Origin of the sequence: Shewanella maritima (assembly GCF_043643735.1) — a bacterium.
Lineage (GTDB): Bacteria > Pseudomonadota > Gammaproteobacteria > Enterobacterales > Shewanellaceae > Shewanella > Shewanella maritima_A.
The window spans coordinates 230687-332515 of the sequence record NZ_JBHZSM010000004.1 but is presented as its reverse complement, the minus strand read 5'-3'; the positions used below and the strand labels follow the sequence as shown (position 1 = coordinate 332515).

The window sequence follows — 101829 nt, the reverse complement described above, 5'->3', positions numbered from 1 at the left end:
GAGGCTAAAAATAACTGAAACGCCCCCTTTTAGGGGGCTGAATGAAAGCCACCTTCTTCAGAAGGTGGATTCTTTACTTTAATTTCACAGTACTTAGCCAATATTTACACTAATTATCAGAATTCAACTTAACACCCTGTTTACAAGTGTTATTATGCTTGCTGAAATCTCTTACAGTTAGCTCAATCAACAGGCAATGGAATGACAACAATAATAACGCGCGTCGCCTCAGTTATTTTCTTTTTGGTGCTGATCAGCGCAATTGCAATTTATAGCGTATTTACCCTAAGCCTGCCTAAGTTGTCAGACACGATTATGACTGACAACGTTGACAGTTATATGCAGCTTTCTCGCGATCAATTAGGCACAGCCATTATTAAGGCAGACACCAGAGCGGATGCTGCTTATGGGCTAGGTTATGCCCATGGGCAAGATAGGTATTTTCAAATGGATTTGCTGCGCCGCAATGCCGCAGGTGAGTTAGCAGAAATTTTTGGTGAAAAAGCAATTAAGCTCGATGAGTCAAAGCGTTTTCATCAGTTAAGAATGCGGGCGCAAGCGATATTCGACACTATGCCAAGTGCTGATAAGCAATTACTTGAGCGTTATGCTCAAGGTGTCAATGATGCCGTTAATGCACAGCGGTTTAAATCATTTGAGTATGTATTAACAAATACCTCGCCATCGCCTTGGCAACCCAGTGACAGCTTACTGGTGATTTACAGTATGTACCTTGATTTACAAGGCAACACGATTAAGCGGGATTTAGTGCTGACACAAATACAACGTCAGTTTGGGCAACAGATGGTTGATTTCATCATCCAGCCGAGCCCTTATCAAGCTGCACTTGATGCGAGTGAAGTTCCTTTACAACAATTAACCATTCCTCAATTGCAAGCCCATCAGAAACAAGCGTTATTAACACACAATATAGACATTGAAGATATCGCCGAAGTTGGCAGTAATAACTGGGCTGTGTCGGGAGTATTAACTTCCGAGCAAGCGGGTATGTTATCTGATGATATGCACTTATCTTTTGCAGTACCGATTATTTGGTATCGTGCGCAACTTAATTATACAAATCAACAAGGCGAGAGCGCTCAAATCACAGGCGTGAGTTTACCTGGCGCCCCGGCCATTGTAGTGGGCACAAATGGTCATGTTGCTTGGGGTTTCACTAATGCCTATGTCGATACTGCTGATTGGGTGAAAGTCGATGAAACACAGATCAACACAGTAGATGAAATTATTAAAACCCCGTCAGGTGAGCATGTTTACCCATTGCAAATGTCTGAATATGGCCCTGTGCGTGAGCTTGATGGTCAGCGTTATGCGTTAAGCTGGGTAGGGCATCAAACCTATGCGGTAGATATGCAATTAATGGCATTAGAGCAAGCTAAAGATGTGCTAGAGGTCAATCAACTGGCGCAACAATTTGGTATACCGGTACAAAACTTAGTCAGCGCCGATTCCCAAGGCAATATCGCGTGGACGTTAGCGGGGGCTGCTGCCCAAAGAGCGACACCCTATAATACTGCGATATCAGCCGACGCATATCAAAGCAAACCTTGGCAAACCAATATTGAAACCAAGCCACAGTTAGTTAACCCAGCAGTGCAACGCATTTGGACAGCCAACTCAAGAGTGGTGTCAACCGATGATTTGGCGCAGTATGGCGATGGTGGTTATGCATTAGGTGCAAGGGCCACACAAATTCGCAAAGGTTTATTGGCTAAAAAGTCGTTTACAGAACATGACTTTTATGACTTGCAGTTAGATAACCAAGCCCAGTTTTTGTCTCCTTGGCATCGTTATCTAACGCGCTTATTGAGCCAATATAATCAAAGTGATGATATCGACGTCACTAAGCACATGAAGCAGATTAAAGAATGGCAGGGTTGCGCATGTAAAGAGTCAGTAGGTTATACACTGGTGAAGTACTTTAGGGCAGAAATGATAAATCAGATTTTTGCGCCGATTGAAGCCCATTTAATGCAACATGATTTGAGTTTGTCTAGTGTTAAGCGTTATTTAGAACCCGCGCTATGGCAACTGATAAAGCATCAACCAGATGATTGGTTACCTGAGACTTATTCAGATTGGGATGAAATGGCATTTGATGCTTACAAAATTAGCGTCAATAAACTGTTAGCCAAGTACAGTGACAATCAGCGTTTATCAGATTTAACATGGGGGCGTGTGAACGCATTAACTGTGCAACACCCATTCTCAAAGCAACTGCCGATATTAGCCCCTTTGCTTGATATGCCAGTGCGTGCCGGTTTTGGTGACAGCTTTATGCCAGCCGTTCAGGGTAAATCCTTTGGTGCTTCACAACGCTTTATCGTGCAACCTGGACATGAAAATAAAGGCATAATGACGATTCCAGGTGGTCAGTCAGGTCACCCATTGTCTGATTTCTATCGCAGTGGTTTTAACGATTATGTGAATAACCGCAAAACCCCATTATTGCCAAGTGAAGCGATTCATACCATCGAATTTAAGGCAAAGTAAGCGTCTGCTGCACACATTAAGTGCCATTGGTAAAAGCCAATGGCACTGGGTTTGCTCTCTTCTCGTAACAAAGATTTTACAAAGGTTTGTGGTAAAATTTTTCTCACTCACTTGGCTAAAGTACCACCATCTGTATCTTGAATATTGCCCAACATAAAACCTAAATAAAACTCGGGCAGGAGAGTGCAAATGGATTTTAACAAGCAAAAACAACAAGACTGGCAAGCCTCGACCTTGGCTATACACGGTGGTCATCAACCTAATCAACATGGTGCCCTAGTGTCGCCACTCCATCAAAGTGCCACATTTGTGTTTGATAATGCTGAGCAAGGTGGTGCTAGGTTTGCTGGTGATGAAGCCGGCTATATCTATACTCGCTTAGGTAATCCAACCACGGCTGAATTAGAAAGAAAGATGGCCTTGCTAGAAGGCGCTGATGATGCGGCAGCAACAGCGTCTGGAATGGCGGCGGTATCCAGTGCATTGCTGACGCATTTACAGGCCGGTGATCATTTAGTGGCATCTAATGCTGTTTATGGTTGTAGTTTTGCGCTGATGACCACTCAGCTTGACCGGTTAGGGATTAGCTGCACCATGGTAGATTTTTCTGATGAGCAAGCCATACGCTCGGCTATCACACCAGCCACTAAGGTACTGTTTTGTGAAACACCTGTGAATCCCCATTTGACTGTGTTTGACATCAGTCGATTAGTCGATATCGCCAAACAGCATCAATTAATCACAATTGTTGATAATACTTTTATGACCCCTTTGTTGCAGCAGCCGCTTAAAATGGGCGTGGATATGGTGATCCACAGTGCCACTAAATACTTAAATGGTCATGGCGATGTAATTGCTGGTATTGTTTGCGGTAAAGCTGAGCATATGCACAAGCTCAAGTTTGAGATTTTAAAAGATTTCGGTGCAGTCATTTCGCCCCATGATGCTTGGCTAATATTGCGTGGAATGAAAACGCTAGATGTGCGTCTGACTCGCCACTGTGATAATGCTGAACAACTCGCAAACTATTTAGACTCTCACCCTAAGTTTTCAAAGGTGTTTTATCCGGGCTTGGCTTCGCATTCTGGCCATCAATTTATTGGCAAGCAAATGAAGCGCGCTGGCGGGGTGCTGGCTTTTGAGCTAGATGGCGATATGCAAGATGCAATTAAGTTTGTCAATCATTGCAGGTTAATGACAATCGCAGTGAGCTTGGGAGATGCAGAAACCCTAATTCAACACCCAGCCTCTATGACTCATTCACCTTATACTCCAGAAGCAAGAGCGCAAGCTGGTATTACGGATAATTTACTGCGTATCTCTGTAGGTCTTGAAGATGTCTCTGATATTATTGCTGATATCGAGCAGGCTTTAGCCAGTATTGGCTAAAGCCTGCAACTGCAATCAAGGAGCTGTAATGCAATTTAAAGTAATTGAACAACACAACCAAGCCGTATTTGATTCGTTAGTGGCGGGAGTGCGTCAGTTTAATGATAGTAAGCTAGGAAATGAGCGTTCTGAACCTTTAATGGTTGCTTTATATGATGACAATCAAGAACTCATTGCCGGTGTTGCTGGCCGTACAATTTACCGCAACTTCTTAATTGAAGTGTTATGGGTTGCAGAGCATCACCGAGATAAGGGGTTAGGTAAACAAGTGATGCTGCGAGCCGAAAAGCTAGCCATTGAAAGAGGCTGTGTATTAGCCCAAGTTGATACTTTATCTGTACAAGCTCCTGAATTTTATCAAAAACTCGGTTTTGACATTGTCGGGCGCGTGCCTGCGTTTACAGGCAGCCCTGAAAGACTCTTTCTAACCAAACAATATCAAGCGTTAGACTAAACATGTGTCTCAAGATTGATAACGCCTAAGTTTCACTGAGCCAAGGATTGAGCCTTCTAGCTTTTCACTAAACCTTCCCAGCCCTGTACTAAAGCCTGCACAAAAAGCCTGCATTGATACCTGTTCACACGAACAGGCATATCAGGCTTAGGCTAACTCATTGATGTATTTTCTCAGTTTTTTAACTAAGAGCCATTAACTAAGAGCCATTTAACTCAGCAGCATTAACTAAGTGCTATGTAACTCAGTACCATTTCGCCCGTTTGCTCGCTACCTTTCCCTTATTGCGGCTTGACAACTCACCAGAACGCTGCGTATCTTTATATTGTAAAGTTTACAGTGTAAGGTTTGCTTTGATTTATCCTTATATTGTGATGAGTCGACATAGTGCTGCAGGTTTAGGCGGGAAGAAATCTGTTCAACTGGTGTCTTCAAGGTGCATAGGAAAGCAAACACAATAATAACGAGGGAGTTGAATAACAAATGTCTGATTATGATGCAATTGTCATTGGAGCAGGGAATGCAGGGTTAACCGCTGCGACCACGTTACAACGAGGGGGAGCAAAAACCTTATTGCTCGAGCGCCATAACATCCCCGGTGGCTGTGCCACATCTTTTGTGAGAGGTAACTTTGAATTTGAAGTCGCGCTACACCAACTTAGTGGTATGGGAACAGAGCAAAACCCCTTCATCTTACGTAAAATTTTTGCTGAGTTGGGCATCATGGATAAGCTTGATGTGGTAATAGAGCGAGACCTTTATCGGATGGTCATGCCTTCACCTGCTGGTGGCAAACATGAAATTGACGTGACGCTACCCGCAAGCTGGAAAGGCCTAAAAGCCACATTAGTCGAACAATTTCCGGATCAAGCTCGTGGCATAGAGCAATTTATGCAGCTTTGCGAAGGCCTAGCGATGGAATGCTTTATGGTATTGCCTAAAATCCGACAAACAGCGGATGAAAACGTACTAAAGAGTCAGTGTCCTTTGTTTGTTCAATATGGCTTACAGTCAGTAAAGTCAGTGCTTGATGGTTTTTTTGATAATGCTGACTTAAAAGCTGTGATAGCCGCTTACTGGTGTTATGTGGGAATGCCACCAAAAGATTTCGCCTTCAGAGACTTAGCTATCATGCTATATGCCTATGCCGCCTTTAAACCTTGTCATGTAAAAGGCGGTTCGCAGGCGATATCGAGCGCATTGCTCGAATCATTCATCGCAGCCGGTGGCGAGGTTAAGTTTAATTGTGGTGCGAAGAAAATTATCACAGATAATGACGTGATTAAGGCGGTCGAAACTGAACATGGCGATGTGATTACCTGTCAGCATGTAGTTTCGAATGCAAGCCCAATTCACACCTTTAACGAGTTACTGGATGTCCCCACACCCAAACAGGCGAGTCAGGATATGAAGTCTCGCCGCTTGGGCACTTCAGCTTTTGTGCTTTACATAGGTTTAGACTGTGAACCTAGTGACATTGGCGTGACAGCCGCGTCGAGTTTCATTATTGATGATAGAAATGAAGATGTTGCTCACGAGCTAATGCAATCTATTTCGGCGCCAAAACACACCATGCTGACCTGTTATAACTATGACGATCCCAGCTTTGCGCCACCGGGCAAAACGGCATTGTCTTTATTGTGTTTGCAATATGGTGAACCATGGCAACAGCTTAATGTTGAACAGTACGCCAAAACAAAATATGAACTTGCAGAAAAGCTGCTAGACCATGCTGAAAGGGTATTTCCAAATATCCGTGCGCACATAGAAGAGGTAGAGGTTGCCACGCCATTAACTATGATGCGTTACCTGAATACACCAGGTGGAGCCATTTATGGATTCCAGCAAAATACACAAGATGCCAATATTTTCCGTCGCCGTATTGATGAGATTACGGGTTTACACTTTGCCGGTTGTTGGTTTGGTATGGGTGGCTTTCAACCCACTTACATGGTCGGGCAAACTACCGCAAAACAGGTATTAAAAGCGATCAATCAGCAACAACAAGCCAATGTAATGACTCAGGTTAAACAGGAGGTCGCCAATGTCTAATTCATCGACAATGGAATCGAATTCAAACCCAAAAGCACAGCAAGCCTCTTCACGAGTGAATATTTTACATGCAGTAGAAGGTTATGATCAGGCTTTAGCGCATCAAAAGCAGTTATATCAAACAGGCACAGACTTTACCGAGCAAAAGGGCGCTGTAGCCAATACCGTTGCCAGTTTGCACCCCAAACGTTTACATGTTCGAGTCAGTGAAGTGATTGAAGATACCCCCACGACTAAAACCCTTCGTCTGGTTGGTGTCAGTCAAACGCTGCCGCCGTTTCAGGCTGGGCAGTACATTAATCTATTCGTGAACATTGATGCTACAGCAACCGCGCGCCCGTATGCCATATCCTCTGCGCCGCAAACCCGAGAGTATTATGACTTAACCATCAAGCGTGTCGCGGGTGGTTTTGTGTCTAACTATTTACTCGATAGTGTCACTGCAGGAGATGAGTTTGAAACCAGTGGGCCAATGGGGACGTTTTATCACAACCCATTATTCCATGGCACAGACTTGGTCTTTATTGCTGGTGGCTCAGGCATCGCACCTGCGAGAAGTATGATCATTAACTTCGCCAATAACCAATTTGTTTCAGCCAATAAGCAAGCCAAAATGCATCTTGTCTACACCAGCAGTTATGAAGATGACGTGATTTTTGAACAGGAATTACAGCAATTAGCCAAGGAACATGATTTTTTAACAATTACTTGGGTAATCACTAGGCCAACTGAGCAACACACTGGAAAAACAGGGCATTTAACCGCGCAGATGCTTGAAGATATTATCGGTGATGATAAACCGCTGACGGATAAAATGTTCTATGTGTGCGGCCCTACCAGTTTTCATGATTTTTGCGCCGACCAACTACGCTTACTCAATGTAAAAGCAAGGCGAGTGCGTATTGAGTGCAATGGTCCACCAAAGCAACCTCAAAATTTACCGGGTTGGCCTGCCAATGTTAAACCAACCGATGTGATCACGGTGACGATAAAAGATCAGGGCAGTTTTGAAGCCCGCGTTGATGAGCCTTTACTAAATAGCATGGAAAGGCATGGTTATTCCGCGGAGAATGCGTGCCGTTCTGGTGAGTGTAGTTTGTGCAGAGTTAAAGTGTTAACTGGCACTGTATTTAACCCAAGTGAAGCTAAACTACGTACCACAGATGAAGCCTATGGCTGGTGTCACTCTTGTGTGGCGTTTCCAACCAGCAACATTGAGATAATGATTTAGCCCTTGGTTGTGTTGGCACTGACACTAGGACTAACACTAGGACTAGCACTAACACTAGAACTAAGACTAGCAGGGGCGAATGCAATGCCGCTGGCTGCAGCCAAAAATTGCTTTAAACTCAACCCTGCTGGTACTTGAATACGTTGCTCTGTGATTAATGCCGCTAAACCATGCACCATAGCCCAAGCACCAATTGCTTGGGCTTTTATTTGCTGCTCATCATTACTTTGTAATGCAAAAGCGTGGCGAAGCAGTTGAAAAGGGCGGTTATTTGCTTCTGTTTTCGCTACCGGTTGCTGGGCAATGGCTTTACGTCCTGAAGTATCAACTTGGCCTAGCATTAAACGGTACAACTGTGGGTTTGCTGTGGCAAAGGCAAGGTAACTCGCGCCATAAGTGAGTAGCAGTTCTGGCGCATCATTAGGGTTGTCAGTATCCATGCCTTGGCTATCTTGCACCATGGTCTCTGCCATTTTTAAAAATCCAGATTCAACAATACTTTCAATAAGTTGCTGCTTATTTTTAAAGTGAGAGTAAGGTGCCATATGCGACACGCCCACTTCAGCAGCAATCGCCCGTAGTGACAAACTATCAGCACCATCTCTGGATAAAATCAGATTAGCGGCTTCAATTAGCGAGGCTTTTAAATCACCATGGTGATACTGTTTTGTTGTCATAATACAAGTACCTAAAACATTGATTTATGTATTATATCTGCAGACCAGCTAGATTGCATCTGAAGTCAGTCATCTGGTCAGATTTTGACAAATGTTATTAAAGTGTTAACGTAAGGCTGGTTTCAAAAACGGATCAAGGATTGATTGTGTTGATAGGTAAAGGAAAGCTTGTTCTAGCGGTATTGTTCATCGTTTTTATTGCGGTATACATGTTTCTTTGGCAAGAAGCCCGCAAAGAGATTTTTTACTTGTGCGGTAATTTTAGCCGTGGTGACAATCTCACCAGCGTGACAGCACAATTGCAAACAGGCCACTATCTCAATTATGACCTTATCGAAAAGCCCACAGGCACTAAATTAGTCGCCACATCAAAACTGCCACTACAAAATTATCAATGTTCGATTGTGTTTGATAAGTATCAAGCGGTGAATAAGGCTTGGTTTGAATAGGGTGTATAAAGAACTGTATCTCATTTTAGCCACATTTTTCATTAGTAAAAATACTTTAGATTGAAAAACAGATGAGATAATTGGTCTCACTTTGGATTAAAGATCAAAAGGTTGGAAGTGAGTCTCGGTTTCTCTAAGTATTTTAATTAGCCACTTTGTAAGCGGTTTATTTCTATTTTTCCTCGCAAATGTACAGACAATTTTAGAGTCAGGTAAAGATTTAGAATCAACTTTAAAATTAATTGGTTGTAGAGTTGTATCAGGGTAGTTAAATACTTCAATGGTACTGAGAAGTAACATATTTTGTAATTCCGCTACCTTCATACCAAGTATTAGACTATCAGTTTGAAAGAGAACCTTTGCTCTTACGCCCATATCCTCGAGAATTGAGTCAACATAAATATTTCTTTCATCAATATGCGGAACAGCAAGAGATACAAAGCTAAACCGCTCTAGATCCTTACTAGTGACTTCATTTAACTTATGTAGCGGGTGATTTTCTCCAGCAAAAATAGCAAAGTAGTCATCGGCAATTTTTTCTTGGTAAATTGAATTAGGAAGCGTATCACTGTGATAGTTAACACCTATGGCAGCACGATTATCAAGTAGCTGTTCTACTGACGTTTGGTCCCAAGATTTGATAAACCATGTAGCTTTTGGCGCATCTCTATTCAAAAGCTCAAAAAGCTTTGCTCCATATAAGAGCTGAGATTGATGGTTTAGATAAATCAGATAACGGTCTGTTAATTTTGATGGTTCAAACTCTTGGTTAGTAGCTATAATTTCATCAATACTATTGAGGAGGTTAGGCAGCTTTTCAACAAGAGCTTCAGTAAACGCAGTCGGAGATAGTTGGTTACCAGTACGAATGAAGAGTGGTTCATTAAAGGATTGGCGGCATTTTGCTAAGTTTCGAGCGACTGCTGACTGAGAAATATCTAACTCTTCAGCCGTGATATAAGTATTACGTGTGTTATATAGGTTCAACAGTATTTTAATTGATTTAAGGTCAAGATTATCCATTTGCTACTTTCCTACTTTCCTGAAATCATAGGTCTGTACTATTTGAGTCCAGATTAACTCAAGTAAAGAGTAACAGATATTTTTATACATTTGTAAACAAGTTTATAGCAAATGTAGTCTCATCGGCTTCTTACTTATTTGATTTTATATTATTTTTTATGAACCATTAAATAATTAAATCATTATAGTGTGAAAAGAAATTAGGGGCTTACCAACCGTTTGAATACGATTAGCGTATGGTGACTAACCTTTCTTTACCGAAAGGTATGATCACCATACGCGCTTTTAGAACCCATATTTTTATCTTGAGTTCAGGTTAGCTAAATAGCTATTTGTTTAACTTTAATTCTGGCAACGTGTAAGCGTCAATTTTATCCATGTTTGGTAGGTATATACGCATGTTGATTGAAATGTTGTCCGTAGGAACGTGTAATAGATTGTCTACTTCACCACAAGAGCCGGTTTCAGCATTGCCGTAATGGATAGTGAAGGTTCCATCTTCGTTGAACTTAATATCACGGTTAGACGTTGTCGAGTACTCGTCTGTCGCTAGGTACTGGTTTTCGTCGTACATAGTGATAGAGAAGAAACCTAACTCAGTGTCTGTGATTGACGGAGTTTCGTATGTTGCCGTGTAACATTCGTTCTTATCGATGTTGTACTCAGCCACTTTGTAGCTTGCGTGTGCATCTGGTAGAAGACCTGTAGAGATAGCTACGCCACGGTTACGTGCGTCTTGGTCTACCACTATGCCAGCTTGTAGATCAGACATTGCATTTGCAATACCTTCATTTTGAGCGATTGCGATCCACTTCTGGTGGATTGGCATGAAAGTTTCCATATCCCAGTTAGACACTTCAAATGGGATTGGCTCGTAGCTTGCGTCAACGTATTCAAACTTTAGTTGATCTTGAATTGCATTCGCTGCTGTAACGTCTTCTGGGTTAGATGCATCAACTTGAATACGAGCGAAAGCATTTACGTAATCTGACGTGCTATCTGCTTTAATGATGTGCTCGCCTGCTCCGTAGAATACAAACGCCGTGTCGTGAATTTGGTTAATGACGTGAACAGATAGGTAACGACCATTTAGCTCAGGAACCGTCACTTTAAGGTCAGAACGTGTGTCTGCCATTACGAAAGAGTATAGCGTATCGCGGTTCATCATTGGTGCTGGTTGCTCATCAAGTGCGATAGGACTGCGGTGGTGGTTCCAGTTTTGTACTGCACCGTTAGATGCTTCCACGCCCATTGCCATGTCATGCATTGCGAGAGAGTAATTCTCATCGGTCACGATTACTGGCTCTGCTGCAAGTGCAGCCATAGAGGTAAAAGTGATCAAAGATGCCAGTAGTGTTTTTTTCATAAATAGTACCTTAAATAAATAGAGATGAATGAAGTGCTAACAGGAGAGATTATTGACTATTTTTTTGAAAGCATTAATAGCCACTAACAACTTATCCCAACCCATTATTCGACTTAATGTTACATCTAGATACCGCTAATAATTGGTCAAATGGACTATCGAAATCATGTAAGGTGTACCACGGTTGGTGGTAATGATATTTCGTTTTTTCATTATCGACGTAAGTAACATAGTCAAGATGATTAGCTACATGTGGGTTAGCACCCATAAACACCCAGCCTGAGTCAATTAAATTCCTTTATCTAACTCAGCTGAGCAAACATATAACTGGTTGTACGGTATTACCGGGTTGTGAAGGGTGTTCCTCATACTTTTATCTATCTCGAGATTTCTATTTATTTTTTACGGAAATTCACCAGATATAGCCCCTTTGTTACCAATAAAAAAAAGCGAGCAATTAATTGCTCGCTTTTTGTAACTATCGCGACGAGATTACTTCTCTACGCGCTGTAGTACTGGAACTTGGTACTGATACATAGCTTCAACGTCAGGCTGGTATGCACGAACCATGAAGTGCCAGTTATCATCTGGCGTTGCCAGGAAGTTCATTCCTTCAACCGCACACTCAGGTGCACCAAACATGATTTCGAATGTACCGTCTTCGTTCTCAAGCCAGTTATGGTGATAGGTACCGACAGACGTTGCAGCATCAACATAGTTTGTCATTAGGTAACGATCGTGGCCGTAAACCGTTACAGAGCCAAATGCGCCATGTGGAATTGCCTCGAACTTACCGTAGTAACAGTCACCACCTTTCGCTTCAGGGAAACCATTGGTATACATCGCTGTAGAGTGATGAGAAAGACCAAATGAATTAGCAATAACATAGGTTGTTGCTTCCCAGTTTTTGATGTCATCTAGCGAGTAACCTACCCAACCAAACGGAGTGTCAACATCTTGGAATGCTTCAACTAGCTCTCCACGCATTTCTAGCATGAGTGCAGAGTCAAACTCAACGATGTTAACTTCGCCTTCACCTTCAGTGTTAATTGCTAGCTGTGGTTGGTACTCTTCCACAATGTGGTTCGCATCTTCTGGTGTTGCTGTGGTACCAATACGGATACCTACGATAACGTAATCGGTGTTAATGTCTTCAGCTTTAAACTCATATTCGCCACCGCCTACTTGGTAGTCTACGTACGTGTGGTTAAAGTCTTGAACTTGAATAGAGATGAAGCGATCACCAGTATCTGGAACAGTTACTGAGAAATCATGACGCGCATCAACAACCGCTACAGAGTAAATCGTGTCTTGGTTTGGTGATACAACCCAAACCATGTCTTTCGTTGATAGCTCTTTAAAGTGAAAAAACTCATTCACACCAACGTGTTGTTGGAACAAGTTAGCAAAGAATTGGTGCTCCATGTGGATGTATTCAATTGGGCTAACGCCCCACTTTGCTTGAGTATCTACAGCCCAACCTTCAGAGCTAACCGTTGGAATGTTGTCACCTAACATAGGCACTGGTGACTGGTGAGGGCCATCAATGGTTTGCGCTACCGCAGTAGCGCTTAGCCCAAGTCCGATAGCAATGGCAATTGTGCTAAATGTATTAATCTTGCTCATGGTTGTATCCTCTAGTAATGAATGTCTGTGTTCAAATGTTGAGGCTATTATCATGGGTGTAACCGACTTCGTTAATAGCATTAATCAACTGCTTTAAAGTTGAATATCGACTTGGTGTGGGGGTTCTGGCTACCTAAATTAGAGGTTGTTATGATCATTTTCGGAGCAATATTAGGTGAAGATAATGGCTAAAAAGTCGCGTAAGAATTTCAGTCCTGAATTGAGATAATTGGTGGTCGATCATGTTTATACCCATGAATAAGCAGGCAAGGCCATGACGTTATTCTTTTCAACGATTAGCAAATGGGTAAAACAATTAAAGGATGAACGTCAAGGTAAAGCTTCCAGAGCCACTCCAATGACACCAGAATAGTTAAAAATACGCGAGCTTGAAAAGAAGATTGAACGATTAAGTGGGCTAGGAATGCATTTAGGGCCTGCAAAGCAGGCCCTAAATAAGGGTGATTAAACGAGCCTAGAAGCGCCAGTCAAAACCAACTGAAATCTTTGTGTCTTCGCCACGAAGATAACCATTTTCAGACATAGGGTTATTGACGTCATTTAACTGTACATGGGTGTACTTTGCTTCTACATAGATGTTCAAGATTGCGTCACCTAATTTGGTCCGAGTACCTTGAAGTAACACTAGGTCTACCATCTGCATGTCAACGCCGCCATATGTTGAGCCTGCGAATGCTTGAAATACAGTATAGTGGGTGTCATTCCATGGCTGTAGTGCATAAAGGTTGACTGATGCCATGTGTGCATCACTGCCACCAAGCATGTCTTTTACATCTGAACCAGAAATATTCATCGAGTTAAATGCAAAAGTCTGGTTACTCCCAGTTGCATATCCATTCATTTGCACTGGCGCTTGAATAAAACCAGCGTTCAAATCACTTGCAATGCCATTAGTGTCAAAGTCGATGTAGGTGTAGTTAACTGATGGGAAAAACGAAGTAACGTTGTTTGTTGCAGTTAAAGGCAGCATATAACCGGCAGTGTATAAATTAACTGGATCAGTTAGGTTAACATCAGCATAGACGCCACCGAAACGCTCATCAAAGTTAGCTAAACGAAATCTGAAGTTTTCAGATTGAGTGAAATACTCACCAATCATGATAGTTTGTGTTTGGTATTCTCCATTACCATAAAGGTTGTTAAAACCACCGCCAGCAACAAGTTTAAGTTCACCATTTTGGTCAGCGGCAATACCACCACGCCAAGAAGTGTTACGTGGGTCTGCATCATGAACTTGGTTATCATCGGCAATTGCTGAAGCTGAAAGACTCAGTGCTGCGATTAAACCTAGTGTTGTAATTGAGTTAGTGTTGTTCATTATAAATACCTTTAAAAGTTGTTAGGAGTTATCTCGTTAAGTTGGGCGTATTATTAGCGAATTAACCGACTTCGTTAATAGCATGAAACAACTGATACCAAGTTGAATGGCGACTTGGTGAGCTGGGGGAGGGCTATTTTTAGATATTGCCTAACATGATTAACTCAGCGGGGGTAATTTAAAGGGGGGAGTATATTGATATGCTATTAATGAAGGGGTATTCAATCTATCGGTTAGCGCATTATTGCCTATAGATATTCCTCCGAAGTTGAAAGCTTTGTATTTACTTTTAGTCTGGCTTGAAGAGCGTAAGTAATGACAGAAATATCAAGGAAATTAGTAATAATTCAGGGAAGATCGCAAAGGCTGCAGATTAACTACAGCCTATAGAGAAGAAAGGTAATTTAAAGCGCTTGAAGATATGATTTAACAGAGGATAACCTCACTGTTGCGCCACCTATTATATCTATAAATCCAAGTAAAGGTGTTGGCTTTTGTGCACTTACCCATGCAGAACCAGTCGCCCCAATTGGCAAGGCTGCCATTGTGTCTTCATCAATCTCCAAAATTATAGTTCTGCCTACTGGTGCTGAACCACGCTGTATATGGTTTGACACAAACTGCTCTTGCGGTAATAAACTCCCCTGAGCCTCACCTGTCGCTTTAACGACACTATGAACTCTGGCTCTAAATATCTCCCCTGGGTGGCTGTGAACAAAAAACTCACTGAATTGCCCTGGTTTAATATTACGATATGCTTGATCTGGAATTCTCATTTCAACAAATTTCTTACTCGTATCCCATAAGTGAAGAGACCCCACTCGCGAACCATCTGCTACAAAAATATGGGTAACCATGCCATCAAAAGGGGCTGTGACTGTTAACCTTGACAGCTCAAAATGAAGGTTTTGTAACTGAGCATCCAGACCGAGCATTTTTGCTTCTGAGATCGCTAAGTCTGCTTTTAACGTTTCAACAAGATCTGCCGCTTCTTCCTTCTCTTTCAATGAAATGTGTTCTGACATTTCAATATGGCGGTTATAGTTCCTTTTCGCTTGCGCTAACGTAACCAATTTAGACTCTTTTTTCTTCTGCTCTTTAATCAAGCTAGATTCGACATCTGAGACTTTTGCTGTTACAGCGTCATCTTTTAGTACGTATAAAACATCACCTTTACTGACATTTTGATTATGAACAACATGCACTTTATCAATGTGCTGTCCTAAAGCTGGTGACAGAACTGCATGAGGAGCTTTGACTGTCGTAGAGTTAGTTAAATCTGCTGGTGAATACAGTCTGTGACCAAAAAATAGAGCCAATGCGATAAGTATGCCGATAAATACAGTGATAAAGTAATTACCTGCAGTACGCTTAAGCACCTTGAACTTAAATAGTAACCATACAATCAATATGTATGGAAGCATTATCTCTTTCATTATCTTGTTCCTTTAATCCAGTCTTGAACCTTATCCCAGTCAGTTACAATCGCGATGACAGCCAATACCCATAATGGTTTCCAAGCTAAGCCCAAAATACTTAACCAGAAAACTAATTTCGCTTGTGCTAAGCCTTTCTCTTTTGCAAGGTGTTTAGGAATCGAGTGAATTTGCCATAGTTTTGCAGTAACCCAGGTTAAAAGAGCGATCGTGAAAATCACAATAAACCACATGAACTCGGTTGATTGTAAAAGCATGTAAACGGAGGGCGTTTCCTCAAATATCAGTGTCGTATCATTGATTCTCATTTTAATTCCTATCGAGGACTATGTTGTAATCATCACAACTCAGTCCATCTATTTACTTCGTTAAGTTGCTGATATTATCTAACAACCCCATGACTCGGTTAATAGCTGCAAGCGACTGTCTATAAGTCGAAACTCGACTTTTGAATGAATAATGCTTGTTAATCCCCATACCGTTCTACGTTGAGTGTAGAGGTATGAATTGCTCTGAGTAATTCCTTTTTTAGCCATACAATAAATGGTCTTTTACTATGCTTTTTTGCATAAGAACATGAGATTTCAGCTTCTAATGGCATGTTCGGAGTAATGTACAGCTCGATAGGTTTTAGTTGACTTGAGTCATTATTCGTGAGTGTTGCAGAGCCTAATAATAATAGAGACTGCTCTTGCGCTATCATTTTAGCTAGTTCCATGGAATCAGTTTCCAGTTTAACCTTTGCCACTTGTCCTACCTCTGATAGCAAACCATTAATGTTGTGGCAGTTCTGATGAAGAAAAGTGGGGGGGAGCGTAACGAAGTTAAAATCAGCTAGATGTTTCAGTTCAACCTTTTCCACGTCATATAATGGGTGTCGCTCACCTGCCATTACCACCAAATTGTCTTTCAACAAGATTTCTTGATTAATGATGTTAGGCAAATCACTATTGAAATAGTTGATAGCTATAGCCACATCCCCATCAATTAACTTGTCAATAGCATCTGTTTTCCAATCTGTGATACACCAAGTTGCCATTGGAGCGCTGGATGAAAGTGAGTTATAGATGGCAGGCCCGAAAGCCTGCTGTAGCTGGGAACCTAAATATATATGATATTTACCCGTTAGAGTCTTTGGGTCAAATTGACTGAGTGCGTCTACCTCATTCATTTGATTAATAAGCGTTGGCATTTTCCTTTCCATAATAGATGTCATTAACGGGCTAGGATTAAGTGTATTTGCCACTTGGTTAAATAATGGATCTTTAAGGTCCTTTCTCGCTATTTCAATTGCTTTATTAACTTCTAACAAAGAGATATTTAACTGTGTTGATGTACGAGTGGGACTCTGAGTATGATACAAACTGTTTAATATTCTTAATGTATTCAGTTCTAAGTTTTCCATACTATTTCTCTTTTTTATGACTTATGGGATATTTTGATTTATTAAGTGGGCTAGGAATGCATTTAGGGCCTGCAAAGCAGGCCCTAAATAAGGGTGATTAAACGAGCCTAGAAGCGCCAGTCAAAACCAACTGAAATCTTTGTGTCTTCGCCACGAAGATAACCATTTTCAGACATAGGGTTATTGACGTCATTTAACTGTACATGGGTGTACTTTGCTTCTACATAGATGTTCAAGATTGCGTCACCTAATTTGGTCCGAGTACCTTGAAGTAACACTAGGTCTACCATCTGCATGTCAACGCCGCCATATGTTGAGCCTGCGAATGCTTGAAATACAGTATAGTGGGTGTCATTCCATGGCTGTAGTGCATAAAGGTTGACTGATGCCATGTGTGCATCACTGCCACCAAGCATGTCTTTTACATCTGAACCAGAAATATTCATCGAGTTAAATGCAAAAGTCTGGTTACTCCCAGTTGCATATCCATTCATTTGCACTGGCGCTTGAATAAAACCAGCGTTCAAATCACTTGCAATGCCATTAGTGTCAAAGTCGATGTAGGTGTAGTTAACTGATGGGAAAAACGAAGTAACGTTGTTTGTTGCAGTTAAAGGCAGCATATAACCGGCAGTGTATAAATTAACTGGATCAGTTAGGTTAACATCAGCATAGACGCCACCGAAACGCTCATCAAAGTTAGCTAAACGAAATCTGAAGTTTTCAGATTGAGTGAAATACTCACCAATCATGATAGTTTGTGTTTGGTATTCTCCATTACCATAAAGGTTGTTAAAACCACCGCCAGCAACAAGTTTAAGTTCACCATTTTGGTCAGCGGCAATACCACCACGCCAAGAAGTGTTACGTGGGTCTGCATCATGAACTTGGTTATCATCGGCAATTGCTGAAGCTGAAAGACTCAGTGCTGCGATTAAACCTAGTGTTGTAATTGAGTTAGTGTTGTTCATTATAAATACCTTTAAAAGTTGTTAGGAGTTATCTCGTTAAGTTGGGCGTATTATTAGCGAATTAACCGACTTCGTTAATAGCATGAAACAACTGATACCAAGTTGAATGGCGACTTGGAAAGGTGGTCTGTGGAGTAAATGAACTGCTTACTCAGGCTTTGATGAATAGCCTGATCTATAATTACTCTAGTGATGCACTGAACAATCCTATCTAGATGACTGAACCGTTGGTTTACTTCTTTGAAAGCTTTTGAAGAATGTGTTGATTGTAGTGGATGACTAAATGTGGTCACATGGATCTAAAATATGTGATAAATGAAAAGCCGCTTATGTACAAAACTGAATGCAATTCAATATAGTGAGAGTAAACATAATGGGGTATAACTCTGATGCGGTTTTCCATGTATAAATGACAGAAACTAGCACACTTAAATAAACACCCATATTGACGTCAATTTAGCCACTGCTTCCACACTACACTGCTATTGTTCTACACCACCTTTAGTTTTTAAACATCAATGACTTTGCCTTTTATTAGCTTCCGCATCCACATGCGATTTGGATTTAACTGCGCCATAGTCGGTAAGCTGATTGGCGCTATTTCACCACATAAACTTGCTGCTAAACATTCAGCTGTTAAGGGCGCACTGCTGATCCCACGAGAGCCAAAGCCACCTAGAATCGATAATCCTTGATGTACTGGTGCTGGCGTGGTTTGCCAGTACGTTGCCCATGTTTTCGGTTTCGCTTTGCTTTGCAGCATTCGTTGATATTGCTGCTGTATCTGAGATAAATCAGGGCAACTGCCCATCATGGGGAAATGATCTCGGCACACCATACGCACGCCGACTCTTGCTTTATTATCTGATGTATCAATAGCTTGAGGCCATGATAACTCACTAAAGCTGTGCTGCATTTTCTGTTGATTTTGTTGTTGCTCAATAGGGCAGAAATCAATATTGGCAGGGTTTTTAACATAACTGGCGCCTACGCAATGCTGCTGATTATGCTGTGGAGTGAGATAACCATTGGCGCAGATCACTGTTTGTAATTGGGTTAATTCGCCTTGGCTAGGAATATGACTCACTTGGCCACGAAAAGGACTCAAAGGTAACGCTTGGGTTTGATCAAAATTATTCAACTGTGCACCACTGGCGATAACAACGTGTTGATGTTGACCAACCATGCGGGGCTGGTTGTGCTGGTTTTGTGCTTCGGTTTCAGTGTATAAACGCCAGTCATTACCGTGTGGCGTTAACTCGGTGACATGACAATGATGAACCACGGTTACGTCAGCAATTTGTTTTGCTTGCTCGATAGCAGCTTGAGCCAGTTCATAAGGGCATACCCAGCCGCCATTTGGGTAATACAAACCACTCCGGTCTATGGCAACACCGGCTAATTGACTGGCTTGTTTTGCGTTAACGGGCTGCGCAATCGCTTGTGGCCATTGCTGGCCATCAATTATCTTTTGCAGGCGCTGTTCACTGCGTTGATCAAACCCCGTATGTAAGACACCACAAAATTGATGACTGATATTAAAGCCATTATCAACCAAGGCTTGAATGCGTCTGCGACTATATAAAAATGCTTGTTGGAAAAACTGACTTAACGGGCCATTGTCTGGGGTCAACAGTGGGTAAATGGCGCCTTGTTTATTGCCTGATGCACCTTGGGCTAATGCTTCATCTTTGCAATACAGGGTAACCTTACAGCCTCGTTCTGCCAGTGACAGGGCTAAGAAGGCACTGGCTATACCGCCACCAATAATAGCAATGTCTGTCGGCGTACTTTTATCTCCATGGGCTTTATTACTGGTTGGTAGTGGGCAGTGAGCAGATTGACTTGCTTGTTGTGTGCGCAAAGCCACTCGCTCAGCCTGTGCAATCGGATCACAATAAATACCGCTTTTATCGTTATGGACATCATTTATCGGTAACCCCACATGCGTGCATAGCGTGTTTAACGCTGCAAACTCATCTGTTAATGCGGCGCAGAGGAGGGGAGAGTTATCATCATTGTTTGAACTTGCTTCAGTGTTTTCGCCTTTTGTTAAGCAACTTGTCGAGCACAATATACCTTGCTGGCTAAGTACGCTGAGTTGGGCATCATCATGGCTTAGGCGTGCAAGCTGCCAAAATATGGCTTGATTAAGTAGTGGCGTGCTTTCACTATCTAGACAATAGAACCAATGCTTAATGCCATGGGTTGTATTACTGATTGATTTAAGTTGAGTTAATGCATCTTCTTGGTAAATATCGATAGTGAGCGATAATTGGCGAAAGTGAAATCGCTGGCAGCCATGAATTGGGGCAATGTGAGCTTGCAGATGTCGTAAAACCTCAATATGGCTTGGCTCTGCTAATATTTGTTGAATAGATGAGTTTAGCGTCTGTTCGATTGGAGTTTGGCAAAAAATGCTTAAGTGGGTTCGGCGGTTGTCTTTTGGTACAGCTAAGTGCTGGCTAAACAATGACAAAATATTACTTAAGCCCGCCATAGGTTGATTGGAAATTAACCCGAGCATTAGCAACGATGTGTCGCATTCATGTAACAAGGATATGACACTATTGGCTTTTTTTGAAAACCTTAGATTGATGTTATTACTCAAAATATTTTACTCATTGCCAAGAAGTTGGCATTATTTTACCCGCGTTTATGGAAAGCTGACCACTTAATTGCTTCAAAGCATATATGATTGCCGCAATTAAGTACCGACATGTACCAAATGGAAGAGAAAATGAAAAGAGTCGTTATCACCGGAATGGGTGTTGTATCGAGTATCGGCAATAATAAGCAAGAAGTGACTGAGTCACTTAAAGCCGGTAAAAGTGGCATTAGCCATTCAGCACAGTTCGAAGAAATGAAGTTACGCAGTAATGTGTGGGGCGATATTAATATCAACCCAGCAGATCACATTGATCGCAAAGCGCTACGTTTTATGGGTGATGCTGCAGCATATGCTCATATTGCGATGCAAGAAGCGGTAGCGGATGCAAATCTAACGGAAGAACAATACTCTCATCACCGTGTCGGTCTGATTGTTGGTACTGGCGGTGCTTCATCATCTAACCAAGTACAAGCTGCTGATACGCTGCGTGCTAAAGGCGTTAAACGCGTGGGTCCATATATTGTGCCTCGCATTATGTCGTCAACAGCCAGTGCATGTTTAGCCACGCCTTTCAAAATTAAAGGTATGAACTATTCAATTAGTTCTGCTTGTGCAACTTCAGCCCACTGTATTGGCCACGCTGTTGAACTCATTCAAATGGGTAAGCAAGACATGGTATTTGCTGGTGGTTCAGAAGAAGTTGATTGGACATTAACCATGGGCTTTGACGCCATGGGCGCATTGTCGACTAAATACAATGACACACCAGAAAAAGCATCACGTACTTATGATGCAGATCGTGATGGTTTTGTTATCTCTGGCGGTGGCGGTATTTTAGTTGTTGAAGAACTTGAACATGCCTTAGCGCGTGGTGCCAAGATTTATGCTGAAATCATTGGTTACGGTGCATCTTCAGATGGTTACGATATGGTCGCACCTTCGGGTGAAGGCGCAGTGCGTTGTATGCAAATGGCACTGGCAGATGTCGATACGCCAATTGACTATGTCAACACCCATGGTACATCGACACCTGTAGGTGACGTACGTGAGATTGAAGCTATCCGCGAAGTATTTGCAGACAATATCCCACCGATTGGTTCTACTAAGTCGATGACAGGTCACGCTTTAGGTGCTGCTGGTGTTCATGAAGCGATTTACAGCTTAATTATGATGAACAATGATTTCATCGCACCGAGCATTAACGTTGAGAACCTTGATGAGAATGCTCAAGGTATCCCAGTTGTTACTGAGCTGCGTGAAGCGAATCTTGAAACTGTGATGAGCAATAGCTTTGGTTTCGGTGGCACTAACGCCACTTTAGTGATGCGTAAATACAAATAAGCGATATCTATCGGGTAAATCTCGATGCAGCTAAACGTTGAATTGAATAAAAACCAGCCATTGTGCTGGTTTTTTTTGGGGTGCACTTTCACTTTGACTGACAAAGCTTAGCTGTCGCAAGCCGTACAATAACGCGCTAAAATAGCGCCTTATTAAGCATAGATAAGAGAATAATAACCAAAAATGAAAATCATCGCCGATGAAAACATGCCCTATGTAAACCCACTTTTTGACGACTTTGGCGAGGTGACTTTTGTCAATGGCCGTTCTATTGACCCTAAACAATTAGTCGATGCCGATGTGTTATTGGTGCGCTCGATTACTCAGGTCAACGAAGCCTTACTCGCTGATGCAAAACAGTTAAAGTTTGTTGGCAGTGCTACTATCGGTACAGATCATGTTGACCAAGCCTATTTAGCACAACGCGGCATCCATTTTTCCAATGCGCCAGGTTGTAATGCAACGGCGGTAGGTGAGTATGCATTTATTGCCATGTTGGAGCTGGGAAGAAAATTCCAGCAACAATTACAAGGTAAAGTTGTCGGTATAGTTGGCGCTGGCAACACAGGTTCTGCGGTTGAAAAGTGTTTACGTGCTTATGGTGTCGAGGTGTTGTTGTGTGATCCGTTATTACAGGCCCAAGGTGATGAACGTGATTTTGTGAGCTTAGATGAAATTGTGGCGCGTGCTGATGTGGTGAGTTTACATGTACCACTTACGCTAACTGGCGAGCATAGAACGCAATTCTTATTTGATGAAGCCCGACTTAATCAGCTTAAACAAGGCGCGTGGTTGCTTAATTGCTGTCGTGGCGATGTGGTCAATAACTATGATCTTATCAAAGTGATGCAGCAAAGAGACGACATCAAGTTGGTCATTGATGTCTGGCAAAATGAACCGCAGCCCATTGATGCTTTAGTGCCGCTGGTGGATATTGCCACGCCACACATTGCAGGTTATAGCCTTGAAGGTAAAGCCAAAGGCACTTACATGTTGTATCAAAAGCTCTGTGAAATCATCAATCAAGCTGCTGATAAACAATTGTCAGAGTTGTTACCTCGTTATTTTGTCGAACAATTTAGTTTGCCGATGCAAACGGACGATAAAGCGGCAAAACAAACTCAACAAAAACCGCTAAGCAAACCTGCACTAGCGTCATTGAAACAACAAAATCAATTGTTAACCCTGTGCCGTATGGCTTATGACATTCGAGATGACGATAGCCTGTTCAGGCAGATTTACTCACGGCCAAATGGGTTTGATAATATGCGAAAACAGCATAAGCATCGCCGTGAATTCAGTGCGCTGAATTTATTAGCAAAGCAAAATGAAAGGGTGAGTGAGAGTCAGAGCCTGTCAGTATTCACTGAGTTAGGTTTTTCTGTTATCGCTGATAAATAACGGAAATATTCCCCATACATTAGCGTGTTTTTGAGCAGTTGAGAAAAAATCAGCATCAAAAGCACTATTTTATGAAATTTAGTCTAGCTTAGTGGTCGGTTTGTAAGGTAGATTGAAGTTTCATACAGGTTTTAGGAGTCGAGTGTTTATTATGTCTCAAGAGTTTAATGTTGTCGTGTTAGGTGCATCGGGCGCAGTGGGTCAAACTATGATTGAGATCCTTGAAGAGCGTAACTTTCCGGTTGCCAATTTATATCCACTTGCCAGCAGTCGTAGTGCAGGTAAAACGGTAAGTTTTCATGGTAAACAAGTAGAAATTCTAGACGTAGAAACATTCGATTGGAGCCAAGCACAAATTGGTTTCTTTTCTGCCGGTGGAGATATCTCAGCTAAATGGGCACCGATTGCAGGTGAAGCGGGCTGTGTTGTAATCGATAATACCTCGCACTTTAGATACGACATTGACGTACCATTAGTTGTACCAGAAGTAAACCCTGAAGCCATTGCTGATTTCCGCAATCGCAATATTATTGCTAACCCTAATTGTTCTACCATTCAGATGTTAGTGGCTTTGAAACCTATCTATGATGCATTTGGTATTTCTCGTATTAACGTGACGACCTATCAGTCGGTATCGGGTTCTGGTCAGCAAGCGATTGAAGAGCTAGCAGGGCAGACTACTAAGCTTTTACAAGGCTTACCCGTTGAGCCTGAAGTTTACCCAAAACAAATTGCATTTAACGTGTTACCACACATTGATAAATTTATGGAAAATGGCTACACCAAAGAAGAAATGAAAATGGTGTGGGAAACGCAAAAAATCTTTGGTGATGAAAGTATCATGGTGAACCCTACTGCTGTGCGTGTGCCTGTTTTCTACGGCCACTCTGAAGCGGTGCATCTAGAAACGCATCAACCTGTTGATGCGCAAGATGTAAAAGCGGTTCTGCACAATGCTGAAGGTGTGGTGCTATTTGAGTCAGATGATGATTATCCAACGGCTGTGACGGAATCAGCAGGTCAAGATCCTGTTTACGTTGGTCGAGTCCGTAAAGATATTTCCCATGCTCATGGTATAAATTTATGGATAACGGCCGATAACATTCGTAAGGGTGCAGCCTTAAATAGTGTGCAAATTGCTGAAATTCTGATCAGAGATTATTACTAACGCGAAAGCCTGTAATACATCACTCATAATGATGAGCGCAATTTAGTATAAAAAGCCTGCAGCTAGCAGGCTTTTTTTGTTTTACTATTTAGCAGTAGTAGCAGCGTTGTTGAATCTAGTTTATAGTCGTAAAGTTAACTTAGCTCTGCTATTAACGATAATAATAATTAATTAAAGAAATGATTAACTTAGTCAAGTTGCTCGCGTGATAAAGGGAAGAACTGGATGACTTTTCGAACTTCATATTTAGCTGGTGTTTTACTCTGTACTTCTGTCATGGTGACAACGGGGATTGCGATTCAATCCGTCCAAGCTGAGTCTTTGAAAATTACTGGCCCTAATGGTGAAGTCAGACAAGATCCTGCCCGCCAGTATGGCCCTACCACATCCAGAGATACCTTTTGGAGTATTGCGTTAAAAGTTCGTCCTGACCCAAGCATTACTGTTTATCAGGTCATGTCAGCACTATTTGATGCTAATCCTCATGCCTTTAGCGGTAATAATTACAACACGCTAGAAAAGGACATGGTATTAATAGTCCCTTCTGCAGATGTCATGGCGGCTATTCCCAAAGCGGAAGCTAAACGACGTGCAGAGTTAGATGACCAGCGCAATAATCGCGTGTCATCCACTGCGGCAACCCAGCCAATTGTGCCCGCAGCCACTGAAAATACACAGGTGAGCCCTGTTCCTCAAGGTCAAGCAAACGCACAAAAACCGTCAAATACACAACCGCAGACGCCAACAAAACCGAGTTTAGAAAAGCCATTACAAATTGCTAAACCATCTGAAAACGCTAATAAGCCAGCCATTGAACAAGGTGCGGAGTTAACCCGCATAAACGAGCTGTTAGATGCAGAACAAAGCAAAAACTTGATGCTCACAGACGAGCTGGCGCGTGCACAAGATCAAATCATGGTGTCTGAAAACGACATGATGGCATTGCGCCGCAGAATTGATGAGCAAGCTAGGGTAATTTCAGGTTTAGAAGAAAACTTACAGTTACTGAGAGAAAAACATCAACAATTGGATGATCAGCATCAAGCTATGATTGCTGCAAGCGTTGAACCTGTTGAAGTTGATCAACCTAGCGATCTATGGCGCACAATTACCAGCAGTACTTTAATGCTTATTGCCATTGCAGCATTACCTTTACTCATAATTTTCGCGATAGTGTTCTTCTTGTTAAGACGTAAGAAAAAGCAACAAGAAGCCGATACAGTTGCAGAACAACAAAGCCAAACTGAAACCGTCGCTGAAACAGCCGCAGTCGATGAAACAGCATTGGACTTGAATGACAATGAAGATGACTTATCTGATCTGGCTATTCACCTAGATGATGAAGACAAAGACGAGCAAAGTATTGATGATCTCCTCGATGTAGATAATATCGAGATGACCCCAGAAGCAGACTTGTCTGAAGAGCTTGATACAGATGTGGTGCTGACTGAAGAAGACGGCATTACTGAAGATGATGAAACCACATCGCTAGATGATCTATGGGCTGAAGCCATGGATGAACAAGATCACGAACTCGAATCATCAGCTGATGACAGCGATGATCTTGATAGCTTACTAGACGGACTTGAAGATGATACTGATACATCTGAAACTTCAGAAGCTGACATGGAAGACTTATTGTCAGAGTTCGATCTGCCAAGTAGTGATGCTGACGCTGAAGCCACTTCTGCTGACACAAGTAGCACGGATGAGTTAACCCTCGATTTAGATGAAAATCTCACGGGAAGTGAAGAGCCATTAGCTCAAGATGAATCAGAGCCATCAGCGCAAGGTGAATCAGAGCCTTCAGCGACAGGCGAATCAGAGCCATCAGCGCTAGATAAAACTGAAACCGAAGCAGAATTAGAGACTTCATCTAATGATGAAAGCGATCTCACATTAGATCTAAACACCGATGAGACTCAAACTGATAGCACGGTTGATACGTCTGATGTCGATGATTTATTGGCTGAGTTTGATATGGCTACAGACGATGAAGCAGAAGCAAAAGCCGATGATATCGCCTCCGATACTGAAGCTGCTGCACAATTAGACGTTGAACTTACCCAAGAATTTGATGAAATGTTGGGTGAAGAACAAACCAATGATGATGTTGATGCACTGCTCGCTGAGTTAGAAACCCCAGTCGATGAAAATGTCAGTGACACGCCTGAACTGGATAAGGTGATAGCGCAAGAGTTAGATGCCGAACTGAGTGAGATAGAACCTGACGAAGAAACCGTTGCAGAAGGTGATATTGATGCGTTACTCGCAGACCTTGATGCCGCTGAAGAAGACCCGATTAGCAAAGAGCTTGATGAAGAGTTAGCCCAGCTTGATTCCGGCGATGAAAATCAAGATTTAGATGCATTATTGGCTGACTTAGATGTTGATTTAGCAAAAGATGATACACAGTCTGACTCAGTTACAGGCCTTGACCAAGCTGTATCGGCTACAGAAGATGCTGCTGAAACACAGCTTGCCTCCGATATAGATATAGACGCTTTACTCACTGAACAAGCTAATACAGTTGACGAGCCTATTGATGATGTTGCTGAGCTTTCAGCAAGCACTGACAAGGAAACAACTCCTACACAAGATACTGAAAATACAGCAGATGATTTAAACAGCTTATTAGCTGACCTTAATACCGACTCTGATAATCTTGTTGATGATACTGAGGTAACCGGTGAGCAATCGGTATCCGAGCCAGAAGATGAATTGGACTTACTATTAGATAGTTTATCAACAGAGTCTGAGTCTCAAAGTGAAACCAATGAACTGCAGCAAAATCAAGATGAATTAGCTAATGAACTTGATAGCATGTTGGCTGACTTTGATATGAGTGCAGCTGATAACAGTAACGCTGGAACAGAGCAAACGGACTCGAATGTAGCTATAGACGCAACAGAAGATCTGGTCGAAGACGAAAACACAGAATCAAATGACGTAGAATTGCAAACGCCAGTTGTCAATGATGATGCCGCTGCTGCAGAGTTAGAAGAGCTATTAGCAGACATGTCTTGGGAGCAAAATGACTCAAGTACGAGTGATTCAGGTGCTAATGACCTTGTTGAAACTTCTAAGAGCATCGATGAAACGGAGTTAAACGATGATGCTGACAGCAACAATTTAGATGCACTGCTTGACGATTTAAACAAGGCTGAGTCTACGCTTGAGCCTACTCAAGAGGCGCAAAATAAAGCGACTAGTGAGTTTGATGCTGGTGTCACTGATGAAGACTTACTTGCTGCATTTTCTGAGTCAGTAGGCGATGAGGAACTGGATAGCAGTACCTCTGAAGACGACTTCATTTTAAGTGATGATAAGTTAACTATTGATGAAGCGCTTGCTGCGTTGGATGAAGGTAAAGGTGTCGATACGAAATCGACTGCCGAGGGCACTTCAACGGTTAGTGAACCAGACAATGATGCGAGTAATGAACAAGCATTAAGCCATTTTGAACGCGAGAACGATTTCATTGATATCGATAAATTACTCAATGATGCCGATGAAGACGATGATAACTTAGACCTATACAAAGATGTGGATGTCGACGTGGGGGAAGTTGATTCATTGATTGGTAATGCTGATATGGTTGATGTCGACGATGAAGAAAACTCGGTAAACGCCAAACTTGACTTGGCCAGAGCCTATCTTGAAATTGAAGATGCAGACAGTGCAAAAGCACTGCTAAATGAAGTTCAAATTGATGGCAACGAGCGTCAACAAACTGAAGCAGAGAGTTTACTTAAAAATATTAAGTAAATGCTGTCTTAACCCAATCAAACGGCACAAATTAAGTGCCGTTTTTTTTGGCCGAAGTTCAACAAAATCTATGTTAAAATGCCGACCATTAACGGTTTTAGAGGTAAGTAAATGCGCATTGCGTTAGGTATTGAGTATGACGGAAGTCGCTACTTTGGTTGGCAGAGACAAGCAGATGTTGACTCTGTACAGGCACAATTAGAAAAAGCACTCGCTTATGTGGCAGACGAACCGATTGAAGTGTTTTGTGCTGGCCGCACAGATTCTGGTGTACACGGCACAGGCCAAGTCATTCACTTTGAGACCCAAGCATCGCGCCCACTCAAAGCTTGGACTCGTGGGATCAATACTCGTTTACCTGATGATATTGCAGTACGTTGGGTAAAAGAAGTGCCAGAAGACTTCCATGCCAGGTTCAGCGCCACAGCAAGGCGTTACCGTTATATTATTTACAATCACAGCTTACGCCCTGGTATTCATCGTCAAGGTGTTAGCCATTATCACGGTGAATTAAACGAAGGCTTAATGCACCAAGCTGCGCAATCTTTATTGGGCGAGCAAGACTTTACCAGCTTCAGAGCGGTTCAGTGCCAGTCAAACACACCATTTCGCAATGTGCATCATGTAAAAGTCACCCGTCAGGGAATGTACATCATGGTTGATATTAAAGCCAATGCCTTCTTGCACCATATGGTACGCAATATTGTAGGTTCATTAATTGAAGTGGGTTTAGGCAATCAACCTGTTGAGTGGATCAGTGAGTTGCTTGCGCTAAAAGACCGTAATCAGGCTGCTGCGACTGCTAAGCCAAATGGTTTGTATCTTGTTGATGTGACCTATCCTGAACAGTATCAATTGCCAAAACTGGCCTTGGGTCCATTGTTCATGCTGGATTAATGAGAAAGGGTGTTTGCTTTACATAAAATTGATTAAATATTCAGTATCAGTCTTATTTTCAATGCTTTAGAATTATATGTTGCGATAGTTAATGATTACCTTACAGAGTAAAAGTTTAATAGTAGATACATTCAATGACTGAAACAGACATGTCACACGCAACACTTGAGCAATGGCTAAGCCATTTATTAGCTATTCATCCTACAGAAATCGACATGGGACTATCGAGAGTCGCCCAGGTTGCAGAAAAACTAGGCCTGTTAGATTTAGGCGAAACGCAAATCATCACTGTGGCAGGTACTAATGGTAAAGGCACCACTTGCGCCATGATAGAGTCGATTTTATTGCGTTCAGGTAAGACGGTTGGCGTATACAGTTCACCCCATATTCATGAGTTTAACGAGCGTTACCGCATTAATCAGCACAATGTGAGCAATCAAAACATCATTGATTCGTTCAATGCCATTGAAGCTGCAAGAGGTGATGTTTCACTGACTTATTTTGAGTTCGCTACCTTATCAGCCTTGTGGCAATTTAAGCAGGCACAGCTTGATGTGGTGCTATTGGAAGTGGGCTTAGGTGGTCGATTAGATGCAACTAACATTATTGACTCCCATGCCACAGTGATCACATCTATCGACATTGACCACCAAGAGTACCTAGGTGACACCCGAGAAAAAGTCGGCATTGAAAAAGCAGGGGTTATGCGCCGTGGTTGTATTTGTGTGATTGGTGAGCCTGATTTACCAGACAGTGCTGTTGAACATGCTAACACCGTAGGTTGTCAGCTAATTAAAGTCGGTCACGAATTTAATTATCAAAGACAAACCCAGTTTCAACGCACTGAAGCTAGATTATGGCAATATAAGGATGAGTCACAATCATTAGACGATTTGCCCATCCCGAGCTTACCATTACCTAACGCAGCGACAACTGTCGCGCTAGTGAGGCAAATGTGGCCACAAATTGGCTTAAGTACCATCAAGCAAGGGCTAGCGCATGCATCACTTTCAGGACGAATTGAGCAGTTGTCTGAAAAGCCGTTAATTTTATTAGATGTTGCCCACAACCCGCATGCTGCAAAGTATTTAGCTGCGCAGTTGGCTAAGTATCAACATAAGCAAATCCATGCTGTGTGTGGCATGCTACAAGATAAAGATATCGATAAGGTGCTTTCTGAATTATCGGCAAGCATCGACAACTGGCTACTTGTTACATTAGATAATCCGCGCGGTGCCAGTGCCAAACAACTGATGGACGCGCTACCGGTAGGTATAACTGCTCAGCAATTTGACACAATGGAGCATGCTCACCAATACGTTCGTACTAGCATTGCAGATGATGACGTGTTAATTGTATTTGGTTCATTTTTTACCGTCGCGGCATTTCATAATCATTACAACGCGGCATAATTACAGGATTGTATTTTGGATCGTCAATTTCAAAACCGATTAGTGGGTACCATCGTCCTTGTTGCGATAGGGGTTATATTTTTGCCTGACTTGTTAGACGGCAAAAAAACACATGTTGTTGAAGAGTTTACTGAAATTCCTCTAAGGCCAGTCATTGAGACAACTGATACAGCTCGTGAGTCCACCGAGTTAACGGAAAGTCAGCCTGAACAATTTGAGGTTGAGCCTGTGGCGCCGACTCAAGAGTTAGTTAGCCAATCAGAGAAGCTTGGTAATGACTCATCTGAAGAAGACCAAACAGCATCAAGTAATAGTGGTAAAGACGACAGTCAGCAAGTTGCCACAACGCCTAGTGTCGAAAGCTCAGTTAAAAGTAATGCAGTAACAGCAGGGTACACCTTACAACTTGGTGGTTTTAATAATGCGCAGAATGTTGAGGCATTATTGGCACAGTTAAGGTTATCGGGCTATACGGCATACACATTGCCTGAAAAACCAGTTGAAGGGAAACTCACCCGCGTGTTTGTTGGGCCCGAAGTGAATAAATCTAAACTTGAAAAAGCGCAGACACCGATTTATAAGCTGACAGGCCTAAAGGGCAAAATTGTGGCTTATAACCCAACTGAGCGCTGATTCATCAATAAATTAACCGGCCGATTTTACTGAATTGATTGTTCTTATTTCCGCATGAATAATTTGTAAGACTAAAGGTGAGAATCTGTTTGGTCTTTGGTAGAATCGCGCCCGTCTTCACCCATACATTGGAACCCCCATCGAAATGGTTTGGATTGATTACGCAATTATTATCGTTATCGGCATTTCAACTCTGATCAGCTTGATCCGTGGCTTCGCTAAAGAAGCGATGTCATTGGTTGTTTGGTTTGCTGCTTTTTTCATCGCTAGTCATTTTTACCTAGATCTCGCAGTCTACTTAACTCAAATGCAAGATGAGTTAGTGCGAAATGGGGTGGCCATAGCCATTTTGTTTATCACCACGTTGATTTTAGGTGCGTTGGTGAATTACCTGCTAGGACAGCTCGTGTCCAAAACTGGTTTGTCAGGCACCGATAGAGTGCTTGGATTATGTTTTGGCGCTATTAGAGGCGCACTTATTGTTAGCGCAATCTTATTTTTCATGGATGCATTTACAGGGTTACCTGACGCCGATTGGTGGCAGGATTCTGTGCTTGTACCCGAATTCGGGGTAGTTATTCAGTGGTTTTTTGACTATCTCGAAAATACATCAAGTTTTGTACCCAAAAATTAAACTTAATATAAAAACTCTTACAATGAGGAACCTTACCCATGTGTGGTATCGTCGGAATAGTAGGCAAATCGTCAGTTAACCAAACCATCTATGATGCGTTGACTGTACAACAGCACCGTGGTCAGGATGCCGCTGGTATCGTGACCATTGATGGCAATGCTTTTCGTCTACGTAAAGCCAATGGTTTAGTAAAAGATGTGTTTGAAACCAAGCACATGCAACGTTTACAAGGTAACTCTGGTATTGGCCATGTGCGTTACCCTACTGCGGGTAGTTCAAGTGCTTCAGAAGCCCAACCATTTTACGTAAATTCACCATTTGGTATTTCACTGGCACATAATGGCAACTTAACCAATACAGTAGATCTTGCTGCAAGTTTGGTTGAAAAACGTCGCCATGTGAACACCACGTCTGATTCAGAGATCTTACTGAATTTACTAGCCGATGAACTCCAAGAAACCCGTAGCTTATCGCTGACGGCCGATGAAGTCTTTAATGCTGTTGCTAATGTGCATGCTCAAACTCGCGGTGCTTATGCGGTTGTAGCCATGATTATTAGCCAAGGTTTAGTCGCATTTCGTGACCCTTATGGTATTCGTCCATTAGTACTGGGTAAGCATGAAACTGAGCACGGTACTGAGTACATGGTTGCTTCGGAAAGTGTTGCACTTGACGCCGTTGGTTTTGAAGTGATGCGCGATGTGGCACCAGGTGAGGCGATTTATATCTCACTTGAAGGTGAGCTATATACGCGCCAATGTGCCGTCGACCCAAGCTATGCACCTTGTATTTTTGAGTTTGTTTATTTCGCACGTCCAGATTCGGCCATTGATAAAATCTCTGTATACGGTAGCCGCGTCAACATGGGTGCTAAATTGGGTGAGAAAATTAAGGCTAATTGGGAAGACCATGATATTGACGTGGTGATCCCAATTCCTGAAACCTCATGTGATATTGCGCTAGAAATTGCACGTTGTATGGATTTACCTTACCGCCAAGGTTTTGTTAAAAACCGTTATATCGGCCGTACCTTCATCATGCCTGGTCAACAGGAGCGCAAGAAATCTGTTCGTCGTAAGCTAAATGCCATCAATACTGAGTTTAAAGGTAAGAATGTATTATTGGTTGATGACTCGATTGTACGTGGAACGACTTCTGAGCAGATTATTGAAATGGCCCGTGAAGCTGGTGCGAAGAAAGTGTACTTTGCTTCAGCAGCACCGGAAATCCGTTTCCCGAATGTGTATGGTATTGATATGCCAACATCAAATGAGTTGATTGCTCATGGTCGAGATGCGGAAGAAATTGCGAAGATTATTGGTGCTGATGGCATCATATTCCAAGACTTACCTGACTTAGTTGAAGCGGTAAGAATGGAAAATCCAGAAATTAAACGCTTTGAGACATCAGTATTTGATGGTGCGTATATTACTGGTGACGTAGATCAAGCCTACCTTGACCATGTTAACCAGCTGCGTAATGACGATGCTAAAGCGAATCGCATGAAAGATATTGGTACCAACCTTGAACTACATAATGTGTGCCACCCATAAACGGCACAATCGTTGACGTTTTTGAAAACCAGCTTCGGCTGGTTTTTTTGTGCTAGTTTTTTGTGCTAGTTTTTGTACTAATTGAAATAATGTAAAAATTAATTCACTTGGATACATTGCAGGAGCATAAATGAATCTTAATCAGGTGACCTTGCCTGTGACCAACATGACTGAAGCATGTTTGTTTTATCGTAAACTAGGCTTTACTCAAATCGTCGACACTGCGCATTACGCAAGATTCAAATCGCCGATGGGCGAAAGTAGCTTCTCTTTAGCGTTAAATGACCAGTCAATTAATAAACAAGCTGATGAGCCTCATCAAATAGCACCAGCGATCACCATATATTTCGAGCACCCTCAACTTGATGAGTGGGTGGCACAACTCGTTGCAAAAGGTATTGAATTTGAGCAGCTACCTCAAGATATGCGCTACTTGTGGCGTGAAGCTGTGCTCTTTGACCCGTCAGGCAATAAGATAAAGTTATATTGGGCGGGACAAAATCGCTTAAATCCTCCTTGGCAAGTGGAACTCGGTCCACTTTAAATCAACTAATATCATCTTGTGGCTTAGCTCATAGCAGTATCGTTTACCCACAATTGGTACTCTGTATGGCAGTTAGCTATCAAGCTATTGCAGTTTTATGGTTAGATAGGTAAAGTACTGTTAATTTATACAGTGTAATTGACAGTAGTGACCTATGAAACTCTATATTGCCGAAAAACCCAGTTTAGGAAGGGCTATTGCTGATGTGCTACCTAAACCATTAAAAAAAGCGGAGGGTTTTATCACAGCCGCGAATGGTGACTGCGTTTCTTGGTGTATTGGCCATTTATTGGAACAAGCTGAGCCTGATAGCTACGATGCTAAATACAAATCATGGCGTCTTGAAGATTTACCTATTGTGCCTGAAAAGTGGCAACTCAAGCCCAAGCCTAAAACACGCAGTCAGCTGACGGTATTGCGCAAATTAGTTAAACAAGCTAATCAACTCGTTAATGCTGGCGATCCTGATAGAGAAGGGCAGCTGTTAGTTGATGAAGTGATCGCTCATTTAGGTGTCAAAGGCCAGAAATTACAGTCAGTTGAGCGACTATTGATTAGTGATCTTAACGCAAGCGCCGTTAAGCGTGCATTAGGCCAGCTGCGTAGTAATCGTGATTTTGTGCCACTCGCCACCTCGGCTTTAGCACGTAGCAGAGCGGATTGGTTATACGGCATGAATATGACACGTGCGTATACCATTCAGGGAAAAAAAGTAGGCTATCAAGGTGTGTTGTCTGTCGGCAGGGTACAAACACCATTGTTGGGGTTAATCGTTAGACGTGATGAGCAAATAGCTAACTTTGTGCCTAAACCATTTTATCAAGTACTTGCTCACTTAACCACCAACACCAACGAAGCTTTTACGGCTAAGTGGCAGCCTAGTGAGGCATGCCAGCCTTATATGGATGAAGAAGGGTGTGTTATAGCTAAAGGCTTGGCGCAAAATGTGGTGACTCGTATTGAAGATAAGCCCGCTACTATCACAGGGCTTGAAAAAAAGACCAAGCGACAATCTCCGCCACTGCTTTATAGCTTGTCTGCCCTGCAAATTGATGCGGCTAAACGATTTGGTTTCAATGCTAAGCAAGTGCTAGACATTTGCCAGAGCTTGTATGAAAAATATAAGCTCATTACTTATCCTCGTTCTGATAGCCGTTATTTACCGAAAGACCAACAAGCGCTAGCACCCAGTGTACTCAATGCCATTAATAGTAATGATGCAAGTTTAACCTCAGGCAAAGATAGTCCAGATCTTTCTATTCGTTCAAAAGCTTGGAATGACAGTAAAGTCGATGCTCATCATGCGATTGTGCCGACTGAAAAAAAAATGGATTTAACTAAATTACCTAGCAATGAGGCTAAATTATATAGCCATATTGCGAGGCAGTATTTAGCGCAGTTTTATCCGCCCTATGTATACGATGAAACTCAGGTGAGTGTGACAGTCGAAGGGGGGGTATTTACCACAAAAGCTAAAGTTGAAAAGTCATTAGGCTGGAAGCAGCTATTTAACTCCCATAAAAGTAGTCAAGACAAACGCAAACCTGAATCAACACATCAATCACAACTGCAATCACCAACTCAAGGTCAACCAAACGACGACGATGAAAATATCAGTCATCATCTTCCCCAGTTATCATTGGGGCAATCTCTGCATTGTGTTAAAGGTGAGCTACTTGAAAAAATGACCCAAGCACCAAAGCATTTTACCGATGCAAGCTTGCTTACTGCGATGACGGGAATTAGTCGATTTGTGTCCGACCCAAAAATCAAACAAACATTGAAAGAAACAGATGGCCTTGGCACTGAGGCGACTCGGGCGGGCATTATTGAACTGTTATTTAAGCGAGGCTATTTACAGCGGCAAGGTAAATCAATCATAGCAACTCCCGTGGGAATGGCTCTCATTAATAGTTTACCTGAATCAGCCACAACACCAGATATGACAGCTTTGTGGGAACAAAGCTTAGATGCTATTTCACAAAAAGCACAATCTTATAAAAGCTTTATGACACCATTAGAACATCAATTAGACGCATTGATTAAACAAGCATCAGCGCAATTACCAACTGGGCTACAAGGGCTCAAATCCATTGCAACAACAAAGAAATGGAGTAAGCGAAGACGTACAGGCTCAAAATACAAATCAAAAACACAAAAGTAAAAGTAAGTTTTTTTGAATAGTATAAGCTGTTTGCTAGTAGCCATTGGGGAGATAAGGAACGTTTGATATTGAAAGCAACACATAAAAAAGTAGATAAGCCACTACTGACTTATCTACTGTACATACTAATAGGGTATGTCAAATAATTTACAACAATCAAAGAGGTGGAGCAGGCTTTAGTATAGATTTTGAGTATTAAGCCAAACTGAAAATGTATCACTTAGCTAAACAGAAGTGTGTGTAATGTCACATAAATGAGCGAGTGCGCACATAGCATTTTATCTGCATCAAGTTGTTGCCTGTCGTGGACTCTAACGCGTTTAATTTTCAAACATATTCGACTAAAAGCTATTGCTTAAATTGCAAAAAAGCTAAAAAGCCCGCTCAAGATCAAATATACTTTCACCAATCTGGTCGATAATGACCAAATGCCAGCAAGTAAAGTCATTAGAGGGATCACAAATGAAGTATCAAATTATACCAGTTACGCCGTTCCAGCAAAATTGCAGTGTTATCTGGTGTAAACAGACCCTTGAAGCGGCGATTGTTGATCCTGGTGGCGACATTGACCGAATTTTGAAAGAAGTTGAAAAGCTGGGGTTAACACTGTCTAAAGTGTTACTAACACATGGCCACATTGATCATGTTGGCGCGGCATATGATCTTTCACAGCAGGCCAATGTACCTATTATTGGCCCACACAAGGCGGATAGCTTTTGGTTGGAAAGCTTACCTGCACAGAGTAAAAACTTCGGCTTTCCTTTAGTTAATGCGTTTGAGCCGAGTATTTACTTAGAAGAAGGAGATGAAGTACAAGTCGGTGAACAAACGCTGAGTGTATTGCATTGCCCTGGTCATACACCCGGTCACGTGGTGTTTTTCAGTTCGACCTCAAAAATTGCTTGGGTTGGAGATGTACTTTTCAGAAGTTCAATTGGTCGTACTGACTTCCCTCAATCAAATCATCAAGACTTAATTAAATCTATTACGACTAAATTGTGGCCTTTAGGCGATCAAACTCAATTTATACCGGGTCACGGCCCGATGTCCACCTTTGCTGAAGAACGTCAACACAATCCTTTTGTTGCTGATCAATTGTTAGGTTAGCAGTCTTCATTGGGTCATCACTTCATTGAAATAAACTGAAACGCTTTGGTGCTTTTAATGCCTTAACAGGTTTGTTAGCTTAAGTGTTACTAATAAGTACTGGCGAGTATGTGCAGTGCGTTTCAAGGATTGAATATGACCCATCACCTCAGTGATATTCTCGATGCATGGTTGCCTAGTTACCAAGATAATTGGGTGTTAGCTATCATTACTCAAGTCAGTGGATCATCTTATCGCAAACCTGGTGCCATGATGCTATTTCACCCTATGGGTAAAAGCTTAGGTATGTTAAGTGGTGGCTGTTTAGAAGGCGACTTACGCCGCCACGCCCAGCGAGTGATCCAAACACAGCAAACTTGTCATATTACCTACGATGCAACCGATGAGTCTGATACCAGCTATCAACTGGGTTGTGGTGGTATTGTGCAAATCATGATGGTGAGTTTAACCAAAGCCAATCAATATCTTGGGCTATTGCAATTACATGATGCCCTAAACAGTGGTCAGTCGTGTAGCTATCAAATTGATGTTCAGCAAAAAATTATTGATTGTGATTCATGTTCCGCACAGGTGGAAGTGATAAAGCAAGCTCTACAAAATCGTGCGTTTATCTCTAAAGCCAAGCTCATCAAAAATAACCACAATGATGCTGCAATTTTATCAGTGCCAATAAGAGCGCCGATACACATAGGTATTTTTGGTGGTGGACTCGATGCAATACCCGTGTCTGAAATGGCGCAGCAGTTGGGATGGCGAGTAACTGTATTTGATGAGCGCAGTGCATATGCTAGGCAATATGACTTTGTAGGTGCACAGATAAATAAACAACCAGTAGAACAGGCTATGTCTGAGCAAATGTCTGAGCTTCACGCCGCGATTGTGATGACACATAACCTTGATATGGATGCTCGGGCTATAAAGGTGCTCTTTGCATATCCAATGCAGTATGTTGCGTTACTTGGACCTGGGCACAGAAAAGACAAGGTGCTCACCAAGGCAGAATTATCAGACAGTGACTTTTCAGGCTATTTCTCCGCACCTGCTGGATTGGCGATAGGCGGTGAACTGCCCAGTTCAATTGCATTAAGCATTTTATCCCAATGCCACAGTGTGCTGTTTCAAGGACATCAAGTATTACAGCAAGGTGACTGCGTTAGCCTAGATAAGGTGATGTCATAGCATGGATGGCAACACTGATCGCCATATAGTACAGGTCGTCATGCTCGCAGCAGGCGGCAGTAAGCGATTTGGGCAATGCAAATTACTCACACCGATTAATCACGATTCTCAGCCAGAAAAGTCCTTAATTGAGCATAGCTTGGCTGAGGTGGTTTCCACTTGTGAACAGCTAAGTTTGCCTGCGCCACAGGTTGTGTTGGGTGGATATCAAGTTGATATAAGTGCTCAGCTAAGAGATAAGTTTTTACACGTAAGGCAGATAGTCAACCCGCAATGGCAGCAAGGTTTATCTAGTTCAATCACCACTGCGGTTAAACTGAATACTCAAGAAGATCATAATGCGCCTGATGCCATTATGTTGGTATTAGCTGATCAAATTGCACTTAAAAGTGCAGATTATGCGGCGCTTATCAGTGCATATCTGTCAACTAAACAGGTGACCTGTAGTGAGTATCAAAACCAGTTAGGTGTGCCAGCCATATTTCCACGCTCAGCTTTTAATGCGTTATTGTCACTTACAGGTGATAAAGGGGCAAAATCGCTGTTAACAGCATGCCAAAAAGAAAATTTAATCAAGCAGGTTTCAGTTGCCCCTGCTGCCATAGATATCGATACACCAGCCGATTTGAAGTTGTGGTTGGCTAACAAGGAGAGATAAATGACAGAACCAACCCCAACTCAAGCACAAGCACTCAGCATTAATGGCAAGCAGTTCAGTGTTGTTGCAGATCCTAACATGCCCGTATTGTGGGTGATTCGAGACTTACTTGGCTTAACCGGCACTAAGTATGGTTGTGGTTCAGGCCTGTGCGGCGCGTGTACCATTCATGTTGATGGCAAAGCGCTGCGTGGCTGTTTAACCAGCTTAAAGCAAGTTCAAGGTAAGCAAGTCACCACCATTGAGGGGCTCGAGGCTGACAAGCTTAAACAGGCTTGGGAAAAGCACAATGTACCTCAGTGTGGCTACTGTCAGGCTGGACAATTGATGAGTGCTGCAGCCTTACTCAAACAAACACCTAAACCCACAGCTCAGCAGGTGGATGATGCCATGAGCGGTAATATTTGCCGTTGCGGTACGTATCCGCGTATTAAAGTTGCGATTAATGATGCAGTGGAGGCATAACAAATGGATCATTTTACAGCTGTTGAAAATATCAGTCGCCGCAATGTATTGAAAATGTTTGGTGCTGCAGGTGGTGGGCTTGCGCTAGGTGCGACAGGACTTGCTTGGAGTCCGATGACCATGGCACAAGATAAACAAGCCATCATGAATTTGTTTGTGGCTATTGGTGAAGATGACAAGGTGTATTTAACGTGCCACCGTTCAGAAATGGGACAAGGGATCCGAACGGGTGTTCCTCAAGTTATTGCTGATGAATTGCAAGCTGATTGGGAAAAAGTGGTTGTGGTACAGGGGTTGGCTGATAAGCGTTATGGTAGTCAAAATACCGATGGTAGCCGCAGTATTAGAAAGCACTTTACCAAATTACGTCAAATGGGCGCGATGGCGCGTACCATGCTTGAACAAGCGGCAGCAACCCAATGGCAAGTGACTGTAGAGCAGGTTTACGCAAAATCCAGTCGGGTATATTTGAAAGACTCGCAGTTATCATTAAGCTTTGGTGAACTTGCCATAGCAGCGTCACAGCTAACGATGCCCGAACTTGATGGACTCAAGCTTAAATCAGAGGCTGATTTCACCCAGATTGGCCAATCCCGAACCATTGTCGACATGGATGATATTTTAACTGGCAAAGCTCAATATGGTTACGATATTCAGTTAGATGGCATGGTATACGCAAGTATCAGTCGTCCACCTGTACTAGGCAGTGAGCCAGTTAAGTTTGATGAAAAAGCAGCGCGCAGTGTGGCCGGTGTCATCGATGTCATCAAAATGCCAACGCTTAGTGGCCCAGCTTTATTTAAGCCCTTAGGTGGTATTGCGGTGATAGCGAGTAACACATGGAGTGCTGAGCAAGGTCGTAAAGCGCTTAATGTGCAATGGTCTGGATCAGAAAATGACAGCCATGACTCAGCAAAGTACTTAGCTGAACTAGTGAAAAAAGTACAAGCGCCGGGTAAAGTGGTTAGAAAAATGGGGGAGATCCCAAACGAGTGGCCTAAAAATGACACTCTATCAGCCACTTATACTGTACCCTATTTAGCTCATGCCATGATGGAGCCAGCCGTTGCCGCAGCAAAAGTGACCGAGTCTGGCTGTGAAGTATGGGCATCAACGCAAACGCCACAAAGTACCCAACAAAACGTCGCCGGATTTTTATCCCTAAAAGAAGAACAGGTTAAAGTGAATGTCACTCTACTCGGTGGCGGTTTTGGTCGTAAATCAAAGCCAGATTATAGTGTGGAAGCGGCTTGGTTAGCTCAGCAAACGGCTAAACCTGTGAAAGTGAGTTGGAGCCGAGAGGATGATATTCAAAATGGTTATTACCATGCGATTAGTGCCCAGTTTTATCAGGCTAGCTTAAATCAAGAGAGAGATGTTCAAGCTTTGCTGGCGAGAACAGGCTTTCCTTCAATTAGTTCAACATTTGCAGAAGGGGTGGATGAACCATCTGCGGGCGAGTTAGACCTAGGCTTTACTGACGTACCATTGGCAATCGATGCTATGCAACTTGAGTCGGTAAAAGCGACGGCTCATTCACGCATAGGTTGGATGCGCTCGGTGTGTAATATCCAACATGCATTCGGCATCGGCAGTTTTATGGATGAACTGGCGGTAAAAGCCGATAAACCTTGTATGGATATGTGGCGTCAATCTTTGGGTAAACCTAGATTAGAAACCTTCACAGAACAAGGGTTTAAATATGGTAACTATGGTGAAACTCTTAAAGATCATCCAGTAGATGTGGCGCGCTACCTAGGTGTGATTGACAAGGTTGAGCAACTATTATCTAAAGAGGGTAAAGCAAAAGCTAATCAAGGTTGGGGTTTTGCCGTACATCGAAGTTTCACCAGTTATGTGGCGGTGGCAACCTTGGTTGAAGTAGTTGATAAGCAATTGAAAGTGTTGAAATCAATAGCTGTGATAGATGCCGGTAGGGTGGTTAACCCTGACAGAGTGCACTCACAAACGGAAGGCGCGATAATCTTTGGTTTATCATTGGCTATGATGGGGGAAATAACGTATAAAGATGGCAAGGTAGAGCAATCCAACTTCCATAATTATCCGCTGCTCCGCATGCTACAATGCCCTGAAATAGAAACTTATATTATTGAATCTAGAGAAAATCCTGCTGGTGTTGGTGAACCGGGCGTACCGCCAGTTGCACCGAGTTTAACCAATGCAATTTTTGCCGCGACTGGTACTCGATACCGTGATTTACCTTTAAATCGTTTCCTAAAGGTGTAAGTGCCAGAGGTAAGCGAGCTTAAATTTATCTTAAAAAATTTGTGAATGAATACCCAAACTGTGAAGTTTGGGTATTTTTTATGTTTTACGTTCAAATATTCTATACTTCAAAGGTTATGGTTTACCGGCCCAAAAAATAAGATAGGAAGCCTAAGTACATGAAAGCTATCCAATTTCGAAAAATTGATGCAATTTTAATTAAACTCAGCCTCAACGGAAAGTTTTGGGTGGTTTGTTCCATGGTGACGCTTATCACCGCCTCAATTGCTTTTTTAAATTATCAGCTCCTTGCAGATGTCACAAAGCAAGCATCTGTTGATAGAGTGCAAGCTGAAGTACAAGCTTATGCCAAAGCCGCTAATAGTTTAGGTTTATCCGGTCAAGCATTAAGCGATTTTGCAGCAGAAAATCAACTTCAATTAAGCCGCAGTAATCAAGTGTCGCGCAATGGAAACAGTGTGAAAGCGTCGGCAACGGTAGGTAGCCAATATTTCACATTAACCCAGAATGTAGCCTCATGGGAGCAAGAGGCATTGAGTGAAGGCCGTTGGTTAATTTGGTTAGCTTTAATCGGTTTACTACCACTATTTCAACTAAGCTACTGGATATCTACCTCTTTGGGTGGTGGCTTGTGGGATATGTATATGGCCATCAAACGCTTAGCTGATGGTGACTTATCAACTCGTTTAAATTTCTTTGGAACGGACGATTTTAGCTTAATTGCCACTGAGATTGACCGCAGTGCCGACAACATGAGTGAGATGGTTGAAGCTATTCGTAATAATGCAGAGACGTTGGCAAATGCTGCCGATCAGTTTAATCATCAGGCGAGTACCAATGAAAACTTAATCAGCCAGCAACATGAATACCTTGATGCCGTGACTCACGCAATGGAGCAAATGACTGCTGCCATTGCCGACGTGTCACACCATGCTGGCGAAACGTCGTCTAATACCAGACACAATGCTGAACAAATTGATGCGAGCCAACAAAAGATTAGTTCAGCAGTGGAGCGAATACAGTATTTATCTGAACGCATTGCTGAGGCATTTTCATCAGTTGAGCAGTTATCAAAAGAAGCGACGCAAATTAATGATGTGGTTACCACCATTAATGGTATCTCTGAGCAAACCAACTTGCTTGCCCTAAATGCAGCGATTGAAGCGGCACGTGCTGGAGAGCAAGGCCGAGGCTTTGCTGTTGTTGCCGATGAGGTCAGAACCTTAGCGGGTCGAACACAACAGGCCACAGTCGAAATTCAATCCATGATTGAAGGTCTACAAACCGGTTCAAGTAAATTAACCCATATTACTAACGTGATCGTTGAGCAAGCTGATGAAGGTCGGGAAGGTATTCAAGGTGTAGGTGAGGATATCACTAATATGGCAGGTTCAATTAATGCCGTATTTGATATGAGCAGCCAAATAGCGGCATCAGCCGAGCAGCAAAGTGTGTCTGCTGGTGATATTTCAACGCAACTGAATGAAATTCGCCAGCAATCAGATGTGATTAAAACCAATGCGCAACAAGCGATGCAAGTGGCTGAGGAGTTGGGTGAATCATCCCATGGTTTGACGAATATTTTGAGCCAATACAAAACTACTTAATGGCAGCTTAGGTGATATTGTCTTAGGTTTTATGCTAGCCAGTTTTTTGCTTGCTAGCCATTTGCTAGCCAATCTTTTGTTAACACGTCTTTTGCTTACAAATTTCTTGCGGTAAAGGCTTTTATTTTAAGCTCTAAACCCACCCATTTCAGTAGGTGGGTTATTTACTAACCATATATTGCTCACATATTTATGTCATTTAAATAGAATGATGGAGGATATTAATGTTTAACGTATTTTCACTTCTGAAGTTCGTTTCTATTTTAGCTAGCAGAGGCTAAATATGGTGATAAAGATTGAAACTCACTTTTTGACAAAAGTAAGTAAGTGAAAAATTCTAAAAGTGAGCTGTGAGATTAGAAAATGTATGGTAATAAATTAAAGTTTACACTGACCCAACATATTCTTGATTTATATGGGAACGACAAACAGTAATATTATTGAGATGTTTAAGCATAATGAGTGTAAAAGTAAAGCAAATGGGTGGCTATTTGATCACAGTGACGAGATCAATCAAGTTAACTTTTATATCTTTGTTTATAAAATAATGCATAGAAAACGATCAAGTATGATCAACCCCTGAGTTTGGGTAGTAATGTCGAGAGTGTAGGTTTTATTAGGTATCATGGTGTATGCATTATATTGAACCCAGGCACTGAGTTAGTAAGCTTTTATTCTCTAATCGCTTTGCTCTTGGCAATATGCTTTCAATTCCACAGGTATCAATCAAGTCATTATCTAATACTGATCAGTTAACAATTTTGGCCGATCTTTCAGGTACGGCATGAAGGTCTCTTTATTGTATGGTTGCCTTTCATTGAATTACCTCAAGCGCTCTACAAGCTTGATCTAAACTCTGTTATTTTCATTCACCTATTTGTTAAAATACTTATGGCTGATATTTAAAAAACTCGCTAAAGACGAAAAAATAATGAGGAAAAAATAGATACTTTGCTATTTATCACTTTTAAAAGAGCGAAAGTTTCATTCAAATAGCACACTTTGGTCTACAAAATAAGAACAAAAAATGCCGCTATCAATAAGCGGCACTTTTAACACATTGTTTAAAACATTAATTTACAACTGCAAGTTGATTAGTCTTGTTGCACTGTTGCTTCGGCAGAATTAGAGTAAATTGTACTTAAATCGTCACCCACAGTGTAACTTTCGAAGTCCTCAGTTAGCACTGCCGTATCGTTTGCATCAGCAATAACAATGTCATCAGCGAGTAACTCTTTTGCTGACTCATCCGCAGAGCTACCAATACGGATTTGATACGTTTCTGTCGCTGTACCTGTATTGATTGCTTCATATGGACCGTAGAAGGTTGTGCCACCATCAATTGAAAGTGAATAACCTGTGGCTGTCCACTTAATTACTGCATTTATTTCAGTATCATCAAAATAGGTTAAGCCTTCAATGGTTTGTTGTGATTTTGCTGCATCACGATATTTAACCTTACCATCATTAGAAAAGATTATTTCGCCAGTAAGCTTACTTGAAGAGGCAGAATCACCGTAAATACTGATGTAAGCGGTATTATCTTCTTCAACACCTGGTGTAGCAGTGAAGCCAGAAATGGCTTGTAGCTTAATGGTTGCAGAAATAGAGCCTGCAGCAAGTGCCGTCGTGGTTAAGCGTAACTCAGCATCAGCGTCTGTTGTGGTATCCGCCATTCTAGCAACTTTATTTACACTCGTTCCCGCTATGGTTCTAACGGTTGCTTCAGCAGAGCTTGAATAAGATGAGCTTAAATCTTCACCGTCAGCATAACTTTCGAAGTCTTCAGATAATACTGCCATATCTGTTTCATCAGCAATGATGACATCATCAGCGAGTAATTCTTTTGCTGACTCATCCGAAGAGCTACCAATACGGATTTGATACGTCTCTGTCGCTGTACCTGTATTGATTGCTTCATATGGACCGTAGAAGGTTGTGCCACCATCAATTGAAAGTGAATAACCTGTGGCTGTCCACTTAATTACTGCATTTATTTCAGTATCATCAAAATAGGTTAAGCCTTCAATGGTTTGTTGTGATTTTGCTGCATCACGATATTTAACCTTACCATCATTAGAAAAGATTATTTCGCCAGTAAGCTTACTTGAAGAGGCAGAATCACCGTAAATACTGATGTAAGCGGTATTATCTTCTTCAACACCTGGTGTAGCAGTGAAGCCAGCAATGGCTTGTAGCTTAATGGTTGCAGAAATAGAGCCTGCAGCAAGTGCCGTCGTTGTTAAGCGTAACTCAGCATCAGCGTCTGTTGTGGTATCAGCCATTCTGGCAACATTATTTGCTCCAGTATCAACAACAACTGTGCCTGTAATAGTGATGGCTAATTCAGCGGTAGTGCCATCCAAAGATTCAATAGTAAAGGTATCGAGTTCACTTTCACCCACAACAAGTGCTGCAATAATGGGATCTGCAGTATTAAGTGAATACGTCCAAGAGCCATCTTCTAATATTGCTAATGAACCGTATGTACCCATTAAGGTTGTCTGAACAATAAATGCTTCGCCTTCATCTGGGTCAAGTACACTTACTAAACCTGTAGTCGTTGCTTCATCAGCTGCAATTCTTCCCGTTAAATCAAAGAATACTGCTGGAGTAGGTTCTTCTGTGTCGTCACCTGCATCAAATACAATAACTTCTGAGTAAATAGCTAAGCCATACTTGCTGTCTTCACCATCTAAAGTTTCACCTGCACCATAGCTTTCAAAGTCTTCTGAAAAGACGCTTGCTGTGCCAGCGATATCAGAAAATACTTCAATGTTATCAACATAGAAAGAACCGAAAGGAATCGTTCTATCATTATCACCAAATCTAAATTGGATAGCTTTAACACCATCAGCGAACCACTGGTCTAAGCCTGTATAATCAGAGTCAACAACTGCTGCAGTAGAGAATGAACCTCCACCAATCACTACACCATCAATAGTCACTGTGATTTGATCTGCTTGATCTAAGTCCCATGTGATTTCTACATCATAAAACTGCTCTTCAACAAATGGGGCAGTGATGATATTGCCAGGATAAGCGTCACTGTCAGTATTTCGAACAAAGAAACGTGGCTCAATTACAGTGCCATCGGCTTGAGTTTGAGTGCCTTGTATACGCAAATCTATAAGCGATTCACTAGAACTACCAGATGAGCCATAAAGCGTAATGTAGGCATCTTTAATATTTCCATCACTACCAAGCGCAACCTCTTTAGATATAGATGCAGTCAGCTTACCTTGACGAAGGTTATCAACGCTAAATCTGATCTCACCCGTATCGCCGCCTGTATCGCTTATTTTCACAACTTGAGTAAGTGAAGCAACACGAATAACAATATCAGCAGTCGTACCATCAATAGAAGCGACAGTGATTGAATCAGTTACAGAGTCAAAGAGTTCAAGGCTCGCTAAAGTTTCATTTGCAGTGTCTACCGTGTATGACCAGCTACCGTTGGCGCTGATACTAAATGTACCATAATCAAGTGACACATCAGTTTGCACAACAAAAGCATCTTCTTCAAAGTTTGGATCAATAATGGTGAGTGAACCAGTTAATGGATTAATAGCAGTATGTTGTACAGTACCGCCAAATTCACCTTCGATGATTGCCGCAACAGGGTCATTGTTATAACCAACAGCGGCTCCAATTACATCAAGTAACGCTTCATCAACATAACTGGCAACTTGTGAAGTCGTTTGCAAATTAATTTGAGCTGTTTCAAGTGTCACTAAAGACGCTTCAGAAAATGAGCCATCAGCGACGTCACTAGCAAGTTCTTCCATAACGGTAGCTAAATCTGCGTCTGCGTTGTCTGCATCAACTTGTGATAGTAGCGCTAGCACAGAACCATATCTATCAGCATCTTCAGCACCATCAGCACCCAGTTCAACAGTACCAACTAAAGTAGGAAGCACTTCTGTTGTATCAAAACGAATACCAAAACGAGCATTAATTATTTCAGCTGCGTCAGCAAACTGGTTTAAATCACTACCGGCGTTTTGAACAGCCATTTCGGTTAAAGGAGAAACAACATAGTTAGGTGGAGGTAGTATGGTTTCCACACCCGCATCATCAGTCTCAATAATATTTTCAACTACATTCACTACAGATCGTAGTTGAGGTGCATCTAAGGTTAAACCTGTTGATTCATCCGTATAAGTACCGCCAGTACATGCAATTAAACCTAAACCTTCGAAGTGTACGTCGCTAAAAGTAACGCCACCTGAAGTGTCAGAGGTTGCAGTGCCTTGCGCAGGCAGAACAGCAGCACCACTACCATCAACTTCAAATATGTCACAAGTTGCACCATCAATAGGGCCCTTAATAATGCTAGCAGAAACATTTAGGGTTGGGTTGATAGTAGGTGTAGATGCACCTAGACCTTCTGTAAAGCCTGCATTATCGGTATAATTAGCAGAAACAGAAATTATCGTGCCTTCGTCAGCTTCTGTAATTGTGTAAGATGTGCCGATAGTACCTGTTGACCAAGCGTAGGTAAGGGTGTCTGCTTGAATTCCGTCAGCATCAGTAGCTATTGCTGAGAGCGAGGCGCCTGCAAAAAAGTCACTTCCGATTATTTCTATACTACCGCGAGTATTACCATCCAGTTCAGCACCGTCATCACCGCCACAACCTACTAGGCCTGTCGCAATGATGAGCGGTATAAGTAATTTATTATTCATTTTTATTACTCCAAAAATTCTTTCTTCAAATTTAGCTTGTTTTATTTAAGTACTAGATTTGGCTAGTACTTAAAGCTGACACCTGCGAACAGGCGAGGACCGTAATCACTTACTTGACCCAAGTTACCTTGGGTATAGAAGTCATCACTGCGGTGCTCACTGAACAAGTTAATTGCTGAAACTTTAACACGAACGTGTTTATTGATTTTGTATGCAGCACGAGCTTCCCACGTACCTGCCTCATCAACATAACGTAGTCTTGTGCCGTTAGAAGTGTAAGGTTGGAAGTATTCGCTACGATACTTATAGATAAGCGCAGTATCAAAATCACCTATTTGGTAGTAAATCTGACCATTGAATACATGCTCAGAAAATCCAGGTACTGAGGCTGGTGGAACAATACCTGAGGTAAGCTGAGTGGTTACACCGTCTAAATCAGTCGTATAGGTATCACCGTAGTTACTATCTTCAAACTCATAGTTTGTGTCTGCATAGTTATAACCAAGTTTCACACCAATGCCTAAATCCCAACGATACGAGAATGTCGCTTCGAAACCATAAAGATCACTTTTTTCGTCAGTAGTGACTGAATTAGTAATAGGTAAAGAAACTTCCACACCGTCAACGATAAAATTCTCTAACTGTGTTTGCTGTTGGTAACCGCCATTGAATTGCTTGTAGTAAACACCTAGCGCTACCATAGAATCATCGCTTGGATACCATTCAACAGCAGCGTCATAGTTCCATGACATTAATGGTTGAAGATCAGGATTACCTGAACCATTTACACCAACCAACAAGTCTTCAATTGATTCAGGGTCATCCGAGTCATCAGTTACGAATGTGCGGCTATAACCTAAGTCAGATGGATCTGCACGTGACATACCTCGGTAAATACCGGCTCTTAGAAGAATATCCTCATCATAATCAACGACTAAGTTAAAGCTTGGTAGTACTTCAGTGTAATCACCACCACTTTCAATCTGTTCAACAGTCCCGTTTGGTACTAATTCGATGATACCTGTCGCGGGATCTGTAACAACGTCAAAACCTTCTCTAAACCCAATAGAGGTAACGTCAGTATTGACGACACGAACACCAAAGTTACCGCGAATAAATTTACCAAACATTTCAGAGTCGTAATTAAGCATGGCGTAAGCAGAGGTAGTTTGTTCTGTTACGTCAATAGTACCTGCATTCTCGTATATCACCTCTGGGTATGCGAATTCGCCGCCTTGTGATGCTGCTAGTGCTTGAGAGAAACACTCGTTATTGTATGTTGCCCACGAAGCGCCTGTACCGCTTTCTACAACATTACCTGAACTATCAACATGGGTGATAATATCACCGTCAGAAACACTGGATAAAAAATCACTCTCAGGGAAGGCTATTTGGCATCCTTCAAGTACATCAATGGCCGATGTTACAGATTCATCTAAATTATATGTCGTTCTTGAGCCATTACCGTTCGAGCCACCAAATTGAACATATGTTAGCTCAGAAACGCGAAGGCCAGCTTGAACGCTACTAAAAACATCACCGTCTAGATAATAATGAGCATCAATGCGTGCACCCATAATTTCGTTGTCGCGGACATTTTCTCTGTCGAGACGAGTACGAAGGCTATCAGTAAAATTGGAAATATCAGTCACATCAAAATCAGTCACTGTAAAATGAGGAATATATTCACCTAAATCCCAAGATAAGAAAGGACGAGAGCTCGTTCTTCCTCGGTTTGTTATTTGTAGTTCTTCACGGCTGGTTTTAGAATAGCCAAGGTCTACACTAATCTTTAGATCATCAGAGAAAAAATGTTCAACGTTCAAGCCATATCCACGATAGTTTTCTTCACGCGAAAACTGCTCGCCCGCAGATTCGATGCGTTCTTCACCTTCCCAATGTAGAATACCGCCAACATCGTTTGTGATCAGATTTTGTCCCGTTACGCCCGGTGTAACACGCTTTTGTAAGAAAAGTAAATCATGACGCGCTTCTGCTTGGGTGCGATCTGAAAGTTGCACGTCAAAATTGATATCCCATTTTTCTGAGGGTTGGTATTGTAGAGCAAAGAATAAAGCATCTCTTTCATCAGATGTTTCATTTTGACGGAAGCTTCGGCTTGAGCCAGTCCATGCGTATTCTCTGCCATCATCTACTGCAAGACCTGTTTCTGGATCAATATCAGTATTATAACCTTGGTTATTCGAGCCAACAATTTCATCTTCACAGTCGCCCGCTGAGCTACGGAAAAAACCGGTATTGGTATCGGTTGGATCATTCAAACATGCCCATAAAGATGAACCCGTTGGACTTGAGCTTCTATATTCAGCTTCTGGCTGGCTAATATCTTGACGTTGAAAACCTACACTCAAACCAATTTCTTGGCCGCTAGCAAATTCAAATTGGTCAACATAACTGAGTGTTCCACGGTAGCCCCAATCACCTTGAAGTGAAGAGTCAACGTTTGCTTGGTCTGGGTTGTAATTAGCTTTTACTTCAGCCTGAAAACGTTGCTTACCAAAATCTAAAGGCTTAAGTGTCTCCAGGGTAATAACACCGGCAACACCACCTTCAATCATGGAAGCGTCTTGTGTTTTATAAATAGCCACTTTCTGCATCAGCTCAGATGGGAACTGAGAAAAGTTAACTGAACGGTCACCACTACCATTGGTCGCTGCACGGCCATTGATGTTAGTGGAACTTAAGAATGGGCCTAAACCTCGAATACTGATTTCAGTAGCACCACCATTTTCACGGTGAGATGATGCACCGGTTAATGACTCTAACGCCTCAGCAATTGAAAGTGCAGGTAAATCACCAATATCTGAAGCAGATAAACCGTCAACAACCGTGGTAGACTCGCGCTTTATTGCAATTTGGTCTTGAATTGTTCTACGTGTACCAACAATTGCAATAACCTCTATATCTTCCTTGGCTTTTTCTACATTTTCAGTTTCGGCCTCTTGTGCTGTAGCCGAAAATGCAAAAGAGCTGGTTACAGAAGTAAATGCAGCAAGCTTCAACCATTTTGCTATAGGTGAAAGCCTGAACTTCCCTATTTCAAGGATGGGTTTTGTTTTTTTACTTAATTTCGTCGACATACCTTACTTCCCCTTAGTATTTTAATAAGCATGTTAATGCCATATATTGGTATATATTTTATTGCTAGCAGATTACTGCCATTAAATTCTTATATTTTTTATAAAAAGCAGGTTGCTGCTATTAAATTCTTATATTTTTTATTTAAATTAGAGTTAAATTGATTTCAACAGACGAAATCCAAACAAAAGTTTTAACCTATTGATCTAAATAAAAATATAACCAATAATTGTAGTTGCGAGATACAAGTTACGAGTTATGAATTTTAAATTGATGTGTTAACTTCGCTAAAATTTATACCCTGTATGCATGTTATGGATATGATAGAAAGTGGCTTGCACATAATCACCCTCAGCGCCGCCATTGTTTTGGTTATAAACACCCGCTTTAAAGTACATATACTGGTCACTAGCACTATAACCACTATCTTTCATGTCAAAGTACTTAGTAATATTTGGCTTACCTTCCCTGATGATAGTGACGAACAACACTTCATCTTCGACGGAAATTTTATAAGAGAATTTTTCGTTTAAGGCGATGCCATCTTCAGGATCTGACAAAGTATGTGAACGTGAGCCAATCATATTTATCCAAATATCATCACCGCCATTTATTTCATGGGCAAAATAAATAGACCCTTTCGAGTTGGCTGGTAATTTTCGGTAATATAAACGGATGGGTTCGTCATCAGTGGCGTGAATTTGCCCAATGATCACGCGTCCAACCTTTTTTTCATCACCAGTGGTAGATACTCTGTTTATTGCTAAAGTCCCTTCCAAACTGCCTTCAACACCCCCAGACTTAGCTTTCACCGAACCGTGCGCGTTACTGAAAACCCAGTTATTCTTTGTCAGGCCACGCGTTTTTATTCGACTAATACCCCTACGTAGCATTTCGCGTAGTTCGGTTCTCGCATATTTTGTATTTTTTGAGGTCTTGGCACCTACGTTTGGGCAAGCGAATACCAAGCCACCATCATCTGCTGTATAAAAAAATGGCTTTAAGTTGAAGCCTTTAGCTAATGATTTCTCATAGACGGTATCAGCTTTTTTATCTTTGTTGAGATCGGTTGGTAACGTTAACGACCAATCGAGTAAGTCAAAATTTTCACCTGGCTTTTTAAGCGGATCGAGTTTTGACAAATCCCCCAGTAAAACGCCTTCAGCAAGGCTAGTGTGTGACTTCGGAATAAGCGTATTCTCCTCAATTTCCTGAGCATTGAGTGATGCGCTAAAAACAGCTAAAGCAAAAGTTAGTACAGCGAAAACGTCACACATTTTCTTTTGAAAAGGTCGGTAAGATTTATATGTGTTGATATTGGAATCCTTTAAAATTTACGATCTCTTTGTTGAATATGTTCGTGTATTGTTCGGCTTACCTATTTTCAAAGCTTACTTAGAATGCCTATATGCGCAGCATATAGTGGCGCACCTACACATGAACTTAACTAACCCTGAAAAACGTCATAAAAATCGGTATGACTTTGCTTCTAATTAACATCAAAAATTATCTAATTTCGTTGTAAAAAGAAGCAGAACTCTTTGTTGTATATGACCAAAGAGCTATGATTTATTGCTACGCATAGAACCATACACAACTTACCAACACAGCTATATACTTAACAATTCGCTCACACCTGTAACCTTGTGTTAAACAAAATATAACCACCACAACATACCGTTGTCAACCAAAATAGTGTCAAAAGCATTACCAAAAGTAAGAATTGGTAGTAACGAGGGTGTGAATGAAACTAACGCATTGGCTTGACATATTTTTTGTGCAATAAAAAAATGGTGAATAAACATTGGTTTATGGAAGGGTTGGGCTGTTATTGTTGAATAGTTCTTATATTCACTACCAATGGATATGACAACATTACCAAATAACAGAACAAAGTTAGCTAGTTGCTTTGATGTGTTACCAATTCGCGATTACTGTTATTACCAATATGCATGCGGGTGTTACCAATAGGTGATGTAATGAGATTACTGTTCAGAACTAATATGCAGATTATAAGCTGTACGATAATTCGTATTGATTGTGATTTATCAGTAATGCTCTTGTTGAACGAAACTACGCTGTCAGGCGCATTAGTGCTTATTTCGATGCATGTCCTGATAACCATTCAACTGATGATTTGAAGTGCTACTTTGTCAGTTTGATTGCCTCACACTCATGGAGCACGGTAAAACTCGACCGTAACGGCTTGTACTGGACTAATACCAAGCACAATGCTTAACAAATAGATGCGAGTCAGCAAAAGATTACTGCTGCTGTTGAGCGAATACAGTATTTGTCTGAACGTATTGCAGAGGCATTTTCATCAGTTGAGCAGTTATCAAAAGAAGCGACATAAATTAATGATGTGGTTATCACCATTAATGGTATCTCTGAGCAAACCAATTTGCTTGCCCTAAATGCAGCGATTGAAGCGGCACGTGCTGGAGAGCAAGGCCGAGGCTTTGCTGTTGTTGCCGATGAGGTCAGAACCTTAGCGGGTCGAACACAACAGGCCACAGTCGAAATTCAATCCATGATTGAAGGTCTACAAACCGGTTCAAGTAAATTAACCCATATTACTAACGTGATCGTTGAGCAAGCTGATGAAGGTCGGGAAGGTATTCAAGGTGTAGGTGAGGATATCACTAATATGGCAGGTTCAATTAATGCCGTATTTGATATGAGCAGCCAAATAGCGGCATCAGCCGAGCAGCAAAGTGTGTCTGCTGGCGATATTTCAACACAACTGAATGAAATTCGCCAGCAATCAGATGTGATTAAAACCAATGCGCAACAAGCGATGCAAGTAGCCGAGGAGTTAGCTGAGTCATCCCATGGTTTGACAAATATTTTGAGCCAATATAAAACAACTTAATGGCTGCTTAGGTGATATTTACCAAGGCTTTATGCTAGCCAGTTTTTTCGATAACGGTTTGTGTTAATAACTATACTGCCAACATATTGATATTATTCAAATAAAAGCCCGAGAATATTTCTATTCTCGGGCTTTTTGTTTTTATGAGTTTGTGGTTTCACAGTTTAATTTAGTTAAACGTGCTCCAAATAGGCGCATGATCTGACGGCTTTTCAATGCCACGTAAATCGTAATCTACATCAGATTCAATCAAGCTAGGCAACATAGATTTAGTCACCATAATCACATCAATGCGTAATCCACGGTTGTCATTAAAGCCTTTACTGCGATAATCAAACCACGAGTAACGTTCCGTGCGTTCTGGGTGCAAGTGACGGAAAGAGTCTACAAAGCCCCAATCTTTTAACTTAGCTAACCATTCACGCTCTTCAGGCTGAAAGCTGCATTTCCCAGTTTTGAGCCAACGTTTAGCATTAGGTTCACCAATACCAATATCTAAATCAATAGGCGAGATGTTGATGTCTCCAATGACAGCAATGTCTTCATCAGGCGTGTGATTCTGTTCAAGATGAACCATTAAGTCTTTGTAGAACTTACGCTTGGCAGGATACTTGGTTTCATGGTTAATATTTTCCCCTTGTGGGAAATAGCCATTAATTACGGTCAGCATCCGGCCGTTATCTTGCTCGAATTTGCCAATGATAAGACGGCGCTGTGCATCTTCTTCATCAGAAGCGAAGCCTTTAATAATTTCAACGGCTGGCTTTTTAGATAACATGGCTACGCCATAGTGTGCTTTACCACCATGATAATGTACTTCATATCCCATGGCCTCTACATCGGCAATAGGGAATGCTTCATCATGTACTTTGGTTTCTTGTAAACCAATAATATCAGGTTGATGGCTATCGATAAGTGCTTGTAATTGATGGAGCCTCGCTCTTAATCCATTGATATTAAATGAGACAATTTTCATCAAAATACTCGCTTAAATGGTTTAACTATCACACTTTCATACACGCCAGCAGCAATATATGGGTCAGCATCTGCCCATGCTTGTGCATCTTCCAAAGAGGTAAATTCTGCAACTACTAGTGAGCCAGTAAAACCTGCTTCACCTGGATCGTTATTATCAATTGCAGGATGAGGTCCCGCGGTGAGTAATCGGCCTTCATCTGCTAATACTTGCAGTCTGGCTAGATGATGCTCACGAACAGATAAACGTTTGGCTAAACTATTTTCCACATCTTGTGATGAAATCATATACCACATCATTTGGCTCCATTATCGATATGATGAATCTCAAAAACGCTTAGGCGTCTTTGTCTGTATCCTGTTGTTTTTGTTCCAGTGCTTCTGGCGGTAAGTGTTTAAATAGATACACTACCGTGAGTACAGTATTTACGAGGGTGAGGGCGGTTAAACCGAACACTTTGAAGTTTACCCATGTTTCTAATGGCAAGCTGAAAGCAATGTAAATATTCACGATGCCACAAATGACAAAAAAGCTTACCCAATACCAAGTTACGGTTGCCCATACTTTGTCTTCAACGACCATCTCTTTACCAAGCATACTCTTTAGCAATGATTTACCCATCACTTGGCTGACGCCTAAACCAACGGCAAAGAAGGCGTAAACTATGGTAACTTTCCATTTAATAAAGGCATCATCATGGAAAAATAGGGTCAGTGCGCCGAAAAAGGTCACCATACCGAAAGTGATGAGATGCATTTTCTCGATCTGTTTGTATATCGCATAAGTTAAGATCATTTGCACTGCAGTGGCAGCCATCAGGGCGCCAGTAGCCGTATAGATGTCATAAAACTTATAGATAGCAAAGAAAATGATGAGCGGTAAAAAATCGAGCAATTGTTTCATAGTAAACTTAAATCACTTAGTCAGTGCAAATCCATCGCGATTAAAAAGAGGACTGAGTGTAGCACGGCCTTTTTAGCCAAAGAAAGCGCTAAACCTTGATTAGTTGACCGAGTAGTAGTTACTAATATTGCTTTGGCTAAATAATGTGACTTAGGCTACTGCATTACTAACTCTTTAGTAAGTGTGCCAGTGCTTTTTACTTTTTAAATTTTCCAGTTTAGTCTTTAATAAATTCGGCTTTACCCTTTGTGGACTAATGGTGATACCAAAGGTGAGATTGAGATAACAATTCAACAGTCTTGGGGGAAAGCAGTGGGTTGGCTATTTCAAATACTTGTCGCTGATCGATGTTGGCTTTTTCCAACACGCTGGTGGTTATTGGATGTTGGGCAAATAGACGCTCGAAACTGCCATCTTCAATGGCTAGATGTAGTCCGTGTTCGATGCGTTTGGCTAATACTGAATTGCTTTTGTTTACAAAAAAGTAAATGGGCGCAGGATACTTAAGTAATAACTGCTGTTCAATTTCGATATCTTCACGGCGAAGCAACTCGTCCCAAGGTTCATGAATGGCTCGGGGAAAGTAATCGAATCTTTGCTTAGCGAGCATCGTCAGCAGATTCATTGCCGAGCCAGTGACGGTTTTAAAACCATTGCGCTCTAGGATTTGTACATCAGGCCAGTCAGTGCCTTGACCAAAGGTTTGTTGACGAAAATCATTTAGATTATTAACTTGATCAAATCTGTACTGCTCACCTTTACGAATAATACCAATACGATAACCCATTAAGCCTTTAAGTAACGGTATATAAACCGCCTGAAGTGTGGTTTCACGCTCAACTGACGTCATCGTCCAGACCACGTCGAGCGCATTTTCCTGTACCATTTTCAGAGTACGCCCTTGTGGCATTTCCAGTACCACGGCTTGCATTTTATAGGGACCAAACTCATCACTACTTTTGCTCAAAGCCAGCTCTAGCATGGAAATATAATATGCTTGTTTAGGGTCGACAAACTGCGCCGAAATATTATATTTCACTGTGGTGACCTGCTCATCACTATGCGTCTGTGCTAATGATGGTGCAGCAAAAAGTATCCATACAGTGAGCATAAATAGCTTGATTCTATCCATTTTATACCTGCTATCGATCTCCATTAAATTGAGTATAGTCTGGGCATAAAAAAATGGAGCATTAAGCTCCACTTTTAGTCAATAGGTGTTACTAATAGCCTTTAATTGTTGGACAGGTGCATTTGCTATGTGTTTGTAAGCAAACAAGACTATGCGTCATTAAGTGGCTGCTTTCATATTTTGTGTAAAACTAGCTAACTGTTCGAGCAACACTTTAGGTTGATGTTGGTTAGCCTCAATAATTTTTACAACAGCAGATCCTGAAATAGCACCTGCAGCGCCAGCTTCAATGGCCGCCGCGACTTGTTGTGGCTCTGCAATACCAAAACCTAACAGTGGTGGCGGTGCATTATATTGCGCCAATTTAGACAAGATCTCATCAATGGGCTGACCCGCTTTAGACTCAGTACCAGTGACACCAGCGCGTGATAATAAATAGGTATAACCTTCACACTTTTCGCTAACTTGCTGTAGTGTTTCACTGTCCGCATTGGGCGGTGCAATGAATATAGGCGCAATATCATACTGTTTCGCCGCATCGATAAACGGCTGAGCTTCTTCCATGGGTACGTCAGCAATTAATACCGAGTCAACGCCGGCTTGTTGTGCTTTAGCATAGAAACTGTCAATACCATTGGCATAAACCAAGTTTGCGTATAGCAATAAACCTATAGGGATTTCCGGGTATAGGTTTCGGACTTTTTTGATGATCTCAAAGCAGCTGTCAGGCGTACTTCCTGCATCCAAAGCGCGAATGTTTGCACCTTGGATAACAGGGCCATCAGCAAGTGGGTCAGAAAATGGAAAACCTAACTCTAGGGCATCAGCTCCGTTGTCCACCAATGTTTTGATAATGTCAAAAGACAGCTCAATATTTGGATCACCAATCGTCACGAAAGGCACAAATGCGCCACGCTGTTGCTGCTTTAGGCTGGCAAAAGCTTGTTGGTATCTTTGACTCATTGTGCGTTCTCCTGTTCAGGCTGACTGTCAGTTTTGCCTTGTAAAATATCAGATACGGTGAAGATGTCTTTGTCACCACGGCCTGATAAGTTCACCACTAAGATGGTTTCTTTCGTCGCTTGTTCTGCCATACGAAGTGTGTAGGCTAACGCGTGTGCTGACTCCAGTGCTGGAATAATACCTTCACTGCGGGCAAGTAATTGAAATGCCTCTAATGCTTCATCATCTGTTGCTGATTCATAACTGGCACGGCCTGTTGCATTTAAATGGGCATGCTGAGGGCCAACTGATGGGAAGTCTAGACCAGCTGATACAGAATAAGACTCTTCAATTTGGCCATTGGTGTCTTGCATCAGTGGCGCTTTCATACCGAAGAATATCCCTGTTTTACCGTGTTTTAAAGGCGCGCCGTGCATGGGAGTATCAATGCCTTTACCTGCAGGTTCAACACCGATTAAAGCCACAGATGCTTCGTCAATAAAGTCTGCAAACATACCGATGGCGTTAGAACCACCGCCAACACAGGCGATGACTGCATCAGGTAGACGGCCTTCTTTTTCAAGAATTTGTTTTTTGGTCTCTTCGCCAATCATTCGCTGAAATTCACGCACTATAGTCGGGAATGGATGAGGGCCAGCTGCTGTGCCTAATAGGTAGTGGGCTTTATCATAACTGGCAGACCAGTCACGCATCGCTTCATTACACGCATCTTTTAGAGTGGCAGAACCTGAAGTGACAGGGATAACTTCAGCGCCCATTAATTTCATTCTAAATACATTAGGCGATTGACGTTCAACATCTTTTGCACCCATATAGACTTTACACTTGAGATCAAGCAGAGCGCAGGCTAGCGCCGTTGCTACTCCATGTTGTCCGGCGCCCGTTTCAGCAATGATTTCTTTTTTACCCATGCGTTTCGCCAGTAATGCCTGACCAAGTACTTGGTTGGTTTTGTGTGCGCCGCCGTGGAGTAAATCTTCACGTTTAAGATATATCTTAACCAGTGGGTTAGGGCTCAAATTGCGTGTCAGGGTGAGTGCTGTTGGTCTACCCGCGTAATTTTTCAATAAATCAGTAAATTCCGCTTTGAAGTCATCATCTTGCTGGGCTTCAACAAAAGCAGCTTCAAGCTGCTTTAACGCAGGTACTAAGATTTGCGGTACATACATACCGCCGTATTCACCAAAATATGGGTCTAATTTGAGGGTTGTCATTGTGTTTCCCTATCATGCACAGCCAGTTCAATGTGCTGTGTCATATTTATCGATTAAACGTGTTCAGCATTCGCGTTATTGATGCGCATGCCGGTAATTGGTTTAAAGCTACATGCTGTTTAGTTCTTACGAAGCTCGGCAAAAGCCTGATTAATTTTGTTGGCAGATTTTATCCCAGGGCTGTCTTCAATGCCGGAATTGATATCTAAGCCATAAAAACCTTGTTGATTTGCCTGATAAGCATTCTCAGGGGTTAAGCCGCCAGCGAGCATGGCATCATGTTTATTATCGATGTCGGCTTGCCAATCAAATGTTTTGCCTGTTCCGCCAAATTGATTACCATGTTTACTATCGAACAAATAGCGGTCAGCGCCTTTGGCAAATGCCGTCAATTGTTGTTTTTCATCTAACGCGCAAGCTTTCCAAATTTGTGTGCTCAATTGTGCTTCAGTCAACGACGCCTTTAGTTGATTGATATCAAGCTCTGATTCATTGCCGTGTAATTGAACAGCAAATAAATTAAGGGCTTTGGCATGTTTGACGATGTCAGCAACGGGTTGATTAACAAATACACCAACTAAGTTAAGTGCCAGTTGCTGCTGGGTCATGGCTTGTTTAAGTTCAATAGCAGCATCTAAGGAAATTGCACGTGGTGAAGGTGGGTAGAAAATCATGCCACCGAATACAGCTCCTGCTTCAACGACAGCTTGAATATCTTGAATTTGGGTTAAGCCACAAACTTTGTTGTTACCGAAAACCAGTTGACGACACGCTAGGTCAACATCATCTTGAGCCATTAATGAACTACCAACTAAATAACCATCAACTAATGGATTAAGGCGTTGCACTTGTTGATGGTTATAAATACCTGATTCGCTGATCACAACTCTGTCAGAAGGAATTTGAGGCGCGAGTTCTTCAGTCGTTGCTAAATCCGTAGATAAGTCACGTAAATTGCGATTGTTAATGCCAATAATGGCAGCATTTAAATCAATAGCACGTTGCAACTCCTGCTGATTGCTCACTTCCGTTAAAACATCTAATTGATAGGCTTGAGCGACTTCAGCTAATGATTGATATTGCGCGTCATCAAGCACTGATAGCATTAACAAAATAGCATCCGCACCCTGATGGGCAGCGAGTTTAATTTGATAAGCATCAACAAAAAAATCTTTACATAATATCGGTTTATCAACTTTTGCGCGCACGTTAGCAATAAAGTCAAAATCACCTTGGAAAAACTGCTCGTCAGTGAGTACCGAAATACCCGCAGCATATTTTTCATAAATACTGGCAATAACAGCCGCATCAAAGTTTTCGCGGATTAAGCCTTTTGAGGGACTGGCCTTTTTACATTCAAAAATATACTGGGCATCAGCTTGTTTCAGTGCATCAAATAAGCTGCGATGTGAGATTTTCGGCGCCAAGCTTTGCTCTGGAAAGCGCTGCTTTAGTTGAGCAATATGCCCAGCCTTAGTATCAACAATTTTAGTAAGAACATTAGCTTGTGGTGCACTTGCTAATGGTGCAGTTGTTTCTTGGTCAGCCAAAGATAGGTTAGGGCTCATTTCATACTCCTTGGCTAGCGTTGGCTAGTTGTTTTAAACAGTTTAGTGCTTTACCTGAAGCAATGACGTCAAGTGCCAGTTGAGTACCTGCTTTAGGTGAAGTGCTGACGCCGGACACATATAAGGCACAGCCTGCATTGATTGCCACTGCGTTTTGTTGAGCTTGTGTGCCTTTACCGGCCAAAATAGCTTGGGTAATTTTAGCGTTGTCACTAGGCTCACCACCTTTTAGCGCATCAATTGGCGCTTGTTCTACACCAAGTTCAGCAGGTGAAATGGTATAAAAGAGTATTTTACCGTCTTTTAACTCTGCTACTTGTGTGTCCCCGTGCAACGCCACTTCATCTAAGCCACTACCGTGCACAACCATGGCGTGTTTAACGCCAAGTGCTTGCAATACATTCACTATTGGCGCGAGCAGTTTAGGTGAGTAAACACCGAGTAACATATACTCTGGTTTGGCAGGATTAATCAGTGGTCCAAGTATATTAAAAATAGTCCGTGTTTTTAATGCTTGTCTCACCGGCACAGCATGTCTTACACCTTCATGATAATGTGGTGCGAATAAAAAACATACTCCGATATCATCAACACATTTAGCAGCTTGCTCTGGTGTCATAGTAAGTCCTACACCACAATGACTGAGTACATCTGAAGCGCCAGATTTACTAGAAACGCCGCGGTTACCATGCTTTGTTACTTTCGCGCCAGCGGCGGCAGCGACAAATGTTGCAGTGGTTGAAATATTGATAGTGTTAAAACCATCGCCGCCTGTGCCGACGATGTCCACTACACCTTGTGTTAATGATGCTTGGCTTCTTGGAAATGGTTTGGCTGCTTGTCTCAGAGCGAGTGCTGCACCGGTAATTTCATCAACCGTTTCACCGCGCATTTTTAATGCCGTTAACATACCCGCCATCACTATTGGGTCCATGTCACCATTAATGATAGTGCTGAACAATTGCTGGCTTTGCGCCGTTGTTAAAGCATTGCCTTGGTATAAGGTATCTAAAAGTGGTTGCAGTTGTGACATGATTATTGCTCTCCCATGGCGTTAGCAGTATCAGAGGTAAGGTAAATTAACGTTTGTGTTAGCAGTTGGCTGCCAAGAGTCGTGAGTATCGACTCTGGATGAAATTGAAATCCAACTGCTTTATCTTGTTCATGATGAATGGCCATCGGCATGTCGTCAGTTGTTGCAATGACAGATAAGCAATCAGGTACCTTTGTGGCAACTAAGCTGTGATACCTTGCAACAGGTAAGGGCGAGGGCAGATTAGCAAAAACACCTGTACCAGTGTGTTGAGTTGGGCTGGCTTTGCCATGCACCACAAATGGTGCGCGCTCTACTTTACCACCATAGTATTCAACCATTGCTTGATGTCCAAGGCAGATCCCAAGCATGGGTACTTTACCCGCAACTTTCGCTATCAATTGCATCATGCAGCCTGCTTCATGTGGCGCACCAGGCCCGGGCGATAGTACCAGTGCTGATTGTTCTTCTGGGTTGGTAAGCTTCTTTGCAAGATAGTCAGCGCAAACATCATTGCGATAAATCACCACTTCAAAGCCTAAGCTGCGAAATTGATCGACTAGGTTATAGGTGAATGAGTCAAAGTTATCTAATAAATACAGTTTAACATTAGGCTTCATTGTCCACCTCCTAGTTTGATAGCAGAGATGACGGCTTGTGCTTTTTGTCTTGTTTCATCTGCTTCCGCCTGTGGATCTGAATCAAACACCACACCAGCTCCCGCTTGGATGTGGGCAACATCATTTTTGACAAAAGCAGAACGGATCACAATGCATGTATCCATATCGCCAAGGCCATTGATATAACCTACTGCGCCGCCGTAACTGCCGCGTCTTGCTTGTTCTGCTTGGCGCACCAATTGAGATGCTCTGACTTTTGGCGCACCCACTAGCGTACCCATGTTCATACAAGCTTGATACGCATGCAGTGCATCTAAATCTTGTCTTAGTTGGCCAGTAACACGGCTAACTAGATGCATGACATGTGAGTAACGGTCTACTTTTAATAATTCAGCCACTTTTCGGCTGCCACTTTGGCTGATGCGTGCAATATCGTTACGTGCGAGATCAACTAACATTAAATGCTCAGATAACTCTTTCTTATCTAATCGAAGTTCCAGTTCGATTCGGCTATCTAAATCGAAGTCAATTTGACCGTCTGCAGTTTTGCCACGCTTTCTGGTTCCCGCAATCGGGTACACTTCAACCTGATTGGTATTGGCTTCATATTTCAGTGCACTTTCAGGTGAGGCGCCAAACAGAGTGAAGTCTGGGCCCCTAAAATAGAACATATAAGGGCTTGGGTTAGTCATGCGTAATGCACGGTATGCGCCTAATGTATTTGGACATGGAAGACTGAAGCAACGGGATGGCACAACCTGAAAAATATCGCCGGCAACAATGTGTTCTTTCAAGTTAACTACCGTTTGTTTAAATTGCTCATCTGAGATGTTTACTTGCTCTTGAGCATCAACTGGCGTAAGCGTTGCAATAGGATTTAACTGCGTGCAGTGTTTGACTAGGTCAGTTACGCGTTGGTTTAGTTGCTGTTTTACAGCCTCGTTATCACTAAATTGGTGAGTGATCACTTGAGCTTGGTGCTGCTTATGATCCACCGTTATCAATGTTTCAGCTAAATAAAATAAATAGTCTGGACAATCATTTTCGCTATTAGGTACTGCAGGAAGTGGCTCAACAGTATCAATTAAATCGTAAGCTAACACGCCGCCGAGGAACAAATCTTCAAATGCTAATTCGCCTTTAGATTGACTTACATGTTGAACAAACATACGTAAACCATCTAAGGGGGAAGCTGATTTTAACCTCGCATCTTCATCTTGACCCTGTTCAGCTTTAGTTAACGTAATCGTTAATTGATCATTACTTGGCTGACTCTGTGTTTGCTGACCGAAGAACTGACTGATAGCGGGTAATAAGTGAAGGCCGTTATCAGTTAATGCTTTGAAACTTATTTGATAACCATCACAGCGGATCATTATAGCTGCATGGGTCAGTATTAAGCTTTTCAAATGATCTTTACTGTCAATTTCAGCTGATTCAAGCAACATAGTATGTTGCGCATCTTGGGTCACATGCTGATATAAGTTAAGCGGATCTGCATGGTAAGTTAACCCCTGCTTTACCGTGCTAACTTTAGCTAAATCTTGCTGCATATTCGGTGCCCCTTTGTTTAGCGTGTTATCTGTATTCATTGTGCTTACTTGTTATATGTGTCTGATTATTGCAGGCCAAATAACAAAAAAGCCCACATAATTGCGGGCTTATTGTTGAATCTTGTTGCTTAATTTGCGTGCAACGCTTCACACCACCCGTTAATTTGGGAAGTGCCACCACCAAGAGATGTTTTGAGAAGCGATATATTGTGTCATTTAATTCAGCAAGTTTGATTTAAGTGCCTATAGAAGAACTCAGCTGAGTAATAATGTCAATTGAATATTTTAATATGAATGAATTTTTTTGGTGTTTGTTGAAATCAATACATGTTTGCTGATTTTTAACACAGGTTATGCTGAAATATTCATCAAAAACAAAAATATATTTTTTAACATAACCCTTTATAAGCTGAGTACAGTACAATGTGAATATGATGACACAAAGCTTACTGGCTGACCTGCACAGCCATACAACTGCTTCTGATGGTGTATTAACCCCAGAGCAATTAGTGGCTAGAGCACTGGAAAAGCAAGTACAGATGTTGGCCATTACTGACCACGATACTGTTGCTGGTATTGCCGCTGCACGTGCTTATAACGCACAGCAAGCAGAGCCATTAACGTTGGTCAATGGTGTTGAAATTTCAACACAATGGCACAGTTACGATATTCATATTGTTGGGCTAAATTTTGATACTACCAATGACGCTCTTTTAGCGTTTTTAGCGAATCAAATCAGTTTACGTGATGAGCGGGCTCAAGAAATTGGTCGCCGTTTAGCCAAAGCGGGTATAGAAGGGGCCTATGATGGTGCTAAAGCCTTTGCTGATGGCGCAGCAATAAGTCGAGGCCACTATGCTAGATGGTTAGCTGACAAAGGTTACGCTAAAGACATGCCGAGTGTGTTTAAACGGTATTTAGCCAGAGGAAAAACCGGTTATGTTCCCAATAATTGGGGCTCGATGGCACAATCGATTGATGTGATACATCAAGCTGGTGGTGTGGCGGTGTTAGCCCATCCAAGCGGCTATAAACTATCAGCAAAATGGCTTAAACGACTGGTAAGAGAGTTTGCCGAAGCCGGTGGTGATGCTATGGAAGTGGTATTAGGTCAACAAACCATAGAGGATCGCAATAACTTAATTGCATTAAGTCATCTAAATAATTTATTAGGTTCAATAGGGAGTGACTTTCACTTCCCGAGTAATTGGATTGAACTGGGCAAAAATTTGTATCAACCCCAAGGTGTGACTTGGGTTTGGCAATCAGCATCTTGGACGGAACTACGATGAGTCAATTTTTTTATATTCATGATGAGAATCCACAAGCACGTTTGGTTAATCAGGCGGTGAATATTCTCAAACAGGGTGGGGTCATTGTTTATCCTACTGATTCTGGTTATGCACTAGGCTGCATGATTGGTGATAAAAGCTCGATGGAACGCATGGTGCGTATCCGTAAAATTGAAAACGATCATAACTTCTCTTTAATGTGCCGTGATTTATCTGAACTGGCTAATTTCGCACGCGTTGATAACCAGGCTTATCGTTTATTAAAGAGCTGCACTCCTGGTCCTTACACGTTTATTTTTAAAGCCAGTAAAGAAGTGCCACGCCGTTTACAAAACGACAAAAAGCGCACGATTGGTATCCGAGTTCCGAATAACTTGATTGCCTTGGCATTACTTGAAGCGCTTGGTGAGCCGATGATGTCTACCAGTTTAGTGATGCCAGATGAAGAGTTTGCCGAGTCAGATCCTGAACACATTCGTGATTTGCTAGAGCATCAAGTGGACGCAATTGTACACGGTGGATACCTTGCTGAGAAGCAAACTACTGTCATTGATATGTCCGATGGCGACATTGAAGTATTGCGTCATGGCGCAGGCGATAGCAGCGCGTTTGAGTAAAAGGTTAAGTTAAACTGGGAATATTTGGCATAGTCATGCAAGGTCAATAGTCATGCAAGGTCAACAGCAAAGTCTGCCATTAGCAATTGTCAGAGGTAAAGCGATGTCAGCTTTACCGGATGACCTTTTTATCCCACCAGAAGCACTAGAGGTTTTCTTAGAAGCTTTTGAGGGGCCGTTAGATTTACTGCTGTATTTGATCCGAAAGCAAAAGCTTGAAGTTGTCGATTTATCTATCCATCAAATCACTGAACAATATCTCACTTACATCAATATTCTCACACAAGCGCGAATTGAGCTTGCGGCTGATTATCTTGTGATGGCCGCAACCTTGGCTGAAATTAAATCTCGCCTGTTATTACCAAAATTACACTCAGATACTGCTGAGGAAGAAGATCCTCGAGCGTTGCTTATCAAGCAATTAAAAGCCTATGAAGTTATCAAGCAAGCGGCGCAGGATATTGATGACTTGCCTCGTATGCAGCGGGATGTATTTCAAGCACAGGCAGTGCCAGATAAAGGCATTAAACCTCAGGTGATATCGCCTGATGTCAGTTTAGTAGAACTTGCTACCGCTTTTGCTGATGTGTTATCTCGTATTGAAGCTAATGAAGAACATCATATTGCCAGAGAGCATCTATCAACTCGTGAGCGAATGAGCCAAATTTTGGCAAGACTAGATAAAGACAACTTTATCGAGTTTGGTCAATTGTTTGAAATAGAAGAGGGTAAAGCTGGGGTTGTAGTGACGTTTATTGCCCTGTTGGAGTTACTTAAATCCAGTTTAGTAGACGTGATGCAGGCTAAGCCTCATGCTCTGATATATGTTAAAGCGAGCGGTTAAATGAGTCAAAATCAAGATAAACAAAGTATTAGTGATATTCAGCTAAAACAGCTCATTGAAGCTAGCCTATTTGTTTTGGCTAAACCGTTGACGATAAAGTTTATCAAAGAAGAAGTGTTAGCCGATTTTACAGTTTCTCGTACTCGTATTCAGTCTGCTGTTAATGCCTTACAGCTAGATTATCAAGACCGAGGTGTACAACTGGTCAAAGTGGCGACGGGTTATCGCTTCCAAACACTTGAATTGCTGAACCCTTGGCTTCAAGGATTATGGAAAGAAAAAGCACCTAAATACTCTAGAGCCGTGCTTGAAACCTTAGCTGTTGTGGCTTACAAGCAACCTGTAACTCGAGGTGATATAGAACAAATCCGTGGCGTAGCAGTGAGTAGTCACATCATGAAGACCTTGTCGGATAGACACTGGATTAAAGCAGTAGGCCATAAAGAAGTGCCAGGTCGCCCAGCTTTGTATGCTACGACTAACAGCTTTTTAGCGTATTTTGGTTTGTCTAAATTGGCTGATTTACCACAATTAAATGATGTTGAATCACTGCATGCGATGTTTGAGAAGGCTAAAGCGGTTCAACAAATGGAGCAAGACAAGCAAGATTCACAAACGGAGTATGATTCAACGGGCGATGATAACACGGCTGATAAAGAAAATGTTGCAGGTGTTGTAACTGAAGAAGGTATTTTAGCTGAACATCCTAACGCCACACAAAAATCTGAAATACATTAACTACCCAAATTAGTACAATCCTTGTGTAAATGTTTTTCCCTCATCATTTCCTAAATAATTTAGCTATTTAGCAACTATAATTATGCATTCACAGACAGTGATTTTGTTACTGGTTTGCATGTTCAATTTTTTATCGAGACTATTTCATGAAATGTTCAGTATTTATTGCCGCGAGTCTAGATGGTTACATTGCCGCGGAAGATGGCAGTGTAGATTGGCTTCATACCTCAGGTAATATTCAAGCTTACATGAGTGACAACCCTGACATGGGCTTCAGTGATTTTATAGCCTCAGTTGATTGCATGATCATGGGGCGTAAATGCATGGAAAAGATAGCCAGTTTTAATTTAACCGATGAACAATGGCCTTATAAAGGCGTTAAAGTATTTGTTTTAAGTCATACGTTAACAGCGCCACCAACGAGCCTTATTGGCAAAGTGAACATGATATCAGGGGATATTCCAGCCATATTAGCGCGGCTCTCTGAGCAAGGTTATCAACATGCTTATATTGATGGTGGCACAACAATTACCGCATTTCTAAATCTACAGCTAATTGACAATTTGGTGTTAACTCAAGTACCCGTAATATTAGGAAAAGGAATACCGCTTTTTGGCGAGTTATCCAATTCGGTAAAGCTTCAACAAGCTAAAGCCACTGCTTTTGCAAATGACTTTGTGCAATTGCATTACTCAGTTGGCTATGACTAATGTTAAATAAAGTGATAAAACAAGGCTTGTGTTAACAAGTTTGTCACTTTTAACCTTAAGTTAACCCAGATATCAGTTTCTAGTTTGAGTAAATGCACATTACGCGTATACTTTAGCCACTTTTAGGGCTTGCTAAGTCAAGCAGCCTTTCCAGATGAATAAGCATGAAGATGCTACGAGTCAGAGCGATTAACGTACTGACAGATAAAAGATTATATAAAGAGTCAACTAATGAGCGAAAAATTGCAGAAAGTCTTGGCCCGTGCAGGCCATGGCTCCCGTCGTGAGATGGAGGCATGGATTGCTGCAGGTCGAGTTAGTATTGACGGTGAAATTGCCAAATTAGGCGATCGCATTGAGTCTGATGCAAAAGTAAGAATTGATGGCAGAGCTGTTTCAGTGAAGTCTGCCGATGATGTGGTGTGCCGTGTTTTAGCCTACCACAAACCTGAAGGTGAAATTTGTTCTCGCAAGGATCCTGAAGGTCGACCAACTGTTTTTGAACGATTACCAAAAGTACGTGATTCACGTTGGGTAGCGGTTGGCCGTTTAGATATCAACACCTCGGGTTTATTGTTATTTACTTCTGATGGTGAGCTAGCCAACCGTTTAATGCACCCTTCACATGAAGTTGAGCGTGAGTATGCTGTAAGAACCTTTGGTGAAGTCCCAGAGGCTGCAGTACAGCGTTTACGTAATGGTGTAACCCTAGAAGATGGCCCTGCCAACTTCGATAGCGTAAAGCCTGCTGGTGGTGAAGGTATTAATCAATGGTGGCATGTTACATTACGCGAAGGACGTAACCGCGAAGTTCGTCGTTTATGGGAATCGCAAGAAGTGCAGGTAAGTCGTCTTATCCGTGTAAGGTATGGCATGATTGAACTTCCGAAATCCCTACCTCGTGGTGGTTGGACTGAGCTAACAATGGAGCAAGTTAACTATTTACGTCAACTTGCAGGCTTAGATCTTGAAACGCGCTCGTTCTTGGGTACAGATAAACATTCTGTTTCTCGCTCGAAAGTGAAAAGCGCTAAAATTCGTCGTGCAGTCCGTAAGCACAAAGTGACTGGCAGTAAGCCAAAGCCTTCACGCAGAAGAAGCTGATAACTTCTTATTAAATGATTAAGCCGCTAATTAGCGGCTTTTTTATGTCTAGTGAAGAATTCTTTTGTTTTATTTGCGAAATCAACATGCTGAACTAGGGTTAAATGAGTTGTTTCGTTATGTATAAAGGAGTTGTACATGAAAAAATTCTTGTTGTTATTTTTGGGTCTCGTTTTAATAGGTTGTGCTTCAGCACCATCTTGGGAAGGCATGTCTGAAAGTGATATATCAGCTTGGAAAGCGGCGGGTTTTGATGCCGCTGCTGCTCAACATTGGCGTAAAGGTGGTTTTGAAGTCGATGATGCTCAGGCATGGGCACAATCAAAATTCAGCGTAGAAGCTGCAAAAGAATGGATGGAAGAGAAGTTCTCTGTCGAAGAAGCAACAAACTGGATCAAAGGCGGCTTTGAGTTAGACGAAGCAATTGAAGCAAGGGAAAAGGGCTTAACACCTGTTAAACCATAAGCAAGTTTGGTTTTTGTGGCTTACTTGCAACACGCTTTAATTCTGATTTTTGATAGAAAATGCAGCTATTGGTGCAAAATAATTAAGCTAATAGCTGCTTTTTAATGCAGTTAACAATAAATTTGAAATATTTAGTTGATTGCGATAAAAAAATCAGTAAAGTATGCACTCATTCAACGGCAACAAGCTTGTTAGTTGAAGCAAAATTTAAAAGTAACGATACCAATCTTTGCTTTAAAAGTTTGCCCGAGTGGTGGAATCGGTAGACACAAGGGATTTAAAATCCCTCGCTGAATAAGCGTGCCAGTTCAAGTCTGGCCTCGGGTACCATTATTAAACTCTTCGGAGTGATGGACATAAAATCCTCAACGCAAGTTGGGGATTTTTTGTATCTGCCATTCAAACCGTTATCTATAATTATGAATCCCTCGTGCTCTGTCTGAACAGAAGGCATGCCACTTTGGTTTTAAAGAGTAGTCTGGCCTCGGGTATCATTATTAACCTCTTCAAAGTGACGGTCATGATATCCTCAACGCAAGTCGGGGTGATCTACCATTAATAGTTGTATCTGCCATTCAAACCGTTATCTATAATTATGAATCCCTCGGGCTCTGTCTGAACAGAAAGCATGCCACTTATATTCTACTTGCTTGTTTTGTTTTTAGGCAATTTAGTTTTAGTTTCTACACCCAATCTATTCAACTGATTTATTGCCATATTTTATTAGCTTAGTTAGAGTGCCCAAAGCAATTAAAAGAGGGGACCCAACCATATTGCTACAGACTCATTTATTGTTTCCAGTTGTCACTGTGTTGTCTTCGTTTGTGTAATACAGTATTTACGTTGTTCAGTGTTTAGAATTGGTACTTCACTTTTAAGCTAAAGGATATGGTTAATTATGTCAGTGCATTTTTGGAAATTCTGTTGTCTTCTTATATTAGTATTTATGTCCCATGCTCACGCATCCTCAGAACGGTTAGATTTTGAATCACATGGTTTTGTTGGACAATATACTCCTTCAAGTGTTAACAGTAACAAAGTGCCTGTTTTAGTGCTGGGTGGCTCTGAAGGGGGCGTACCAAATAAGTTGGCTCAGGTTTCTATTGATGCTGGTTTTCCTACACTCGCACTTGCTTACTTTAACAGTGAAGGTTTACCACATGAGCTAGAAAATATACCTGTTGAATATATTGATACCGCGATTAATTGGTTGTTGGCTCAGCCAAACGTACAAACAGATAAGTTAATGGTCGTGGGTTGGTCAAAAGGTGCGGAACTAGCGCTTTTAATCGCATCTCGTGATAGCCGTATTTCACGTGTAGTGGCTATTGCACCCAGTTCGGTCATATGGGCTGGAATATTACAAGATTGGACCAAAGTACCTAATTCAAGTTGGACTGAACATGGCACATCATTACAACATGTCTCATTTAATCCAACTGGGCCAATTAATGGTTTAGTGGATTTATACACTCAGTCACTTGATAACCGTAACGATCAAAGTCGGGCAGATATTCCTGTACAGGATATTGCCGCGCAAGTATTGTTGATGTCGGGAAAACAGGATGAGATTTGGCCAGCAACACGAATGGCTGAGCAAATTTGTCAGCAAATGAACAGCAATGTAGCAGGACAATGTCAGCACATCAGCTACGATAAACCACATCTACTTGATTATGAGTTTTTAGACTCTAACACTCAAATGAATCAGTCATTAATCAAACACCTCAATTTATAAGTTGTTTAATCAACCACATAGCCTTGGTACGACACGCTAATCTAAAGCTATGTGGGCGATTGATTAAGGGTTAAGGACAGTCTTTAACTTCGGCGCAGCTTTAAAACTGGGCTGATTAAAACCTGCTATCTCGATTGTTTCACCGGTTTGTGGATTTCGACCTTGTTTGGCTAAATGGTAACGTAACTCAAACGTCCCAAACTGTGGTATATAGACTTTCTCCCCCTCAGTCAGTGCTTGATGAATTGTCGATAGAATGACAGATAGTTGGTCATGGGCATGTTTTTTAGAGATGTCCACCTGTGTTGCCATGGAGGCTGAAAGTTGCTGTTTATTCATCACAAAAATATGTGTTTATGTGTGTTTGGCTGATTTATACCAAGGTTTACTGCCTAAAAGTAGGGAAGGTGAAGTGTTATTCATCTGAAGGCAGCTTAACTGATTAAATTTATAACTGTTTGTTGAATTAGCAGACTATTTAAAATGTGCAAAAGATAGCTATAACTTGTCACACTAAGGTATGAAGCTAGCTTGTGTCATCTGAGTGTCACACCTAAATCAGATATATTTGCCATACTCTATGTATGCTTAGACTGAATATTTGTTGTGACATTCATGCTTGCTGGGCTGTTTCTGTTTTACAAACCTCAAGCCGCCTCGGTACCTTCTTCCTCGGTATCATCTTTTGCTGTGCGTTACTTTGTGTTCCAAGGGCTCATGCTAGCCAATTGAATATTGCGGCACAAAAAAGTTTAACCGAGCAGCTTCAATTGCTCTCTTTGGCTACACCAACGATGAAATGGCGTAAATACCTAGATGTGATGCAAACAGGCTCTCAAGCTGAGCAATTGGAGTATATGGATGAAATACAGACTCAAATTGCTCAATACTGGCTAAGTCAGCATGTCAGTTTGCCTTATCACCAATTAGACGCCGATGGATTACCCCAATCAAGAGTCTTTGCGTTAGAACCTAATTCGGTAGACTATCTTGCTATCACAAATAATATTAGAAGGTTACTTTGGCTACAGCAACACTATGAATGGCCTGCTATTCAACCCGGAGGCTTATTAAGGTTAAATGATGACCATCGCTCCATTCCTTTTATTGCAGAACGTTTATATCGGCTAGGTGACATGGCCGAACCTTGGCCTGAACTTCATAGACAATTTAATGATCAACTATATGATGCAGTCTTACAATTCCAGCAACGGCACGGTTTAAAATCTGATGGTGTTATTGGGCCTCAAACCTTGCATTGGCTAAATACAACCCCCTATCAAAGGGCACAATATTTAGCTCAAAGTTTTGTCGATAAAACTATTTACTTAGCCACTATTGAACCCAGTTACTTATTGGTAAACATCCCCGAATACAAAATGATGCTTGTAGACAATAATCAGCTGGTGATGACCTCAAAAGTCATTGTCGGTAGGGCATATAGGCAAACCCCCGTATTTAAAGGAAGTATTTCTAATATTGTCATCAACCCAACTTGGACAGTGCCGCGTAAGCTAATGCGCCGAGATGTGTTACCTAAAATTCATCAGGATGGTCATTACTTAGCTGAGCAGCAATTTGATGTTTTTGACGAGCAAGGGGCGAAAGTTGAATATGAGCCACTGCAGTGGCAACAACTCGCTGCTGGCCGTTTCCCTTACCGTTTGGTTCAGAGACCTGGCAAACATAATGCTTTGGGGCGCTATAAAATACATTTTAAAAATGATTTAAATGTGTATTTACACGACACGCCAGACAAACAACTTTTTGACGAAGCTAAACGAGATTTATCATCAGGCTGTGTGCGCATAGAAAAAATTGATCAACTGGCTCAATGGTTTGCAAACAACCTAGTGAAAGACCAACGCACGTGGATTAAGCTTCAAGATGATTATCAAACCACTCAATGGTTTTCGTTGAAGAAACACTTACCTGTGCATTTTGTGTATTGGCCAGCATGGGTCAATGAGCAATTTGTTGCCCAATATAGAGATGACATTTATCATCGTTTTGCTGATACTTCCCCCGAGTCTATGTTGAGCCTCAACCGCCCATAATCACTTATCTTGTCACATTTACATTGCTTTTATTTACCATAAAATTGGAATGGAAATTCGCTTAGTCGTTTGTCACTACATTTTGTTATTGATGTGTAACCTCTATTAGGAAGTTATGTGATCAATTTCAAATAGATGGCTTTTATTAATTGTTGAGCTCATCATAGTCTTTTTAGATTTAACCTGTTAAAAATACGTACAAAATCTGTGAAAGTGTTAATTATAGCTAGCTATAGGGGATTTTTTAAACTTGCATTTATTCGCATTTACCTTTAATTTGCTGCTCAATCGATTAAAAAAGCAGCAATTCCGGAGCGTGAATGTCAGTTGAGTGTGTAAGTCGTAGACAAATGTTGTTTGGCATTGGTGGGGCCGCTTTGGTGACTATGTTACCTAAACCAGCAGTTGCAAGTCGTTCAACTGTTGGTGCTAAGCAATTAAGTTTTTATAACCGTCATACTGGCGAAAGGTTCAAAGGTGATTTTTGGGTTGATGGCCAATATCAAGCCGATATTATTACTGAATTTAATCACTTGTTGCGTGATCACAGGCAAAATGTAGCAGCGCCAATGGACAAGCGATTATTTGAATATTTATATACATTACAATCTCAATTGCAAACTGACAAAGAGATCCATGTTATTTCGGGTTATCGTTCTCCCCATACAAACCAGATGTTAGCATCTCGTAGTAACGGTGTGGCAAAGAAAAGTTATCATATGAAAGGGATGGCGATGGATATCGCTATACCTGGAGTAAATCTAGCCGATGTTCGTCAAGCCGCATTATCACTCAAACTAGGTGGAGTGGGTTATTATCCACGCTCAGGCTTTGTTCATGTGGACTCGGGGCCAGTGAGGTCTTGGTAATTAATCTCTTGTGACGTGAGTGTAGCTATGTTAGTATTCGCGCGCTTTATTTGAGTCATTCACATAACGGATGTTGGTCGAAAACAAACGTTATCACTGATGGCAATTTATTATTTTCTATATAAGTGAGTTAATCATGTCTTACACTATTAATGCAGAAGCACGTTCTGAAATCGGGAAAGGTTCGAGCCGCCGCCTACGTCACGAAGGTAAACTTCCTGCAGTAATCTACGGTCCAGGTAAAGAGCCTGTATCTATCACTTTACTTCACAAAGATATCATCAACATTCAATTGAATGATGAGTTCTACACGACTGACCTAACTATCGTGTTAGAAGGTAAAGAAATCAAAGTTCGCACTCAAGCTATCCAACGTCACTCGTTCAAGCCTATGGTTGAACACATTGACTTCAAATATGCTTAATTAGCTGTTTGCGAAAAAAGCGCCTATATGGCGCTTTTTTTATGACTTAATTTTCACTTTTGAGCTATCAATTAACCGCTATTCGATGTCATAACTGTAATAAATATCGAGTGACTGACTGATTGCACCTGTGACACTTTCAAGATATAGCTGTGACATTAGATAGTATCTGACCGTCATTTCATAGCCTGGATTAAATACACCAATACCATACTTGATCATCAAATCGTCACCAATATAACCACTGACAGCAACACGGCCATCATCATTGGCATCAAGCTGTACGTTGGAAAAACCAATTCTCTCAATTAAGCTAGCCGCCGTATTCCCAATATTATTAATGGCACCGCCACCGAGTTGCGTACCTAAGCTAAATGCTGCACTCATCATCATGGCATTACTCTGGTCGCTATCTGCGTTGGTAAAGCCTTTACCCGTTAAAATATACGATAAGACTTCAGCGTGCTCTTTTACTGGATTTGAAAAAATAGTTACTTCGGGTTGTATCGTGGTTCCTGTGACTCTAACACCTGCAGTTAGATCTTCTTCTTTAATTTCTTTTGTTGCTTCAATATCTAGGTTGGCTACTTCTATGGGACCGGTAAACTGCAGTTCACCCTTATCAATCGTCAAGGTTTGGCCCATAAATTTATAGCTACCGTTGGTTACCCGAATGTCACCAAATAATAAGGGAGGCTGACCAGCACTATCGTTCAGGTTGAGCGTACCGACGAGCTGACCTTGTAAGCCCATACCATCTACATTGAGATTATTTCCAACGTTGATACTTAATTGTGAGTTCACTTCATATGGGTTTTGCGTTTGTTGGTGTGCTGAAATGGAGTCATCAAATACAACATCGTCTGATAATGGTACGCCATTCTCTGGTAATTGTACGATTGTAATTTCGCCAGATGGGACACTGATTTCACCTGTAATGTCCAGTTTGTTTGTATCAAAAACCAATGTAATATCGGGCGAAACATCAAGAATGGCGAGAGGAGGCTGAATAATTGCCAGCTTCTCTCCGGTAATCTTTACATTTCCTGCAAATTTGCCCTGAGGCCAATACAGGTCTCCTTGACTTATCGCTTTACCATCACCCATCTGCCAGTTTGCATCAAATTGTCCCTGATGACCATGTAAGATTAGCTCTAAGTTTAATTCATCAATGAGTGTAGGGTTTGCAGCTAATGCCATTGCGCCATGGTTTATCAATAATTTACCGGTTGCACTTGGATCATTCAAATAACCACCTAAAATGAGATCCGCTGACACATCACCTTGCAATGTAGAAAATTGTGGGAAGAAACTACCGAAACTTTGCAGGTTCATATTGCCAATATTGAATTTCCCCGAAAGTGCTTTCTCAGGGGTGATATCAATAGCAAACTGACTATTGATATTGGCGATACTGTCTGATTCGAAAAGCAACTCACCCTTCAACTGAGTTTCATCTAGCTGGCTATTCATTAATAATGTTTGGTATTCAAATATCAATGCTTCTTGCTGTTTTCGAAGTAGCTGTATATGTCCTGATTCAAGTTCAAGTTCTAAGTCGACTATTGGTTTTTGTTGTGGTTGCCACATCACATCTGTGAGCAATGAAATACCGCTGTCTATAGTGATATTGTCAGGTAAAATCGGTTGCAATATTTGCCCAAGTTGGCCTTTGAGTGACAACTGTGCTTGTCCAGAACTGCCGATGTCAGTGTTATCATTCAGACAAAGCTGGCTTTGACGGTGAACGAGGCAAAATGGTTGTACTTTGCCTTGCTGGGTCTGGTTATCCCAAGATGCAATAATCGTTGAGTCTAAACGCCACAGCCCAAGTAAGTGGTCGACATCTAGCTGATTAATTTGTGCATCAATGGTTTGTTTTTCGAAGTTTGTTTGACTATCAATTTGGCTAGCTAAATTAAAATCGCCTATCGAGTTTATACTTAATTCTTGTTGAAGCTGGTCGCCATTAGCATTGAGCTCGACATCCTTAAAGTCTAAGTTGGCAATATAACTATTAACAGCATCTAAATGCAGGTTAAAACGATGCTCTCTCGTCGGTTTGTAATCACCGACAAGGTTTAAACGTTCAATTTTAATGTCTTGATAACTCACATTTTCAACTAGCGTGATCAAGTCAATGTCGGGTTCTTGGCTATTACCCGTTACATCTACAACACTGTATATTTTACCTTCTGCACCAGCGAGCCACATGCCCAAATCTGGAACCGATAATTCTGCATCCAGATCCCAGTTATTATCAGTTGTGCCATTTAAGGTAAGCGAGGCACCAAGCATGTTAGCTTGAAGATCTGTTGCATTGATAGCTAGTTTTTCATTGATACTCACTTGTCCTACAACATTTAATTGCTGACCATTTAATTCCCCATCTAAATCAGCATGGTCGACGGCCACTTGCCACTGATTGTCTCGATAATAGCCATGACTTGATAACTCGCCATTAATTTCACTACTTAGTACCTGATACTGTTCTAAACTTGGGATTTGCTGGAGTTGTAGTAACCAAGTTTGTACTTGAACTTGCCATTCAATACCATGTTGATAATTCAGCGAGCCATTGGCGTGAATTTTTCCTGCCGTGGAGTCTATTTCTAGTTTAGAAAACGTTAATGATTCTTCTTGGTGTACCCCCTTGCTGTTTATCGACAACCTTGGTTGAAAAGGGCTTTCAAAGTGTGTATTGAGTTCAAAATGTTGCTGTTGCAGATTACCTTCACTGACTAACTCGGTGATATCGGCAAAATACTCAGGTTCGGTTAAAGGCCAATATAATCGACTGTTTTTGATATTAGCTTTATAGGGCAATGACGGATTTGCAAGATTAATGGTGCCAATTAACGTTAAAGATAAATCGCCACTGATTGATGATTCGACTTCAAGATGACTAAAACCATGTTTAAGCGTCAGTTCGATTTGCTGGTCAACAAACCCTTCAACTTCATCGATATGGTTAACATCTGCATGCAATGAAATATCCATTGGATAATCATCATCGAGGTCTATGTTTCCGATTAATTTAACTTTGCCATAGTCATGGGCGAAATCGAGCTTGCTAAGACTGATTTGGCTGCCAATATAGCTGCCTTGTATATGAATATATTCAAACTTGTCAGTACGTTGCCCTAAGGTAAGTTGATTGTTTGTTGTGTTAAGTGACTTTACAAATAGTGGAAAGGGCATTGCTGCTTTAGGCAGGTTAGCCATTGCCCAGTCTGGAAATTGATTATCTGCACTTTTTGTTGTTTGCTTGTCTGTTTTTAGGCCACTTGGTTTCGATTCATTTGAATTTGTTTCTATTTTCTTAGAAACGGCCGCAGTGGATACTTCTGTGTCAGCATCTTTATCAGTGGCTGAATCTGTGTCTGATAAAGGGATATTTGCAAATAAACCTGTTGCTGTGAGGTATTCTACCTGTAGCCCTGGTTCATTCCAGATAGCGCTACCTGTTATATTGTCGGCGCCGTAATTCATGTCATCGACAATCACATTGATTTGGTTGAGTGACGTTTGTGTCAAGCTAATATCAAAGGGTAAGCGCAATATATCGCTATCTGTTAGTTCAATACTTTCAATGTCTAACGCTTTTTCTGGTAGAGAATCAACATCCTCATCAAACTCATCAGTATAAATAGCCACAAAGACACGGCTGGCATTCAGTTGATTGACGCAAAGCTGTTTGTAGAGCCAACAAACTGGGTTCCAATCAAGATGCAAGTCATCAACCTCAACTGCAACGCCATTCATCTGCCAACTTGCGTGATTAAGCTGTAACTGCTTATTAAGAGAGCCTGAATGGTAATCAAGACTGAGATCAGGCACGAATTTGTCAGCCAGATATACACTCACATGAGTCCCAAATGGGGTGCTGATGAGCAGAGCAGATAACACTAACAATATTAGTGGTACATATAGCAGAGTGCGAGTGGTCCACTTAGCCCCTTTTAGCCCCTTTTTGAGCAACGTTATTAAGCGGGTGGGTTGTGTGGGGCATTGTGCTGGTGCAGGAGACGTATTCATAGCTCAGTCCCCATCGTTAAGTGGATGCGCCATGAGCGTGCAACTGTTTCTGTTTCTTTTAAACCGACACCGACATCAAATTTTATTGGGCCAATTGGAGAGATCCAATGTACTCCACCACCTGCAGATACCACAGGTTCGAATTGATTATTATCAAATGCATTACCTGCATCAACGAAGGTGGCAACGCGCCATGTTGGCGTGAGATAATATTGATACTCTAAGCTTCCAATAGCCAGATAGCGTCCACCGACGACTTCACGTATAAGCTGATCATCAGAATCAGTATATTCAATATAGGGGCCTAATTCGTTATATGAATACCCCCTAATAGTTTGATCACCGCCAGCAAAATAGCGAAGTGAAGGCGGAACTTGAGCTAAGTCTTCATCGGCAACCACATTGGCACCTAAGTCAAGACGCGCCACAAACCTATGGTTATCAAAGAAGGTATCAATCCATTTCCATTGCGCCTGAAAGCGTGTTAATTCAATTTCAGAGCCTAAAGATGGGTTAGCATATTGCACTGAATAGGTTTGTCTGAAACCCGATTTGGGGTCTAAGGTATTATCCCCACGAGTTGTTTTGGTAATACCTGCACCTAAAAGGATAAACCTCGGGTCAAATTCTTGAGATGACTGATCATAGAATTCACGTACCATTTCAACGGTATATCCCCAAAGCCAATTATTATTTGAACGGGTTTGGCGGCTGACACCAAATTGGTAACTGGTAGACTCAAGCTGACCAGTACTACTGTATTTAAGCTCATCTGGCTTATATACCTGTGTTAAACCATATTTATCTCTTATCAAACCAAGTTTAATTTTGAGCTGGTCATCTAATGGATGCGTTAATGGTATCGTGTAAGTTGTTAATAGCTTGGGGCGATCAGGCGACCATTCCGTCGTGGTTTCCTGGAAGTGGCCATAACGGTTTAGTTGTGGTGTACGCCAAGTTAGCCTGACTCTAGGCTCAACGCTGGAGTCTGTGCTATTACCAATATCAACACCTAAACCAACTTCTAAAGAGTGACTGGGACGAGGTGTGAGAGAGACATTAATCGGGACTAAATTATTTTCAATATTCTCAACTTCTGGCAGCACCTTAATGCTTGAAAAATAACCTGAGTCTAGCAGGTTGCGGTTGAGTGCATTAAGTGGCTGAGTAGCATAAGGTGCACCGTCATCAAATGGGACAAGTGCCGTTAAAATATTGTCGTTTAAATCATGCCCTTCAAACGTCACTTGACCAAATTGATATCGCTTACCTGAGTGAAAGTGTAGGTTGATTTGTGCGGTATTGGTATCACGATTGACTCTAATTTCTGATTTAGTAAATTGGCCGTCAAAATAACCCCTTGCCAGCGATAAAGTGAGGAGTTGGTTTTTTACCTTATCGTACTCACCATGATTAAGTGTTTGTCCTGGCGTTAATGATATGGTGCTCAACCAGCGTTCAAAACTGTCATCATTTAGCATCTCACCATCAAATTGGATATCTACCCATTGCAAGATAACGGGATCACCAGGGGTAATATCAATTGTTAGACGCCAAGGTTTTCCACTCTCTTCAGAGATCTCAGTATTTATCAAACCATGATAGTAACCCATTGATTGTAATGCAGCTTGAACGTTTTCATTAACATTAAATAAGAATGCACGACGTTCAACTGCTGTGGTAGGCTGAGTACCGAGATGTGCTCGGACATTATTTTCTAGTTGCTCAGTCACGCCTTTAACATTGATTGTAAGGTTGGGTTTTGCCAATAGAGCAGGGGAGATTATCAGCAGTATTATGCTGATAAGTGCAATTGAAAACGCTTTTAAAACAGAGAAAGACAAATTATGACCGGCAAAAGTTTGATATGAGTATATTGTCGCTAGAAACTCAATAAGTCGCAAGCTAACATCGTGATTAATCGAATTAAAAAAACATTATTTCAAGGACTTGCAAAAATGAATAAATCAATAAAGTGTCTTGGCCTTTCACTGACCATAATGTCAGCAGCATTGACTCCCTTCATGGCACAAGCAAATACAGAAAACCAGCCCTTTGCAATCGCTATTCATGGTGGAGCAGGGACCATTGCGAAGGCAAGTTTGACGCCGCAGCAGCAACAAGCTTACCGTGACAAATTAAAGCAGGCCGTTGATAGTGGTTACCAGGTACTATCTGACGGTGGCGACAGTATTGAAGCCGTTAAAGTGGCGATAAATATTTTAGAAAATAGTCCACTGTTTAATGCTGGTGTTGGCTCGGTATATACATTCGAGGGGGCACATGAGTTAGATGCATCGGTTATGAATGGTCTAACAATGAATGCTGGCGCGGTATCAGGGGTAAAACATATTAAAAACCCTATCGACTTAGCGATTACCGTAATGGATAAGTCACCGCATGTGATGCTGTATGGAATGGGGGCGGAAGAGTTCGCGTTAACTCAAGGTTATAAACTGGTACCTAATCAACATTTCGATACGCCTCATCGATATGAGCAACTCCAAACAGCCAAGAAAAAAATAATCGAAAGTGAATTAAAAGATGGTGATTATCAGGCCTCAGTGGCCAGATTAGATGATGAGTTCAAGTTTGGTACAGTGGGAGCCGTTGCACTTGATAAAAACGGTAATCTTGTCGCGGGTACTTCAACAGGCGGCATGACAGCGAAACGTTATAATCGTATCGGTGACTCTCCTGTTATCGGCGCCGGCACCTATGCAGAAAATGGCGTATGTGCGGTTTCTGCTACGGGCCATGGGGAGTACTTTATTCGCTATCAGGTAGCGGGCGATATTTGTGCCAAAGTGAAGTATCAAAAAAAATCTATTATCCAGGCCTCAGATGAGGTAATAAATCAGCGCCTTATTACTGCAGGCGGAACAGGTGGCGTGATAGCCATTGATCACCGCGGAAATATTGCCACTCCGTTTAATACCGGTGGTATGTACCGCGCTACTCGTAAAAGTGGTGAACAAGCTCAAGTCATGATTTGGCGTGATCAATAGCCACTTTACTCAATGTATCTCGACGTTATGCCATCAAAATGTGATTTTTGATGGCATTAGCGATGACCACAATCGGAATTTATTTATTCCTAATATACCAATCTTGTCTACACTGAATAGTAAAGCACATGGTTTTATGAATATTGCTTTCTAGCCGTTCAGGGTATTAATGCGCTAATGCAGCTGAACCTTGATATTCATATAGCAGTGGCAAGTGCGAAGATGAAACAAGGATAAGGGGACATTATGGATTCAATAAAAATTAGCGAACATATGGATAGACAGCCTGTATTACTCAAATCAGATATGTCGCTGGCGATTGCTGTAGAACTGCTACTTGATAGTAAAAAAGGCGGCGCACCAGTGGTTGGTGATAACGGTGAGTTAGTGGGATTTTTATCACAGCAAGATTGTCTAGCCGTGATGCTTAAAAGCAGTTATCACTGTGATTTAACCAGTACCGTCTCTGATTGTATGAAAACAGATGTACTATCAGTTAAACCTGACGAGAGTATTTTGCAGTTAGCTGAGCAAATGTTAGGTGCAAAACCAAAAATCTATCCAGTAATTAATAATGGCAAGGTACTTGGTACTATTAATCGAACTAACGTGCTAAATGCCATGAATACTTACATGCAGCAGTGTTATTTATCGCCGGCTTAGCGTCTTTTCAACAGAAAAACCATACCAATGTGTGATGTTCCTTGCTAGGATCGCTATTTTGATTATTGGCAAGGGACTCAATCTTGACTTCGGATCTCCACCCTCTCTCTAAATCACACCTCAATCAGTGTTATCAGCTTGATGCTGCTTATATTCGTCGTCGTTTGTTTAGACTAAAGAAAGAACAAAATGCTGAGAAAAAAGCTAAAGAAATGGCCAAGCTTGAGTCTATTGCATTAAAGGCTTTTGCCAAAGCTGCGTTGAGACGTGAGAGTATTCCTAGCATTTCTTATCCAGAAGAGTTACCTGTCTCGCAAAAACGCGACGAAATTGCCGCGGCCATTAGCCAAAACCAGGTCGTGATCGTAGCTGGTGAAACCGGCTCAGGTAAAACCACACAGTTACCAAAAATATGTTTGGAATTAGGCTTGGGTACCCGCGGTATGATTGGTCATACCCAACCTAGACGCCTTGCTGCAAGAAGTGTGGCAAGCCGAGTAGCGGATGAGCTCAATAGCCCACTTGGCGAAGTGGTTGGTTTTAAAGTCAGGTTTGCTGATGCTATCAATGAAGATAGTTACGTTAAACTAATGACTGACGGTATTTTATTAGCTGAACTGACTTCAGATAAATTCCTTAATCAATACGATGCCATTATTATTGATGAGGCGCATGAACGCAGTCTGAACATCGACTTCATTTTGGGGTATTTAAAGCAAGTTCTCCAAAAACGTCCAGATTTAAAAGTGATCATTACCTCAGCAACAATTGATGTTGAGCGCTTCTCTAAGCACTTTAATCAGGCACCAGTGATTGAAGTGTCAGGTAGAACTTATCCTGTTGAAACTCGTTACCGACCACTGGTAAAAGATAATGAAGCCGATCTTGATGTGACCGATGGTATTTTCGCAGCCGTTGATGAGTTAATGGCAGAAGGTCCGGGTGATATTTTAATATTTATGAATGGTGAACGAGAAATTCGTGATACCGCCGATATGCTGCGTAAACAGCAATATCGTGATACTGAAATATTACCGCTTTATGCGCGGCTGTCATACGGTGAGCAATCAAAAGTATTTAAAAGCCATATTGGCAGACGCATTGTATTAGCAACCAACGTTGCTGAAACCTCTTTGACTGTTCCAGGGATTCGTTATGTTATTGACCCTGGTACGGCAAGAATTAGTCGGTATAGTTACCGCACGAAAGTGCAACGATTACCCATTGAACCCATCTCTCAGGCCAGTGCTAACCAACGTCAAGGTCGCTGTGGCCGTGTAGGGGCAGGTATTTGTATTCGTCTTTATGACGAGCAAGACTTTATTCAGAGGCCAGAGTTTACCGACCCTGAAATATTACGGACTAACTTAGCGTCAGTCATTTTACAGATGCTCGCGATTGGCTTAGGTGATATTGGTGCATTTCCATTTATCCAACCGCCTGAACAAAAACATATTCGAGATGGCTTCTTGTTACTGGAAGAACTGCAAGCCGTTAATAATAAGAAAGGGCAGTTACAGCTCACCCAGCTTGGTCGCACATTAGCCAAAATCCCACTCGATCCAAGATTAGCTAGAATGGTCATCGAAGCCCAGAAGCAAGACTGTTTGCATGAAGCGATTGTGGTCACATCAGGTTTATCGATTCAAGATCCCCGAGAGCGTCCAATTGATAAAAAGCAGGCGGCAGATGAATGTCACCGACGATTCAACGATAAAGATTCTGATTTCACCAGTTGGATATTACTGTGGGATCACCTAAAAGATAATAAGCGTGAATTGTCAGCAAGCCAGTTTAGGAAACGTTGTAGAGATGAATATCTCGCTTACTTACGCGTGCGCGAATGGCAAGATTTATACAGTCAGATAAGGCAAGCCGTACATGATTTAAAATGGCGTTTAAATGACAACCCCGCCGATTATGAATCATTGCATAAATCCGTATTGTCAGGGCTACTAAGCCATATTGGTTTTAAAGATAACAATAACGAATATATTGGTGCACGTAATCGAAAGTTCTTTGTCTTCCCAGGATCGCCACTTGCGAAGAAAGGTCCTAAATGGATTATGGCTGCTGAGCTGACGGAAACATCACGTTTATTTGCCCGATGCTGTGCCAAAATCCAACCTCAATGGTTGGAATCCCTGGCTGCTCATTTAATTAAAAAACAACATAATGAGCCTCATTATGAGGCCAAGCCTGCCAGTGTTATCGCATTTGAAAATCAAGTGTTGTTTGGTCTTACAGTCGTTAATCGCCGCCGCATTCAATATGGCCCTATCAACCCGGTTGAAGCGAGAGAGATCTTTATTCGTTCTGCCTTAGCTGAAGGTGAGCTACACACTAAAGAAGCGTTTTTTATCAATAACCAAAAGCTAAAAAATGACATTGAAGATTTGGAGCACAAATCTCGTCGTCGGGATATTTTGGTTGATGAACAAGTGCTAGTGGACTTTTACGAACCGTTAATCCCTGCTGGTATTTATAATGCGCCGCTGTTTTTTAAATGGTGGAAACAAACAAAGCAAAAAACACCAGAGCTATTGAATTTCGATGTAAAAATGCTCATGCAGCGGGATGCAGAGCACATCTCAGCTTTAGATTTCCCAGATGTATGGCACAAAGGCAATTTAGCATTAAAGGTCAGTTACCACTTTGAACCTGGCGCTATTGATGATGGCGTATCAGTACTTATTCCTGTCGGATTATTAAATCAGATAGACAGTATTGATTTTGATTGGTTAGTACCAGGCTTGAGGGAAGAGAAACTTATCGCCTTGATTAAGTCTTTACCTAAGAACCTGCGTCGTAATTTTGTCCCTGCGCCTGATTATGCCCGAGCCTGTTTTCAAGCAATGAAACCATTTGAAATGACCATGCTTGATTCTATGTGTAAACAGCTTTTACGTATGTCGGGGACACGAATTGCAGTAACAGATTTTGATTTAGGGCAGTTAACGCCTCACCTTCATATTAATTTTAAAGTTGAAGATGATCGAGGCAAAATTGTTGACCAAGGCAGAAACTTAGATACATTGCGAGACAAACTACAAGGTGTTGTGGCAAAAGCCATTCGGAATGTCGCTGATGCGGGCATTGAAAAACAACACATCACCCAATGGGACTTTGGTGCATTACCAGCGCAGTTTCAACAGAAAAAGGGCAGTTATGAAGTAAAAGCTTACCCTGCACTGGTTGATAATAAATCAGAAGTTGAGATTAAACTGTTTGATGATGAACATGAAGCTCGTAAACATCATCGAGTAGGGTTATGCCGTCTGCTATTAATCAATATTCCTTCTCCAGTGAAGCATCTTCAGCAAAAATTGCCCAACAAAGCTAAATTGGCGATGTATTTTAATCCATTTGGACAAGTACAGTTCCTCATTGAAGACATCATCAATGCCGCCGTGCAGCAATTGCTCGATGAGAAACAGTTTGATGTGCGTGACCAAGCTCAGTTTGATCAAGCAAAAGATTGGGTGAGACAAGAGTTGAACCCAACAGCTGAAAAGATCTCTTTAGATGTTGAACAAGTACTGACAGTCTATCAGCGTGTTAAGAAGCGTTTGAAAGGAAAGATCAGTCTCGATATTGCTTTTGCTATGAGTGATATTCAAACTCAACTTGATAAACTCGTATATAAAGGCTTTGTGGCAGATTGTGGCTGGAAAAAAGTGGCTGATATTAAGCGCTATTTACTGGCTATTGAGAATCGATTAGACAAGTTACCTGTTGATCCTAATCGAGACAGGTTACACATGCATAGCGTCAATAAAGTACAAGAAGCACTTGAGGCACAAATGGCCAAGGTACCAAAATCGCAACCAATGCCAGAAGTATTAATTGAAGCCAGATGGATGATAGAAGAGTACCGTGTTTCCTGCTTTGCTCAAGTGCTAGGTACTGCATACCCTATTTCAGAAAAGCGGGTGATGAATCAAATCAATAGCGTATAGCTATATTAGTTTCGGTTGTTAACCATAGTCATTGGCTAATTCTTTATCAGCAACGAGTAAAAATATAAAAGCCGATCTCATTTTGAGATCGGCTTTTTGGTGCCAGTGTAAAGCTTGTGACTGTTAAAGTATTGCTCGCCGTTAAGAAATGTTTAACTTAACTACATGTATTCTCGACTAAAATGTTAAGTGAGAAGATAGCGAGTGCATAGTGTTATTTTCGAGTATCTCTGCAACTTGATCTTGATTAATACTGTCTAGTGCCATCAACTCACTGATCAGCTTATCCTGCACATCATAGGGCATCCCCATGCTATCCATAAACATATTAATGCGTGTACTATCACCACTTGCTACGAGATCAACCAACACTCCAGCTTCATATTCAACAACGTTATTCATAATGACTCCCCCAAAATGATAACCAAGGGTCTATTAACATATAGCAGTTTGTGGAACAGGTAAGGTAGATTGTTTGGTTGTAAAAAAATTGTAATCTAGGTATTTAAGATATAAAAACTGTTGCGCACCTTGTAAGACTTTCAGTTTTTATTCAGCTTAAATCTATATTTTTGTACAATATTCATGCGTTTCACAAACGAAACTGAAAGTTTTCTGTAATTCTATGTGAATCTGACATAACTGTTGTTATAATGCACAGCATGAAGAATGTGATTGGTACTCTTCATCTCTGCAAGGTTAACACCACTCGGTAAAGTGATACTACACAGTAAACTTTAACCTAAAAATAAGGTGAACCTGCCCCTACAGCGACCTAACTAAAATTGGAGTCATCATGGAAGTTCATGAATACGAAAGTGCTTACTATCAAGTTAAAGATGATGTTTTAGAGTCATTACCGACTGAAGAAGAGTAAGTTTGTGAATGAGCCATAAGTAACCTTCTGGGTTATTGTGCTCCGAATAAGCATAAAAATAGCAGCCTAGGCTGCTATTTTTATTTGTATTGATATCAAAGCGCAGCTATCTCTAGCCTTCAATGCGGCCTTTTTCAGGCATGATTTCTACAATAACCCACGTTCTTACCTTTTTTTGCAACCTTAAGGTTCTATCATCAACCCAATCTTGATCACCTCGTTTACCTTCAATTTTCACCACCACAGTTACGTCATCAGTAAAGCGTCTAAAAAAATCGATATCAATATCACTCACACTGAGTGTGACATTGTTCATCGACAATCCAAGTACATGGCGCTGAACTTGAGAAGCAATGTGGTAACTCATGATCACTTGTTTAATATCATCAGTAACAAATCCGCTTGCTTTGGTCACATCTTTGTCGATGTATATGGCCTGAAAAAATCCAAGAGAAACTTGCTCAGGTGTTAATGATATTTGACCTTTCTCTTTCATGGGCTCACAGGCACTGAGTAGGAAAAAGCTAAATATTAGCAAGAGGCGAGACAGGTTTACTTGTAATGTCATGAGTGAATAGTATGGTCCAGAAGGTTATGGTGTTAATAGTATTACGGTTAATTGCAGCCATGACAATATAATTGATGATAAATGCTTGGTTTTAAAGCGCAATGAAACCCTGTGAGGCATATTTCGATGAGCAAATTGAGTAGACATTTCTATATGGGTCAATAACCTAAAATGAGTATGCTTTATCTGTATCAAAGAATGTTATCCACAAATTCTGTGGACAAGTGTGTTAGTGAAATTGAATGTTTAATCTAAGTATCTGTTTAAATGTGTCTTTTAATGCTGGCTAAAAAATAACACCCTGTTTTTTGTGTACAAAATATAATCAATTTTATCGGCAAAAAATGCACAGAAGTAACTCAAATGTTGTACTTTACTATTAAAGCTATTTATTAGCCTGTTGATAGACAATTGCATCTCTAAATAGTAAAAGCGCTAACCTTGGTTAGCGCTTTTACTATTTCAATACACGTTAAGTTAGTCAATGCAGTGAATTAAGCTTCACTTTGATCTGCTTGAATTGCAGTGAGTGCAATTGTGTAGACAATATCATCGACTAATGCACCACGAGATAAGTCATTTACCGGCTTACGCATACCTTGAAGCATAGGACCGATACTGATTAAGTCGGCACTACGTTGTACAGCTTTGTAGGTTGTATTACCTGTATTGAGATCAGGGAATACAAATACTGTCGCTTTACCTGCAACTGGGCTATTTGGCGCTTTAGAACGAGCTACATTTGGCATCACAGCAGCGTCATATTGCAGTGGACCATCTATTACCAAGTCAGGGCGTTTCTCTTTGGCGATGCGGGTGGCTTCACGTACCTTGTCAACATCAGAACCGGTACCTGATGTACCCGTTGAGTAACTGATCATCGCTACTTTGGGTTCGATACCAAACGCTGCAGCTGACTCTGCTGACTGAATGGCGATATCAGCAAGTTGTTCGGCATTCGGGTCTGGATTGATAGCACAGTCACCATAAACCAACACTTGATCCGGCATTAACATGAAGAAAATCGATGAAACTAAGCTTGAGTTCGGCGCAGTTTTGATCAGCTGTAATGGAGGGCGGATGGTATTTGCCGTGGTATTCACCGCACCAGATACTATGCCGTCAACTTCATCTTCAGCTAACATCATGGTACCCAGTACCATGTTATCTTCAAGCTGCTCTTTAGCAACAACTTCTGTTAGTCCTTTGTGGCGACGCAAGTCTAGCATTGGTTCAATATAACGTTCACGCGCAGCAATTGGATCAATGATTTCAATGCCATCGCCTAGGGTAATTTCTTGTTGCGCAGCAATACGGAATATTTCTTCACGGTTACCTAGAAGCACACACTTAGCTATTCCACGTTCTGCACAAATAGAAGCTGCTTTGATAGTACGAGGCTCTTCACCTTCAGGTAGTACAATTTTCTTGGCTGCTGCACGTGCAAGCTCTGTGAGTTTGTATCTAAATGCTGGTGGTGATAATAAGTGGTCGCGCGGTGAGTTTTGGGTGAAGGTTTCAATCCAATTGTGGTCAATGTGGCTTGCAACAAACTCTTGCACACTTTCAACGCGTACAGCATCGTCTACCGGGACTTCATGGTCAAAACGCTGGATGTTTAACGAGGTTTGCCATGTATTTGAATCAATTAAGAATACGGGTAAACCTGTTTCAAATGCTTGCTCACATAATGCCATAACTTCTGGTTCAGGCTCATAACCACCTGTGAGCAGTAGGGCACCAATTTTAACACCATTCATAGCAGCCAAGCAGGCGGAAACAATCACATCTGAACGATCGCCTGAGGTGACTAATAATGAATCGGCTTTAATATGAGCAACCATATTATGGATACTACGAGCGCAGAAGGTAACACGGCGCATGCGGCGAATATTCATTTCGCCAGCATTAATTATTTTGGCATTTAAATGCTTAGCTAAATCAGATGCTCGTGGTGAAATTAAGTCCACATTAAATGGCACACTACCTAAAATTCGCAGCGGGCTTTTGCCTGGTAGTTGGAACATACTTGATGTTTCAACTTGAGGTGCTTTGTTATCAAATACCTCTGATAAGTCAGGGCGAGCACGGCCTTCATCATCGACAGGTGCACCAATTTTGTTGATGATAGCACCCATAATACGAGAGTTTTTCGAGCCGCCCCAGCTATTTGAAGCGATCTCTAATCGGTTCATTAGTGTGGTTGGCGAATCATTACCTGGTGTCGCAATAAAAATAATATCAGCATCAAGCGCTTTAGCGATTTCATAGTTAATATCATCAGCAAACGGGTGACTGCGTGTTGGCACTAGACCTTCAATGACAATCGTTTCTGATTCTTCTGTTGATTCAGCAACACGTGCAATGATTTTCTCTAGTAAGACATCTGTTTGCTCTGAGCGAATAAGGTTTTGCGCCTCATCCATGCCAAAAGGCTCAAGTGGATTAACCGTTGGAGATTTACTTAAAATGGTTGTCGAGCGCTCAGGGCCGTTATCGCCTTGGCGAATTTGAGCGATTGGCTTAAAAAAGCGAACCTTTACACCTTTATGCTCTAATGCACGCACCATACCTAAACTCAATGAAGTTAGGCCGACACTGATGCCAATCGGGATTAACATGATATTTCGAGACATAATGTCCTCTACTTGTCTATGTAGTTAAATTGTTTAGATAATTTTATAGTGCAGCAATTAACTTGATTGAGTCTTCAGCGATAACCCATTCTTCATTGGTTGGGATCACCATTGCTACAGTACTGTCATCGGTTGTGATAATGCCTTCATTGCCAAAGCGTGCCGCTTTGTTTTTATCTGCATCAACTGAGAAATTGAAAATTGACAGTAAGTTCAATACTTTCTCGCGGATCACATCAGAGTTTTCACCAATACCGCCAGTGAAAATAACAGCATCAATTCGGCCCAGTGGCACAGAGTAAGAAGCGATATATTTGGCAAGGCGATAGCAGAATATTTCTAGTGCTAAAGTGGCGCCTTTATGTCCATCTTGATAGCCTTCTTCAATACCACGACAGTCATTTGTCAGTTCAGAAATACCCAGCAGACCACTTTGCTTGTTTAGCACATTATTGACTTCATCAAGGGTATAGCCAACTTGATTAACAAGGTGGAAGATGATTGAAGGGTCTAAATCACCACAGCGAGTGCCCATCACCAAACCTTCAAGTGGGGTTAAGCCCATTGATGTATCAACACTCTTACCGCCTTTTACTGCGGTGACTGATGCACCATTACCTAAATGGGCAACAATAACATTGGTCTCGTTGACTGGTTTATTTAATACTTTTGCAGCTTCACGGCTGACGAATAAATGGCTGGTACCGTGCATACCATAGCGACGAATACCATGTTCACGATATAGCTTATAAGGCAGTGCGTAAATATAGGCTTTTTCTGGCATACTTTGGTGGAATGCAGTGTCAAAAACCGCAACCTGAGGTAGCGCAGGGAATGAAGCCATTGCCGCACGAATACCAATTAAATGCGCAGGGTTATGCAATGGAGCTAATGAAGCACAATCTTCAATACCTTTGATTACATCTTCATTGATGATCATTGAGCGAGTGAACTTTTCACCACCATGTACAATACGGTGACCAATGGCTTTAATTTGTGCAGCAAGCTCAGGATGTGCAGCTAGAATGCTATTTACGATAAACTCAACTGCTTCACGGTGTGCAGTGAATGCACCTAATTGAGCACTGTGCTTTTCACCGTTACTTTTCCATTTGATGCGTGAATCTTCTAGACCAAAACATTCTGCTAGACCTGAAATATGTTCATCGCCACTTGCTGCATCAATAACAGCGAATTTTAAAGATGAACTGCCACAATTAAGAACGAGTACTAATTTATCTGACATGTTAACGCCTTTTTAATAACAAAATTGTATAAGTTTGTGCTTAAGTTGCTAAACCGCTCACGACTAGTAATTAGTGTAGAAGTAAACGATTAAAATCTGTGTTAATAACCAACAAATACGCGGCAATAATTTGGGGCTAGATTAGCTGTTATGCTAGTCTAAGCTTATCCCTATAGGTATTGGCGGTGTTGTTTTGTTTGTTAATGTGTATTCTCTGCTCACCGAAGGCCGCCGTTATATGAAAATTTGGCCGATGGTGAAGCAACTTGGCTATTATTTTCCTGAGTACCGCGTGATACGTGCGACTCAGATTGCGATGTACGCTATGCCTGTCTTAGCGTTGATAACCGTGGTAACGCAAACATTAATACTGGGCTGGACATTCCTGCCTCAGGCCATTGCCACGGGTTTATTTTTTATCAGCTTACCTATCCAAGGTTTTATTTGGTTAGGTTGGCGCGCTAAACACCCGTTACCCCTAACACTATTTGATTGGAGCAACCAACTCAGTCATAAATTGACTGAAATGGGCATTAATTGTCAGCCTCTTACTGCAAACGCTAGTTATATTGATATGGCATATATTTTAAAGCTGGCTTTTGAACGTTTAGATAAAAGCTATTGGGAAGAGCTTTAAGCTAAACTAATTGGTAAATGCCTGTTAGTACATTAGTACACTGCATTAATACCGCGCTCAGTAAATATGGCTTTAATTTTGTCCATCACTTCTGTTGATGGTGGTTTCACGTCTTTTAAACTGTATTCTTCGCCATAGTTAGCCCATTTGTGTTCACCTAACTGGTGATAGGGCAGTAACTCAACTTTTTCGATGTTACCCATAGGTTTGATAAACTCAGCGAGTTCTATTGCGCTTTGCTCATCTTGGGTGAAACCATCGACAACTACATAGCGAATCCAGGTTTTCTGACCTCGATTAGCAAGATATTGGGCAAATTGTAGAGTGCGTTGATTACTGACTTTTGTTAAATCAATGTGTTTCTGATCGTCCATTTGTTTGATATCTAGTAATACCAAATCTGTATGGTTGAGCAGTTCATCAATCACAGCTTCATATTTGCGAACAAATCCATTGGTATCTAAGCAGGTATGAATGCCACTGGCTTTACAGGCTTTAAAAAGATCCGCAACAAAATTAGCTTGTAAAATGGCCTCGCCACCACTCGCTGTAACACCACCGCCACTTGATTCAAGAAACGGCTTATATGACAGCACTTGTTGCATAAGATCATCAACACTAACTTGTTTACCACCATCTAAATCCCAGGTGTCACGGTTATGACAATATTGGCAACGCATCAAACAACCTTGCATGAATACAATGTATCTAATCCCAGGCCCATCAACAGTGCCAAATGATTCGATTGAATGAATGCGACCTAATGTCATGTAACGTCCTTAAATAATACTTATTATATAGATAATGAAAAGGCTGTACCGATATTTCGATACAGCCTTATGTTACCTACTTATAAGCCTTTAGTGAAAGTACGTGTAATCACATCTTTCTGCTGTTCAGGTGTTAATGCGTTGAATCGAACCGCATAACCTGAAACACGGATGGTCAATTGCGGATACTTTTCAGGGTTCACAATCGCATCTTCTAGCATTTCACGATTCATCACGTTCACGTTTAAGTGTTGTCCACCTTCACGACCTTCGTTACTCATGAAGTAGCCGTCCATCAATGAGGCGAGGTTAGCACAGCGACCATTCTCATCTTTACCCAACGCGTTTGGCACGATAGAGAAAGTATAAGAAATACCATCTTGTGCGTGTGCAAATGGTAGCTTAGCAACAGATGTGAGTGATGCAATTGCACCGCTTTCATCACGGCCATGCATTGGGTTAGCGCCTGGTGCAAATGGTGCGCCTGATTCACGACCATCAGGAGTATTACCCGTTTTCTTACCATAAACTACATTTGAAGTAATAGTCAGGATAGATTGGGTCGGAATGGCGTTACGGTACATTTTCTTGTTACGAATTTTAGCCATGAAGCGTTCAACAAGATCACATGCAATGTCATCTACGCGGGCATCATTATTACCAAATTTCGGGTACTCACCTTCAATATCGAAGTCAACTGCGACGCCATCTTCGTCACGAATAGGCTTAACCTTGGCAAATTTAATCGCAGATAAAGAGTCAGCTGCAATAGATAAACCCGCAATACCACAAGCCATTGTACGACGTACATCTCTGTCATGCAGCGCCATTAATGCTGATTCATATGAATACTTGTCATGCATATAGTGGATAGCATTGAGTGAAGATACGTATTGTGTCGCTAACCAATCCATTAACGTGTCTAAGCGACCCATGACATCGTCAAAATCAAGCACGTCAGCAGTGATCATGTCTGATTTAGGCGCAATTTGTTTCTTTAGCTTTTCATCAATACCGCCGTTAATAGCGTAAAGCATGGTTTTAGCTAAGTTGGCGCGAGCACCGAAGAACTGCATGTGTTTACCCACAATCATTGGGCTTACACAACACGCAATTGCATAGTCGTCTGATTCGAAATCAGGACGCATTAAATCATCATTTTCGTACTGGATTGAGCTCGTGTCGATAGACACTTTGGCACAGTAGTTTTTAAAGCCTTGCGGTAATTGATTAGACCACAATACTGTAATGTTTGGCTCAGGGCTTGGGCCCATGTTGTATAAGGTATGTAAGAAACGGAAGCTAGACTTTGTGACTAATGTGCGGCCGTCTAATCCCATACCCGCTACTGATTCAGTTGCCCAAATTGGGTCGCCAGAGAATAGCTCATCGTATTCTGGGGTACGTAAGAAGCGAACCATACGCAATTTCATTACGAAGTGGTCAACCATCTCTTGTGCTTGTGTTTCAGTAATCACGCCTGCTTTGATATCACGTTCAATAAAGATATCTAAGAAGCTAGATGTACGACCTAATGACATTGCTGCGCCATTTTGGCTTTTTACTGCAGCAAGGTAGCCAAAGTAAGTCCATTGAATCGCTTCTTGTGCATTGGTTGCTGGCCCTGAAATATCAAAACCATAAGATGCAGCCATCTGTTTCATTTGGCCTAGTGCACGGTGTTGCTCAGCAATTTCTTCACGTAGCTGGATGACACCTGATAAGTCTTCACCATTTTCGAAGTCAGCTTGAAGTGAGCCAAATTGTGCGTACTTATCTTGCATTAAGTAATCGATACCGTATAACGCGATACGGCGGTAATCACCAATAATACGGCCACGGCCATATGCATCAGGTAAACCTGTTAATACGCCAGATTTACGACAAGCCATAATTTCTGGGGTATACACATCGAACACACCTTGGTTGTGTGTTTTGCGTAGCTCTGAATAAGTATATTTGATAGCTGGATCTAGTTCACGGTCGTATGCTTTACATGAACCTTCAACCATACGAATACCACCGTTTGGTAGCATGGCGCGTTTAAGTGGTGCGTCTGTTTGTAGACCTACGATTGTTTCAAGTTGCTTATTGATGTAACCGGCATCATGAGAAGTGATAGTCGATACTTTATCAGTATCAAAATCTACTGGTGCGTGAGTAGTATTTTCTTGTTTGATACCTTCCATCACTTTATCCCATAGGGTTGTGGTGGCTGGCGTAGCTTCAGCTAGAAAAGATTCATCACCTTCATACGGGGTATAGTTTTGTTGGATAAAGTCGCGAACGTTGACTTCTGATTTCCAATCACCTGGGGTGAATCCTTCCCAAGCTTTGATAAATTGTTCAGTTTTTTCGGTCATTTCACTACTACCTTTTATTTAATAATAAGGAGATGGTTTATCACACCAGCGACGACTGACGATGCTGCTGATAATCCAGTAATCTTTATTCAGTGACACTCTATGGCTAAGTCTCATAGGAGCATCACTGTTTAATCAGCCAATGCCGATTATGAATTCTGTTTCTCGCATCAAATTCATTATGTACTCTAATAATGAATATAATTGGTAAGACCAATTAACCATAAAGATATTAGCATAAGATGCCGGTGTTTCTTAGTACTATCGAGGCTTTTAAACGTTTATTTATAAAAAATGTTATCAAGGTAACACTTTTATTTTAACACTTTCATGTTGGCATAGATAAATAACCTAGTTAAATGCACTACAAACTTTGTATTGGAGATCTATAAAATAGTACACAAAGCCTGAATTGCTTAGTGAAACAATTATCTCTGTTGATTTAAAAGGGGGAAATTAGCGATTGTATAGATGTGAGGGCAGTTCATCTGAAGCGTTGGTGACAGTGTTAGTCACCAACGCAAGCAAGAGGAGATTTTAACTAGAGTAAAGCGGGTATGCCTTGGATCATACCAACAGCTAACATCGCCATTAAACAAATGAGGAAAGCAAGACCTGGAATAACCATTCGATCAGCAAAACTCAATGTTTTTGGTCTGTCTTTATCGCCAATTAAACCATTGTTATCTAACAGCATTGTCAGTGCCCAAGCTAATACTGGGTTTGCTACAAAAGCAGCAAAGATACAAATACCAGCAGCTTGACTGTTTTGAGTGTCTTTAACCATCTGCATACCCGCTTCAAGTAGCGGCAAAAATACACCTACAAGTAGTGCAATTGACATAACTGGTCGCCACACCGTTACATCCATTGGATAACCGGCAATTGCCACAATAATACAGAGTAATCCAAGTAATATAGCGCCTGCTGGAATAGGGCGCTTAGCGATGGCGGCTGGGATCATATAAGTGCCCCACGAAGAAGTGATATTACCACCACCAACAGCTGTACCTACCATCTGGCGAATTGAGCAGTTAGTCATGGTATCGTCAACATCCATTAATACTTTTTCACTGCCCTTAGGGTAATTTAATTCTTGGAAGATACGATGACCTAAAAAGTCAGGTGACCACATAGCAACAGCGAGAATCGCAAAAGGTAATGATGCAATAAAGTGCTGAACATTAGGCAAACCAAGCTGCCAACCAGTTTCGGTTGATCCCCACCAATGAACGGGGTTTAGATTAGGCAAACCAGGTTCGGTCACAAAGGTTAAATCTAGACCTGCACCCAACGCAAATGCAAGTACAATCGCAGTAATGGAGCATAACGGGATGGCTAACCATCGCTTAGCAATTTTAGCTAAATAGGCGTATAGAATGACATTTACAAGCAGAATAATAAAGGCGACGTAGCCTAAACTATAGTCAAGCTGATGTTTAGATTGTAACCCGCCAGCCCAGTCAAATAATGAACCTATTTGACTCTTAGCTCCCATAAATCCAAGGAAAACTAACAGACCGCCAGCCACGCCACTGGAAGTTAAATTGACTAGCCGAGAACCGCCTTTTACGTAACTGAGCATTAAACCAAAAATACCCAATAAAATGGCTAATGCCAATGGGTGAGCACCTGCTAAGGCAATGGCACCAATTAACGGGATCATCGGTCCATGGTTACCGGCTAAATTTGCTCTTGGGTTAATAAAGCCAGAGCCGATGATGCAAAAAAGTAATGCTGGAATGAGCATTTCAACACGGACCACTTCGATGGCAAAAGACGCATCTAAATTGACGTGGTCCCAACGTTCACTTAGTCCTGATGCCCATGCAGCCATTACAGCAGAATACATGACTGTGATGCCTATTGTACCAGCAATCGCGGGTACCAAGTCTTCCCATTCAAATCTGAAATCTCTACCTGGTAAATTAAGTCCCCAACGTTTGGGTTTCATGATTTTTAATTCGTTGTCTAAATAGGCTTCTCGAGTTTCAAATTCAGAAGCTGGTCGATGAAGCGCTTGGTATGACTGGTCATGGCCAGATTCATCTTGCTGAGTTGAATCCGAGCGCGGGCTAGTATCTGACATAAAATAAATTCTCCGAAAAGAACATGCTCATCAATAAGTTGATGAAAAGTAATAGCACAATTACTGGTATTGTGCCTGCATTTAGAACTGCGTTGTTATTGTTTGTAATGAATGATGTTGACTGTTTACATAGTATTCATTTGCAATATTCAATCAAAATCAATTGGTCTTACCAATTTACCCTTGAATATTATCATATGGATTTAACACTCGCATCTGCTATCAGTAAAGGTGATATAGGCGATCGAAATATTTGGGATCTTGATAGCATAAAATTATACATTTTATGCATTCAATTAACATCGGGCATGCATATTGCTTGTGATATACCTATCATTCAAGCATATCAAGCCGTTAAGTGCAGGCGGCAAGATTGTTATTTTCATTGTTAAAAGTTAAGTGATTGATTTTCATCGGTTAATCTAGCTTTATTAATATTTGGCTAGCTATGGAGCATTACTTTGGTGCATGTGTTTGATTGTTGGTTATGTGTAACAACGTGCTTGATTGGACTATAGGTTGAGTTAGCTTAAGCGTAAATGGCGCTTTTTTAACAGTTTACATTTTAACTTACAATTATTGTGTAAATTTGTTGTAGCACTTTCATATCAAAGTGGTATTTGTAAGGTGTTGTTTTTATTCATTATGTTTTCATCTATGTCATTTGTGTATGGCGTACACCTTACTTATGTTAATCAGTTAATTTGATACTTACACTAACAAGTATCAATTATACTTCATCCCTAACTCCAGTTATTTTATCAATAAGGTAAACATACACCGCTTGTGGAGCACGCTTGGCTAAATCTCAATGTGATGAGTTAACAGTAAATTTCAAGGTGGAGGGATCACTATGAACGCCCTTCATCAAGTGAAAAGTGAAGCTGCTGATGAATATATACGTAGTAACAGTGTAACGCGTACGAATGAATCTTTGTGTCGTAAAGCACAAAACTTTGGCCACAGTAAAGCGTTAAAGTCACCTGTCGAATCATTCGGTTTAGCGGTGTTTGCTGGCATGTTTATCGCAATGGCATTTGTATTTTATGTGACAGTCACGACGGGCTCGACAATGGATTGGGGCATATCCAGATTCATTGGTGGATTAGCTTTTAGCTTAGGCTTAATACTGGTTGTAATTTGTGGTGGTGAACTATTTACCAGTACCGTACTGAGTACTATTGCGTGGGCAGAGAAAAAACTGTCTTCAACGGCATTATTAGCGTGTTGGTCTAGGGTTTACATCGGCAATTTTATCGGTGCCTTATTTATGCTTTTACTCGTGTTTGGCGCAAAGATGTACATGCTCAACAATGGCTTATGGGGGGCGAACTTATTGGCGCTTGCCGATCACAAATTACACCATGATTGGATGCAAGCATTCGTACTCGGCATTTTATGTAACATGATGGTATGTCTAGGTATTTGGATGACATTAAGCAGTAAAGATACCTTAACTAAAGCTTTATTAGTGATGTTACCGGTTGCCATGTTTGTGAGCAGTGGGTTTGAACACAGTATCGCAAATTTGTTTCTAGTGCCTTTAGCAATAGTTATACAACACTTTGCACCTGAGTCATTTTTCGAGGTGGCTGGCATTACAGTTGAGCAATATGCCGGTTTAACAGCTTCAAATTTTATCTTTAATAATTTAATTCCGGTGACGTTAGGCAATATTGTTGGCGGAGGCGTTGTGGTTGCCTTAGGATATTTAATGATTGAGCGCCATGGTAAACATCAAGATAAGGCAATGAGTCACAAAAACCACATCGGACAAGCTAATGTACACCTAGCTTACCCTGAAGAGGGGTCACCAAGCACAACAGAAATACCAACAGAAAGTAACCAAATTGCTTCTACAGTCGTAATTCCTTTAAAACCTTTATTTTCATCACGTACCATAACGGAGAGTCAACTTATGCCTCATTCAATTATCAGTAAAAATGTTAGTGAGTTGATGGATACACAGCCATTGACTTTATCGCCTGCTATGACCGTACAGGCAGGGTTGAAGTGCTTGGTTGATAATAACAAACGTAGCGCACCTGTGATTGACGATAAGCAACATTTGGTTGGCTTTGTTACAGAGCAGGATTTAATGCGCAGTTTATGGTCGGATGAATTTTCAAGTCAGCAAATGCATTATGTACAGGATATTATGCAAAAACAGGTATTAACGGTATCTGGTGATGATAAAGTGGCTGATTTAGTTGAAATGATGGTGGTTGACCGTGAAAAGCTGTACCCGAGTACTCAAGCTGGTATTTATGCTGGGGCCAATTTTGCCAGCTATGATGAACGTTTAAGAATGTCACATGCTCGTAAACCAAGTTGCTTCCCAGTCGTCGATGCGGGTGTATTGAGAGGGGTGATATCACGTGAGGCCATTGCTGCAAAACTATCCTCTGTGATCAATTAATTGCAGTAAATACTGAGTTCAAGGGAGCATCTATTGCTCCCTTGTTTGTTTTCGGATTATCGTGAAGACATTGACAGCTGTTTGATTAAACGTTTTGCTTCATTCAGCACGCAATCTCTTAATGGGTTTTCGCCCATATCATGACGCCATATAAAACTTAAATGACGTTGTAAGTCTAAATCTGGCGTTGGTAATACCACCAATTTACCTTCGTTTACTTCTTGCTCAACGGCAAGATGTGGCAAGCAAGTCAGGTAGTTGCCATTTTGAACTAAGCTTTTTAGCAAGGTCACTTGCTCATATTCTTTCCAGACGTTGAGCTTTTCAATCTTGCCATGAATAGCACTTTCGAAAATATATCTTGTGCCTGCACCTTGTTCACGTAGCACCCATAATGCTTGTTCAAGCTGAGCCAAACTCACATAATTCAACTTAGCGAAAGGGTGGTTGGGTGTAGAAACAATCACTAAATGGTCATCAATCCATTTTTGCTCGTTCAAGCGGCGGTCATTGTTTCTGCCTTCGATAATCCCTAAATCAAATTCAAAATCAAGTACACCTTGAGCCACGTGATCGGTATTTTCTACACTTAACTGGATCCTAAGTTCAGGAAAATCACTATCAATATTGCTGATTAATTGAGGCATTAAGTATTCAGCAGCCGTTTGACTAGCACATATTTTTAAGTTGCCACTGATCAAGTGTTGTTGATGTAAACCAAATTCAATTTGTTCAGCATCTTGTAATAGCTTACGCGCTTTGGGCTTTAACCAACTGCCCCAATGGCTGAGGATGAGTCTATTGCCTTGTCGAATAAACAATGGTCGGTTGAGTAAGCTTTCTAATTGTGAAAGCGACATACTAACAGCAGATTGAGTCATAGACAGTTTTCTGGCAGCCGCACTGACACTTTCTAAACTCGCTACTGCATCAAATACAGCAATCTGTTTCAGTGAGAATTTCATTTCAACTATCTCCAAGGTGATATTTCAGATTTAATGGTTGAACACTCGTTAACGGCTGATCAGCTTACCCTAATAGTTCTCATAATTGAGACTTAGTTATTGAAAGTTATTTTGGGTGCTTTGTTAAGTAGTGCACTGATACACACCCTATACAATACTATTTTTAATCGATTAAGAAAGCTGTAACACACTGAAAATATTGTTTTAATGCGAGAATCGTCAACTAATACACTAATGTGTGAATTAGGTAGCTATTTATTGACCCCTATTGTTCTGTAAATACAATTCATTTCTGTTTTATCAGCTATCAACAAAGTAGAGTATTAAATCTATTTATTGTGGATCAACTTGTATTTTAATTAACCACTCCTACAATTAGTAATAGATTGAAAATTAATCACATAATGTAATTGGCTTTGGCTACAATCGTCCCACTAAATCACACCACTGTTGAGTCATGGCGTGTTGTCCATCAAATTGCAATCGAATTAAGGCCGACTGTACAGGTGATTTAAACTCTGAAATAAGCACTATTGGGTAACCAATCATATGAAAATTAAGATTATTTTTATGTGTCGACTGCGGCAATCATCGACCAAAAATCAATAACCATGAAGTTGGCTAAATTTTACCTTTGTTCAGTAAAAATAGTTTTAATCAGATGCATTCAGTTGATTGGCTGTTTATGCCTGTCTACGACTGTGTTTGCCCACTCAATAAGTCTTAGCCCACAAGAGCAACAATTCATTGAACAAAACCCCGTTATCCGCATAGCGAGTGGCGCAAGT

General features: G+C 41.5%; 74 protein-coding genes, 1 tRNA gene, 1 pseudogene and 1 other annotated feature (1 of these 77 running past the window's edge). Of the genes and pseudogenes, 42 read left to right on the top strand and 34 right to left on the bottom strand.

Annotated elements, in window-relative coordinates; translation table 11 throughout:
• Positions 1-201 precede the first annotated feature (201 nt).
• From ACHUGF_RS07325 to ACHUGF_RS07305, 5 genes are all read left to right on the top strand, one after another.
• Positions 202-2514: a penicillin acylase family protein gene (locus ACHUGF_RS07325; protein ID WP_394130127.1), complete on the top strand. Its 2313-nt coding sequence runs from the start codon at positions 202-204 to the stop codon at positions 2512-2514.
• Between the two features lie 189 nt (positions 2515-2703).
• Positions 2704-3903: a trans-sulfuration enzyme family protein gene (locus ACHUGF_RS07320; protein ID WP_394130126.1), complete on the top strand. Its 1200-nt coding sequence runs from the start codon at positions 2704-2706 to the stop codon at positions 3901-3903.
• A gap of 28 nt (positions 3904-3931) precedes the next feature.
• Positions 3932-4357, top strand: a complete 426-nt coding sequence (locus tag ACHUGF_RS07315; RefSeq protein WP_394130125.1) for a GNAT family N-acetyltransferase — start codon at positions 3932-3934, stop codon at positions 4355-4357.
• Positions 4358-4840: 483 nt separating this feature from the next.
• Positions 4841-6409, top strand: a complete 1569-nt coding sequence (locus ACHUGF_RS07310) for a phytoene desaturase family protein (RefSeq protein ID WP_394130124.1) — start codon at positions 4841-4843, stop codon at positions 6407-6409.
• Positions 6402-7640, top strand: coding sequence for an FAD-binding oxidoreductase (locus ACHUGF_RS07305; protein ID WP_394130123.1), 1239 nt, complete (start codon positions 6402-6404; stop codon positions 7638-7640). Before ACHUGF_RS07310 ends, ACHUGF_RS07305 begins: the two co-directional genes overlap by 8 nt.
• Here ACHUGF_RS07305 and ACHUGF_RS07300 read toward each other — a convergent pair.
• Entirely contained in the window at positions 7637-8317 is a 681-nt protein-coding gene (locus ACHUGF_RS07300) for a TetR/AcrR family transcriptional regulator (protein ID WP_394130122.1), read from the bottom strand. The genes ACHUGF_RS07305 and ACHUGF_RS07300 overlap by 4 nt on opposite strands.
• A 146-nt stretch (positions 8318-8463) precedes the next feature.
• Between ACHUGF_RS07300 and ACHUGF_RS07295 the strand changes: the two genes are divergently transcribed.
• A complete protein-coding gene (locus ACHUGF_RS07295) occupies positions 8464-8766 on the top strand; it encodes a hypothetical protein (protein WP_394130121.1) in 303 nt (100 codons plus the stop codon).
• Between the two features lie 96 nt (positions 8767-8862).
• Here the strand turns inward: ACHUGF_RS07295 and ACHUGF_RS07290 are convergent, their stop codons facing one another.
• From ACHUGF_RS07290 to mnmC1, 9 genes are all read right to left on the bottom strand, one after another.
• Complete coding sequence (locus ACHUGF_RS07290) at positions 8863-9789, bottom strand: LysR family transcriptional regulator (protein ID WP_394130120.1); 927 nt, start codon at positions 9787-9789, stop codon at positions 8863-8865.
• A 328-nt stretch (positions 9790-10117) separates the two neighbouring features.
• Positions 10118-11155: a DUF1214 domain-containing protein gene (locus ACHUGF_RS07285; RefSeq protein ID WP_394130119.1), complete on the bottom strand. Its 1038-nt coding sequence runs from the start codon at positions 11153-11155 to the stop codon at positions 10118-10120.
• A gap of 492 nt (positions 11156-11647) precedes the next feature.
• The gene (locus ACHUGF_RS07280) at positions 11648-12781 is read right to left on the bottom strand and encodes a DUF1254 domain-containing protein (protein WP_394130118.1); all 1134 of its coding nucleotides are present in this window, start codon (positions 12779-12781) and stop codon (positions 11648-11650) included.
• Positions 12782-13256: 475 nt separating this feature from the next.
• On the bottom strand, positions 13257-14120 hold the full coding sequence (locus ACHUGF_RS07275) for a hypothetical protein (RefSeq protein WP_394130114.1): 864 nt from the start codon (positions 14118-14120) through the stop codon (positions 13257-13259).
• Positions 14121-14524: 404 nt separating this feature from the next.
• Complete coding sequence (locus tag ACHUGF_RS07270) at positions 14525-15556, bottom strand: HlyD family secretion protein (protein WP_394130117.1); 1032 nt, start codon at positions 15554-15556, stop codon at positions 14525-14527.
• Positions 15556-15864, bottom strand: coding sequence for an Mg2+ and Co2+ transporter (locus ACHUGF_RS07265; protein ID WP_394130116.1), 309 nt, complete (start codon positions 15862-15864; stop codon positions 15556-15558). The genes ACHUGF_RS07270 and ACHUGF_RS07265 overlap by 1 nt, the downstream gene beginning before the upstream one ends.
• Before the next feature lie 158 nt (positions 15865-16022).
• Positions 16023-16961, bottom strand: a complete 939-nt coding sequence (locus ACHUGF_RS07260; RefSeq protein ID WP_394130115.1) for a LysR substrate-binding domain-containing protein — start codon at positions 16959-16961, stop codon at positions 16023-16025.
• 107 nt (positions 16962-17068) lie between these two features.
• Entirely contained in the window at positions 17069-17932 is an 864-nt protein-coding gene (locus ACHUGF_RS07255) for a hypothetical protein (RefSeq protein WP_394130114.1), read from the bottom strand.
• Between the two features lie 508 nt (positions 17933-18440).
• On the bottom strand, positions 18441-20459 hold the full coding sequence (gene mnmC1, locus ACHUGF_RS07250; protein ID WP_394130113.1) for an FAD-dependent 5-carboxymethylaminomethyl-2-thiouridine(34) oxidoreductase MnmC1: 2019 nt from the start codon (positions 20457-20459) through the stop codon (positions 18441-18443).
• A 213-nt stretch (positions 20460-20672) separates the two neighbouring features.
• Between mnmC1 and fabB the strand changes: the two genes are divergently transcribed.
• The 17 genes from fabB (at position 20673) to ACHUGF_RS07165 (ending at position 43321) form a co-directional block, all read left to right on the top strand.
• A complete protein-coding gene (fabB, locus tag ACHUGF_RS07245) occupies positions 20673-21884 on the top strand; it encodes a beta-ketoacyl-ACP synthase I (protein WP_394130112.1) in 1212 nt (403 codons plus the stop codon).
• Positions 21885-22067: 183 nt separating this feature from the next.
• Positions 22068-23285 carry a 4-phosphoerythronate dehydrogenase gene (locus ACHUGF_RS07240; protein WP_394130111.1) on the top strand — a complete coding sequence of 406 codons (1218 nt, stop codon included), beginning with the start codon at positions 22068-22070 and terminating at the stop codon, positions 23283-23285.
• Positions 23286-23436: 151 nt separating this feature from the next.
• On the top strand, positions 23437-24453 hold the full coding sequence (locus tag ACHUGF_RS07235) for an aspartate-semialdehyde dehydrogenase (RefSeq protein ID WP_394130110.1): 1017 nt from the start codon (positions 23437-23439) through the stop codon (positions 24451-24453).
• A gap of 225 nt (positions 24454-24678) precedes the next feature.
• The gene (locus ACHUGF_RS07230) at positions 24679-28221 is read left to right on the top strand and encodes a FimV/HubP family polar landmark protein (protein ID WP_394130109.1); all 3543 of its coding nucleotides are present in this window, start codon (positions 24679-24681) and stop codon (positions 28219-28221) included.
• Positions 28222-28332: 111 nt separating this feature from the next.
• Positions 28333-29118, top strand: coding sequence for a tRNA pseudouridine(38-40) synthase TruA (truA, locus tag ACHUGF_RS07225; RefSeq protein ID WP_394130108.1), 786 nt, complete (start codon positions 28333-28335; stop codon positions 29116-29118).
• 134 nt (positions 29119-29252) lie between these two features.
• Complete coding sequence (folC, locus tag ACHUGF_RS07220; RefSeq protein WP_394130107.1) at positions 29253-30530, top strand: bifunctional tetrahydrofolate synthase/dihydrofolate synthase; 1278 nt, start codon at positions 29253-29255, stop codon at positions 30528-30530.
• A 15-nt stretch (positions 30531-30545) separates the two neighbouring features.
• On the top strand, positions 30546-31163 hold the full coding sequence (locus ACHUGF_RS07215) for an SPOR domain-containing protein (RefSeq protein WP_394130106.1): 618 nt from the start codon (positions 30546-30548) through the stop codon (positions 31161-31163).
• Between the two features lie 145 nt (positions 31164-31308).
• Positions 31309-31797: a CvpA family protein gene (locus tag ACHUGF_RS07210; RefSeq protein WP_394130105.1), complete on the top strand. Its 489-nt coding sequence runs from the start codon at positions 31309-31311 to the stop codon at positions 31795-31797.
• Positions 31798-31835: 38 nt separating this feature from the next.
• Positions 31836-33350, top strand: coding sequence for an amidophosphoribosyltransferase (purF, locus tag ACHUGF_RS07205; protein ID WP_394130104.1), 1515 nt, complete (start codon positions 31836-31838; stop codon positions 33348-33350).
• A 130-nt stretch (positions 33351-33480) separates the two neighbouring features.
• A complete protein-coding gene (locus ACHUGF_RS07200) occupies positions 33481-33894 on the top strand; it encodes a VOC family protein (protein WP_394130103.1) in 414 nt (137 codons plus the stop codon).
• Between the two features lie 154 nt (positions 33895-34048).
• A complete protein-coding gene (locus tag ACHUGF_RS07195; RefSeq protein ID WP_394130102.1) occupies positions 34049-36058 on the top strand; it encodes a DNA topoisomerase III in 2010 nt (669 codons plus the stop codon).
• Positions 36059-36520: 462 nt separating this feature from the next.
• Complete coding sequence (locus ACHUGF_RS07190) at positions 36521-37165, top strand: MBL fold metallo-hydrolase (RefSeq protein WP_394130101.1); 645 nt, start codon at positions 36521-36523, stop codon at positions 37163-37165.
• A 135-nt stretch (positions 37166-37300) separates the two neighbouring features.
• On the top strand, positions 37301-38344 hold the full coding sequence (locus ACHUGF_RS07185) for an XdhC family protein (protein ID WP_394130100.1): 1044 nt from the start codon (positions 37301-37303) through the stop codon (positions 38342-38344).
• A gap of 1 nt (position 38345) precedes the next feature.
• Positions 38346-39002 carry a nucleotidyltransferase family protein gene (locus tag ACHUGF_RS07180; protein WP_394130099.1) on the top strand — a complete coding sequence of 219 codons (657 nt, stop codon included), beginning with the start codon at positions 38346-38348 and terminating at the stop codon, positions 39000-39002.
• Complete coding sequence (locus ACHUGF_RS07175) at positions 39003-39467, top strand: (2Fe-2S)-binding protein (RefSeq protein ID WP_394130098.1); 465 nt, start codon at positions 39003-39005, stop codon at positions 39465-39467.
• Positions 39468-39470: 3 nt separating this feature from the next.
• Complete coding sequence (locus ACHUGF_RS07170) at positions 39471-41714, top strand: xanthine dehydrogenase family protein molybdopterin-binding subunit (protein WP_394130097.1); 2244 nt, start codon at positions 39471-39473, stop codon at positions 41712-41714.
• Between the two features lie 158 nt (positions 41715-41872).
• Positions 41873-43321: a methyl-accepting chemotaxis protein gene (locus ACHUGF_RS07165; protein ID WP_394130096.1), complete on the top strand. Its 1449-nt coding sequence runs from the start codon at positions 41873-41875 to the stop codon at positions 43319-43321.
• A gap of 1094 nt (positions 43322-44415) precedes the next feature.
• On the opposite strand, the gene ACHUGF_RS07160 is transcribed toward ACHUGF_RS07165, so the two are convergent.
• The 3 genes from ACHUGF_RS07160 to ACHUGF_RS07150 all read right to left on the bottom strand — a co-directional run bounded on the left by ACHUGF_RS07160 (position 44416) and on the right by ACHUGF_RS07150 (position 52385).
• The gene (locus ACHUGF_RS07160) at positions 44416-48009 is read right to left on the bottom strand and encodes a VCBS domain-containing protein (protein ID WP_394130095.1); all 3594 of its coding nucleotides are present in this window, start codon (positions 48007-48009) and stop codon (positions 44416-44418) included.
• Between the two features lie 62 nt (positions 48010-48071).
• A complete protein-coding gene (locus ACHUGF_RS07155; protein ID WP_394130094.1) occupies positions 48072-51110 on the bottom strand; it encodes a TonB-dependent receptor in 3039 nt (1012 codons plus the stop codon).
• 285 nt (positions 51111-51395) lie between these two features.
• The gene (locus ACHUGF_RS07150) at positions 51396-52385 is read right to left on the bottom strand and encodes a polysaccharide lyase family 7 protein (protein ID WP_394130093.1); all 990 of its coding nucleotides are present in this window, start codon (positions 52383-52385) and stop codon (positions 51396-51398) included.
• Positions 52386-53347: 962 nt separating this feature from the next.
• Between ACHUGF_RS07150 and ACHUGF_RS07145 the strand changes: the two are divergent.
• Positions 53348-53983 (top strand): annotated as a pseudogene (locus ACHUGF_RS07145) (methyl-accepting chemotaxis protein); the annotation flags it as partial.
• A 169-nt stretch (positions 53984-54152) separates the two neighbouring features.
• On the opposite strand, the gene xthA reads toward ACHUGF_RS07145, so the two are convergent.
• The 10 genes from xthA to ACHUGF_RS07095 form a co-directional block, all read right to left on the bottom strand.
• Positions 54153-54959, bottom strand: coding sequence for an exodeoxyribonuclease III (gene xthA, locus ACHUGF_RS07140; RefSeq protein WP_394130092.1), 807 nt, complete (start codon positions 54957-54959; stop codon positions 54153-54155).
• A complete protein-coding gene (locus tag ACHUGF_RS07135) occupies positions 54959-55255 on the bottom strand; it encodes a YciI family protein (protein WP_394130141.1) in 297 nt (98 codons plus the stop codon). Before ACHUGF_RS07135 ends, xthA begins: the two co-directional genes overlap by 1 nt.
• A gap of 40 nt (positions 55256-55295) precedes the next feature.
• Positions 55296-55862 carry a septation protein A gene (locus ACHUGF_RS07130; RefSeq protein WP_394130091.1) on the bottom strand — a complete coding sequence of 189 codons (567 nt, stop codon included), beginning with the start codon at positions 55860-55862 and terminating at the stop codon, positions 55296-55298.
• A 253-nt stretch (positions 55863-56115) separates the two neighbouring features.
• Positions 56116-56994 carry a hypothetical protein gene (locus ACHUGF_RS07125; RefSeq protein WP_394130090.1) on the bottom strand — a complete coding sequence of 293 codons (879 nt, stop codon included), beginning with the start codon at positions 56992-56994 and terminating at the stop codon, positions 56116-56118.
• A 159-nt stretch (positions 56995-57153) separates the two neighbouring features.
• A complete protein-coding gene (trpA, locus tag ACHUGF_RS07120; protein WP_394130089.1) occupies positions 57154-57957 on the bottom strand; it encodes a tryptophan synthase subunit alpha in 804 nt (267 codons plus the stop codon).
• Complete coding sequence (trpB, locus tag ACHUGF_RS07115; RefSeq protein WP_394130088.1) at positions 57954-59171, bottom strand: tryptophan synthase subunit beta; 1218 nt, start codon at positions 59169-59171, stop codon at positions 57954-57956. The genes trpA and trpB overlap by 4 nt, the downstream gene beginning before the upstream one ends.
• 119 nt (positions 59172-59290) lie before the next feature.
• A complete protein-coding gene (gene trpCF / locus ACHUGF_RS07110; RefSeq protein ID WP_394130087.1) occupies positions 59291-60739 on the bottom strand; it encodes a bifunctional indole-3-glycerol-phosphate synthase TrpC/phosphoribosylanthranilate isomerase TrpF in 1449 nt (482 codons plus the stop codon).
• 1 nt (position 60740) lies between these two features.
• Complete coding sequence (trpD, locus tag ACHUGF_RS07105; protein WP_394130140.1) at positions 60741-61778, bottom strand: anthranilate phosphoribosyltransferase; 1038 nt, start codon at positions 61776-61778, stop codon at positions 60741-60743.
• Positions 61775-62392: an aminodeoxychorismate/anthranilate synthase component II gene (locus ACHUGF_RS07100; protein WP_394130086.1), complete on the bottom strand. Its 618-nt coding sequence runs from the start codon at positions 62390-62392 to the stop codon at positions 61775-61777. The genes trpD and ACHUGF_RS07100 overlap by 4 nt, the downstream gene beginning before the upstream one ends.
• The gene (locus tag ACHUGF_RS07095) at positions 62389-63984 is read right to left on the bottom strand and encodes an anthranilate synthase component 1 (protein ID WP_394130085.1); all 1596 of its coding nucleotides are present in this window, start codon (positions 63982-63984) and stop codon (positions 62389-62391) included. Before ACHUGF_RS07095 ends, ACHUGF_RS07100 begins: the two co-directional genes overlap by 4 nt.
• A gap of 43 nt (positions 63985-64027) precedes the next feature.
• Positions 64028-64134, bottom strand: a sequence feature (Trp leader region).
• Between the two features lie 242 nt (positions 64135-64376).
• Here ACHUGF_RS07095 and rnm point away from each other — a divergent pair.
• The 9 genes from rnm (at position 64377) to ACHUGF_RS07050 (ending at position 71453) form a co-directional block, all read left to right on the top strand.
• The gene (rnm, locus tag ACHUGF_RS07090) at positions 64377-65237 is read left to right on the top strand and encodes an RNase RNM (RefSeq protein ID WP_394130084.1); all 861 of its coding nucleotides are present in this window, start codon (positions 64377-64379) and stop codon (positions 65235-65237) included.
• On the top strand, positions 65234-65854 hold the full coding sequence (locus ACHUGF_RS07085) for an L-threonylcarbamoyladenylate synthase (protein WP_394130083.1): 621 nt from the start codon (positions 65234-65236) through the stop codon (positions 65852-65854). Before rnm ends, ACHUGF_RS07085 begins: the two co-directional genes overlap by 4 nt.
• A gap of 52 nt (positions 65855-65906) precedes the next feature.
• Complete coding sequence (locus ACHUGF_RS07080) at positions 65907-66698, top strand: segregation and condensation protein A (RefSeq protein WP_394130082.1); 792 nt, start codon at positions 65907-65909, stop codon at positions 66696-66698.
• On the top strand, positions 66699-67436 hold the full coding sequence (gene scpB, locus ACHUGF_RS07075) for an SMC-Scp complex subunit ScpB (protein ID WP_394130081.1): 738 nt from the start codon (positions 66699-66701) through the stop codon (positions 67434-67436).
• Between the two features lie 146 nt (positions 67437-67582).
• Positions 67583-68146 carry a dihydrofolate reductase family protein gene (locus tag ACHUGF_RS07070; protein ID WP_394130080.1) on the top strand — a complete coding sequence of 188 codons (564 nt, stop codon included), beginning with the start codon at positions 67583-67585 and terminating at the stop codon, positions 68144-68146.
• Between the two features lie 231 nt (positions 68147-68377).
• Complete coding sequence (gene rluB / locus ACHUGF_RS07065; RefSeq protein WP_394130079.1) at positions 68378-69250, top strand: 23S rRNA pseudouridine(2605) synthase RluB; 873 nt, start codon at positions 68378-68380, stop codon at positions 69248-69250.
• 138 nt (positions 69251-69388) lie between these two features.
• Positions 69389-69715, top strand: a complete 327-nt coding sequence (locus tag ACHUGF_RS07060) for a hypothetical protein (RefSeq protein WP_394130078.1) — start codon at positions 69389-69391, stop codon at positions 69713-69715.
• 244 nt (positions 69716-69959) lie between these two features.
• A tRNA-Leu gene (locus tag ACHUGF_RS07055) sits at positions 69960-70045 on the top strand.
• A gap of 568 nt (positions 70046-70613) precedes the next feature.
• On the top strand, positions 70614-71453 hold the full coding sequence (locus tag ACHUGF_RS07050; RefSeq protein ID WP_394130077.1) for an acyl-CoA thioester hydrolase/BAAT C-terminal domain-containing protein: 840 nt from the start codon (positions 70614-70616) through the stop codon (positions 71451-71453).
• A 63-nt stretch (positions 71454-71516) separates the two neighbouring features.
• On the opposite strand, the gene ACHUGF_RS07045 is transcribed toward ACHUGF_RS07050, so the two are convergent.
• On the bottom strand, positions 71517-71792 hold the full coding sequence (locus ACHUGF_RS07045; protein WP_394130076.1) for an HU family DNA-binding protein: 276 nt from the start codon (positions 71790-71792) through the stop codon (positions 71517-71519).
• A gap of 245 nt (positions 71793-72037) precedes the next feature.
• Here ACHUGF_RS07045 and ACHUGF_RS07040 point away from each other — a divergent pair, with 245 nt between their 5' ends.
• The 3 genes from ACHUGF_RS07040 (at position 72038) to rplY (ending at position 74803) form a co-directional block, all read left to right on the top strand.
• The gene (locus ACHUGF_RS07040; protein ID WP_394130075.1) at positions 72038-73510 is read left to right on the top strand and encodes a L,D-transpeptidase family protein; all 1473 of its coding nucleotides are present in this window, start codon (positions 72038-72040) and stop codon (positions 73508-73510) included.
• A 320-nt stretch (positions 73511-73830) separates the two neighbouring features.
• Positions 73831-74379 carry a peptidoglycan L,D-endopeptidase MepK gene (locus ACHUGF_RS07035; protein WP_394130074.1) on the top strand — a complete coding sequence of 183 codons (549 nt, stop codon included), beginning with the start codon at positions 73831-73833 and terminating at the stop codon, positions 74377-74379.
• 136 nt (positions 74380-74515) lie between these two features.
• Positions 74516-74803: a 50S ribosomal protein L25 gene (rplY, locus tag ACHUGF_RS07030; RefSeq protein WP_394130073.1), complete on the top strand. Its 288-nt coding sequence runs from the start codon at positions 74516-74518 to the stop codon at positions 74801-74803.
• Positions 74804-74881: 78 nt separating this feature from the next.
• On the opposite strand, the gene tamB is transcribed toward rplY, so the two are convergent.
• Positions 74882-78841 (bottom strand): autotransporter assembly complex protein TamB, encoded by a 3960-nt coding sequence (gene tamB / locus ACHUGF_RS07025; RefSeq protein ID WP_394130072.1) that lies wholly within the window; start codon positions 78839-78841, stop codon positions 74882-74884.
• Positions 78838-80685, bottom strand: coding sequence for an autotransporter assembly complex protein TamA (locus ACHUGF_RS07020; protein ID WP_463602280.1), 1848 nt, complete (start codon positions 80683-80685; stop codon positions 78838-78840). The genes tamB and ACHUGF_RS07020 overlap by 4 nt, the downstream gene beginning before the upstream one ends.
• 156 nt (positions 80686-80841) lie before the next feature.
• On the opposite strand from ACHUGF_RS07020, the gene ACHUGF_RS07015 reads away from it, so the two are divergent.
• The 3 genes from ACHUGF_RS07015 (at position 80842) to hrpA (ending at position 86471) form a co-directional block, all read left to right on the top strand.
• Positions 80842-81849 carry an isoaspartyl peptidase/L-asparaginase family protein gene (locus tag ACHUGF_RS07015; protein WP_394130138.1) on the top strand — a complete coding sequence of 336 codons (1008 nt, stop codon included), beginning with the start codon at positions 80842-80844 and terminating at the stop codon, positions 81847-81849.
• Positions 81850-82095: 246 nt separating this feature from the next.
• Positions 82096-82512 (top strand): CBS domain-containing protein, encoded by a 417-nt coding sequence (locus ACHUGF_RS07010; RefSeq protein WP_394130071.1) that lies wholly within the window; start codon positions 82096-82098, stop codon positions 82510-82512.
• A gap of 83 nt (positions 82513-82595) precedes the next feature.
• Entirely contained in the window at positions 82596-86471 is a 3876-nt protein-coding gene (gene hrpA / locus ACHUGF_RS07005) for an ATP-dependent RNA helicase HrpA (protein WP_394130070.1), read from the top strand.
• 177 nt (positions 86472-86648) lie between these two features.
• Here hrpA and ACHUGF_RS07000 read toward each other — a convergent pair whose 3' ends face one another.
• The 4 genes from ACHUGF_RS07000 to ackA form a co-directional block, all read right to left on the bottom strand.
• Positions 86649-86873, bottom strand: a complete 225-nt coding sequence (locus ACHUGF_RS07000) for a hypothetical protein (RefSeq protein ID WP_394130069.1) — start codon at positions 86871-86873, stop codon at positions 86649-86651.
• 587 nt (positions 86874-87460) lie between these two features.
• Positions 87461-87844 (bottom strand): hypothetical protein, encoded by a 384-nt coding sequence (locus tag ACHUGF_RS06995; RefSeq protein ID WP_394130068.1) that lies wholly within the window; start codon positions 87842-87844, stop codon positions 87461-87463.
• A gap of 566 nt (positions 87845-88410) precedes the next feature.
• A complete protein-coding gene (pta, locus tag ACHUGF_RS06990; RefSeq protein ID WP_394130067.1) occupies positions 88411-90552 on the bottom strand; it encodes a phosphate acetyltransferase in 2142 nt (713 codons plus the stop codon).
• Positions 90553-90595: 43 nt separating this feature from the next.
• A complete protein-coding gene (ackA, locus tag ACHUGF_RS06985; protein ID WP_394130066.1) occupies positions 90596-91798 on the bottom strand; it encodes an acetate kinase in 1203 nt (400 codons plus the stop codon).
• 193 nt (positions 91799-91991) lie between these two features.
• Between ackA and yfbV the strand changes: the two genes are divergently transcribed.
• Entirely contained in the window at positions 91992-92435 is a 444-nt protein-coding gene (yfbV, locus tag ACHUGF_RS06980; RefSeq protein WP_394130065.1) for a terminus macrodomain insulation protein YfbV, read from the top strand.
• A 32-nt stretch (positions 92436-92467) separates the two neighbouring features.
• Here the strand turns inward: yfbV and pflA are convergent, their stop codons facing one another.
• The 3 genes from pflA to ACHUGF_RS06965 form a co-directional block, all read right to left on the bottom strand.
• Entirely contained in the window at positions 92468-93205 is a 738-nt protein-coding gene (gene pflA, locus ACHUGF_RS06975) for a pyruvate formate lyase 1-activating protein (RefSeq protein WP_394130064.1), read from the bottom strand.
• Positions 93206-93285: 80 nt separating this feature from the next.
• Positions 93286-95568 (bottom strand): formate C-acetyltransferase, encoded by a 2283-nt coding sequence (gene pflB / locus ACHUGF_RS06970; protein ID WP_394130063.1) that lies wholly within the window; start codon positions 95566-95568, stop codon positions 93286-93288.
• Between the two features lie 541 nt (positions 95569-96109).
• Entirely contained in the window at positions 96110-97657 is a 1548-nt protein-coding gene (locus tag ACHUGF_RS06965; RefSeq protein WP_394130062.1) for a DUF3360 family protein, read from the bottom strand.
• An 853-nt stretch (positions 97658-98510) separates the two neighbouring features.
• On the opposite strand from ACHUGF_RS06965, the gene focA reads away from it, so the two are divergent.
• The gene (gene focA, locus ACHUGF_RS06960) at positions 98511-100076 is read left to right on the top strand and encodes a formate transporter FocA (protein WP_394130061.1); all 1566 of its coding nucleotides are present in this window, start codon (positions 98511-98513) and stop codon (positions 100074-100076) included.
• A 56-nt stretch (positions 100077-100132) separates the two neighbouring features.
• Here the strand turns inward: focA and ACHUGF_RS06955 are convergent, their stop codons facing one another.
• Positions 100133-101041, bottom strand: a complete 909-nt coding sequence (locus tag ACHUGF_RS06955) for a LysR substrate-binding domain-containing protein (protein WP_394130060.1) — start codon at positions 101039-101041, stop codon at positions 100133-100135.
• A 701-nt stretch (positions 101042-101742) separates the two neighbouring features.
• Between ACHUGF_RS06955 and ACHUGF_RS06950 the strand changes: the two genes are divergently transcribed.
• Positions 101743-101829 carry the beginning of a transporter substrate-binding domain-containing diguanylate cyclase gene (locus tag ACHUGF_RS06950; protein ID WP_394130059.1) on the top strand. It continues 2025 nt past the right edge of the window, so 87 of the gene's 2112 nt are visible here — the first part of the coding sequence; it begins with the start codon at positions 101743-101745; its stop codon lies off the right edge, out of view.

What these genes read in the sequence shown, in the direction of transcription:
- ACHUGF_RS07325 (WP_394130127.1), top strand. Translation starts at nt 202, where the DNA reads ATGACAACAATAATAACGCGCGTCGCCTCAGTTATTTTCTTTTTGGTG.
- ACHUGF_RS07320 (WP_394130126.1), top strand. Translation starts at nt 2,704, where the DNA reads ATGGATTTTAACAAGCAAAAACAACAAGACTGGCAAGCCTCGACCTTG.
- ACHUGF_RS07315 (WP_394130125.1), top strand. Translation starts at nt 3,932, where the DNA reads ATGCAATTTAAAGTAATTGAACAACACAACCAAGCCGTATTTGATTCG.
- ACHUGF_RS07310 (WP_394130124.1), top strand. Translation starts at nt 4,841, where the DNA reads ATGTCTGATTATGATGCAATTGTCATTGGAGCAGGGAATGCAGGGTTA.
- ACHUGF_RS07305 (WP_394130123.1), top strand. Translation starts at nt 6,402, where the DNA reads ATGTCTAATTCATCGACAATGGAATCGAATTCAAACCCAAAAGCACAG.
- ACHUGF_RS07300 (WP_394130122.1), bottom strand. Translation starts at nt 8,317, where the DNA reads ATGACAACAAAACAGTATCACCATGGTGATTTAAAAGCCTCGCTAATT.
- ACHUGF_RS07290 (WP_394130120.1), bottom strand. Translation starts at nt 9,789, where the DNA reads ATGGATAATCTTGACCTTAAATCAATTAAAATACTGTTGAACCTATAT.
- ACHUGF_RS07285 (WP_394130119.1), bottom strand. Translation starts at nt 11,155, where the DNA reads ATGAAAAAAACACTACTGGCATCTTTGATCACTTTTACCTCTATGGCT.
- ACHUGF_RS07280 (WP_394130118.1), bottom strand. Translation starts at nt 12,781, where the DNA reads ATGAGCAAGATTAATACATTTAGCACAATTGCCATTGCTATCGGACTT.
- ACHUGF_RS07275 (WP_394130114.1), bottom strand. Translation starts at nt 14,120, where the DNA reads ATGAACAACACTAACTCAATTACAACACTAGGTTTAATCGCAGCACTG.
- ACHUGF_RS07270 (WP_394130117.1), bottom strand. Translation starts at nt 15,556, where the DNA reads ATGAAAGAGATAATGCTTCCATACATATTGATTGTATGGTTACTATTT.
- ACHUGF_RS07265 (WP_394130116.1), bottom strand. Translation starts at nt 15,864, where the DNA reads ATGAGAATCAATGATACGACACTGATATTTGAGGAAACGCCCTCCGTT.
- ACHUGF_RS07260 (WP_394130115.1), bottom strand. Translation starts at nt 16,961, where the DNA reads ATGGAAAACTTAGAACTGAATACATTAAGAATATTAAACAGTTTGTAT.
- ACHUGF_RS07255 (WP_394130114.1), bottom strand. Translation starts at nt 17,932, where the DNA reads ATGAACAACACTAACTCAATTACAACACTAGGTTTAATCGCAGCACTG.
- mnmC1 (WP_394130113.1), bottom strand. Translation starts at nt 20,459, where the DNA reads ATGCTCGGGTTAATTTCCAATCAACCTATGGCGGGCTTAAGTAATATT.
- fabB (WP_394130112.1), top strand. Translation starts at nt 20,673, where the DNA reads ATGAAAAGAGTCGTTATCACCGGAATGGGTGTTGTATCGAGTATCGGC.
- ACHUGF_RS07240 (WP_394130111.1), top strand. Translation starts at nt 22,068, where the DNA reads ATGAAAATCATCGCCGATGAAAACATGCCCTATGTAAACCCACTTTTT.
- ACHUGF_RS07235 (WP_394130110.1), top strand. Translation starts at nt 23,437, where the DNA reads ATGTCTCAAGAGTTTAATGTTGTCGTGTTAGGTGCATCGGGCGCAGTG.
- ACHUGF_RS07230 (WP_394130109.1), top strand. Translation starts at nt 24,679, where the DNA reads ATGACTTTTCGAACTTCATATTTAGCTGGTGTTTTACTCTGTACTTCT.
- truA (WP_394130108.1), top strand. Translation starts at nt 28,333, where the DNA reads ATGCGCATTGCGTTAGGTATTGAGTATGACGGAAGTCGCTACTTTGGT.
- folC (WP_394130107.1), top strand. Translation starts at nt 29,253, where the DNA reads ATGACTGAAACAGACATGTCACACGCAACACTTGAGCAATGGCTAAGC.
- ACHUGF_RS07210 (WP_394130105.1), top strand. Translation starts at nt 31,309, where the DNA reads ATGGTTTGGATTGATTACGCAATTATTATCGTTATCGGCATTTCAACT.
- purF (WP_394130104.1), top strand. Translation starts at nt 31,836, where the DNA reads ATGTGTGGTATCGTCGGAATAGTAGGCAAATCGTCAGTTAACCAAACC.
- ACHUGF_RS07200 (WP_394130103.1), top strand. Translation starts at nt 33,481, where the DNA reads ATGAATCTTAATCAGGTGACCTTGCCTGTGACCAACATGACTGAAGCA.
- ACHUGF_RS07195 (WP_394130102.1), top strand. Translation starts at nt 34,049, where the DNA reads ATGAAACTCTATATTGCCGAAAAACCCAGTTTAGGAAGGGCTATTGCT.
- ACHUGF_RS07190 (WP_394130101.1), top strand. Translation starts at nt 36,521, where the DNA reads ATGAAGTATCAAATTATACCAGTTACGCCGTTCCAGCAAAATTGCAGT.
- ACHUGF_RS07185 (WP_394130100.1), top strand. Translation starts at nt 37,301, where the DNA reads ATGACCCATCACCTCAGTGATATTCTCGATGCATGGTTGCCTAGTTAC.
- ACHUGF_RS07180 (WP_394130099.1), top strand. Translation starts at nt 38,346, where the DNA reads ATGGATGGCAACACTGATCGCCATATAGTACAGGTCGTCATGCTCGCA.
- ACHUGF_RS07175 (WP_394130098.1), top strand. Translation starts at nt 39,003, where the DNA reads ATGACAGAACCAACCCCAACTCAAGCACAAGCACTCAGCATTAATGGC.
- ACHUGF_RS07170 (WP_394130097.1), top strand. Translation starts at nt 39,471, where the DNA reads ATGGATCATTTTACAGCTGTTGAAAATATCAGTCGCCGCAATGTATTG.
- ACHUGF_RS07165 (WP_394130096.1), top strand. Translation starts at nt 41,873, where the DNA reads ATGAAAGCTATCCAATTTCGAAAAATTGATGCAATTTTAATTAAACTC.
- ACHUGF_RS07160 (WP_394130095.1), bottom strand. Translation starts at nt 48,009, where the DNA reads ATGAATAATAAATTACTTATACCGCTCATCATTGCGACAGGCCTAGTA.
- ACHUGF_RS07155 (WP_394130094.1), bottom strand. Translation starts at nt 51,110, where the DNA reads ATGTCGACGAAATTAAGTAAAAAAACAAAACCCATCCTTGAAATAGGG.
- ACHUGF_RS07150 (WP_394130093.1), bottom strand. Translation starts at nt 52,385, where the DNA reads ATGTGTGACGTTTTCGCTGTACTAACTTTTGCTTTAGCTGTTTTTAGC.
- xthA (WP_394130092.1), bottom strand. Translation starts at nt 54,959, where the DNA reads ATGAAAATTGTCTCATTTAATATCAATGGATTAAGAGCGAGGCTCCAT.
- ACHUGF_RS07135 (WP_394130141.1), bottom strand. Translation starts at nt 55,255, where the DNA reads ATGTGGTATATGATTTCATCACAAGATGTGGAAAATAGTTTAGCCAAA.
- ACHUGF_RS07130 (WP_394130091.1), bottom strand. Translation starts at nt 55,862, where the DNA reads ATGAAACAATTGCTCGATTTTTTACCGCTCATCATTTTCTTTGCTATC.
- ACHUGF_RS07125 (WP_394130090.1), bottom strand. Translation starts at nt 56,994, where the DNA reads ATGGATAGAATCAAGCTATTTATGCTCACTGTATGGATACTTTTTGCT.
- trpA (WP_394130089.1), bottom strand. Translation starts at nt 57,957, where the DNA reads ATGAGTCAAAGATACCAACAAGCTTTTGCCAGCCTAAAGCAGCAACAG.
- trpB (WP_394130088.1), bottom strand. Translation starts at nt 59,171, where the DNA reads ATGACAACCCTCAAATTAGACCCATATTTTGGTGAATACGGCGGTATG.
- trpCF (WP_394130087.1), bottom strand. Translation starts at nt 60,739, where the DNA reads ATGAGCCCTAACCTATCTTTGGCTGACCAAGAAACAACTGCACCATTA.
- ACHUGF_RS07100 (WP_394130086.1), bottom strand. Translation starts at nt 62,392, where the DNA reads ATGAAGCCTAATGTTAAACTGTATTTATTAGATAACTTTGACTCATTC.
- ACHUGF_RS07095 (WP_394130085.1), bottom strand. Translation starts at nt 63,984, where the DNA reads ATGAATACAGATAACACGCTAAACAAAGGGGCACCGAATATGCAGCAA.
- rnm (WP_394130084.1), top strand. Translation starts at nt 64,377, where the DNA reads ATGATGACACAAAGCTTACTGGCTGACCTGCACAGCCATACAACTGCT.
- ACHUGF_RS07085 (WP_394130083.1), top strand. Translation starts at nt 65,234, where the DNA reads ATGAGTCAATTTTTTTATATTCATGATGAGAATCCACAAGCACGTTTG.
- ACHUGF_RS07080 (WP_394130082.1), top strand. Translation starts at nt 65,907, where the DNA reads ATGCAAGGTCAACAGCAAAGTCTGCCATTAGCAATTGTCAGAGGTAAA.
- scpB (WP_394130081.1), top strand. Translation starts at nt 66,699, where the DNA reads ATGAGTCAAAATCAAGATAAACAAAGTATTAGTGATATTCAGCTAAAA.
- ACHUGF_RS07070 (WP_394130080.1), top strand. Translation starts at nt 67,583, where the DNA reads ATGAAATGTTCAGTATTTATTGCCGCGAGTCTAGATGGTTACATTGCC.
- rluB (WP_394130079.1), top strand. Translation starts at nt 68,378, where the DNA reads ATGAGCGAAAAATTGCAGAAAGTCTTGGCCCGTGCAGGCCATGGCTCC.
- ACHUGF_RS07060 (WP_394130078.1), top strand. Translation starts at nt 69,389, where the DNA reads ATGAAAAAATTCTTGTTGTTATTTTTGGGTCTCGTTTTAATAGGTTGT.
- ACHUGF_RS07050 (WP_394130077.1), top strand. Translation starts at nt 70,614, where the DNA reads ATGTCAGTGCATTTTTGGAAATTCTGTTGTCTTCTTATATTAGTATTT.
- ACHUGF_RS07045 (WP_394130076.1), bottom strand. Translation starts at nt 71,792, where the DNA reads ATGAATAAACAGCAACTTTCAGCCTCCATGGCAACACAGGTGGACATC.
- ACHUGF_RS07040 (WP_394130075.1), top strand. Translation starts at nt 72,038, where the DNA reads ATGCTTAGACTGAATATTTGTTGTGACATTCATGCTTGCTGGGCTGTT.
- ACHUGF_RS07035 (WP_394130074.1), top strand. Translation starts at nt 73,831, where the DNA reads ATGTCAGTTGAGTGTGTAAGTCGTAGACAAATGTTGTTTGGCATTGGT.
- rplY (WP_394130073.1), top strand. Translation starts at nt 74,516, where the DNA reads ATGTCTTACACTATTAATGCAGAAGCACGTTCTGAAATCGGGAAAGGT.
- tamB (WP_394130072.1), bottom strand. Translation starts at nt 78,841, where the DNA reads ATGAATACGTCTCCTGCACCAGCACAATGCCCCACACAACCCACCCGC.
- ACHUGF_RS07015 (WP_394130138.1), top strand. Translation starts at nt 80,842, where the DNA reads ATGTCAGCAGCATTGACTCCCTTCATGGCACAAGCAAATACAGAAAAC.
- ACHUGF_RS07010 (WP_394130071.1), top strand. Translation starts at nt 82,096, where the DNA reads ATGGATTCAATAAAAATTAGCGAACATATGGATAGACAGCCTGTATTA.
- ACHUGF_RS07000 (WP_394130069.1), bottom strand. Translation starts at nt 86,873, where the DNA reads ATGAATAACGTTGTTGAATATGAAGCTGGAGTGTTGGTTGATCTCGTA.
- ACHUGF_RS06995 (WP_394130068.1), bottom strand. Translation starts at nt 87,844, where the DNA reads ATGAAAGAGAAAGGTCAAATATCATTAACACCTGAGCAAGTTTCTCTT.
- pta (WP_394130067.1), bottom strand. Translation starts at nt 90,552, where the DNA reads ATGTCTCGAAATATCATGTTAATCCCGATTGGCATCAGTGTCGGCCTA.
- ackA (WP_394130066.1), bottom strand. Translation starts at nt 91,798, where the DNA reads ATGTCAGATAAATTAGTACTCGTTCTTAATTGTGGCAGTTCATCTTTA.
- pflA (WP_394130064.1), bottom strand. Translation starts at nt 93,205, where the DNA reads ATGACATTAGGTCGCATTCATTCAATCGAATCATTTGGCACTGTTGAT.
- pflB (WP_394130063.1), bottom strand. Translation starts at nt 95,568, where the DNA reads ATGACCGAAAAAACTGAACAATTTATCAAAGCTTGGGAAGGATTCACC.
- ACHUGF_RS06965 (WP_394130062.1), bottom strand. Translation starts at nt 97,657, where the DNA reads ATGTCAGATACTAGCCCGCGCTCGGATTCAACTCAGCAAGATGAATCT.
- focA (WP_394130061.1), top strand. Translation starts at nt 98,511, where the DNA reads ATGAACGCCCTTCATCAAGTGAAAAGTGAAGCTGCTGATGAATATATA.
- ACHUGF_RS06955 (WP_394130060.1), bottom strand. Translation starts at nt 101,041, where the DNA reads ATGAAATTCTCACTGAAACAGATTGCTGTATTTGATGCAGTAGCGAGT.